This is a genomic window from Pedobacter sp. W3I1, from assembly GCF_030816015.1.
In the GTDB taxonomy this organism is placed as follows: Bacteria; Bacteroidota; Bacteroidia; order Sphingobacteriales; family Sphingobacteriaceae; genus Pedobacter.
Genome location: NZ_JAUSXN010000001.1, coordinates 230,687 through 346,029, shown reverse-complemented (window position 1 = coordinate 346,029; position 115,343 = coordinate 230,687). Strand labels below are relative to the sequence as shown.

General features: G+C 38.1%; 103 protein-coding genes (2 of these 103 running past the window's edge). 52 read left to right on the top strand and 51 right to left on the bottom strand.

All coding sequences use genetic code 11. From position 1 onward, the window contains the following. Positions 1 to 741 carry the end of an L-aspartate oxidase gene (gene nadB, locus QF042_RS01475; protein ID WP_307524624.1) on the top strand. 846 nt of this gene lie to the left of the window's left edge, so 741 of the gene's 1,587 nt are visible here — the last part of the coding sequence; its start codon lies beyond the left edge, outside the window; its stop codon occupies positions 739 to 741. 109 nt (positions 742 to 850) lie between these two features. Then, complete coding sequence (locus QF042_RS01470; protein WP_307524622.1) at positions 851 to 1,363, top strand: gamma carbonic anhydrase family protein; 513 nt, start codon at positions 851 to 853, stop codon at positions 1,361 to 1,363. A gap of 106 nt (positions 1,364 to 1,469) precedes the next feature. Here QF042_RS01470 and QF042_RS01465 read toward each other — a convergent pair whose 3' ends face one another. The 7 genes from QF042_RS01465 to QF042_RS01435 all read right to left on the bottom strand — a co-directional run bounded on the left by QF042_RS01465 (position 1,470) and on the right by QF042_RS01435 (position 12,233). Next, on the bottom strand, positions 1,470 to 3,116 hold the full coding sequence (locus QF042_RS01465) for an Ig-like domain-containing protein (RefSeq protein WP_307524621.1): 1,647 nt from the start codon (positions 3,114 to 3,116) through the stop codon (positions 1,470 to 1,472). Between the two features lie 121 nt (positions 3,117 to 3,237). Further along, a complete protein-coding gene (mnmG, locus tag QF042_RS01460) occupies positions 3,238 to 5,100 on the bottom strand; it encodes a tRNA uridine-5-carboxymethylaminomethyl(34) synthesis enzyme MnmG (RefSeq protein WP_307524618.1) in 1,863 nt (620 codons plus the stop codon). A 144-nt stretch (positions 5,101 to 5,244) separates the two neighbouring features. Next, the gene (locus tag QF042_RS01455) at positions 5,245 to 7,107 is read right to left on the bottom strand and encodes an ABC-F family ATP-binding cassette domain-containing protein (RefSeq protein ID WP_307524616.1); all 1,863 of its coding nucleotides are present in this window, start codon (positions 7,105 to 7,107) and stop codon (positions 5,245 to 5,247) included. Between the two features lie 711 nt (positions 7,108 to 7,818). Continuing rightward, positions 7,819 to 8,256, bottom strand: a complete 438-nt coding sequence (gene ybeY, locus QF042_RS01450; protein WP_307524614.1) for an rRNA maturation RNase YbeY — start codon at positions 8,254 to 8,256, stop codon at positions 7,819 to 7,821. A gap of 79 nt (positions 8,257 to 8,335) precedes the next feature. Further along, the gene (locus QF042_RS01445; RefSeq protein ID WP_307524612.1) at positions 8,336 to 8,629 is read right to left on the bottom strand and encodes a type II toxin-antitoxin system RelE/ParE family toxin; all 294 of its coding nucleotides are present in this window, start codon (positions 8,627 to 8,629) and stop codon (positions 8,336 to 8,338) included. Further along, the gene (locus QF042_RS01440; protein ID WP_307524610.1) at positions 8,629 to 8,868 is read right to left on the bottom strand and encodes a hypothetical protein; all 240 of its coding nucleotides are present in this window, start codon (positions 8,866 to 8,868) and stop codon (positions 8,629 to 8,631) included. The genes QF042_RS01445 and QF042_RS01440 overlap by 1 nt, the downstream gene beginning before the upstream one ends. A gap of 47 nt (positions 8,869 to 8,915) precedes the next feature. Next, the gene (locus QF042_RS01435; protein ID WP_307524608.1) at positions 8,916 to 12,233 is read right to left on the bottom strand and encodes a DUF4175 family protein; all 3,318 of its coding nucleotides are present in this window, start codon (positions 12,231 to 12,233) and stop codon (positions 8,916 to 8,918) included. A 309-nt stretch (positions 12,234 to 12,542) separates the two neighbouring features. On the opposite strand from QF042_RS01435, the gene QF042_RS01430 reads away from it, so the two are divergent. The 20 genes from QF042_RS01430 (at position 12,543) to QF042_RS01335 (ending at position 41,256) form a co-directional block, all read left to right on the top strand. Continuing rightward, the gene (locus QF042_RS01430) at positions 12,543 to 13,091 is read left to right on the top strand and encodes a sigma-70 family RNA polymerase sigma factor (RefSeq protein ID WP_307524606.1); all 549 of its coding nucleotides are present in this window, start codon (positions 12,543 to 12,545) and stop codon (positions 13,089 to 13,091) included. A 100-nt stretch (positions 13,092 to 13,191) separates the two neighbouring features. Then, the gene (locus QF042_RS01425; RefSeq protein ID WP_307524604.1) at positions 13,192 to 14,247 is read left to right on the top strand and encodes a FecR family protein; all 1,056 of its coding nucleotides are present in this window, start codon (positions 13,192 to 13,194) and stop codon (positions 14,245 to 14,247) included. Positions 14,248 to 14,288: 41 nt separating this feature from the next. Continuing rightward, the gene (locus QF042_RS01420) at positions 14,289 to 17,369 is read left to right on the top strand and encodes a SusC/RagA family TonB-linked outer membrane protein (RefSeq protein WP_307524601.1); all 3,081 of its coding nucleotides are present in this window, start codon (positions 14,289 to 14,291) and stop codon (positions 17,367 to 17,369) included. A 9-nt stretch (positions 17,370 to 17,378) separates the two neighbouring features. Then, positions 17,379 to 18,809, top strand: coding sequence for a RagB/SusD family nutrient uptake outer membrane protein (locus QF042_RS01415; protein WP_307524599.1), 1,431 nt, complete (start codon positions 17,379 to 17,381; stop codon positions 18,807 to 18,809). Positions 18,810 to 18,825: 16 nt separating this feature from the next. Beyond that, positions 18,826 to 19,587, top strand: a complete 762-nt coding sequence (locus QF042_RS01410; protein ID WP_307524597.1) for a DUF4843 domain-containing protein — start codon at positions 18,826 to 18,828, stop codon at positions 19,585 to 19,587. A gap of 22 nt (positions 19,588 to 19,609) precedes the next feature. Next, the gene (locus QF042_RS01405; protein ID WP_307524595.1) at positions 19,610 to 21,130 is read left to right on the top strand and encodes a PKD-like family lipoprotein; all 1,521 of its coding nucleotides are present in this window, start codon (positions 19,610 to 19,612) and stop codon (positions 21,128 to 21,130) included. A gap of 37 nt (positions 21,131 to 21,167) precedes the next feature. Beyond that, positions 21,168 to 22,550, top strand: coding sequence for a TlpA disulfide reductase family protein (locus tag QF042_RS01400; RefSeq protein WP_307524593.1), 1,383 nt, complete (start codon positions 21,168 to 21,170; stop codon positions 22,548 to 22,550). A 54-nt stretch (positions 22,551 to 22,604) separates the two neighbouring features. After that, the gene (locus QF042_RS01395) at positions 22,605 to 23,786 is read left to right on the top strand and encodes a TlpA disulfide reductase family protein (protein ID WP_307524591.1); all 1,182 of its coding nucleotides are present in this window, start codon (positions 22,605 to 22,607) and stop codon (positions 23,784 to 23,786) included. A 19-nt stretch (positions 23,787 to 23,805) separates the two neighbouring features. Further along, a complete protein-coding gene (locus tag QF042_RS01390) occupies positions 23,806 to 25,302 on the top strand; it encodes a retropepsin-like aspartic protease (RefSeq protein WP_307524589.1) in 1,497 nt (498 codons plus the stop codon). Positions 25,303 to 25,310: 8 nt separating this feature from the next. Next, positions 25,311 to 25,550: a thioredoxin family protein gene (locus QF042_RS01385; protein WP_307524587.1), complete on the top strand. Its 240-nt coding sequence runs from the start codon at positions 25,311 to 25,313 to the stop codon at positions 25,548 to 25,550. Positions 25,551 to 25,557: 7 nt separating this feature from the next. Continuing rightward, the gene (locus tag QF042_RS01380) at positions 25,558 to 26,445 is read left to right on the top strand and encodes a hypothetical protein (protein ID WP_307524585.1); all 888 of its coding nucleotides are present in this window, start codon (positions 25,558 to 25,560) and stop codon (positions 26,443 to 26,445) included. Between the two features lie 214 nt (positions 26,446 to 26,659). Then, entirely contained in the window at positions 26,660 to 28,165 is a 1,506-nt protein-coding gene (locus QF042_RS01375) for a glycerophosphodiester phosphodiesterase family protein (protein ID WP_307524583.1), read from the top strand. A 138-nt stretch (positions 28,166 to 28,303) separates the two neighbouring features. Further along, a complete protein-coding gene (locus tag QF042_RS01370; RefSeq protein WP_307524581.1) occupies positions 28,304 to 30,676 on the top strand; it encodes a phosphocholine-specific phospholipase C in 2,373 nt (790 codons plus the stop codon). Positions 30,677 to 30,732: 56 nt separating this feature from the next. After that, positions 30,733 to 33,648: a two-component regulator propeller domain-containing protein gene (locus tag QF042_RS01365; protein WP_307524580.1), complete on the top strand. Its 2,916-nt coding sequence runs from the start codon at positions 30,733 to 30,735 to the stop codon at positions 33,646 to 33,648. A 35-nt stretch (positions 33,649 to 33,683) separates the two neighbouring features. Continuing rightward, positions 33,684 to 34,310, top strand: coding sequence for a response regulator transcription factor (locus QF042_RS01360; RefSeq protein WP_307524579.1), 627 nt, complete (start codon positions 33,684 to 33,686; stop codon positions 34,308 to 34,310). A 231-nt stretch (positions 34,311 to 34,541) separates the two neighbouring features. Next, positions 34,542 to 34,781 (top strand): hypothetical protein, encoded by a 240-nt coding sequence (locus QF042_RS01355; RefSeq protein WP_307524577.1) that lies wholly within the window; start codon positions 34,542 to 34,544, stop codon positions 34,779 to 34,781. Positions 34,782 to 34,785: 4 nt separating this feature from the next. Further along, entirely contained in the window at positions 34,786 to 35,652 is an 867-nt protein-coding gene (locus QF042_RS01350; RefSeq protein WP_307524575.1) for a helix-turn-helix transcriptional regulator, read from the top strand. A 292-nt stretch (positions 35,653 to 35,944) separates the two neighbouring features. Next, positions 35,945 to 39,121 (top strand): TonB-dependent receptor, encoded by a 3,177-nt coding sequence (locus QF042_RS01345; RefSeq protein ID WP_307524573.1) that lies wholly within the window; start codon positions 35,945 to 35,947, stop codon positions 39,119 to 39,121. 11 nt (positions 39,122 to 39,132) lie between these two features. Next, a complete protein-coding gene (locus tag QF042_RS01340; RefSeq protein WP_307524571.1) occupies positions 39,133 to 40,641 on the top strand; it encodes a RagB/SusD family nutrient uptake outer membrane protein in 1,509 nt (502 codons plus the stop codon). A gap of 150 nt (positions 40,642 to 40,791) precedes the next feature. Next, positions 40,792 to 41,256, top strand: a complete 465-nt coding sequence (locus QF042_RS01335; RefSeq protein ID WP_307524569.1) for a hypothetical protein — start codon at positions 40,792 to 40,794, stop codon at positions 41,254 to 41,256. Positions 41,257 to 42,186: 930 nt separating this feature from the next. Here the strand turns inward: QF042_RS01335 and QF042_RS01330 are convergent. The 4 genes from QF042_RS01330 to QF042_RS01315 form a co-directional block, all read right to left on the bottom strand. Further along, on the bottom strand, positions 42,187 to 42,756 hold the full coding sequence (locus tag QF042_RS01330; RefSeq protein WP_307524567.1) for a DUF2911 domain-containing protein: 570 nt from the start codon (positions 42,754 to 42,756) through the stop codon (positions 42,187 to 42,189). 133 nt (positions 42,757 to 42,889) lie between these two features. Further along, positions 42,890 to 43,075 (bottom strand): hypothetical protein, encoded by a 186-nt coding sequence (locus QF042_RS01325; protein ID WP_010599342.1) that lies wholly within the window; start codon positions 43,073 to 43,075, stop codon positions 42,890 to 42,892. A 70-nt stretch (positions 43,076 to 43,145) separates the two neighbouring features. Next, a complete protein-coding gene (locus QF042_RS01320; RefSeq protein ID WP_307524565.1) occupies positions 43,146 to 45,005 on the bottom strand; it encodes a glycoside hydrolase family 9 protein in 1,860 nt (619 codons plus the stop codon). Between the two features lie 16 nt (positions 45,006 to 45,021). Next, positions 45,022 to 45,651, bottom strand: coding sequence for a cellulase N-terminal Ig-like domain-containing protein (locus QF042_RS01315; RefSeq protein WP_307524563.1), 630 nt, complete (start codon positions 45,649 to 45,651; stop codon positions 45,022 to 45,024). 116 nt (positions 45,652 to 45,767) lie between these two features. Between QF042_RS01315 and QF042_RS01310 the strand changes: the two genes are divergently transcribed. The 5 genes from QF042_RS01310 to QF042_RS01290 all read left to right on the top strand — a co-directional run bounded on the left by QF042_RS01310 (position 45,768) and on the right by QF042_RS01290 (position 53,201). Further along, positions 45,768 to 46,394: a TetR/AcrR family transcriptional regulator gene (locus QF042_RS01310; protein WP_307524561.1), complete on the top strand. Its 627-nt coding sequence runs from the start codon at positions 45,768 to 45,770 to the stop codon at positions 46,392 to 46,394. After that, positions 46,391 to 47,710: a TolC family protein gene (locus QF042_RS01305; protein ID WP_307524558.1), complete on the top strand. Its 1,320-nt coding sequence runs from the start codon at positions 46,391 to 46,393 to the stop codon at positions 47,708 to 47,710. The genes QF042_RS01310 and QF042_RS01305 overlap by 4 nt, the downstream gene beginning before the upstream one ends. 8 nt (positions 47,711 to 47,718) lie before the next feature. Then, positions 47,719 to 48,798, top strand: coding sequence for an HlyD family secretion protein (locus QF042_RS01300; protein WP_307524556.1), 1,080 nt, complete (start codon positions 47,719 to 47,721; stop codon positions 48,796 to 48,798). A 7-nt stretch (positions 48,799 to 48,805) separates the two neighbouring features. Then, positions 48,806 to 50,353, top strand: a complete 1,548-nt coding sequence (locus QF042_RS01295) for a DHA2 family efflux MFS transporter permease subunit (RefSeq protein WP_307524554.1) — start codon at positions 48,806 to 48,808, stop codon at positions 50,351 to 50,353. Between the two features lie 262 nt (positions 50,354 to 50,615). Next, a complete protein-coding gene (locus tag QF042_RS01290) occupies positions 50,616 to 53,201 on the top strand; it encodes a phosphoenolpyruvate carboxylase (protein WP_307524552.1) in 2,586 nt (861 codons plus the stop codon). Positions 53,202 to 53,471: 270 nt separating this feature from the next. Here the strand turns inward: QF042_RS01290 and QF042_RS01285 are convergent, their stop codons facing one another. From QF042_RS01285 to QF042_RS01260, 6 genes are all read right to left on the bottom strand, one after another. Next, entirely contained in the window at positions 53,472 to 53,771 is a 300-nt protein-coding gene (locus tag QF042_RS01285) for a hypothetical protein (RefSeq protein ID WP_307524551.1), read from the bottom strand. Positions 53,772 to 54,141: 370 nt separating this feature from the next. Next, positions 54,142 to 54,390, bottom strand: a complete 249-nt coding sequence (locus tag QF042_RS01280) for a hypothetical protein (RefSeq protein ID WP_307524550.1) — start codon at positions 54,388 to 54,390, stop codon at positions 54,142 to 54,144. Continuing rightward, entirely contained in the window at positions 54,390 to 54,698 is a 309-nt protein-coding gene (locus QF042_RS01275; protein WP_025141703.1) for a co-chaperone YbbN, read from the bottom strand. Before QF042_RS01275 ends, QF042_RS01280 begins: the two co-directional genes overlap by 1 nt. 14 nt (positions 54,699 to 54,712) lie before the next feature. Next, entirely contained in the window at positions 54,713 to 55,345 is a 633-nt protein-coding gene (locus QF042_RS01270) for a peroxiredoxin (RefSeq protein ID WP_167295933.1), read from the bottom strand. Between the two features lie 281 nt (positions 55,346 to 55,626). Then, on the bottom strand, positions 55,627 to 58,011 hold the full coding sequence (locus tag QF042_RS01265) for a prolyl oligopeptidase family serine peptidase (protein ID WP_307524545.1): 2,385 nt from the start codon (positions 58,009 to 58,011) through the stop codon (positions 55,627 to 55,629). 180 nt (positions 58,012 to 58,191) lie between these two features. Then, entirely contained in the window at positions 58,192 to 59,379 is a 1,188-nt protein-coding gene (locus QF042_RS01260; RefSeq protein WP_307524543.1) for an FAD-dependent oxidoreductase, read from the bottom strand. A gap of 188 nt (positions 59,380 to 59,567) precedes the next feature. Here QF042_RS01260 and QF042_RS01255 point away from each other — a divergent pair, with 188 nt between their 5' ends. The 5 genes from QF042_RS01255 to QF042_RS01235 all read left to right on the top strand — a co-directional run bounded on the left by QF042_RS01255 (position 59,568) and on the right by QF042_RS01235 (position 62,840). Further along, positions 59,568 to 60,965 carry an aldehyde dehydrogenase family protein gene (locus QF042_RS01255; RefSeq protein WP_307524541.1) on the top strand — a complete coding sequence of 466 codons (1,398 nt, stop codon included), beginning with the start codon at positions 59,568 to 59,570 and terminating at the stop codon, positions 60,963 to 60,965. Positions 60,966 to 61,101: 136 nt separating this feature from the next. Then, the gene (locus QF042_RS01250; RefSeq protein ID WP_307524539.1) at positions 61,102 to 61,626 is read left to right on the top strand and encodes a YfiT family bacillithiol transferase; all 525 of its coding nucleotides are present in this window, start codon (positions 61,102 to 61,104) and stop codon (positions 61,624 to 61,626) included. Then, entirely contained in the window at positions 61,623 to 62,099 is a 477-nt protein-coding gene (locus QF042_RS01245) for a DUF6265 family protein (RefSeq protein ID WP_307524538.1), read from the top strand. The genes QF042_RS01250 and QF042_RS01245 overlap by 4 nt, the downstream gene beginning before the upstream one ends. 91 nt (positions 62,100 to 62,190) lie before the next feature. Next, on the top strand, positions 62,191 to 62,430 hold the full coding sequence (locus QF042_RS01240; RefSeq protein WP_307524536.1) for a DUF6364 family protein: 240 nt from the start codon (positions 62,191 to 62,193) through the stop codon (positions 62,428 to 62,430). Beyond that, positions 62,427 to 62,840, top strand: a complete 414-nt coding sequence (locus tag QF042_RS01235; RefSeq protein ID WP_307524535.1) for a PIN domain-containing protein — start codon at positions 62,427 to 62,429, stop codon at positions 62,838 to 62,840. The genes QF042_RS01240 and QF042_RS01235 overlap by 4 nt, the downstream gene beginning before the upstream one ends. Position 62,841: 1 nt before the next feature. On the opposite strand, the gene QF042_RS01230 is transcribed toward QF042_RS01235, so the two are convergent. From QF042_RS01230 to QF042_RS01195, 8 genes are all read right to left on the bottom strand, one after another. Then, positions 62,842 to 63,561 carry a heavy-metal-associated domain-containing protein gene (locus QF042_RS01230; RefSeq protein ID WP_307524533.1) on the bottom strand — a complete coding sequence of 240 codons (720 nt, stop codon included), beginning with the start codon at positions 63,559 to 63,561 and terminating at the stop codon, positions 62,842 to 62,844. Between the two features lie 159 nt (positions 63,562 to 63,720). Continuing rightward, positions 63,721 to 64,545, bottom strand: a complete 825-nt coding sequence (ygiD, locus tag QF042_RS01225; protein ID WP_307524531.1) for a 4,5-DOPA dioxygenase extradiol — start codon at positions 64,543 to 64,545, stop codon at positions 63,721 to 63,723. Positions 64,546 to 64,665: 120 nt separating this feature from the next. After that, on the bottom strand, positions 64,666 to 65,238 hold the full coding sequence (locus QF042_RS01220; protein WP_307524529.1) for a YceI family protein: 573 nt from the start codon (positions 65,236 to 65,238) through the stop codon (positions 64,666 to 64,668). Positions 65,239 to 65,437: 199 nt separating this feature from the next. Beyond that, the gene (locus QF042_RS01215) at positions 65,438 to 66,001 is read right to left on the bottom strand and encodes an AraC family transcriptional regulator (protein ID WP_307524526.1); all 564 of its coding nucleotides are present in this window, start codon (positions 65,999 to 66,001) and stop codon (positions 65,438 to 65,440) included. Next, positions 66,001 to 66,504 carry a DUF3347 domain-containing protein gene (locus QF042_RS01210; RefSeq protein WP_307524524.1) on the bottom strand — a complete coding sequence of 168 codons (504 nt, stop codon included), beginning with the start codon at positions 66,502 to 66,504 and terminating at the stop codon, positions 66,001 to 66,003. Before QF042_RS01210 ends, QF042_RS01215 begins: the two co-directional genes overlap by 1 nt. An 86-nt stretch (positions 66,505 to 66,590) precedes the next feature. After that, positions 66,591 to 67,403 carry a hypothetical protein gene (locus QF042_RS01205; RefSeq protein WP_307524522.1) on the bottom strand — a complete coding sequence of 271 codons (813 nt, stop codon included), beginning with the start codon at positions 67,401 to 67,403 and terminating at the stop codon, positions 66,591 to 66,593. Position 67,404: 1 nt separating this feature from the next. Continuing rightward, positions 67,405 to 67,941 carry a heavy-metal-associated domain-containing protein gene (locus tag QF042_RS01200; protein ID WP_307524520.1) on the bottom strand — a complete coding sequence of 179 codons (537 nt, stop codon included), beginning with the start codon at positions 67,939 to 67,941 and terminating at the stop codon, positions 67,405 to 67,407. A gap of 160 nt (positions 67,942 to 68,101) precedes the next feature. Beyond that, a complete protein-coding gene (locus QF042_RS01195) occupies positions 68,102 to 68,503 on the bottom strand; it encodes a hypothetical protein (RefSeq protein WP_307524518.1) in 402 nt (133 codons plus the stop codon). Positions 68,504 to 68,597: 94 nt separating this feature from the next. On the opposite strand from QF042_RS01195, the gene QF042_RS01190 reads away from it, so the two are divergent. From QF042_RS01190 to QF042_RS01175, 4 genes are all read left to right on the top strand, one after another. Then, a complete protein-coding gene (locus QF042_RS01190) occupies positions 68,598 to 69,326 on the top strand; it encodes a peptidylprolyl isomerase (protein WP_307524516.1) in 729 nt (242 codons plus the stop codon). Between the two features lie 309 nt (positions 69,327 to 69,635). Next, positions 69,636 to 70,403, top strand: a complete 768-nt coding sequence (locus QF042_RS01185; protein ID WP_307524513.1) for an exodeoxyribonuclease III — start codon at positions 69,636 to 69,638, stop codon at positions 70,401 to 70,403. 76 nt (positions 70,404 to 70,479) lie between these two features. Beyond that, a complete protein-coding gene (hutI, locus tag QF042_RS01180) occupies positions 70,480 to 71,721 on the top strand; it encodes an imidazolonepropionase (RefSeq protein ID WP_307524511.1) in 1,242 nt (413 codons plus the stop codon). Next, positions 71,714 to 72,673, top strand: coding sequence for a formimidoylglutamase (locus QF042_RS01175; RefSeq protein ID WP_307524509.1), 960 nt, complete (start codon positions 71,714 to 71,716; stop codon positions 72,671 to 72,673). Before hutI ends, QF042_RS01175 begins: the two co-directional genes overlap by 8 nt. A 128-nt stretch (positions 72,674 to 72,801) precedes the next feature. Here QF042_RS01175 and QF042_RS01170 read toward each other — a convergent pair whose 3' ends face one another. The 10 genes from QF042_RS01170 to QF042_RS01125 form a co-directional block, all read right to left on the bottom strand. Continuing rightward, positions 72,802 to 72,960: a hypothetical protein gene (locus QF042_RS01170; RefSeq protein ID WP_307524507.1), complete on the bottom strand. Its 159-nt coding sequence runs from the start codon at positions 72,958 to 72,960 to the stop codon at positions 72,802 to 72,804. Between the two features lie 10 nt (positions 72,961 to 72,970). Then, positions 72,971 to 73,531 (bottom strand): 5-formyltetrahydrofolate cyclo-ligase, encoded by a 561-nt coding sequence (locus QF042_RS01165; RefSeq protein ID WP_307524506.1) that lies wholly within the window; start codon positions 73,529 to 73,531, stop codon positions 72,971 to 72,973. A gap of 116 nt (positions 73,532 to 73,647) precedes the next feature. Beyond that, on the bottom strand, positions 73,648 to 74,208 hold the full coding sequence (gene efp / locus QF042_RS01160; RefSeq protein WP_307524504.1) for an elongation factor P: 561 nt from the start codon (positions 74,206 to 74,208) through the stop codon (positions 73,648 to 73,650). Positions 74,209 to 74,340: 132 nt separating this feature from the next. Continuing rightward, on the bottom strand, positions 74,341 to 74,901 hold the full coding sequence (efp, locus tag QF042_RS01155; protein ID WP_307524502.1) for an elongation factor P: 561 nt from the start codon (positions 74,899 to 74,901) through the stop codon (positions 74,341 to 74,343). A 515-nt stretch (positions 74,902 to 75,416) separates the two neighbouring features. Beyond that, positions 75,417 to 76,046, bottom strand: a complete 630-nt coding sequence (locus QF042_RS01150) for an ABC transporter ATP-binding protein (RefSeq protein WP_307524499.1) — start codon at positions 76,044 to 76,046, stop codon at positions 75,417 to 75,419. 14 nt (positions 76,047 to 76,060) lie between these two features. After that, complete coding sequence (locus tag QF042_RS01145) at positions 76,061 to 76,528, bottom strand: GNAT family N-acetyltransferase (RefSeq protein ID WP_307524497.1); 468 nt, start codon at positions 76,526 to 76,528, stop codon at positions 76,061 to 76,063. Between the two features lie 41 nt (positions 76,529 to 76,569). Then, complete coding sequence (gene lpxA, locus QF042_RS01140; RefSeq protein WP_029274294.1) at positions 76,570 to 77,355, bottom strand: acyl-ACP--UDP-N-acetylglucosamine O-acyltransferase; 786 nt, start codon at positions 77,353 to 77,355, stop codon at positions 76,570 to 76,572. Next, complete coding sequence (locus QF042_RS01135) at positions 77,355 to 78,767, bottom strand: bifunctional UDP-3-O-[3-hydroxymyristoyl] N-acetylglucosamine deacetylase/3-hydroxyacyl-ACP dehydratase (RefSeq protein WP_307524492.1); 1,413 nt, start codon at positions 78,765 to 78,767, stop codon at positions 77,355 to 77,357. Before QF042_RS01135 ends, lpxA begins: the two co-directional genes overlap by 1 nt. Further along, positions 78,757 to 79,833, bottom strand: a complete 1,077-nt coding sequence (lpxD, locus tag QF042_RS01130) for a UDP-3-O-(3-hydroxymyristoyl)glucosamine N-acyltransferase (protein ID WP_307524491.1) — start codon at positions 79,831 to 79,833, stop codon at positions 78,757 to 78,759. The genes QF042_RS01135 and lpxD overlap by 11 nt, the downstream gene beginning before the upstream one ends. A gap of 121 nt (positions 79,834 to 79,954) precedes the next feature. Then, a complete protein-coding gene (locus QF042_RS01125) occupies positions 79,955 to 81,178 on the bottom strand; it encodes an HD domain-containing protein (RefSeq protein ID WP_307524487.1) in 1,224 nt (407 codons plus the stop codon). A gap of 111 nt (positions 81,179 to 81,289) precedes the next feature. On the opposite strand from QF042_RS01125, the gene QF042_RS01120 reads away from it, so the two are divergent. The 4 genes from QF042_RS01120 to QF042_RS01105 all read left to right on the top strand — a co-directional run bounded on the left by QF042_RS01120 (position 81,290) and on the right by QF042_RS01105 (position 85,508). After that, a complete protein-coding gene (locus tag QF042_RS01120) occupies positions 81,290 to 82,843 on the top strand; it encodes a PglZ domain-containing protein (RefSeq protein ID WP_307524485.1) in 1,554 nt (517 codons plus the stop codon). Between the two features lie 207 nt (positions 82,844 to 83,050). After that, entirely contained in the window at positions 83,051 to 83,467 is a 417-nt protein-coding gene (gene tsaE / locus QF042_RS01115) for a tRNA (adenosine(37)-N6)-threonylcarbamoyltransferase complex ATPase subunit type 1 TsaE (RefSeq protein ID WP_307524483.1), read from the top strand. A 73-nt stretch (positions 83,468 to 83,540) separates the two neighbouring features. After that, positions 83,541 to 84,767 (top strand): alanine dehydrogenase, encoded by a 1,227-nt coding sequence (locus QF042_RS01110; RefSeq protein WP_307524481.1) that lies wholly within the window; start codon positions 83,541 to 83,543, stop codon positions 84,765 to 84,767. Positions 84,768 to 84,824: 57 nt separating this feature from the next. Beyond that, the gene (locus tag QF042_RS01105; RefSeq protein ID WP_307524478.1) at positions 84,825 to 85,508 is read left to right on the top strand and encodes a M15 family metallopeptidase; all 684 of its coding nucleotides are present in this window, start codon (positions 84,825 to 84,827) and stop codon (positions 85,506 to 85,508) included. Between the two features lie 204 nt (positions 85,509 to 85,712). On the opposite strand, the gene QF042_RS01100 is transcribed toward QF042_RS01105, so the two are convergent. The 9 genes from QF042_RS01100 to QF042_RS01060 all read right to left on the bottom strand — a co-directional run bounded on the left by QF042_RS01100 (position 85,713) and on the right by QF042_RS01060 (position 96,371). Next, positions 85,713 to 86,210: a phosphoglycerate mutase family protein gene (locus QF042_RS01100; protein ID WP_307524476.1), complete on the bottom strand. Its 498-nt coding sequence runs from the start codon at positions 86,208 to 86,210 to the stop codon at positions 85,713 to 85,715. A 230-nt stretch (positions 86,211 to 86,440) separates the two neighbouring features. Then, the gene (locus QF042_RS01095) at positions 86,441 to 87,811 is read right to left on the bottom strand and encodes a RagB/SusD family nutrient uptake outer membrane protein (protein WP_307524474.1); all 1,371 of its coding nucleotides are present in this window, start codon (positions 87,809 to 87,811) and stop codon (positions 86,441 to 86,443) included. A 10-nt stretch (positions 87,812 to 87,821) separates the two neighbouring features. Next, positions 87,822 to 89,540, bottom strand: coding sequence for a SusC/RagA family TonB-linked outer membrane protein (locus tag QF042_RS01090; protein WP_307524472.1), 1,719 nt, complete (start codon positions 89,538 to 89,540; stop codon positions 87,822 to 87,824). Then, positions 89,533 to 91,134 (bottom strand): SusC/RagA family TonB-linked outer membrane protein, encoded by a 1,602-nt coding sequence (locus tag QF042_RS01085; protein ID WP_307524470.1) that lies wholly within the window; start codon positions 91,132 to 91,134, stop codon positions 89,533 to 89,535. Before QF042_RS01085 ends, QF042_RS01090 begins: the two co-directional genes overlap by 8 nt. 88 nt (positions 91,135 to 91,222) lie before the next feature. Beyond that, positions 91,223 to 92,245, bottom strand: a complete 1,023-nt coding sequence (locus QF042_RS01080; protein WP_307524469.1) for a FecR family protein — start codon at positions 92,243 to 92,245, stop codon at positions 91,223 to 91,225. A gap of 52 nt (positions 92,246 to 92,297) precedes the next feature. Next, complete coding sequence (locus QF042_RS01075; protein ID WP_307524467.1) at positions 92,298 to 92,849, bottom strand: RNA polymerase sigma factor; 552 nt, start codon at positions 92,847 to 92,849, stop codon at positions 92,298 to 92,300. 92 nt (positions 92,850 to 92,941) lie between these two features. Continuing rightward, positions 92,942 to 93,985: an aminotransferase class I/II-fold pyridoxal phosphate-dependent enzyme gene (locus tag QF042_RS01070; protein ID WP_307524465.1), complete on the bottom strand. Its 1,044-nt coding sequence runs from the start codon at positions 93,983 to 93,985 to the stop codon at positions 92,942 to 92,944. A 1-nt stretch (position 93,986) separates the two neighbouring features. Next, positions 93,987 to 95,012 carry a glycosyl hydrolase family 18 protein gene (locus QF042_RS01065; RefSeq protein ID WP_307524464.1) on the bottom strand — a complete coding sequence of 342 codons (1,026 nt, stop codon included), beginning with the start codon at positions 95,010 to 95,012 and terminating at the stop codon, positions 93,987 to 93,989. Between the two features lie 30 nt (positions 95,013 to 95,042). Continuing rightward, complete coding sequence (locus QF042_RS01060) at positions 95,043 to 96,371, bottom strand: D-alanyl-D-alanine carboxypeptidase/D-alanyl-D-alanine-endopeptidase (RefSeq protein ID WP_307524463.1); 1,329 nt, start codon at positions 96,369 to 96,371, stop codon at positions 95,043 to 95,045. A gap of 210 nt (positions 96,372 to 96,581) precedes the next feature. Here QF042_RS01060 and QF042_RS01055 point away from each other — a divergent pair, with 210 nt between their 5' ends. The 6 genes from QF042_RS01055 (at position 96,582) to QF042_RS01030 (ending at position 103,416) form a co-directional block, all read left to right on the top strand. Continuing rightward, entirely contained in the window at positions 96,582 to 97,670 is a 1,089-nt protein-coding gene (locus QF042_RS01055) for an aspartyl protease family protein (RefSeq protein ID WP_307524460.1), read from the top strand. A gap of 92 nt (positions 97,671 to 97,762) precedes the next feature. After that, positions 97,763 to 100,273: a zinc-dependent metalloprotease gene (locus QF042_RS01050; protein WP_307524459.1), complete on the top strand. Its 2,511-nt coding sequence runs from the start codon at positions 97,763 to 97,765 to the stop codon at positions 100,271 to 100,273. A 338-nt stretch (positions 100,274 to 100,611) separates the two neighbouring features. Then, positions 100,612 to 101,487 (top strand): phosphodiester glycosidase family protein, encoded by an 876-nt coding sequence (locus QF042_RS01045; RefSeq protein ID WP_307524457.1) that lies wholly within the window; start codon positions 100,612 to 100,614, stop codon positions 101,485 to 101,487. Positions 101,488 to 101,558: 71 nt separating this feature from the next. Further along, positions 101,559 to 102,485: a hypothetical protein gene (locus QF042_RS01040; RefSeq protein ID WP_307524455.1), complete on the top strand. Its 927-nt coding sequence runs from the start codon at positions 101,559 to 101,561 to the stop codon at positions 102,483 to 102,485. Between the two features lie 104 nt (positions 102,486 to 102,589). Then, on the top strand, positions 102,590 to 102,781 hold the full coding sequence (locus tag QF042_RS01035) for a cold-shock protein (RefSeq protein WP_025141747.1): 192 nt from the start codon (positions 102,590 to 102,592) through the stop codon (positions 102,779 to 102,781). 107 nt (positions 102,782 to 102,888) lie between these two features. Beyond that, the gene (locus QF042_RS01030) at positions 102,889 to 103,416 is read left to right on the top strand and encodes an alpha/beta hydrolase (protein WP_307524449.1); all 528 of its coding nucleotides are present in this window, start codon (positions 102,889 to 102,891) and stop codon (positions 103,414 to 103,416) included. Positions 103,417 to 103,515: 99 nt separating this feature from the next. Here the strand turns inward: QF042_RS01030 and QF042_RS01025 are convergent, their stop codons facing one another. From QF042_RS01025 to QF042_RS01010, 4 genes are all read right to left on the bottom strand, one after another. Beyond that, positions 103,516 to 103,998 (bottom strand): anti-sigma factor, encoded by a 483-nt coding sequence (locus QF042_RS01025; protein WP_307524447.1) that lies wholly within the window; start codon positions 103,996 to 103,998, stop codon positions 103,516 to 103,518. Next, positions 103,995 to 104,576, bottom strand: coding sequence for an RNA polymerase sigma factor (locus tag QF042_RS01020; protein WP_307524445.1), 582 nt, complete (start codon positions 104,574 to 104,576; stop codon positions 103,995 to 103,997). Before QF042_RS01020 ends, QF042_RS01025 begins: the two co-directional genes overlap by 4 nt. Before the next feature lie 1,026 nt (positions 104,577 to 105,602). Then, complete coding sequence (locus tag QF042_RS01015) at positions 105,603 to 105,923, bottom strand: multidrug efflux SMR transporter (RefSeq protein WP_307524442.1); 321 nt, start codon at positions 105,921 to 105,923, stop codon at positions 105,603 to 105,605. Between the two features lie 68 nt (positions 105,924 to 105,991). After that, a complete protein-coding gene (locus tag QF042_RS01010; RefSeq protein WP_307524440.1) occupies positions 105,992 to 106,558 on the bottom strand; it encodes a Crp/Fnr family transcriptional regulator in 567 nt (188 codons plus the stop codon). Between the two features lie 236 nt (positions 106,559 to 106,794). Here QF042_RS01010 and QF042_RS01005 point away from each other — a divergent pair, with 236 nt between their 5' ends. Continuing rightward, on the top strand, positions 106,795 to 107,157 hold the full coding sequence (locus QF042_RS01005) for a DUF6249 domain-containing protein (protein ID WP_307524438.1): 363 nt from the start codon (positions 106,795 to 106,797) through the stop codon (positions 107,155 to 107,157). Positions 107,158 to 107,367: 210 nt separating this feature from the next. On the opposite strand, the gene QF042_RS01000 is transcribed toward QF042_RS01005, so the two are convergent. From QF042_RS01000 to QF042_RS00990, 3 genes are read right to left on the bottom strand one after another with little or no spacing between them, the layout of a single operon-like run. Next, positions 107,368 to 107,790 (bottom strand): hotdog fold thioesterase, encoded by a 423-nt coding sequence (locus QF042_RS01000; RefSeq protein WP_307524437.1) that lies wholly within the window; start codon positions 107,788 to 107,790, stop codon positions 107,368 to 107,370. Beyond that, positions 107,780 to 108,289 carry a DinB family protein gene (locus tag QF042_RS00995; RefSeq protein WP_307524435.1) on the bottom strand — a complete coding sequence of 170 codons (510 nt, stop codon included), beginning with the start codon at positions 108,287 to 108,289 and terminating at the stop codon, positions 107,780 to 107,782. Before QF042_RS00995 ends, QF042_RS01000 begins: the two co-directional genes overlap by 11 nt. Then, complete coding sequence (locus QF042_RS00990; protein WP_307524433.1) at positions 108,270 to 109,478, bottom strand: HAMP domain-containing sensor histidine kinase; 1,209 nt, start codon at positions 109,476 to 109,478, stop codon at positions 108,270 to 108,272. Before QF042_RS00990 ends, QF042_RS00995 begins: the two co-directional genes overlap by 20 nt. Positions 109,479 to 109,704: 226 nt before the next feature. Here QF042_RS00990 and gltX point away from each other — a divergent pair, with 226 nt between their 5' ends. From gltX to QF042_RS00965, 5 genes are all read left to right on the top strand, one after another. After that, entirely contained in the window at positions 109,705 to 111,213 is a 1,509-nt protein-coding gene (gltX, locus tag QF042_RS00985; RefSeq protein ID WP_307524431.1) for a glutamate--tRNA ligase, read from the top strand. Positions 111,214 to 111,377: 164 nt separating this feature from the next. Then, a complete protein-coding gene (locus tag QF042_RS00980) occupies positions 111,378 to 112,220 on the top strand; it encodes a neutral zinc metallopeptidase (RefSeq protein ID WP_307524429.1) in 843 nt (280 codons plus the stop codon). Positions 112,221 to 112,324: 104 nt separating this feature from the next. After that, the gene (locus QF042_RS00975) at positions 112,325 to 112,642 is read left to right on the top strand and encodes a PleD family two-component system response regulator (RefSeq protein WP_307524428.1); all 318 of its coding nucleotides are present in this window, start codon (positions 112,325 to 112,327) and stop codon (positions 112,640 to 112,642) included. After that, entirely contained in the window at positions 112,617 to 113,459 is an 843-nt protein-coding gene (locus QF042_RS00970; RefSeq protein WP_307524426.1) for a sensor histidine kinase KdpD, read from the top strand. Before QF042_RS00975 ends, QF042_RS00970 begins: the two co-directional genes overlap by 26 nt. Positions 113,460 to 113,477: 18 nt before the next feature. Beyond that, positions 113,478 to 115,343, top strand: the 5' portion of a protein-coding gene (locus tag QF042_RS00965) for a response regulator (protein ID WP_307524424.1). Its footprint extends 1,719 nt past the window's final position; 1,866 of the gene's 3,585 nt are visible here — the first part of the coding sequence; it begins with the start codon at positions 113,478 to 113,480; its stop codon lies off the right edge, out of view.

The following is a 115,343-nucleotide window of genomic DNA, read 5'->3' as shown; positions in this document are numbered from 1 at the left end:
TCGTTAGCACCGCGTGATATTGTAGCCCGTGCGGTTGATAATGAAATGAAGAAATCGGGTGATGACTTTGTTTATCTGGACATTACGATGCGTAACAAAGCGGACATTCTGAAACATTTTCCTAATATATATGCCAAGTGTTTATCAATAGGGATAGATATGACGAAAGATTATATCCCGGTTACACCTGCATCTCATTATATGTGTGGTGGCATTCTGGTTGATGAATATGGTCGTTCTTCCATAAAAAATTTATATGCCTGTGGCGAATGTTCTTCAACAGGTTTGCACGGGGCTAATCGTTTGGCATCCAATTCTTTATTAGAAGCTACAGTTTTTGCACACCGTATTTATCAGGATGCTATAGAAAACTTTAAAAATAATATCATCCCCGAGAACATTCCTGAATGGGATTCGAAAGGGGTTACCCAAAGTAATGAAGAGGTGTTGGTAACGCATAACCTTAGGGAACTACAAAAAGTTATGGGTGATTATGTAGGTATTGTACGTTCAGATTTTCGTTTAGAGCGGGCATACCGTCGCTTGTTTTTAATTTATCAGGAAACAGAAGAATTTTATAAAAAAAATAAAGTCTCCGTTAAACTTTGCGAATTGCGTAATGTAATTCAAACCGCTTACCTGGTGATCAAATCTGCCATGCAACGTAAGGAGAGCAGGGGATTACATTACACTACCGATTACCCTGAACATGCAAAAGAGTTAGTAGATACTGTTTTTTAGCCATTGTCAGTCTGAGCCTGTCGAAGACCAGTAATATAGTGCTTCGACAAGTTCAGCATGACATCATAAAACTTACATTTAACATTACCCATCACATATTAGATTTAAAATGCCTTTAATACTACCCGTAAAAGATAAATACCCCCAAATTGGACAAGACAATTTTATTGCTGAAAATGCCACCATTGTTGGTGATGTAATAATAGGTGATAAATGTTCAGTATGGTTTAACGCTGTGATTAGAGGCGATGTAAATGCGATTACAATCGGAAATGAATCGAACATACAAGATGGTGCTGTAATTCATGCTACATACTTAAAAGCTTCTACACACATCGGTAATAGGGTATCTGTAGGGCATAATGCCATAGTACATGGCTGCACGGTTAAGGATAATGTTTTAATTGGTATGGGTGCAATTGTAATGGATCATGCGGTTATAGAAGAGTATTGTATTATTGCAGCAGGATCTGTGGTATTGGAGAATACCATTTGTGAAACTGGTTATTTATATGCAGGTACGCCTGCTAAAAAAATAAAGCCCATTACGGAAGAGCAAAGGGCTTTATTGAATAAATTGCCTGATAATTATATTATGTATTCGGGGTGGTTTATTAGTTAGGCTCGTCATTTCGACTGAAGCGTAGCGAAATTGAGAAATCTATAAGATATAATGAATAGATTTCTCCACTACGGTCGAAATGACGATCTCTATTAAGTAAATCTGTTTAATCACTTTTAGGTGGCGCAGGTATCACCAGTGGGTCTTCACGTTCCCAATTTGGTTTTAAATCCATCACGGCTTTTAAGTACCAGACTTTTTCGGGTTGATATCCTTCTTTAACATTTCCGGTATCCCATATTCCGTTTTTATTCTCGTCGTAAATTACCCTGAGCATATATTTGCCGGCCGGATATTTAGAAAAAGTAACTTTCGAGTTTTTGCTGACCGGAAAAGATTTGATGATATCCTTTTTTTCATTTAGAAACTGCACAACATATCTTTTAGTGCTATCTGGAACGGTTACATTTAGTACCAGGGTAGTATAAGCATCCTGGCTTTCGAGTGAGAAACGTTTGGTTATATCTTTATTTTTAGCATTAAATATAGCTGTAAATGCACCAGCTGCTAATTTTAAATCATAAGTTCTTTTATTTTTCCAGGGATATTTAATGTAATATTTAAGAAAATCTACACTGTCTTTCACTACCTCAAAAGTTGTCCGTTTTACAGAATCTTCTAAGAGGATAATTTTAGCGGGATCTGCAGCAGTCATCGGAAAAGGAAAGGTAAGGGTTAACTGCTGGAAAGGGTTTAACTTGCCACCCGATAAATTATCAGTAATGGTAACATCGCGTGTGTAAGTGTCTTTTTTACCTCTGGTAAAATTTAAGGTTTGTAAAACCTTACCCTGATCTTGTATAGCAATCTTAACCGAATCAAAACTTAAATCCTTTAACCATATTTTGGCCGTATCATTATTTTTAGAAAAATGGACAAATTTACCTACGTCTACAGCTGGAGGATCTGTAATGGTTATTTTAGGGCTTTTAAGCTGTTGGTTAAAGATGAGTGATATACTGCCGTCATTGTTTAGTTTTCGGTCTAATACGCGGAATTCGGGTGCCAATTCTTTAAATACCTGCAGATTTATATTTTCTATATTTTTATCTATTACAATAGGTTCTTTTATAAATCCAACTTCATCCGAAATCTGCTGGTATATTTTATCGCCTCCTCCGCCACTTTCTTTAACTGCATATACTTTATATGTACCTTTTCTTAGATTATTCAATTTGTAGGTTCCTGCACTGTCAGTAGTGCTATATATTGATGGACGTTTTTTTCCAAAAATGCTATCTCTTGCTAAAGGCAATATAAAAACAGTAACTTCTTTTTCAGGTTCGTCCGTTAGCGAATTAATTACTTTTCCACTTAATGATAGCGAATCTATTTCCGGGCCAGTAGAAAAAACGTAAGATAAATTTTTAACTACATTTCCTTCATTAACATCGGCAACAGATTTTCCGAAGTTTAAAGTATAAGTCGTATTTTTTTCTAAAGAATCCTTGAGATTTATTTCTAATCTCTTTTGTCTCTTTTTTAACTCAGGAAGTTTTTCCTGATCTGGTGAAATAGAAAATTCTTTAAACTCATCTTTAAGATTAAAGTATTCATCAAACTCGATCACAATTTTTTTAGCATTAAAATTCCTCGTTTGATTTTTTGGAGTCATGCTTAAAACTTTTGGCGGCTTCGTATCTTTTGGCCCACCTTGTGGTGTTTGGATACTTGCACAACCAAAAAATAGGAGCAAGGTTGTAACAACCGCTAAATTATTAAGGTTAAAATACTGAGCTTTTAAATTTGGCATATTTTAAACGTTCTTACGAATTTTTATACTTTTTGGAACCGCAACATTAAAAAATATTTTTTTTAGTTTATATCGCTTTATTTTAAGTCTGTTTTAAAACAGTTAAAGTATTGATAATCAATTACTTATTAATATAGACCATTAAAACTGATATGTCTGAAGGTGAAACGCCCGAAATCCGTGATGCCTGACCTAAAGTACGCGGTTTGATCTTAAATAATTTTTCTCTGGCTTCTTTTGAAATGGAAACAATTTTATTGTAATCGAAATCTGGTTTAATTTCTTTGTCTTCCATCTTCAACATCTTGGCTACAATTTCATTTTCCTTTTCAAAATAACTTTCATATTTAATTTTGATTTCGGCTTGTTCAATAGTTTCGTTATCTAAATCTTTGGTGGCTTCTGCAAGCGCTTTACTTACTTTAATCAGATCAGGTAATCCAACATGAGGCCTGCCTACCAAACTGTGTATTTTTACATTTTGATTTAAAGCGCTTGATCCTAAAATTTCGAGCATTGGATTTGCATCGCTCATTTCGATACCCTGGGTTTTGGTGAATTTAACCAAAGCATCGGCATTAGCAATTTTCTGATTTACCTTTTCTAATCGCTCATCAGAAATTAAACCCAGCTCATGCCCGATAGGAGATAAGCGGATATCGGCATTATCTTGTCTCAATAACAAACGGTGTTCGGCCCTCGATGTAAACATACGATAAGGTTCTTCCGTTCCTTTTGTTACCAGGTCATCAATTAAAACGCCAATATAACTGTCAGATCTTTTCATGATCAGTTCATGTTTATCTGTGATTTTTTGATGTGCATTTATACCAGCCATGAAACCCTGACAAGCGGCTTCTTCATATCCTGTAGTTCCATTAATTTGTCCGGCTAGAAATAAATTGCTGATCAGTTTAGTTTCCAGGGTTAAAGACAATTGAGTCGGTGGGAAGAAATCATATTCAATGGCGTAACCTGGCCTGAACATTTTTGCCTGTTCGAAACCTGGTATTAACCTTAAAGCTTTAAATTGTACATCTTCCGGAAGTGAAGTTGAAAATCCGTTTACATAAATTTCGCAAGTATTCCATCCTTCAGGTTCAACAAAAATCTGATGTCTGTCGCGTTCGGCAAAACGGTTAATTTTATCTTCAATTGATGGACAGTATCTCGGTCCTAAACCTTTAATTCTTCCGGTAAACATTGGCGATTTTTCGAAACCTTCTTTTAAAGTTTCATGAACATCTCCATTTGTATAGGTAATCCAGCAACAACGTTGATCGGTCGAAACTTCAGTATCAGTGTAGGAAAATTTACCAGGGTTTTCATCTCCCCATTGCTCTTCCATTTTGGTATAATCCAAACTTCTTCCATCTACGCGTGGGGGAGTGCCCGTTTTCATACGGCCTGCTTCCATACCCAATTCTACCAATTGCTCGGTAATTCCAGTTGATGCTCTTTCAGCTGTTCTGCCTCCTCCAAATTTCTTTTCTCCAATGTGCATTACGCCATTCAAAAAAGTTCCATTGGTAAGCACTACTGCTGTACTTTCTATTTCTATCCCTAAAGATGTTTTAACGCCATATACTGTATTGTCTTTTACCAGTAAGCCTACAACGCTATCTTGCCACATATCCAGGTTGGGTGTTCTCTCTAGTGCCAATCTCCATTCTTCAGCAAAGCGCATTCTGTCTATCTGTGCTCTAGGGCTCCACATCGCAGGGCCTTTTGATTTGTTGAGCATTCTAAATTGAATGGTCGATTTATCAGATATGATACCAGAATAACCACCCATGGCATCCACCTCACGAACAATCTGTCCTTTAGCTACTCCACCCATTGCTGGGTTACAACTCATTTGGGCAATGGTACCCATATTCATTGTAATTAATAAAACAGATGATCCTAAATTGGCAGCTGCAGCAGCAGCTTCACAGCCTGCATGGCCAGCGCCAACGACAATCAAATCGTATTTTGAAAACATTTTATTTGTTATTTCTTTAATTGTTCCACGTGGAACAATTGGTTTTTATCTATTCTTTTATTGAGATGCTGAAATAAATTCAGCATGACGATACTTAATGTTCCACGTGAAACATAACGCGGAAAACATCTTTGAATCGCGCTTTTATTCTGAGAGTTCGAGCCAACGCATGGTTAATTCATCTAGCTTTACCTGAAGCGACTCTATCTCATTTGAAACTTCCTGGATTTTTATATAGTCAGCCGCATCAATTTTAACCAGAATTTCGTTAAGCGAAACTATTTTGGTTTCCAATTCTGCTATACCTTTTTCGCTATCTTCTAATTCTTTTTGCTCTTTGAAACTTAATTTTTTTACGGCTTTAACTGGTGCTTGTTCTACAACAGGAGTGGGAGTTTTTTTGGTTTCTGTTTTAACTTTTGGTTGATCTAAACTCAAACGATACTCAGAATAATTGCCGTTATAAATTTTAACTACACCTTCACCCTCCATGATAAATAGCTGATCACTCATTTTATCAAGCAGATACCTATCGTGGGAAACCAACATTAATATGCCTGGAAAGTTCTCTAAAAATTCTTCAAGAACGTTCAATGTGTCTATGTCGAGATCATTAGTTGGCTCATCCAAAATCAAAAAATTTGGATTTTGCATCAGCACCTTCATTAGGTTCAAGCGCTTCTTTTCACCACCACTTAATTTCTCAACCATACCATGTTGTTTCTTTGGCGGGAAGAGAAATAAGGTTAATAGGGCAGAAGCAGTAATTACGGAACCGTCAGCCATTTTAATATATTCAGCGTCTGATTTTACAATATCGATTACTCTTTCTTTCGGATCGAATGTTAAACCACCCTGTTTGTAATAACCAAAAACAGTAGTGTCTCCCGTGTCAACCTTGCCAGCATCTGGTGTTAATTGACTGGTAATGATATTTAGCAAGGTAGATTTTCCGGTTCCATTTTTTCCAGCTAAGCCAATGCGGTCGCCTTTTTTAAAAGTATAACTGAAATCATTAATGATCGGACGTCCATCAAATGCTTTTGCAATGTGTTCGATTTCAATAATCTTCCCTCCTTGGCGAGACATCTTCATTTGGAGGTTAATATTCTGATTATCAGACTTTTTCTTTGATTTTTCTTCTAAATCGTAAAAAGCATTGATTCTGGCATTAGATTTCGTTCCACGAGCCTGTGGCATGCGCCTCATCCACTCTAATTCTTTCTTTAATAGCTGTTGGTTCTTATGTAAAACCGTTGCGTCCAAAGCTTCTCTTTCTGATTTTTTCTCTAAGTAATAAGCATAATTTCCATTATAGTTGAAAATCTTACCTCTATCTAATTCTACTATGGTATTACAAACGTTGTCTAGGAAATACCTATCGTGTGTTACCAATAGAATTGTTTTTTGTCCGGTAGTTAATAATTTCTCGAGCCATTCAATGGTATCAATATCCAAATGGTTGGTTGGCTCATCAAGCACCAAAATTTCCGGATCTTCAATTAAAAGCTTAGCTAGGGCCAAACGTTTCTTTTGTCCACCAGATAGGGTGGATATTTTCTGTTGAAGATGAGTAATGCCCATTCTATTTAAAATGGTTTTAATCTCATGTTCATATTCCCAGGCGTTGTGTTCGCTTAATTCTTCATATAAACGGTTAAGCGTTTTTTCGTCTGGATTAGGGTCTTCAATTAATTCTTCATATTCCTTAATTAACTGTTGTTGTTTATTCTCTAAAGAAAATATATGGTCACTAATAGAAAAACCTTCCGTAAATTGCGGTTCCTGGTCGAGAAAACCGATTTTAACAGCTTTATTTTTTACAATTTTACCTTCGAGCGGAGGGAACCTTTCTGCCAATAATTTCAAAAGTGTACTCTTACCCGCACCATTAATTCCAACCAACGCTACGCGCTGACCAGAGTTAATACCCAAGGTTAAATTTTTAAATAGCCATTCGTCATGATAACCATGTCCTAAGCCTTCTGCCGCAATTAGTGTGCTCAATTTTTTTGTGTTTCGGATTTATAAAGGAAAATTAGTGCAAAAGTAAGTATAAAATATTTGGGACCGCATAATCAAATTGTAAAGCAATCTATATCAGGCAAAAAATGGCGTATTATTGATTATTTTATCAGCTGAGAGAAGTACAATCTTAAAAGATAGATGTGTATGCTTTTTTTGCCGAAATGGATAAAAAGAAAACAGCGGTCGGACTCGCTCCACCGCTGCTTCAATCATTAACTAAAACTAAACTTTATCTTTATGATGAAAGGAAATAGGTTTCAAAACCTCAGCTCTTCATCTATTTATTGTTGCTTTTTATATAAGACTGCAATAGGCCATAAAAGTTGCACAGCTTATCGTTGTATTATACCAGTATAGATTAATAGTCGACGAACGCCCGTAACTTTTAGACGAACGCCATTAAAAAATAATTGGGAAGGGAGGAGGTTAACTTAGATTCAGGAAATTATAACAATACGATTGTGTCGGGGGCATCGTCATTTCGACCGTAGTGGAGAAATCTTTGAACTATGTTAAAAGTTTCTCTCCCGAAAGTTCGGGGACTGCGCTTCATCCGATAGCTATAGAATCGAAATGACGACCAGACGATGGAACAGAACTCAAACAAAAAATGAAATAAATAATTTGATAACAAATAAAAGATTCTTCGCTGCGCTCAGAATGACACCAAGGGAAGAAGAAAATAGTAAATTAAACTAAGCCAGCTTCAACTCTGTAACTCAAGTATTCATCTTCTTTCTGAGTCATAAGGGTTTTGGCAGCTTTTCCTTTGTCTTTGTAACCCAATAAATGGAGGGTTCCATGGATCATAATGCGACAAACCTCATCAAATTCCAGTGTTTTGAAGGTTTTGGCGTTTTCTTTAACGCGCTCAATGCTGATAAAAATATCACTCACAATCTGTTTTTCTTCTTCTGAGTTATCGAAAGTAATGATATCGGTATAAGTATCGTGGTTTAAGTATTGTTGGTTGATGCCCAACAGGTATTCGTCGCTACAGAAAATGAAATTAAGTTCCTGCAATTTGAAACCTTCTTTTTCAATGGTTGCTTTAATCCATTTCTTTACCTTAAGTTTCTGAGGAAGATTATAGCTAACTGATTCTGTGAAAAATGATATTGCAGGCATGTTATTGTGTTTATGGCCGCAAATTTAAGAAATATTCCAATAGTTGCGCTGAACCTGATTCAGCGTCTAATTTAGATGTTTACTTTTTTTTGAATTTAAATTTCGGACTTCTTGCTGTGTGAAAAACAGCAAAGATTATGATTTCCTCTCCAATAATCTCGAATATTAAAACGTATGGAAATTTATTAAGGACTAAATGACGATAATTCTTTTTTAGTTTTTGATAGAAGAGCGGATTCTTCTCTAACTTGGTATAACACCTGCTTAGTTCTGACAGAAAAAAATCTCCTAACCCTTCTTTTTGTTCTTCATACCAATCATAAGCATCTTTTGCCATTTGAACAGCAATGGGCTTTATCTGAATGGTGTACATTACAGTGTTTTAAGGCCTTTAATGATATCCAAAGAATCTTGTTTACTGTAAGATTTTGTTTCACCCTTTATGTGAAGTTCTCTCTCTCTATCAATAATCTCCAAATGCTCTTCAGACAGGCTAAAAGATTGCTCGTCCTCTATTTCCCTCTCTAGGAGAGTATAAATCGCTTTTATCTTATTATCTTCTGCATCAGATAGATAGGTCATTAATCTTTGTCTTATTGCTGTGCTTGTCATGATATCAAATATAATAAAAAACTCTGTAGCCTTCGCTCTTCCGAGGCTTATCGCACCATATTCAGCGATTTTAAATATTCAGCGATCTTGTTTTTATAGTAATAGTTTAAACTTGGTGGCAACTTCTGTAGCATATCATTGCCATTTTGTTGTTGTTTTTTAAACTGATCGACCATTTTTTGGTAGGATGGTGGAAACTCCTTAGCTGCTTTACTTTCACGTTTAGTATCTTCTTCCTGATCGCGTTCGGCTTTTTCTGCTTCTAATAACTTGGTTAATAAGTCTTTCTGCCTGTTTAAGGTTTCTTGTTGCAAACGTTTGTTAACCAGATCGCTCTCCGTTTGTTTCATTTCTTTAATGGCTTCATTTAGGTTGCCCATTTTACCTGTACCATCTTTATTTTCTTCACGGTTGATTTTTTCTAAAGCCTGACGGATCATTTGCTGTTGCTGCGCCATTTTACCAAACTCCTGGCTCATTTGTCCTTTACCAACCGTACCTTGATTGCCTCCCTGTTTTTGCATTTGCTCACGGGCCTTCTGCATGCTTTTGTTCAGCTGTTCCTGCATCTGTGAAAGCTGCTTCATTCCCTGTTTTTTTTGCTTTCCGCTACCACCTTTACCGTTTTTCTGCATATTTTGCAACTGACTTAAGGCCTCACTCAACATCAGGGTTAGATTATTAATAGAAGTCATGGTAAACTGCTGAAAACGGTTAGCCTCAGGCGTTCTTCTATCACCCAAACTTTCTAAACTCTTATCCAGGTTGAAATTAATCTTGTTCATTTCCTCATTCACCGTCGATTCTATCTGCGGAACACGTTTGCTTAAACTGTACAAGCTATCGGCAATGGTTTTAAGGTTATCTTTAATGCTCCGCTGTTTTTGAACATTGCTGGTATAAGATGGATCGGCCGCGGTCATTTTCTTTAAGGCGAGCATTACTTTTTCCTGATCAAAAGAGGTAGTCAAAAGGTTTTCTAATAGGCGACGCAACTCTTTGGCATTCAGGTTGTTTTCCATTTCTTCACCCTGTTGCTGCATATCGCTCATTTTTTTCGATAACTTTTCCATCTGTTCCCCAGCCTTTTGCTGTTTCTGGCTTGCATTTTTCGAATCCTTTTTATCTAAAGCATCTTTACTCTCCTGTTGTTCTTTTTGTATATCCTGAACGTCTTTTTCAGGGTTTTCGAAAGGATTTGGCCTTTCAAGCGATTGATTTTTTTCTTCCAGCTTTTTCAGATCGTCTTTCAGGTCTTTCATCTCCTTGTTCAGTGCATCCTGTTTTTGCTTCAACGACTCGTTATCCTGCTTTTTATCTTTGGTTTGCTCAGCAAGTTCCTTCTGCTCTTTAGCCAATTCGTTAAGCCGGTCTATATCAGTTTGAAGGTTTTGTTCAAACTCTAACTGTTTGTAAAGTTCTAAAATCCTGTCGAGTTCATTTTTAAGGGTTTTATTGTCCAGTTGCATTTTTGATAGTTCATTCTGCGTTTGGTCCTTATTTTTCTCATTCATCAGGTTTTGCAGCTTTTGCAAAAGCTCTTTTGTTTTCTCATCCAGCACATTATCAAACAGGTCTTTAATCTGCTTTTGTTTTTCCAGCAGCTCTTCAGTTTGCTTTTGGTCTTCCTGTTGCTGAATATTTTTATCGTTCTGCTCTTTAATTTCTTTTACGGCTTCATCCAGCTGTTTTTGTTTGTCTAAAAGGGCTTCAATCTGTTTTTTATCTTCGAAAGAAATCTGTTTTTTATCGATGAGGCTTTCGGCTACTTTTTTACTTTCTTTTTCGATGGTATTGGCCAAACGGATGGCCGATTGCATTTTCTGTTTTAAAGCCTGGTTGCTTGCATTTACCTGTTCGGCGGTTTCTTTTTTTGTAGGTTGTTTAAAGGTTTTCATTTCCGATCGGGTAACCTTTGCGCCATTTACGCCATCGTTATCAGCTACTTCAAAATAATATTCAATTTCCTGACCAGGTTTGGCAGCAGCAGTTTTTAAATCCCAGAAATAGAAAAAGCTATTTTCAGTCGCATTGCTTTTAATGGCAATATTCTTGGCAACCGTACCCACAATGCGGTTGTTTTCTTTGATGTTATACTTAAAACTTAAACGGCTAAATCCGTAATCATCAGTTACATGTCCACTAAAATATAAGGCTTTATTACTCACAGAGTCGGGCTTTTCTTCAACGCTTATACCCGGCGCTTGATCTTTAACAACGGTAATTTGGTGTGAAAGCGAATCCCTGATTGTTACGTATTGGTTTTTAGGCGTGATACTATATTTTGAATTATTCCTGATGGTTGCATTAAAGGCCGATTCATTATCCTCAACTTTTAAAACATTTTCGGTTCCATTTAAAATAAACAGCAGTGAACTGCTCTGGCCGGTTTTAAAGTTCCAGGTAACTTTTGTGCCTTCAGGTAGGAACATATCGCCAACATTAGCAATCAATTCCTGTTTTTTGCCCAGATAAGCGGGGTAATTTAAAGTTGCGGTTGCATTTAGTAGTTCAGGACGTGGCTTAACGGAAACCGTAAACACAGCTGAACTAAAACCACCACCTTTAAAAACCAGTTTTTTATCGTTCTGTATATTTTTGATGCTGTAATTAAACTTACTGATATTCTCTTTTTCGAGTTTATAGGTGTTTTTTCCGTCTTCAACATAAATTTCGGCAGGTAATTCATCACCGGCTAGTTTAACGTTTAAGGTTAAATCATCACCTTGTGTAACCGTTAAACTTTTATTTAAAACAGTAAAGCTGAACGGGGCTTTTGGAGAAATATACTCATCATACTTAAAAAAACTATTTGTGCCCTCGCGTAAAATCGTAGGGGCAATAATGGCTATAAGTAAAATGATAGAAAGTGGAACAAAAAGATATTTTAAATATTTCCGGTTATCGTTAATGCTAACAGCGGTGTAAAACGGAACGGGTTTAAGCTCCAATATTTTTTGATCGATACTGGCAAGAATAAGGTGGTTGTTTTCAGGATGATTTTCAGATAAATGATGAAGTTGTAAGGTATTCAATAATTTATCCTTAATATCGGAAAAGTGATTTCCAATGATAACCGATGCTTCGTCGAAAGTAAGGTGTTTGCCCAATTTGAGCATCGAAAGCAATGGTTTGATGATCAGAAAGCCAACAAGTAAGGTCCCGACAAGTAAATAGGCAAAAAATACTAAGGTTTTAAAACCAGCAGTTGGATTGAGGTAATAAAGACTCAAAAAAACAACAAGATATAGGCCCAAAAGTATGGCAGCGGCATAAATACTTCCACGCAAAATTTTATTCAGGTAAAATTTGCGGATAAACTCATCTATCTTCCGTAATAAATCACTGTAGTTATTGCTCACCATATCACTGTAAATGTAAAAATAGTTCTAATCAATTGAAAGAAATCTGATATTAGGATAACGTGTTTATTACAAATTGGTTATCAATTTTCATTATTTGCAGCTTTTTCTTCCAAATTGATTGGAAATGGAGATTTTTGTGAAAATAAGACAAACGTTTGATTTAATTTAAGAAGCTTGTTTTCGCATGAAAAACCGTTAAAAAATCAATATGGTATTGATTCTTATTTTTTGAAAAAATATCTTTGGCCTATCATCCGCTCCGAATAACAAACAAAATCACTCTTTTTTATTCTCTTAGGAATCCAATTAATGGACTATGTTGCTGATTTAGTGTCGGGTTGTTTACAAACTTTTCAAACCGTTTACCGTTTGTTCAACCAAAAACTTTACGCCTATGTACTGAAAAAAACAGGTTCAGTGTACATGGCAGAAGAGGTGGTGCAGCTTACTTTTATCAGGCTTTGGGAAAAGAGGGCAAATCTTTCTTCGGAATATAGTTTATCAGCTCAGATTTTCCGCATTGCGGGTACTATCCTTATCGATCAGTTAAGGAAAGAAGCTGTTGGCAAAAAGCATTTAACGGTAGTAGAAAATGATTATGCCTTTCAGAATGAAGCTGATCAACCAGAAATGCACTATGCACTTGAGCAGGCTATCGAAAAAATGGCTCCCGTTAGGAAAAAAGTATTCAAATTGAGTAAAGTAGAGGGTTATTCTTATAAAGAAATTGCAAAAATGCTTTCTATTTCTCCAAAAACTGTCGAAAATCACATATCGCAAGCATTAAAACAGTTAAGGGCTGCATTTTCTTCGATTATTTCTTTAGCCATCATCATGTCAGCCATTATTAATAAATAATTATTGCCTTTTTTGATCATAATGGGCACTATAATTAAGAATTATTCAAAATAATTTCGACCCCATAGGGGTAAAGCGCTTTCAAAAACGTATTGTAGTTATGCAAATCAACCAAAAGCTTGTTGAGAAGTTTTTTGCCGGACAATGTACTGCCGAAGAAGCGCGCATGGTAAGTAAATTTTTAGCTGATGGAGACAACCGCGAAATTTATTTAAACAGCGAGGAATGGGCGCATTTTGAACCAAAGGAAAAAGTTGATGGCGAAGTATCAGAACGGATTTATGTAAATGTATTGGATCATATCCATGATAGAATAGAAATTAAAAGACGCCGCTTGCGTTATTTGGCTTATGCCGCCTCGATAGCATTGATTGCTACCATAGGATTGGTGGTTTATAAATTTAACAGTAATCAGGTTTCTAAATCTACTGTTGCTTTAGCTAAACATGGTGTGCCTGCAAGGGTGGCTAAGTTCGTAACTAATACCTCAAATGCAAAACAAATTCATACCCTTCCTGATGGAACCATTGTTGAACTTGATCCAAACAGTGAGGTAAGTTATTTTCCGTTTGACCAAGGAAAGAGAGATGTGGTTTTGATAGGACAGGCATTATTCAGGGTACATAAAGACAAGACAAAACCTTTTACGGTTTTTGCCAATAACCTCGCTACTACTGCTTTAGGTACCATTTTTAAAATAACTGCTTTTAAAAAGGGCCTTTATACGAAGGTGAGGTTAATCGAGGGAAAGGTGGTGGTTAAACCCCAGCAAAAACTCTTATCAGCAGGTGTTAAAACCGTTTATTTATTGCCAGGGAAAGTATTTACGGTAAATATGCAAACCTATGTTGCAAATGTGAAAGAGGTTAATATTCTACCGGCTAAGAAACTAGAAATTTTAGATCAGAACAAGGCTATTGTTACCGAAAATGCCATTATTTTCGATAACGAATCATTAGCTGGTGTTTTTGATGCACTTGAAACTAAATTGAACATTAAAATAAAATATTCTGCAGGTCAGTTAAACAAAAAAGTATTTACAGGACAATATGAATTCGGACGCGACGACATTGATTCCTTCTTAAATATGCTTTGTTCGCTCAATAACCTGACCCCAGAAAAAACAGAGGTGGGATATAACATAAAGAAGAAGTAAACAAAAACCCTAAACACAACTAGACCAAACTAACTAACTTCATGATTAAAATTTTTACTAAAAGGAACGTTCCAAAACGTGTCTTCCTGCTACTGCTTTGCCTTTACCATGGATTTAGCGCTTACGCGCAAACGCCAGCAGTTAAAGGGGTGGTTAAAGATGCAAAAGAAACCATTGTAGGCGCAACAATTATTGCCCGGCATGTGCAAACGGGAGTTAAAACAAGCACTTCTTCTGATAGGAATGGTGTGTTTAGTTTTCCGCGACTAGCTGCAGGAAGTTATCAATTCACCATCAATTTTATAGGTTACGAATCTAAAACCATTAGAGGAATAGTTAAAGATGGCGGCACTTTTTCGCTTTCGGTACTCTTGAAAGAAAGTAGTACCAGCTTGGATAAAGAAGTAATTGTAACGGGTACAGGTATCACCAGAAATAAAAACACCTTTACTGGAAGTACAGCCACATTTTCTGGTGATGCGTTAAAAATGGTTGGAAATAATAACATCATTCAGAGCTTAAGAACTTTAGATCCTTCATTTTTATTAATGGAAAATAACCTGGCAGGCTCTAATCCCAATGTTTTACCGGTTATAGAGGTTAGGGGGAAAAGTAGCGTGCCAAGTGCTAGTTTAAAAGATCAGTTTGGTGGTGATCCAAATCAGCCACTATTTATTTTAGATGGTTTTGAATCCAGTTTGCAGACCATTGTAGATTTGGATATGAACAGGGTGGGGTCTGTTACCATTTTGAAGGATGCTGCTTCAACGGCATTATATGGTGCAAGAGCATCAAATGGCGTTGTGGTTATCGAAACCATCAGGCCAAAGCCAGGAGAACTTCAGTTTACATATTCAAACGATTTTAGGGTAGAAAGCCCTGATTTATCCGGGTATAATATGATGAATGCAACTGAAAAACTGGAATTTGAAAGATTATCAGGCAGATATACTTCATCAGATACCCCAACGCAACAAGTTTTTTTAGATGAGCTCTACAACACTCACCTTGCTGCCGTAAAAAAAGGCGTTGATAGCTACTGGTTAAGCGAACCGATACAAACAGGTTATACCAACAACTCATCTGTTTTTGCTCAGGGTGGTGATAATACCTTCACTTACGGTCTCGGAATGAATTATAAGTCTCAAACCGGCGCCATGAAAGGTTCGGGAAGAGATAGCTACAGCGGAAGTATTAATCTTACTTACCGAAAAAATAAACTGAATATTAATAATGTTACCTACATCAGGGGCTATTCTGCAGACAACTCACCTTACGGTTCTTTTGCTGATTATGTTAATGCTAATCCTTACTTCGAAAAAAACTATACCAATCGATATCTGGAAGTTACTAGGCAATCGAACGGAACGGTGATTAAGGTTCGGAATCCATTATACAATGGTACGCTACCGCAATATGACAATACAAAAAATTTAGAAATTCAGAACAATCTTAATCTGAATTATGATTTGACAAAAGATTTGAGATTAAACGGAGCTGTTCAGATTACAAAGGGAAATACAAACTCCAAAAAATTCAGGGCCCCAGAAAGCAGTGAATTTGAAGATGTTACCTTATTGAGAAAAGGAACCTATGGCGATGGTCATTTAAGTAATTTATCTTACCAGGCAAATGTATTGCTTACGTATTATAAAACATTTGCCGAAAAACATATTTTGAATGCAAACTTCAGGGCATCGGTTAATGAAAATTCGAATAGTAGTTACTCCACATTATTAGAAGGTTTTCCTGCCGGAAGCAACGGTAATCCGCGGTTTGCCTATGGCTATTCAGAAAATACTTATCCCGAAGCCACTTCCAGTGTTTACAGAACATTAAATGGAACGTTTTCTGCGAATTATGCCTTTGATAATAGATTCTTGGCTGATGCATCCTATCGTCTGGATGGTTCTACCGCCTTTGGAACGAATAAGCAATTTTCACCATATTATTCCTTTGGATTGGGTTGGAATGTCCATAATGAAGCATTCTTTAAAGGAAAAAGCTTGATAAACAGATTAAAGCTTTTTGGGAATATTGGCGTTACAGGCAATCAGAATTATGGGAGCGTAACATCTGTATCGGTTTATAACTATAACAGTAATAGTAATTACAATCAATTCGGGCAGGGTATAGGCTTAACTACACTTGGAAATCCTGACCTGGCGCCACAAAAAACAACACATATTAGTGCCGGTGTAGATTTTGTGCTTTTTGGCAATAGACTTACAGGTTATATTAATGCTTATCATAAAAAAACAGATCCATTGGTGGTGGCTGTCGATCTGCCATCTTCTACGGGTGTATTTAACTATCCTTTAAATGCAGGTACGTTAACTTATAATGGTTTAGAAGCCAAATTAAACTACTCACCAATTTATAATCCTGCAAGAAGAGTAGTATTAATGCTTGGTTTAACCGGATCAATGTACAAGAGTAAGTATGCTGGCTTTGGAAACACCTTAAACTCCTTAAATAAACAACAGGAACTGGACAAATCGACATTAAGATTTACCGATGGCTATAGTGCCGAAACCATTTGGGCGGCAAAATCTCTAGGTATCGATCCTGCAACCGGAAGAGAGGTTTTTTTAACCCCGAGCGGACAGTACTCGTTTGATTACAGTGCAGCAAATATATCGCCTGTTGGAAATACAACGCCAACAGTTGAAGGCGTATTTACCACAAACCTCATGTTTAAGGGGTTTAACTTTGGTATTAACATCAGGTATAAACTCGGGGGCGACATATTCAATTCTGCGTTATTTGAAAAAGTTGAAAACATCAGCTTTACCAGCATCACCCTCAATCAGGATAAAAGGGCACTTTACGACAGGTGGCAAAAACCAGGTGACGTGGCGCAGTTTAAGTCTATTTCACAAACCTCTACTACACCAATTTCTTCAAGATTTGTCCAAAAAGAAAATACAATATCAGGTGAGGCGATCAATATCGGCTATACCTTCGATAATAAGCTTTGGGTAAAAAAACTGGGCATGCGGTCTTTCAATATCAATGCAATGGCGAACGATATTTTTACTGCATCGACAGTTAGGCGTGAGCGGGGCATTGACTATCCTTTTGCCAGAACAGTTGCATTGAGTTTCAGGGCTTCATTTTAATTAATACAGATGAAAAAGAATTATATAAAATTATTTATTACAGCAGTTGTACTGTCTCTGTTGTTTGGGGGCTGTAAAAAGTTTCTTAATGTTCAGCCCGAAGATAAGGTTTTGGAAACACAGGTATTTTCTAACAAAAACGGAATTAATACAGCTTTAAACGGTTTATACATTAATCTGGCAAAAGCAGATTTATATGGAGAAAATCTTACACTCTCTACTGTGGAGGTTTTGGCCCAGCGATATAACGTTTCATCAACACATAACCTGTATAAAATTGCCACTTACGCGTATGCAGATAAACCTGCATCCACCAAGTTTGATGCTATTTGGACACAGGCTTATTCAAATATTTTAAACATCAATAGTTTTTTAGAAAATCTGGAGAAATATAAAGGTGTATTGGATGAGAAAACAGAGTCTCTTTACAAAGGTGAGGCCCTGGCTATGAGAGCGTTTTTACATTTTGATCTTTTGCGCCTTTATGGACCAAAATACAATTCGGTCGATTCAACCAAACAATCAATCCCATATTATGAAAACAGTCAATCGAAAATTAACCCGCTCTTGCCTGCAAATCAGGTGATGCAAAAGGTTTTGAGTGATCTTTTAAGTGCAGATGCGTTGCTTAAAAATGATGTCATAATTACGCTTGGGGTTAATCCGCCGCCATTAAACGGAGATGTAGATTTTGTAAATAATGGGAGAAACTACCGTTTAAATTATTATGCCGTAAAGGGTTTGTTGGCAAGAGTTTACTTATATCGTGGTGATAAAGTGTCGGCTCTTGCTGCCGCAAAATTAGTGATTCAACAGGCTGATAAATTTAAGTGGACTACTACCACAAATGCCTTAAGTGAGAAAGTAAATCCTGATCGTGTATTTACTTCGGAAATGATTTTTGGTGTAATGAACACGCAATTGTATAATAGCTACCTTACTATATTTGATCCATCAGTCACCGATGCGAACATTTTAGCACCTGCAGCCACTAGATTAACAACTGTTTTCGAATCAAACGAAAGTGATTACCGATACAATTTAAATTGGCAGATACCTTCTACAGGTATAAAAAGCTACAGAACCTTTTATAAATATGCTGATGTTGTGGATAAGGCCAAAACATTTAGGTTTACCGTGTCGCTTTTGAAAATAAGCGAGATGTATTATATCGCAGCAGAGTGCGAACCAGTAGCTGCTGATGGAATCAATCAATTAAACATCGTGCGGTTTAATAGAGGATTAACTAACCTCGCCACTACTGCTAACGTTAACACTGAACTACAAAAAGAATATCAGAAAGAATTTTTTGGAGAGGGACAACTCTTTTATTACTACAAGCGCAGAAACGTAACCTCGGTAGGAAATGGAACAGGAAGTGGAAATATTACCATTGTTCCTGTAGTACCATTACCATTATCGGAAAGTCAATATCGCTAACCTAAAAAATAACCCAATGAAGAAAATTAAACTCTATACAGCAGGTTTACTCGTAATGATATTGGCAAATGCCTGTAAAAAAAATCTTGATACCTATACCGGTCAGAACAATATCTATTTTAATGAGGCTGGCCGATTACCCGCCTTTAATGGTGAGGTAATAAGAGATTCCACTGTAATGTCTTTTTCCTTGGCAAAAAATACAGATTCAGTTGTGAATATGATCATCAAAATTACGGGTGCAGTAAGTGATCAGGATCGTTCTTATAAACTGGTAATTGATCCGGTTTCAACAGCAATACCCGGAAAACATTTTGATGCGTTGCCTCAAACATTCAGTATCAAAAAGAATAAACTTCAGGATACCGTTAAAATAAAATTCCATCGTACAGCTGACCTGCAAGCACAGAATTACACACTGTTTTTTAAGCTCGTGGCAAATGAAAACTTTAGTACAGAGATGGTGGATAAATTAATTAACGCGACCACAGGGCAACGATTAAGTTTTATCAGGTACAGGTGGTTCTTAAATGATATTGTGAAGAAACCTGGAAGATGGACAGACGGCTACTTAGGTGTTTTTACACGGAAAAAACTGAGTTTGCTGGCTCAGGTATTAAATGTAGAGCCATCATACCTGGATACAAGTGTTTCAATTGCCGAAATTACTGCCTATGGTAAGTTTATGCAACGGTATTTAAACGAGCAAAAGGCAGCAGGAAATACTATTTACGAAGAAGACGGATCAGAAATGATTATGGGTTCACTCGTTCAATAATGATCACTTAAATGAATTAATCATGACTTTCAAGAAATATATATACGTAATTCTGTTCTGTATGGGAGGCTTAAGCGCCTGTAAAAAAGATCTGGGTAATTACGATTACAATGCAATTAACGAATTATCGACCGTGGGCGGCATTGCATTAGATTTAACAGCTGTATATGGCAAACAATTTGTTTTAAAACCTGATTTGAAATTTACACTTGATGCAGGAACAGACGAATCCAAATACAATTACGAATGGTCTTATATCGGGCCAAACGGTTTGGGAGGTACTAAGCTTTTTATCCTGGCTACAACAAGAAATCTCGATCTTAAAATGACGATTATTGCCGGCAGTTATCAATTCTATTACGCTGTTACCGATAAAAGTTCGGGAGTAAAATATAGATATCCTTTTACCGTAAAGGTTGTAAATGAAATTAACGAAGGATGGATGTTGATGTGCGATGTTTCGGGAAAAGCGCGCGTAGATATGCTTTCGTTAAATACCAGTGGGGAGTTTGATGTAATTTCAGATTTATTGGCTATCACAGGTTCAGACCTTAAATTGGACGGAAAGCCCGTAATGGCTTACACTTACGCTACTGGTCTTTTAATCGGTCCCGATCAAATTAGTTATGGTGTTTATTTTGGCACTGATAAAAGCACTCAAAAGGTAGATCCAAATACCTTTAAATGGACAAAAACAATGAGTTTAACTTATGAAATGTTTGGGAATATTCCTGAAGGATTTTATGCTGATGCCATTAAACAAAGATCAGGTGGTGCTTCTTACATGATTGGAAACCAGGATGCTTATTATTACGATAGGGCACAAAATATTTACTATTCGGCACCAATAAATTATATAACAGCAGAGCAAAAGGGGTTTAAGGTTGCTCCCTTTATTGCTGGTAACCCACAAATCGTATCTAATGCCCACGCTATATTTTATGATATTACTAACCGTAGGTTTGTAAAACATGTAGGGACATCGGCAACCTGTACCACATTACCTGATCCCCAGGAAGCACAGAAGCTTTTCAGTTTTAGTACAGGTATGGATCTAATTTACATGCAATGGGTAGCGTTTAACGGGGGTGAAGTATTTGGTTTACTTAAAGATCCCAACTCAACAAAAAGATTTTTAGCCAGGTTTAATAGTGGCAATAATGCACAATCTTATTATGCCGAGATTTTAGCCACAGATTTTTCAAACGCAGAATTATATGCTGTTAGCCCTGATTTAGGTTACATATTCTACAGTATGGGAGGAAAGGTTTATGAGTACGACATGTCGTTAAAAACGAGCAAACTGATGTTGGATATGGGTACTCAGAAAATCTCTTTTTTACAGTTTTACGAGTTTAAAAATACCACAAAATATAAAGATTCGAATAAACTGATAATTGGTGCTTACGATCCGGCATTGCCCGAAGGCCAGAATGGAAACCTTGGTATTTATACCGTGCCGCCCGTAAATGGCGATTTGGTAGCTTATAAAAGGTACAGTGGTTTCGGAAAAATTAAGAGTCTAACCTATAGAGAGCGTTAATTAAAATTCTTCAAAGCAAAACATACAAATTAAACCAATGAAAATTAAAGCATTATTAAGCACACTTTTGTGCATTACAACCATTTCTGCCATGGCGCAACTGCCGGTAGAAGTTAAGGGGCTGTTCAAGAAAAAAAGAATCTCGGCCGTAAAATTGTTTAAGGTAAAATACGGCAAAAGTGTCGAAATTGCCAATGTTACCCCTAACGAAAATAACCAGTTTGGCTTTTTATTCTATCCAGAATATGAAGGTATATATGTAATCGGTACAGGTAACGAAAACAGCCCGAACGATAACTATAAATTCTATTTCAAGGGTGGTGAACAGTTATCCGTAAGCCTATTAGATTCGAGTTATGTGTTAACGGGTAAATTGAACTCTAAGGAAAACGTTGTACTAACACAATGGCACGACCTTACTTTTCCGCTTGAGCAGAAAGCCATCAACTTTATGAAAGTGCAAAGTACTTTTGTTGATTATTTTCCAGAACAGGAAGAAATTGTAGCGAAAAGCAAAACTTTCTTAAACGGTAAAACCACAGGTAATGCAAAATTTGATAAACAGGTTAGAGATATTATGGCTTTAGATCTGGCCAGTTATGCAACCAATTTTTTAAATACACCGCGTTCTGCACATCCTTCGGTTGAAGAGTACAGCAATTTTTACAGCAGTTTAAAAGCAGTAGATTTTGCAAAAACAACCGATAAGGTGTACAATTACCCATGGGGCTACCGTACTCTTTCGGGCATCATTATCGTAAATATGCGTCAGGATGGTAAAGCCTATAAAAGAGGAGTAGAGGGGGTCGATATTTTTGCTTCTTATCTTCCAAACGACACTTTGAAGGGTGATTTGGCTTTAGAAAATGCCGCCGGTTATAAAACGATAGCCGATTATCAAACCTTAATGGCAAAATACAACAAATACGTAATTACCAAGGTACAAAAGGAGCGCAGTGACAATATCATGAACCCGTTGTTAACCTATAAACCAGGTACCGATGCTTACGAATTTTCGTATGCAGATAACACCGGTAAAGTGTATAGCATGAAAGATTTTAAAGGAAAAGTAGTATTGGTTGATACCTGGGCAACCTGGTGCAGCCCTTGTAAAGCCGAAATCCCGTTTCTTAAAAAATTAGAAGAGGAAATGAAAGGTACAGATGTGCAGATTATCAGTTTATCTACCGATGCTGAAAAGGATAAAGAAAAGTGGCTTAAAATGATCAAAGATGAAAATTTGGGCGGCTTACAGCTTTTTGCCGGCGGACCAGCTAATGAGTTTTCTAAATATTATAAAATTAATACCATTCCCCGTTTTTTAGTTTTCGATAAACAGGGCAAAATTGTAACCGTTGATTCACCCCGTCCTTCTCAGCCAGAGTTAAAAGCATTATTGCAAAAAACGCTAGCCAATTAGGTCATTGCTTTGCCGCTATATCGGCGGCAAAGCTTTTTTACATTTCTTATCCTTATGATAACCATAAAAAAACTATTGCTAGCCACGCTTTTGCTCTTTTTTTTACCCAAGGCGTATTGCCAAAATGATAGCATACAGATTAGCGGACGATTAAAAGGCCTGGGAAATAAATCGGTTTGGATTTCTTTTGCTGATGATGCTGGTGTATCGAGAAGTTACAGAGCAAATGCCATTAACGATATTTTTTCTTTAAAGGTACCCCGCTTGCAAAGGCCCGCTATCGCACGGTTTGATGTTTCGATATTAAGGGGAGTAAATGCTACAAGTAAGGACAAAACTGTTTCAAATCCATCTCCCGTTCTCGATTTGTTCGTTTTTGATAAAGGGATTAAAATAACCGGCGATGCCTTATTGGTTCAGTTTGCAAAGGTAAGCGGCGATGAGGAAAACAATGTGTTTGACAGCTATAAACAGCTGGTAAAAAAAGATGAAATGCGTAATTACGAAATCATGCAGTTGCTTTTTAATGGAGAGAAAAACACAAATGCGGCGCAATCAAAGTCGCTTAGTGCTGAGGCTACTGCAATAAACAGAAAGTTGGTTAATGTAAAGCGCGACTTTGTTAAAAACCATCCGGACGCCTTTGCTTCTGTGTTTTTATTAACCCGAATGCAAAACCTGTATACCGCTGGCGATTTTATTTCCACGTGGAACAGTTTATCATCCAAATATAAAAACCATCCTATTGCAGAGAGAATCAAGGCATACATCAAAAAAATAAGTGCTACACCTGAAGGATCGGATGCCATTGGTTTTCAGAAAACCGACAATCACGGCAAAACCATCAATTTGGCTGACTTTAAGGGAAAGACTGTACTGCTCGATTTTTGGGGCAGCTGGTGCGGACCTTGCAGGGCTAGTAACCCACATCTTAAGGTATTATACGCAAAATACCAATCCAAAGGTTTTGAAATTATAGCCATAGCACAAGAGCAGAAAAAATTACTCAGCGAAGCACGCACAGCCTGGCTTAAGGCCATTGAAGAGGATGGACTTACCTATATCAATGTGCTCAATAATGATGGCATTGAAAAACAGAATCTGGTAAGAGATTACAACATCATGGCCTTTCCTACCAAGATACTGATCAGTAGTGAAGGCAAAATATTGATGCGGATTACCTCGAGCGCTACAGACGATATTGACCATGCACTAGAAAAAATTTATGGATTTTAAATCCTCCGAACTTTACAAAATGAAATTTAAAGTAATAATATTTTTTGCTGCCTTAGTTTTATCACTAAATGCACAGGCTCAGAACGCCAAAACGATAATCGAAAGCATGAACAAAATGTTTGCTCAAAAATCTATCGACCCAATAATGGAGAATTTAAGCACCAAATTTTCTGTTGCTGCTTATTCCAGACCCTCAACCGATAGGATGCTCAAAACTATTTTGGAGCGTTATGCCTGCGATTCGCTGCAATTGAAAAGTGAGGCAAAACAGAACGAAAATATTCAACTTACCATACTTCCGTTTAACAAAGGAAAGGCAGGTAAAGAAAGCTTTATTTTTACTGATGCGCAGTATAAAATTCTTTACACCGATATTTTCGATCAACTCTATGGCATGAACCGGTATAAAAAATCGGTGTTGATTGCTAAAATCCCCTTTGAAGTACAGGATGGTTCAATCATTTTAACCGTTAAGGTAAACAATAGCCAGCGACCGCTAAAACTGCTTTTTGATACCGGAGCAGATGGAATGGCCATTACCAAAGCCCTTGCCGATTCTGTAGGTATAAAAGCTACCCGTCAGCAGAGTACCTCTGTAGTAGGCGGGAATATGCAGATATCGGTTTCAGCAGGAAATACCATTCTGCTGGATACTTTTAAGCTAAAAAACCAAAGTTTTGCCATTTTTCCCGAAATGCGCAAAGGAAGTGATGGCATTATTGGAAACAGCATTGCTAAAAACTACATCACCAAAGTAGATTTCGATAAAAAAGAACTCTCGCTCTATAATTTTGGAGATTACGCGTATCAAGACCAGGGGACATCTGTTCCGGTTACTGTGCCCGCTGGTTTGTTTATTATCCCAGGTGAAGTAAGCATAATGCCTGGCCAGGAACATGCAGGTGAATTTGTTTTCGACACAGGCGCCTCATATAATCTCATTTGTTTCAGGCCATTTGTAAAAAAGAACAAACTATTGGTAAGCGGTTTCAAACCCGAATATAATGGCACTACAACCAGTATGGGTATCAGTACACCAACTTACAGTGGCAGGGCTGTAGCATTCTCTTTTTCCAACATGCCTAAGCTTACAAATTTTCCAGTTACCCTAATGGCCGGAGGCGGTCAGAGCGAAAGCTGGAATCCGGGCTTCGATGGATCAATCGGTATCAGAACCATTGGGCGGTATAATTTCACCATTAACCTACAAAAAAAGGAAATCCATTTTGTACCGAACCACACGCTAAATTTCCCTAACGATTTTGTTTTAGGTGCCTATTTATTCGGTTTCGATCAGGATGGGAAATTAAAGTTGCTAAGCATAGTTGCTCCGGTTGAAAGTGAAACAATTAAGGCAGGACAGACAATTGAAAGTATTGATGGCGTCGCCACATCAGTTCTACTTAAAGACAGCAAGAAAATGCTTGCGGTTTTAGCGGCACCCTCAGGTAAAAACTTCAAAATTGCCTACACCGTAAACGGAGAAAAACAAAATATCTCAATAACCAAAAAGTAATTAAGCAGATGAAAAAATTAATCAATACCCTTTACTTCATACTACTGGCCTTGGGCTGTTTCGCACAAAGCCCATCACTAACCAGCGTATTGCAGCAGGCTAAAAAAGAAAACAAGCTTATTTTTGTCGATTGTTATTTCACGGGCTGCATACCATGTGCTCAAATGGATGAAAATGTTTTTCCAAACGAGCTTATTAAAGCCGAAATGGATAAAAATTTTTTGATGCTCAAAAGTAGATATTTTTAAGGATAAGTTGGGTGATACGTTAAAAGTACAGCATATTTTAAATGGTTTCCCGACTTTTTTGGTTTTAAACAGCGATGGGAAATTAATCAGCTCATCGTCTGGCTATAAAGATCCTGGGAATTTGCTTGCATTGTTTACCGATGCACGCCAAAAAGCGGCTCAGCATAAGTTTTTATCGGGTTTTTCTGCACAATATGATGAAAAAAAATACCCGTCATTTTATGTAGAATTCTGTAAAACCCGGAAGGGAATAACCCCGGGTATCTTGGCTACTTATAGCGATACTTTAAAAAACTTTAAGGCAGAAAATGCACTGTTGCCTTATTTGGTTTCAAGATCGGCAGACGAAAAAGCGATTGAAACCATTTTTTCTGATTATAGCAGTTTCTTATCGCTTTATGGAGCCGAAGTATTACAACCTGTAATAGATTATGGGTTAAACCAAAGGCTGGCTAAAGCACTGAAAACTAATTTGAATGATACTGCTTTTGAAGACTTTTTGGCAGGTCGGAAAAAATATTTCTCAGATAAAACCTGGAAAATATGCCTTCAAACTTTAGGCAACAAATACTTTTTAAGCATGAAAAAAGATACCGTTGGCTTTCTGAAATTCTCAATCAAGAATCCAGTTTTATATCAATATCATTTCAATGCGCTTTACAGTACATTGTTGGTTAAAAATGGTTTTACACCAGAGGTTGTCAAGCTCTTTTGTAAATGGGCCGATGCCATTGTTACAGATGATAGTGGTCTTGAATTTATGAAAACGGCTGCGGCGGTAAATAAAATAGCTCAAGATGAAACTGGTTACAACAGGTTTGTAACAATGGCTGCAGCATATGCCAGCAAGTATAAAATGAAAATAGAACCCATTAATGAAACTGGTTCAAAATAAATAAGAATTACACCTTGTAGAAGGGGTGCATGTTAAATAGTTAATGATCGAAAAGCTTATCTGGATGGATAAGCTTTTTGTTCATATAATGGTTACATTAACTTTATTTTGTTTTCGGGCTAAAAATCTACTTTTGATCTTTCATTTTATAAAATTGTTTTCAATTGAGATGAAATGATCATGATTTTCAGATCAATCATAATAAAACCAAAATATGAAACGAATATTTATTTCTGCACTAATGTTGTTCATTTTTACCACCTCTTTTGCTCAAAAATTTAACTGGAACAAAAACCAGGTTATTGCCCACCGCGGCGCGTGGAAGAAAAATAATTTCCCTCAAAATTCTATCGCTTCTTTAAACGAAGCCGTAAAGCTGGGTTGTTATGGATCAGAATTCGATGTGTGGATGACAGCAGACAATGTTTTGGTCATTAATCATGATCCAGAATTTCAGGGTTTAGTGATCGAAAAAGTAAACTATGCTGATTTATTGACCAAAACGATGAGCAATGGCGAAAAGATTCCAACACTTGAAGCATATTTATTGGAAGGGAGAAAACAGCGAACCACCAAACTGATTTTAGAGATCAAACCTTCGTTAATTAGTAAAGAGCGTGGAATTGAGGTGACCAATAAATGTATTGAAATGGTTCAGAAACTCAAGGTGGTGGAGTGGACGGAGTACATCAGTTTTGATTACGATTACTGTAAAAGGATTTTGGCGCTCTTACCAAAAGCAAAAGTGGCCTACTTAAAAGGCGAAATCAGCGCCGAACAAATGAAAGCAGATAAATTAACAGGGGTTGATTATCATTATAGCGTTTACCAAAAAGATGGATGGATCGAAAATGCCCACAAATTAGGATTAACGGTAAACGCCTGGACCGTAAATACTGTTCCTGAAATTCAATGGCTTTTAGCGCATCAGGTTGATTACATCACCACTAATGAGCCAGAATTAACTTTCGAAGAGCTCAAAAAAACACCAGTTGCAACGGGCTGGAAGCTGAAATGGGCTGATGAATTTAATGATGCCGGATTACCTTTAGCAAAAAATTGGAGTTACGATGTAGGTGGAAAGGGCTGGGGCAATAACGAACTTCAATATTATACCGAAGCGGATAGCACGAATGCAATTGTAAAAAAAGGAAGTCTGAATATTACCGCGGTAAAAGCAGACAAAGAAAACAACCACTATACTTCTGCCAGATTAGTAACGAAAAACAAATTCGATTTTAAATACGGCAGAGTAGAAGTTCGTGCAATGTTGCCAAAAGGCAGGGGTTTATGGCCTGCAATATGGGCCTTACCAACCGATTCGAAATATGGAAGCTGGCCAAAAAACGGTGAAATTGATATTATGGAACATGTAGGTTATGATCCGGACAGTGTTCATGGAACAGTGCACACCGGAAAATTTAACCATGTAATTAAAACACAGGTTGGCAAGGCTTTAAAGGTTAATAATCCTTATACCGAGTACCATGTTTATGCTATAGAGTGGTTTGCAGATCGGATCGATTTCTTTATTGACGATCAAAAATACCTCACTTTTAACAATACCAAGAAAGGATCTGGCGACTGGCCATTCGATCAAAACTTCCATTTAATCTTAAATGTAGCTGTTGGTGGTGGCTGGGGCGGAAAAAAAGGAGTAGATGATACTATTTTCCCGGCAACAATGAAGGTTGATTATGTAAGGGTGTTTCAGAAGTAATGGTTTGTTAGTTCGATAGTTCATTGGCCATTAGTTATTCGTTAATCGACTTTGGACTCCAGACTAAGGACTTCAAACTAATTTAATTACCAACTGGAAATTTTAACTTGCGGTATCTAAGCTATATTGTATAATTTTATGGACTCACGTAGAGAATTTCTAAAAAAAGCGGCCTTGTTTGCCGGAGCCACTGGCATGGCCAATACCTTGCCCAGTTCGGTATTAAAAGCCATGTCGATTAACCCGGAACCGGGTAGTACATTTTACGATGCGGAACATATTGTTTTCCTGATGCAGGAAAACAGGTCTTTCGATCATATGTTCGGTAAAATGAAAGGTGTTCGCGGGTTTAATGATCCACATCCACACATTCAACCTGATGGGAACAAAGTTTGGTTGCAAAAAGATGGTCAGGGTTATACCTATGCCCCTTTTCATGTAGACATTAACAAAACAAAAATTACCTGGCAGGGTGGTTTACCACATTCGTGGAATGACCAGGTCGCCGCACGAAATGGTGGCCGTTACGATAAATGGCTGCCCGTTAAAACACCAATGACACTGGCTTATTATGATCGGAATGATATTCCTTTCTATTATGCAATGGCCGATGCTTTTACCATTTGTGATCAGCACTTCTGCTCATCGTTAACCGGAACAACACCCAATAGACTGTTCTTTTTTACAGGAACCGTTCGCGGAGAAAAAAGTGCAAACCGGGTTGCGGTAGTCAATAACGATCAGGCCGAATCGCAAAATAATGTATTTGTAGATTGGCCAACCTTTCAGGAAACATTAGAAGATAATGGTATCGATTGGCGCATTTATCAGAACGAATTGTGGACCTCCAAACTCCCGGAAGGCGAAATAGATGATTGGTTGGGAAATTACGGCGATAATCCTGTAGAATACATCAGTAGGCATAACGTTAAATTATCGGCTTACTTTAGAAAAAACGGCGATAATACCGTTAAACCAGCTTTAACCGCAAAAGAGGTTCAGGGGAAATACGATAAATTATCCCAAAAGGAAAAAAACTTAGTAGATAAAGCATTTACCACTAACATTTCTCAAAAAGATTATCTCGATCTTGAACCATTTACTTTTAAGAATGACCAAGGGAAGTCTGAAACGATTAACGTGCCTAAAGGGGATATTTTCCATCAATTTAGAAAAGACGTAGATAGCGGCAAATTACCAACAGTTTCGTGGTTGGTTGCACCTCAACGTTTTTCTGATCATACCAGCTCGCCATTGTATGGAACCTGGTATGTAAGCGAAGCCCTGGATATTTTAACCAAAAACCCAGAGGTTTGGAAAAAAACAATTTTTGTTTTAACCTACGATGAAAATGATGGGTATTTTGATCATCAGCCACCTTTTGTGGTGCCAAACCCTGATGATTCGACCAGTGGAAAAGTATCAGAAGGAATAAACTATGCCACTGATTTTGAAGCAAGAAAGGGAAGTCCTATTGGCTTGGGCTATCGTGTTCCATTGGTTATTGCCTCACCCTGGAGCAAGGGCGGTTTTGTAAACTCGCAGGTTTTCGATCATACTTCATCATTAATGTTTATGGAAAAATGGCTGGCTAAAAAAACAGGCAAAACCATTAAAAGTAACAACATCAGCGATTGGCGAAGGAATATCTGTGGCGATTTAACCTCAGTGTTTAGACCATATAACGGAGAAGAAATCAAATCTCCTGAACCATTAAAACGTGATGTTGTGGTAACTAACATCGGTAATGCAAAAAACAAACCCGCCCAGGTTGGACCTACTGCACTAAATAAAACCGAAATTGCAAAAATAAATAAATTCGAAGCCTTTTCTGCTGAAACATCTAATCATGCCCCTAAGCAGGAGAATGGAACAAAGCATGCTTGTGCCTTGCCTTATCATTTAACGGTTGATGCAAATTTGATCAACAATGAGATCGCACTTACTTTTCAATCGGTAAAAACCTTGTTCGGTAGCGAAACAGAAACTGTTGGTGCACCTTTCAACATGAATACCATTGCCAAATTTAAAGGTGTTGCGGGCAAAACATGGGCATATGCTGTAAAAGCTGGTGATGTGCTAAAAGACAACATTAAACTGGATGATTTTGATAACGAAGTTTATGACCTGACAGTAAGTGGTCCAAATGGCTTTTACAGGAATTTCGTAGGCAGCAAAAAAAATCCTTCCATTGTGGTAAAAGCATATCCAGAGCAGGGTGGTTTGGTAAGCAAAAAACTTACAGGTACCCTTGTTTTTGCTATTGAGAACAAAAATGCTGGTTTAGTCACACTTCAAATTGTAGATAACAAATACAAATCGGGAAGCAAAACGGTAACTATCAAGCCAAAATCGAGTACAAACATCTCGTTTAATCTGACTAAAAATGCGAATTGGTACGATTTCAGCATTGTGCAGGCTGGCAATACCACATTTAAACACCGTTATGCGGGTAAAATAGAAACCGGAGAAATTACCCAAACCGACCCATACATGGGTAACGCATCATAAATATCCCCCAAAAAGGGGGATGCCTTTTGAAAGAAATTATGCTTATTTTGTATTACATGTGCAGTAAACTGTCTATAATCAAAATAAATTTCATAGTTTCTTTCATTTTGCTTTTTAGCCTTAAGCTAGCGGCCCAAAGCTATAATTTTACCAATTACAGCCTAAAGGATGGCTTGCCTCAATCGCAGGTAATGGTAATTTTTCAAGCAAAAGACAGGACGCTTTGGCTTGGCACTTTGGGTGGGGTTAGTAATTTCGATGGAAGGCAATTTACGTCATATAGCAAAGCTGATGGACTAGGGTCCAACTCCGTAAACTGCATTACAGAGGATAACCAGAGCCAAATGCTTTTTGGTACCGAAACAGGTATCAACATCCTTAAACGCGGAAAAATAAGCACCTTATTTTCGGGTAAAGGGGTAAGCCATTTGCTTAAAGATAAGCAGGGAATGGTTTGGGGAATAACCGATTATAAACTTTTCAAAATTGAAAAGGATAAAATTATTTTTTATTCCATTGGCGGTAAAAATATCAATACCATAAACAGTGATAGCGCTGGAAACTTATATGCCGTTGTATCGGGAAAGGGAATTTATCAACTAAAAAATAACAATTGGGTAATCTACCAGGAGTTGCCGCCAGCCATCAATACTTTATCTATCCGGAAGATCTTATTTGATAAAACCGTCAAGAATAAGGCCTATCTCTTAAGCTACCGTAGCGGAATTTATGTGCTGGAGAATGGAATAGTTAAACCTTTTTTTAAAAAAGCCGGCATTGATACCTATTATTCCATCGCGCAGGATCATCGTGGAAATATGTGGGTAGGTTCGGAAAAAGGCGCTTACTTGATCAATAAAAACAGTTCGATCATTAATTTTAACGGAGAAAATGGATTGAGTGATAACCAGGTTAATGAAATATTTAGCGATGCTGAAAATAATATATGGGTATCTTGTTTTAGTGATGGTATTTACAAATACGAAGGCGATGCTTTCATTAGGTACAATAGGTTTAAGGGCAAAAACCTGGCTTATCCAATAAGCGGAATAGCGGTCGATAAAAATGATAACCTCTGGTTTGGAACTTTTAACAAAGGTGTTTTTAAGTATGATGGTAAAAATGTACAAAACGTTGATGTCCCCGCTTTTAAGGATAAGAAAATCTACTTCGTTTATGCTGATAAAGCAAAAAATATTTGGTTTTCGACCTATGGCAACGGTATTTGGAAATACGACGGACAGAAATTTAGCCAGGTATTAAAGCCGGATAAGTTTGATAACAGTTCGATAGCTGAAGATGAGGAAGGAGGGATCTGGATAAACGGCCTGATGTCATCTACTTATTTAAAGGATGGAAAAACCCAACGGATAAGCGGGTTCGATGGCTATTTATCGTGTATTTACCCTTTGCGGAAAGATAGTGTGTTTCTTGGCACTTCAAATGGCGTCACACTCATCAAAAATAAAAAGATAGATAAAACATTTCGGATTAAATCGCTCACCAATGTTTATGTACTAAGCATTATAAAACAGGATGATAATTTAATTTTCGCCACGCTAGGAGATGGGATCATTACCTGGAATTTAAAAACGAAAGCCATTAAACGTTATGTTGTTGCCGATGGACTAAACTCAAATGATATTTATAGCCTTGCCACCGATAAGAAAAACAATTTATGGGCCGGAACAGGACGCGGGATTAACAAATTAACTTTTAATAAACAGCAACAAACTTATGAAGTTTTTAGGGATCATCCGCTAATTGTAGAGTGTAACCAAAATGCCATTATCAATTACAAAAACAGCATATTGGTGGGCACTATAAACGGACTCATTCAATGTAAAACCAATGTGCTTACAGAGCGCATAAAAAATCCTTTTATCCATATCCAGCAGGTAAGTGTTTTTCATAAAAATGATCGGTCGAAAGATCTTTCAATAGATCTGAACGGAAAAGGAGATAAATTTTATAAACTTGATTACAGTCAAAACCACATTTCGATAAGTTTTAAGGGGGTTTACCTCACCAATCCCGAAAGCGTACTTTACCGCTACAAACTGGTTGGGGTAGATAACGATTTCAGCAAACCTATACCCAACACGGAGATCGAATATTCGGCCATAAGGCCAGGTAGTTATACTTTCCAGGTTTATGCTATCGCCAATGGCCAGCAATCAAATATAGAGCAATTTAGCTTTACCATTATACCGCCATACTACGATAGCATTATATTTAAGATTGTCGCATTTTTGGTGCTTATATTTCTGATCTGGCTTATCTTTTACCTGATTTTTAAAACCAGAGAACGCAAAAAATATCAGTTCGAAAAGTTAAAGTTAAAAGAACAGGAAAAAATAAGAAAGCAAACTGCAGAAGATTTCCATGATGATATTGGTAATAAACTAACGCGGATTAATGTTTTGTCTGAAATTTTGGATAAAAAGGTAGCCGGAACAGAAAAAGAGCAAAAAGAACTGATCAGGCTAATCAGAGAAAATGCCAGCCTGTTGTATACCGGAACTAAAGATATCCTCTGGGCGCTAGACCCGCATAGCGATAATCTTTTTGAAATATTGATGCACATTAAAAATTTTGGAATAGATCTGTTCCAAAATACAGGTGTAACATTTAAAATGGAAGGCGTATTAAGCAAATACCAAAAACTACATCTATCGATGGAGTTTAACCGAAACCTAACCTTAATTTTTAAGGAAATGTTAAATAATGTATTAAAGCATGCCAAAGCAACTCAAGTGCTGATTATGGTTATTGAAACGGATCATGATACCGTAAACATCTTGACAACAGACGACGGCGAAGGTTTTGATCTTGAAACGGTACAGAAAGGAAGAGGATTAAACAACATTCAAACGCGCTGTAAACGCATAAAATCGACCTTTCAGATTTCTTCTATTAAGGGGAAAGGCACCACTACAACAATTTCTACGAGAATTCCTGTTACAAAATAGCACTAAAGCCGTCTTAATTAAAAACCAACCACAAAATGAGCCAGAATTTACGAATTGTTCTAATCGAAGACGACGATATTTTAAGAATGGGTTATGAATCGTTGTTAAGCGATGTAGAAGATTTTGTAGTTGTAAATGCTTATGCATCCTACGATTTGGCCAAAAAACATTTAGAGGCCGATCACCCCGATGTGATTTTGCTTGATATCCAGATGCCAGGCACCAATGGGCTGCAGGCCTTGCCTTTTATCAAAAAAGCCTTACCCAACACGAATATTATTATTCTTACCGTTTTTGATTCGCCCGAATTGGTTTTCGAAGCCCTAACCATGGGTGCTGGTGGTTATCTGACCAAAAACTCAAGCGCTTCCAAAATTATAGATGCCGTGAGAGAAGTAAGTACAGGAGGAGGGGCCATGAGTACAAATGTAGCGCGCATTGTAATGCATTCTTTTCAAAAAAACCTGAACTCTCCTTTAACTAAACGCGAAACCGAAATATTAGATCGGATTGCAAACGGACAAACGAAATCTCAAATCGCAAACGATCTGTTTATTGATCAGGAAACCGTAAGGAGCCATGTAAAAAATATTTACATCAAACTCGATGTAAACTCCAAATCAGAAGCGATTAAAACAGCTAAGGAAAAGCGCTTTATTTAATCTATACCCATATTTTACTAGAAAATAATGCGAAAATCACCCTTTTTGGGTGATACTTTGGGACCAATTTCAGTTTAATTTTACATCATACAATTAAACAGGCAATGAACCAATCTGCGAAATCCTTTTATGTGCAAGTAAAGCAACTAAATGATGCAGATGCATTCTATACTAACTGTTTGGGCATGCCTACAGAATCGACAATGATTTCTGAAAAGGAAAAAGGGGATAATGGTTAAGGCAGATCATGAGACCAATATTTTCCTGTCAGAACAGAAGCATCAAAACCAGACCAATAAAATTATATTAACCAGCGATGATTGTTTAGAAGATTATTGCAGGCTAAAATCGAGAGGGGTTATTTTTAAAAATAGACCAGCTTATTTAAGTGAGGGTTTAAGTATCGAATTTTCTGATCCTTATGGTAATCATTTTATCATATTGGAGCAGCGTAACTATAATGAGGATTAAGGTTATGAGGTACATAAAAGAATTAAGCAATAGGAATAGAATTATAAGCGAAAGCACCTGTGAAGCCCTTTATGAGCAACAGAGCGATGCTTATACCATTAAATTTGTTTTTAACGGAACTGAGGATTGTGAAATTAACAAGCGTAAATTCAGCATTTACCCCGATACTTTTGCTGTTGTAAATGCGGGGACAAATTTTAGCAGCAAAATAGATTCGATAAGTCCTGTAAATACATTTTCAGTTTCTTTTGGTGAAAATTTTATTAAAGATTTTCATCATACTTTTTCGAGTAGTAACGAAAGTTTACTTGCCGGGAAAGAAGCTCAGGAAACACCTCCGTTTATCGAATCACTATATCCCTTTTCTGGCGATATGCGCTTTAATGTACTGCATTTAAAAAGCCAGCTCGATAAAGGCTTGAAAGACGAAATGCTGATTAATGAATATCTGTACCACTGCCTTTTAAACTATTATAAAATTTATGATAAAGAGGTGGCTCAGAAATTAGATAAACTCAGCTTTATCAAAACAAAAACCCGCGAAGAGGTTTTAAAAAGATTAACACTTGCTAAAGAATATATTAGCAGCAATTACAATCAAAACATAACATTAGAAAATATTGCCGAACAGGCATGTTTATCGGTTAACCATTTGCTACGAACATTTAAAGAAGCATATGAAATTAGCCCATACCAGTTTTTAATGCAATTGAGGTTAAACCGGGCTAAAAAGCTATTGCAAACCACCACCTATCCTTTAAATGAAATAGTGGGTTTAGTTGGCTTTGAATGCCCAAGTTCGTTCATCAGGTTATTTAAACATACATTCAACATTACGCCTTTAAAGTATAAGAAGAGTAGGCTGAATTAAAATATAAATAGTGATTTCTGCATATTTTGAATGTTAGGATGAAACTATTTTTGAAGCTCTTGCAGGACAATTTGTAGAAGTTTTTTCCTGTTTAGGTTAATAATGATTAAAAAAGCAAACTGCCAGGATTGGGGTTTGCTTTTTTGCGTTTAAAGCCTATTTCTGCCCAGAATGGTGATTTTCGCACATTTTTGGATTTTCACAGCGCCTAAATTGCTTATTGATTTGGTTTTCGTGCTCATCTGCTAAGAACCTGTTGAACTAATTAATTACTAACTATTTATTCCCAAACATGAAACAAAAATTACTATTGATTTTAATGGTGACGGTTTTGTCTTATTTAAATGCCTTAGCGCAAAATAGAACAATTACCGGAAAAGTGGTTGATGCGGATGATGGCTTACCATTGCCAGGCGTATCTATAAAAATAAAAGGGACCGCACAATTAACCCAAACCACCGGGCAAGGAACCTTTTCTATTTCGGTACCCGAAAATGCACAGAGTTTAGTGCTCAGTTACGTTGGTTACACCGAGCAGGAAGTAAAAATAACAGGCGAAACGTTAAATATCCGTTTGGTTTCATCTTCTAAAAACCTGCAGGATGTAATTGTTGTAGCCTATGGAACGAGCAAAAAAGAAGCCATTACGGGCTCTGTTGCTACTTTGAGTGCCAAGCAGTTAGATAATCGGATTATCACCAACGTTACCAATGTCCTGTCAGGTGTTGCACCTGGCGTGGTAACAACTTCAGGAAACGGCCAGCCGGGTAGTAGTTCGGCCATCCGTATCCGTGGATTTGGATCTATATCGGCATCGAATAGCCCTCTTTTTGTATTAGATGGTTCAGTGTATGATGGCGAGCTTGGCGATATTAATGCCAATGATATAGAAAGTATTTCTCTGCTAAAAGATGCATCGTCATCGGCACTTTACGGTTCAAGAGCTGCAAATGGAGTGGTGATCATTACTACTAAAAAGGGTAAATCCGGTACACCAACATTAAATGCGACCTATAGTCAGGGCTTTTCTAAAAGAGGCATACCTGAATATGATAGAATAGGTGCTTTGGATTATTATCCTTTAATGTGGCAGGCTTTAAAAAACAGCCTGGTATATCCGGCAACAGGAACGGGTATAAGCGAGGCGGCAGCAGCTACACAAGCTTCTAATACCATTCAAGGGCAATTGATCTATAATCCGTTTAACGTACCCAATAACCAGATCGTAGGTGTAGATGGCAAATTGAACCCTAATGCACAATTGCGTTATGATGACTTCGATTGGTTTAAGCAGGCCTCACGTGTAGGAAAACGGACCGAGTTTAATGTTAATTCGAGCGCAAAAAATGAAAAAACGGACTATTATTTCTCTATGAACTACCTAAAGGATAATGGTTATTTAATTAAAACCGATTTCGAGAGATTTAACCTCCGTGTTAATGCTAACACACAATTACGGCCTTGGTTAAAAACAGGGGTAAACTTATCAGGAAGCTTATCCAACGGAAATTTAGCTCAGGATGCCTCAACAGGTGGCGCGTCTGCTTTTGTGAATGTATTCAATTTTGCCAGAACTATGGGTCCTATTTATCCAATACATGCTTTTGATGCCAATGGCAATCCGGTTTTAACCACCACCGGCGAGCAATGGTATGATTACGGTGGACATCCTGGTTCTGTTAACAGGCCACAAGGTGCTTTAGCTGGTCGGAATGTGATTTATGAGACTTTGCTAAACGACATATTGAGCCGTAGGCTTGCCCTAAATGGTAGAGCATATGCTGAGATCAAGTTTTTAAAAGATTTTACTTTTAAACCAACCGTTAGTATCGATTTTATTAATGCGTATAGCAGCGAATATCGAAACCCGGTTGTAGGAGATGGAAGTACCGTTGGTGGTTCATCAACAAAACGGAGCACACCAACACAGAGTTATACATTTAACCAGGTATTATCGTACAGCAAAACATTTGGTAATCATAGTGTAAATGCTTTGGCTGGGCATGAAAACTATGATTATGATTGGCGCAGGTTAAGTGCAACTAAGCAAAGCCAGATTTTAGACGGAAATACAGAATTCCCGAATTTTGTAACCCCTAGTGATGCTGGTGGATATAAAGATACTTATCGCGTAGAATCTTATTTCGGTAAAGTAGGTTATAATTATTTAGAGAAATACTTTGTAGATGCCTCTATCCGTCGTGATGGTACTTCGCGTTTATCGTCAAAATCGAGATGGGGGACATTTTTCTCTGCAGGCGCATCATGGGCGATTAACAAGGAGGATTTCATGAAAAACATGGATTGGATCAGTGATTTACGCTTGAAGGCTTCGTATGGTGAGGTAGGAAATGATAATTTAATTGATGCAACCCTTTTTGAACACAACAGCCTTTACTACAATTACCAGGCTTTTTATGAGTTAGGCTGGAACAATGGTAGCGAGCCGGGCTTATTATTGGCCACCGCCGCAACGCCCGATTTAAAATGGGAATCGGTAAATACTTTTAATACCGGAATAGCCTTTGGTTTATTTAAAAACCGCCTGAGAGGTGAGATCGAGTATTTTAAACGTGGTTCATCAAACTTATTGTTTGCGGTACCACAGCCATTGTCTGATCCAATTACTTCTATCCGTCGCAATATTGGTTCTATGTACAATACAGGAATCGATTTGCAATTAAGCGGCGATATTTTAAAATCTGAAAACTTTAACTGGAACTTATTAAGCAATTGGTCTTGGTTAAAAAATAAAATCACCAAAATGCCGGCAGAAACGCCAACAGTAACCAGTGGAACTAAAAGACTTGAAGTTGGACGAGATATCTATGCCTATTATCTGCGCCAATGGGCGGGAGTAGATCCAACAGATGGTTCGGCTTTATTTGAACCGAATGCTGGTGTAACAACCAACCTTCGCACCGTAAATGGTCGTGTTTTAACCACTGATATTAATAATGCACGTTCTGATTATTCTGGCTCTGCCATTCCAGATTTATATGGTTCGATTACCAATACTTTTAATTATAAAAACTTTGGGTTATCGTTCTTAATAACTTACCAGATAGGCGGTAAATTCTACGATCAGAATTACCAGGGGCTAATGGCTACCACCTACGGTTCGGCGCTGCACGTTGATGCACTAAACTCGTGGATGACACCTGGTCAGGTTACTGATATTCCACGATTGGATATTGGCCGTTCAGGTCAGTTTAACGGAATATCCAGTCGTTGGCTGGTTGATGCCTCTTATATTGCTTTCCGTAACATAAATCTATCTTATACTTTACCACAAAGATGGATTAAAGGAGCAACATTAAGCAATGTTAGGGTATTTGCGGCGGGCGAAAACCTGGGCTTAATATCCAAACGCAAAGGAATGGATCCGACCGAATCGTTCACGGGTTTAAATACAACTAATTACGTGCCTTCGCGGATGATTAGTTTCGGAATCAATGTTTCACTTTAAAAGATACGATCATGAAATATAAAAAATATTTACTTTTTGCAGGTTTAAGCCTATTAAGCATCACGGCCTGTAAAAAAGATTATCTCGATACAAAACCGACAGATCAGGTTGATAATTCAGCACTGTTTACCTCTGCTGCAAATGCAAAGAATGCCTTAAATGGTGTTTACCGATACATGTACGAACGGACTACAACCGTAGTCTCAACAGCGGCCCAGAATAAGCCAGGGGTAGGCGGCATAATGCTTTACATGGACTTTATGGGAGAAGACATTGGAATATCCTCATCAAACTGGTATACCTCTGATGGTGGATCCTGGATTAGCCATCGTACCGATAATAGTACCATGCTGGAATATATGTACCGCACCTATTACCGTATTATCGGAAATGTGAATTACATCATCGATAATATTGATCAGGCATCGGGCGCAGCTGCAGATAAAAACACAGTTAAGGCTGAAGCCCTAACTTTAAGAGGTTATGCTTATTTTGGCCTGGTACAACTTTTTGGTAAACGTTATGATGCGGGAGCGAAACCGAATAATCAGCTTGGTGTACCACTTTTATTGGCCTCAACTGATACCAATAAACCACGCGCAACTGTAGAAAGTGTTTATGCTGCAATTGTTAGCGACTTAGAAACTGCTATTTCGCTTAATGCAACCGCTTCGAATAAGAGCCATGCAGGTGTTGCGGTAGCAAAAGGTATTAGAGCAAGGGTTGCCCTGGTGATGCAGGATTATCCTAATGCCATTAAATATGCAAAAGATATTGTAGATGCCAACCAATACCCGCTATTGTCTGTTACTGATTATCAGGCAGGCTTTAACAACGCAACATTAGGCGAGTTTATATGGTCTTCTATGCCAACATTAGATCAAGGAGATACATTCGGGTCGTATTTTGCGCAGATCGCTTATAACGCAAATACAAGCTTTATGCGCGGAAATCCAAAAAGGATTAATTCTGCATTATATAATCAGATATCAGCTACAGATGTTCGGAAAAAGATGTGGGAACCAGCACCAACTACAGCAAATTTCCCATTACCTGCTACAAATTTTGCTCGTCAGCCTTATATGAGCCGTAAATTTTCAGTTAAAGAAGTAGGCGGCCCATCTTTAGGTGATGTTCCTTTAATGCGGACCTCAGAAATGTATCTGATTTTGGCGGAGGCTTACGCCAAAACGCCTGGAAGTGAAGCAGCAGCCAGAACGGTTTTATTTAACCTGGTTAAGCAGAGAGACCCAAGCGCGGTGATTTCGGTAAATACAGGGCAGGCCTTAATTGATGAGATTCTTTTTAACAGAAGAATTGAACTTTGGGGAGAAGGCCACAGGTGGTTAGATTTAAAACGTTTAAACCTGCCGCTTGATAGGACAGTTGTTCCTAACTATGTTTCTGCTTCTGTTGCGGGAACCTTAACAATACCTGCTGGAGATGTTAAATGGCAGTTCTTAATACCGAGGGCAGAAATGGAAGCTAATTCTGGCCTGGCTGGACAGCAAAATCCTTAATAGTTTAAAGACAGGGAAAGGTTATGTTATCGTTTAGTATAACATAACCTTTTCTATTTATCACATTTTAGTTACCTCATCATTATGGTGTTATCGGCATATTATTTTGCTTTATTCCAGCCGACCTTTAATAAAAAAACACAGATAGTTATGAGACTAAAAGCTTTGGTGATTTTGTTACTAGGTATTACAATCACAAATAATGTTTTGGCTGCAGAAAAACCAACTGCCAGCCATAAATCGGTTATCAATTATTATATGGACAGCTACATGAATTCTGATTATAAAAAGTTAAAAGCGGTTTTAAGTGAGGATGCTGTTTTTACCTCGAATAGAGATGTGAGGGTAATTAAACATAAAGCGAGTGATGTGTTAAACCAAATGAAGAAAAATGAAGGCGTAATTCAGCACGATTGCAATATCAGTTCTAGCATTGTTTCCGAAACCGATGCCCTCGTAATTGCACGAATAGATATTAACTACGAATTATTTGATGGTGCACAACAAAACTTTGTCATTATAGAAAAAGATAGAGAAGGCGAATGGAAAATTACTCAGGTATATAAAGTGTTTATCAGCAGCGAAAGTGAAGCTAAAAAGCTGGTTTCAAATTAGCGTTAATTCCTTTTTGGCTAGGCTGGTTTCGATTAAGAGCAAAAAGGTTTATCGAACAACGTCTTTAATCGCAGAGATCATTTTTTTGCAAAAACAAAGGATTCGTGATGATAAATCGTCATTTCGACCGTAGTGGAGAAATCTTTGAACTATGCTTATTAAGATAGTTCAAAGATTTCTCTCACGAAAGTTCATATCGTTTGGACACATCTTTTATAAGAATGGTTTGGGCATCATGCTAGCTGGCTTTTAATAAACCACAGTCTTTACCGAAGGACGCCGTCAATCCTAAGTGGCCGGAGAATCAAAAAAACAGGTGCAGAATAGAACAAATTGCACTAACAAACCTTAAACGCAGTGGTTTTGTGTTCAGTAGCACTGAATTCAAGTTTAATATAAATTGAACACAAACCCCGAAGGGCTCAATCAGGCCGAAGAAAAACACAAACAACTCCTGATTAAACGAAGTGCCACTGTTTTTTTGATGAGCGTGGGCGGTGAGAAGCCACATTGCCGGATTGACAAAGCGCTTTGGGTACTTTGGCGCTCCAAAATGCGCCAGCATTCTTGAGCACAGCTAAAAACAACGTTGACTGCGAAAAACTACCATGCCCCCGCGGCAAAGAGCGGAAAAATAAATATTTGTGCCGGCACTTGATCGTTTTTTTTAAAAATCAGGGGTCTCTTAATAGCAGAAAGATGCTGATCCCGAAGCTTCGGGACAGCATGACGATCGACCTAGGCAACGACGCTAAAAACAAATGTAAATTGACAGTGATGTGTCCATACGATAGGAAGGTTCGGACTGTGCTTCGGTCGTGACGACTGATTTTTATAATCTGTTTGATAGGTGCAAGAAGATAAAAAAATGATTTAAACAAAAAAGTCCCGGCCATTGAGCGGGACTTTATATTTTTCTTTCTTTTCGACTTAAAAATTAATTGGTAATTCTACCTGCGTTCTGTCCCAGCCAATAACCAGATTAGCACCTCCAGTAATCTCTGTAAAGGTTAAGGAGAAATATTCGATCGGTTTAGCCAGGGTTTTAACGGGAACATTTACACGAACAATATCTTTCGCCTGATTGTAGGTAAAAGCACCCCATTTATCTGTTTCGCTATTTACAATAATCGTCCAGGTATCTTTGTTAGGAATGGCGAACAGGCTATAGGTACCCGCTTTAATTTTCTTGCCACCAATCCTTACTTTTTTGAAGAAACGAACTTCTGTACTTTCGTTGGCACCAAAACGCCAAACACTCCCATACTGTTCTAAAACACCAAAAATATTACGTCCTTTTTTCTGTGGACGCGAATAAACAATCTTTATAACCGGTTTTGCCTGATCTCCAGCCTTTGCCTTTGGGGCATTAAGCGGAAAATAAACAATATCCGCAGGACTTGGGTCTGCAACAGGAAATTTTACTTCAGCGGGAGGGGCCTGTTGAGCCTTTGCGCTAAAACAAAGAAGAGCGAAAACAATAATGAAGATATTTTTCATTTGTAGGTTTTTGTTTTCAGTAGCGATGAGCAATCATGATTTTACAGCAATTCGTAAAACCATAACGGTTCATTTGCCGTGGAATTAAATTTTAATCCTTAAAAGGATCTAATGGTATAAAAGGACTAAAAAACTAGTATTTCCTTCCTTTTACGATGGCATTTAAAAATAAGCCTGCTGTTAACAAACCTAACACACCACCTAACAAAGCGAAAATATAATTTTGCGTAATGATTGCTCCGGTTAAAACTCCGAAGAATAAACCTAAAGCATAATATAACCAGTTGAAATTATTGTTGCTGTTCTCTTGTACACTCATGTTTTTGTTATTTGGAGGCAAAGTTAATATTTATTTTAAATTTTAATTTGTCATTACGCCCAAATTCTAATTAATTATCAATTCTAGCCAATTTATAACCAGCCTTTTTCATATAAGTAATCAATTCTGCCAACCTGTTATAAAATTTATCAGTTCTTCTGGCATCGGTACCGATGTGCAACAACAAGATAAAACCATTTAAACCGTTGCGTTTTGTTTCGTTTAAAGTGATAACCGATCGATATATCTCATCGCTCGACCGATAACTGTTTCCCATTTCAGGGTAAGTATAATCAGCGTTAGATCGTGTGCCTGGCGTGAAATTAATCAGTTGTAAACCTTGCGCTTTGGTCCAGTCAGCTATGGTTTGGTTGTACCATTCGTATGGGGGTAAAAAATAGCGTGCGGTTTCTTTGTTAATGCCAAAATTTGCCATCGCCTGATAATTGTTGTTTAAATCGGTTTCGAAACCTGTTTTTGTAACCAAGAGGCTGTCGCGCTTATTCCAATCGCAGTACAATAAATGCTTGTCAGAATGTGGGCCGAGGTAATGACCATCATTTTTTAGCTTTTTGATCAATGAAAGAAAGTTTGGGTTCCGATAAAAAGTTCCGGTAAGAAAAAAGGACGCTTTAACTTTCTCCTGTGCCAGCACTTTGCTTATTTTTTCACCACCATCGGCATATTCATCGCCAGTAAAAACCAGGTAGATTTTCTTTTGGGTAGAATCGCCCCTGATGTTGGCACCAAGGCTATAGGTTTTATGGTTGGGTAGGGGATTAGCCTGCGCTTCTTTAGCTGCTAATAAATAAATCAGAGATGCTGTTCCGTCCATTGTCGGTTCATTGGTGCTATAATCACCATAATCATCATGGTAAACGGCAAGGTCGCTCTGAAAATCGGCATATTCATCAGTATCATTTAATTTGATCCCGATTAAACCTTTATAAATATTAGTGTAAACCGGACCATCAACCAATCCACCGTTTATTGGGTAATTCTTTAAATGGGTAAAGGCCGAGTGCGGATCTGTTGGTGTATCTCCCCACTGCGGCAAACCATAAACCATACTCGTTCCCCAGGGGTTACAGCCAAAAAGCCAGTCGGAACTGGCCTGTTCAAGCTCGGCATAAGTTTTATCGCCACTTAAAGTCGAATACCAATTGCATTGCATGGCAAAGGAAACCGTTAAATTGTTGCTGCACCAGATAAAAGGAACACCCCGATAAAAGGCATTGTTTTTTGCACGGTTCCAAACCTGTGTTATTCCTTCTTTATAATAATTTAGCGCTGTTTTATTTGCTGGTTCTTGCTTAGCGATTTCGTAATGACCCAGATTAATAAACGGATAGTATTGATAATGTGCTGCGGTATCTTTTTGTAGCCATGGCGTAGTGGTTTCCTGGCGGGCATAGTTTAACGCCAGCGTTATTTTCTTTTGATCGATCTTTTCTCTTCCAAAATTGAATGATGTTTCGGCCAGTTCCATATCGTCAACCCAATTGTCTTCAGCATAAATGTATGGCGATTTTACAGAGACGGTTTGCGTCACCCCAGGTTTTTGTAACGCAAATTTATAGGCCGTTTTTGCTTTTTTAGCAAGCGTTTTCGCATAGGGTAAATCATGCTCTTTAAATACAACTGAGCCCAAATTAAAAGCACTCGTAAATTTAGCCGCGGTAGAGCTGGTCCCGGTAGTATTGTTCGTAAATTTGCCACGCTGCTGTGCGTCGCCCGTAATAAAATAGAGCGGGCGCTCGAAGCCTTTTCCGTATTGACTGTCTTCTTTTGGAATCCGCATGCTGATATGGTCGCGGTCATCAGCCAGTTGGTTAAACATGATGTTTTTTTGCGGATGCATTTTCAGCAACCAATCCAGGCCCCATTTAGCCTCGTCCAGCACATCAGCTAATCCATTTTTTCCATCCAAACCATTTCCCAGCTGTCTATCGCCAAAAACCTTTCGGGAAATCGCGATAAGCCATTAGTAAATGATAAGCAGCATTTGCCGAAGTAGTTGAATATTGAAGGTAATCACTTGCATCGTGCCAACCACCTGAAGCATTAAAATGTGTACTGTCTTTAATTCCTGCTTTGGCGCCATATAAAACGAAGCCATCGTGGGTATGGCAGCTATCCTTTAAATATGGATTAAAACCACTTCGTTGCTGGCGCATATATTGCAGGCAGAAGTCTGCGGCACCCTCATAAACGTTATTATTAATGCGCAATAGGGGAGAGAGAATACCATTTGCCCGGAGGTAGAAATTCCCTGCACTTTTAAAATCGCTGAAATTTAATCGGGCAGTTTGGCTGAAAGGACCATAACTGCCAAAACTTTTAATATTGGTTGAGGCATACACCACCTGATTGGTCTCTTTTGCTATAATTTCAAATTTGGAAGGAATTTCGCCTGTTTTGCTTGCCCATACAGCAACTTTAATACTTTCGGTGGGATAACCGAGCAAATTAATTCTGATCCAACTTTGCTGAATTTTTCTTTGGATACCAATAAACGAACATAAGATCCATAGGGTAAACAAGAATGTTAAGGCTAAGAATAACTTATTTTTCATTGGAATGGGTGATTATTTTAGTTAAAAATAGGGTTTTATCAAGATAATGTAAAAGAAGTGCATAAACATTTGGAAGTTAATCAATCGTTTGATTAATTTTGTGTCGTCAAAAAGAAATGAAAACAGAAAAAGTAGATAAAAGACAGGCCATTCTTGAGGCAGCTGAAAAGCTGTTTTGCGAGACGGGGTATGAGGGTACCTCCACTCGCCAGATTGCGAAGGAATCTGGAGCGAACATGGCGATGATAAATTATTATTTCGGTTCTAAAGAAGGGGTTTTTGTAGAGATCATGAATGAGCGTATTGCAGGCTTTGCTTCTCAATTAAAAATCATCAATGAAGATAAGATTTCAGCATTAGAAAAATTGCACAGGGTTATAGAGGGCTATGTAAATAGGATACTGAATAATACTGCGTTTCATAAAATGATGCATAGAGAGCTGTCTTTAACCCAAAGGCCGGAAATGTATGATAAGATTAAAGGGGCCATGAGCCACAACATGCAGCTTATCGATCGCATTATTACAGATGGGATTGAAGACGGTACCTTTAATAAGGTAGATGTTCGGATGGTAATCGCCACCATAATGGGAACCATAACCAACATTGTTATTTCTCCCCACAAGGTTATATCGTGCTCCAACTTCGACCTGAATAACCCAAAAGATAAAAAAATGATTAAGGAGCGAACAATCGCTCACTTACAAGATCTAACAACAGTTTATTTAACAACAAAAAAATGATACCCAGATCAATTAGATTAATGCTTGCGGCATCATTAATTCCGGCTGCTTTATTTGCACAAAGTACGAAGGAATTAAATATCAATCAGGCAATAGAACTCGGCATAGCCAATAGTAAAAACTTAAAACTTTCACAAAACAAGATCGATCAGGCAATGGCTCAGCTTGAAGTTGTAAAAGACAATGCTTTGCCTACGGCAAACGCAAGTTTTATGTACAACCATGCTGAAATACCAACCACTACTTTTGCTTTACCGGGCAGCGAATCATCTTTCCATCTGCCTAAAAGAGCCGATGCTTTTGTAGGAACAGCAGCAGTGCAAGAATTGGTGTACGGTGGTGGTAAATTAAGATACGCAAAAGAATCGACCAAATTATTAGCCGATGTAGCTCGTTTAGATGCCGATAAAAGCAAAGAAGAAATTACTTATGCCGTAATTAATACCTATTACGCTTTATACAAAGTATTGCAGAGCAGAAAAGTAGTTGATCAGAATTTAGAATCAATTGCCGCACAGATTAAACAGGCACAACGTTTCTTCGAACAAGGCATTGTAACCAAAAACGATGTGTTGCGTTTTCAATTGCAACAGGCAAATGTTACGCTCACACAAATGGATATCGAGAGCAACCGTAAAGTGATTAACTACAATTTAGATATTCTTTTGGGTTTACCGGAAGATACCGAAGTTAAAATTGTTGATCCAACGGCTGGCTTAAAAACACCAGGCTCGTTAAATGAATACATTGGTCAGGCAATGGCTAACCGCCAGGAATTAAAACAACTTGATGTACAGCACAAAGTTGCCGATTTTAACATTAAAACCATCAAAGCAAATACGTTGCCTACCGTTGGTGTTGGTGCCAACTTATATTATATTAATCCAAGTGGTAATTTTATCCCGCCAACAAACCAATACTTAATGCCCGTTACATTAGGCGCAACGGTTTCCTGGAATTTCGGCAACCTTTGGACAAACAAGAATAAGGTAAGCGAAGCTAAGATTCAGCAAAGTGCAATTACCATTCAGAAAGACATTTTGTCTGACCAGGTAAAAACCGATATCAACAAAAACTTTCAAGGTTACCAGGTGGCGATGAACAAAATCCAGGTATTGGAAACTTCAATTGCACAAGCCACCGAAAACGATAAGTTATTGGCATCTAAATATAAGAATAATGTGGCTTCGGTTACCGACCGTATCGATGCTGAAACTTTATTGTATCAGGCAAAAATAAACTTAGAGATCGCTAAGGCAGACGCAGGTTTGGCTTACTATACCCTATTAAAATCAACAGGAAAAATAACGCAATAAATACAGCAATGACAACTGAAAAGAAAAAAAAGAACAAAGTAGTACCCATCATTTTAGGTGTTTTACTAGTAATAGGTGTAATCTTCGGGGTTACAGAATGGAATTATTATAGCAAGCACGTAGATACGGATGATGCTCAGATTGATGGCGATATCAGTCCTGTTGTTGCCCGTGTTGGCGGTTATGTTGCAGCGATTAATTTTGAAGAAAATACACATGTTACCGAAGGACAGGTTTTGGTGAAGCTTGACGATAAAGACTATAAAGTTAAATTAGAGCAGGCAGAATCCGGTCAGAAAGGCGCAAGTGCAGGTGTTGGTGTTGCTGAATCTCAAATTGTGGCTACCCAGGCAAATACTGGTACTGCAAAAGCAAACGTTGATGCCGCAAAATCAAATGTTGAGGCTGCAAATGTTAAAGTAAATTTAGCGCAGAAAGATTATAATCGTTATGAAAACCTGGTGAAGGACGGTTCGATAACGCAACAAGCTTTCGATCAAGCCAAGGCTAATAAGGAGTCTGCAGAAGCAGCAAGACAATCTGCTCTGGCAGCATATCGGGCGGCGCAAGATCAATATAATGCTGCGGTTAAACAAGTTGGTACTACGCAATCGCAATTAGCGGTGAGCAGCAATGTAATCAGCCAGCGTCAAAGTGATATCGATTTTGCTAAGCTTCAGTTATCTTATACTGATATTAAAGCCCCTGCAACTGGTATCGTTTCTAAAAAGAATGTTCAAAAAGGGCAATTGGTTCAGGCTGGCCAATCTTTATTCTCTATTGTGAATGACGGAAGCATTTATGTAACGGCAAACTTTAAAGAAACCCAATTGGAGAAAATTAGGGAAGGCTCTAAAGTAGAAATTGAGGTTGATGCTTATCCTGACGAAAAAATTCAGGGTGAAGTGTATAATTTCTCTCCTATTACTGGTGCAAAAGGATCTTTATTACCTCCTGATAACGCTACTGGTAACTTTGTTAAAGTGGTGCAACGTGTTCCTGTAAAAATCAAAATCCATCCATCAAAAGAGCTGTTGGCTAAGTTACGCCCAGGAATGAGCGTTAAAGCATCAGTATCTACTAAATAATATTAAAATGGCCGAAGTAGGTTTAAAAAAGTGGATCATTACGTTTACAGTAATCACAGCTTCTTTATTGGAGTTGATTGATACGACTATCGTAAACGTAGCGATCCCTCAAATACAGGGAAACCTGGGCGCAACCCTGGAGGATGTGGCCTGGTTATCCACTGGATACGCCGTCGCGAATGTAATCATCCTACCCATGTCGGGTTGGTTAGGCAGTCGTTTTGGGCGAAAAAATTATTTCTTAACCTCCATCATCGTTTTTACGTTAGTTTCTTTTTTATGCGGAAATGCCACTTCATTGAATGAGCTTATTTTATTCAGGATTATTCAGGGTTTGGCCGGGGGTGGTTTAATATCAACAGCACAGGCTATTTTAATTGAAACCTGGCCGCGTGAAGATGTGGGGATTGCAACGGCACTATTCGGTTTAGGCGCGGTTGTAGGGCCAACAGTTGGACCAACCATTGGAGGTTATATTTTAGAAGTAGCAGATTGGCCATGGATTTTCTATGTAAATATTCCCGTCGGGATACTCGCCGCATACTGTACCATCACCTTTATTCGAGAGACGCCCAAGGATGGGCAAGGGAAACCCGTCGATTGGTGGGGAATTGGTTTACTGGCTGTGGCGGTTGGAAGTTTACAAACCTTATTAGAAAAAGGAGAAAGCGAAGATTGGTTCTCTACACCTTATATAATTGCATTGGCCGTAACATCTGTTTTTGGGTTATTGTTATTTCTTTGGCGCGAAATGAGCACAGAATATCCGATTGTTAATCTTAGGATCATGAAAAAGCGAAGTTTCTCAATTGGGATGTTCACCTCTTTTATTCTAGGCTTTGGATTGTATGGCTCTGTATTCGTTTTCCCTGTTTTTGCGCAAAACCTTTTAGGCTTTACGCCTTTGCAAACCGGAAAGCTGTTTATCGCCGGAGGTATTTGTACCATTTCCATGATGCCATTTATTGGTATCATGCTTAAAAAGGGTGTTCCAGCTCAGTTTATGGCCACAGGAGGAATGTTTTTATTCTTTGTTTTCTGTTGGATGTTGAGTAAATCAACACTTGCATCGGGAACTGGCGATTTCTTCTGGCCTTTAGTAATTAGAGGATTTGGAATGGCGTTGCTATTTGTGCCACTAACTACTTTAGCGATGCAAGACTTATCAGGACCAGAAATTGGACAGGGCTCGGGATTGAATAATATGAGCAGACAGTTAGGCGGTTCTTTTGGTATCGCGGCTTTAACAACACTGATTCACATTCGTTCAGGTTTTCACAGAAATAACCTACTCACTAATATAAACGAGTACAATTCTATATTCACTGCTAAATTGAATGGCTTAATCCATAGTTTTATGGCTAAAGGCTCATCATTGATGGATGCGAAATTAATGGCGATGAAAGCGATAGAAGGTTCGGTGATTAAACAAACCATGCTGCTCACTTATAACGATGCTTATTGGGTTGCCGGATTGATTATGCTGTTCTCAATTCCACTGTTGTACCTTCAGAAATTTAAGAAGAATGCAAATATTGTTACCGATGCGCACTAAAATTCGCAAAGAAATAGCCTAAATATTGGCAAAAAACAAAAACAGCCGGTGTATTTTATTACATCGGCTGTTTTAACCCAAAAAATTAACAATCAATGCAATGCCCTTAAACATTGCAAATGTTCTTACTTAACCACATAGTAGCCAAATAAGATTCTAAAATTAAAATTTATTCTACAATTTTCCAAATTGTAAGCCTTAGAATTTTAATACCTTATGCATTTTTTGTAGTATTACGGTATACAAAACTATTGCATAAGCTATGCCTAAACTTCGTTTAACTACGCAACGAGAATCTATTTTTAATAATGAGGTAATCTCAAAATTCGAACTGTTTAACAGTTTATTTCTCACCTTGCCTTTTTACAAAATTAAAGACACGGGAACACTGCTTCCTCTGTTTTTTAAGAGCTGTGAAGAAGGTATTGCAAACGGAGAAAAACCTGCACAGATTATTGAAGAATTTTTCGCCAAGTATACCAGTTATACAGAGCGCAAGGATATTGTTGACCTGCTCTTTCGTTTCATTCAGTATATCGAGCGACAGGTGGTACTTTTTGATGCTGTTGAAGATGCCTCCTTTACCAAATTAAATACCACTGACGAGCAGAGTACATTAGCATTCATCTTAAAAAAGAATGCGGATAACAAACCCATGTTATCAAAAATTGAGAAGTTGATTGATGAACTTTCACTTCGTTTGGTTTTAACCGCACACCCAACGCAGTTTTATCCTGGAAGTGTGTTGGCCATTATTACCGATTTAACCAAGGCCATTCGTGATAATGATCTTACTTCGATGAACTCGCTTTTACAGCAATTGGGTAAAACGCCATTTTTTAACAAAAAATCGCCAACACCAGTCGATGAGGCTTTAAACCTTGCCTGGTTCTTAGAAAATACATTTTACTTTGCTGCGGCGAATATACAGGAAGAGATAGATCAGAACCTGGATGAATATAACCTTGAAACTAAAAAAATATTAGAGTTGGGTTTCTGGCCTGGTGGCGATAGAGACGGAAATCCGAACATTCACGCTGATACTACTTTAGCCGTTTCTAAAATGTTGCGTCAAATCCTGTTCCGTTGTTACTACCGCGATTTCAGGGTAATTAAACGCCGTATCACTTTTAGAGGTGTTGAAGAGAATATAGCGAAACTCCATGATGTACTGTATTTAAATGCTTTCGATCAAACTTGCGAGCTTCAGGATATTTCTAGTGAACTTAAAGAAAACCTGAACAAAATTAAAGATACGCTACTGGAGGAGCACGGAGGACTGTTTGTTGATCTGGTTAACGATCTGATCCGCAAGGTAGATTTATATGGTAACTACTTTGCATCATTAGATATCCGCCAGGATAGTCGTGTGCTGAGGAATGTACATGCTTACTGCCGCGCCAATAAGCCTATTTCTTCGTTGTATCCTGCTGATTACGATAAACTATCCGAAGCAGAGAAATTAGCTTTAATTTCTTTTAAAGAAGCAACCGTCGTTTACGCTAGCGAGCCTGATGCCTTGACAAAAGATACAATCGAAGTAATTAAAGAAATTAAAGGCATTCAAAGACGTAATGGCGAAAAAGCCTGTCATCGTTTTATCATCAGCAATTGCCAGCAAGCAAGCGATATTTTGCAATTGATTGAACTTTTCCTTTGGAATGGCTGGAGTAAAGAATCGTTGACTATTGATTTTGTGCCGCTTTTCGAAACCGTTAACGATTTAAAAGGTGCCGCTGCTATTATGGATACGCTTTACAGTAACCCGTTTTACAAGGCACATTTGGCAAGCCGTGGAAATAAACAGGATATTATGCTTGGTTATTCTGACAGTACCAAAGATGGTGGTTATTTAATGGCCAACTGGTCTATCTTTAACGGAAAAACATCATTATCTGCTGTTTCTGCAAAACATAACATTCAGTTGGCGTTTTTCGATGGCCGTGGCGGTCCCCCTGCGCGTGGTGGAGGTAAAACACACCGTTTTTACGCTTCCATGGGTAAGGAAATTGCAAATAAAAATATGCAATTAACTGTGCAGGGGCAAACGATTAGTTCTCAATACGGATCAGTAGAAAGTGCAGAATTTAACATTGAACAATTAATTAACGCCGGATTGACCTCTGGATTGAAAGAGAAACACAATATTCTTTTAGATCCTGAAAATAAAACCCTGCTTGATGAAATGGCTGAAGAAAGTTATAAGGCTTTTGTCGATTTGCGAGAACATCCATTATTTGTGAGTTATTTAGAGAAACTATCTCCTTTAAAACTATTGTCTCAGGCAAATATTAGTAGTCGCCCGGTAAAAAGAAATGGTGGCGGCGAAATGAAGCTTGAAGATTTAAGAGCCATTAGTTTTGTTACCGCCTGGAGTATGCTGAAACAGAATGTTCCGGGTTTCTATGGAATGGGAACGGCATTAAAAAGTCAGGAAAAAGCTGGAAATTGGGATAAAGTACTTAAAGTTTATCAGGACTCAGATTATCTTAGAACTATTGTAGATAACTGTATGATGAGTATGAGCAAATCAGACTTCACTATTACGGCGCATTTGGCCGCAGACAAGGAGTTTGGAGCTTTTTGGACTCAGCTACATAACGAATTCGAATTAGCTAAGGAGATGCTTTTAAAACTCTCCGGACAGCCAACATTAATGGCTAACTATCCTGTAGATAAAAAATCGATCGCCACCCGCGAAAAAATCATTTTACCATTGGTATTGATTCAGCATTTTGCTTTGGAGAAACTGCAACACGATCAGAGCGAGAAAGACCAGCATGCTTTAGAAAAGCTAGCGGTAAGAACGGTGTTTGGTATTGTAAATGCAGGGAGGAATTTAGCGTAAATTAGTTCTAGTTTATTTGCCATATAACATTGAAGAAAATATAAGATTTATAATATCCAAGGTCTGTGTCCTCACAGACCTTTTTTTTGTGAGAACGAATTCGGGCCGTCACCCTGAATTCAGTTCAGGGTCTTAATAACAAAATAGATGCTGAAATAAATTCAGCGAGACGCAGGAAGGGCTGTCGATTTTCCCTGCGTTCAGAATGACAGACCCTGCCACCTAAACCCGATTGGACGAATGCCGATTTAAGCATCTGTTTTTATTTACTTATAGTATGCTTGCTTGTTTCACAGGTTTTCTATCGGCAGCAGGGAAAGCGGGGCTGATGCAGCCGATGAAAAACCGAACCTTGCTTTCCAAAAAAATCAACACTTTATAACAACAGGAAAGATTGCTTCGTCGGCTGAAAAAGCCTTCTCGCAATGACGAAAAATAAGAAACAAAAACCCCCTTTTTAATTTTAATGCTGTCATTCTGAACGCAGTGAAGAATCTTTTGCATGGTAGCCGATACGGAAATTGGCTGCTTGTCTTTGATCCTGTGGGTCTTAGGTTGCAGATTATTCATCTAGTGCTAAGGTTTTTAAAGGTGTTCATTCTTGCTTCGCAGGTCTTCACTGCGGTTCAGAATGACAGACCCTGTCACCTAAACCCGATTGGACGAATGCCGATTTAAGCATCTGTTTTTATTTACTTATAGTATGCTTGCTTGTTTCACAGGTTTTCTATCGGCAGCAGGGAAAGCGGGGCTGATGTAGCCGATGAAAAACCGAACCTTGCTTTCCAAAAAAATCAACACTTATAACAACAGGAAAGATTGCTTCGTGGGCTGAAAAAGCCTTCTCGCAATGACGAAAAATAAGAAACAAAAACCCCTCGCAGATTTCCATCTACGAGGGGTTTTGTATTTTGAAAAGCCAGATTAAGCTTTAAGATGATTATCGATCAATCGAACCCATTACCTTTTGGCCGAAAGCATTTAGTGCATCCTTTTCTGCAGCACCTTCACTTACCATTTGATGTACTTCTAGTGCACCACAAATATTGGTAATCATTTCGCCAACAACATCAACTTCGTGCTCGCTCACACCTCTAAATTCGCAAAATGCTTCTAAAACCTCCAAAGTTGTCTCCAGTTGTGCCGGAGTGGTGTTTTGAAATAATTGTCTTATTACCGGAATCTTCATTACTTTATCTTGTTAAATAGTTCAATTAAACCTTCTGCTTTGTTGGTTTGCACCTGATCTACCAAGCTGCCGCCTTCAAAAGCTGCAAAAGTTGGTAAATTATCAACGTTTGCAAATTTGCGTGAGTTTGGAAGTTTTTCGGCATCAACAATCAAGAAAGCTACATCTTCATTTTCTGAAGCCAGTTTTTTAAACTTAGGTTTCATGATCCGGCAGTTTCCACACCAGGATGCAGCATACTGAACCATAACCTTTGAGTTATCGGCCAAATATTGTTGAAGATTGTCTTCTGTTAATTCTAAAAACATAACGTTTTGTTTAATTAGTTAGCGGCTAAATATTCAGCTACGCCAGTTCTGTTTGCGTTCATTGCTTCTTTTCCTTCTTCCCAGTTTGCAGGACAAACTTCGCCATGTTTTTGAACGTGAGTGTAAGCATCAATTAAACGTAAATATTCTTTAACGTTTCTGCCTAATGGCATATCATTAACACTTTCGTGGAAAACTTTACCAGTTTCGTCGATTAAATAAGTAGCTCTGAAAGTTACATTAGAACCCGAGAAAGATTCGTTTCCTTCTTCGTCATAGTTCACTTCCTGATCTAAAATATCTAAGATACCAGATAACTGTCTGTGTGTATCGGCTAAGATCGGGTAAGTAACACCCTCAATACCGCCGTTATCTTTTGGCGTATTTAACCATGCGAAGTGAACTTCGTTGGTATCGCAAGATGCACCGATTACAATTGTATTTCTTTTTTCAAACTCAGGTAAAGCAGCCTGGAAAGCGTGTAATTCTGTAGGGCAAACAAAAGTAAAATCTTTTGGATACCAGAATAATAATACTTTGCTATTTTTGTTTACAGCTTCTTCAAATACATTGATTTTCAAGTCATCACCCATGTCTGACATTGCATCAATACTAACACTTGGGAATTTTTTGCCTACTATTGCCATAATTTTTTGTCTTTAATTTTATACTGCAAAGGTAAGGCTAAAACAGGTGTCAAGCAACCCCGTTTCACTAATTGTTAATTGTATTTATTGATAACGATATAGATGAAAACTATATTATTGACTTAAATTATAGTCGTGTGCTATTTGTGCCTTTTGTCGTCATTTCGAGCGGAGTGCAACGCAGTCGAGAACCACGAAGTGCTCAGCGAAGCTAAATCTAACTAGATAGATCTCTCCGTTCCGCTACGCTTCAGTCGAGATGACGACCAGCTTAAGGGAGGCTACTTCTTCAACGTATTCTCATACAACTTAAATATCCTTTTATATTCATCTGTCCAGCTGCTGGGCTCAATAAAACCGTGGTCTTCAACGGGGTAAACGGCAAGTTCCCAATTATTTTTACCCAGCTCTATAAAGCGTTGACTAATGCGCACAATGTCCTGAAAGTGAACATTTACATCAACCATACCATGCGCCATTAAAAGGTTGCCTTTTAGCTTGTCAGCGAAGTAGATAGGTGAACTTCTTTTGTAGGCAATCGGATCGTTATAAGGTTCGTTTAAGATATTTGAAGTATAACCGTGGTTATAATGTGCCCAATCAGTAACCGAACGTAAAGCTGCACCGCTGGCAAAAACATCTGATTCGTTAAACATCGCCATCAACGTAATAAAACCACCATATGAGCCGCCATATAAACCAACATGCTGAGGATTAACACCATATTTCTCTACCAAAAACTTAACCCCATCCACCTGGTCGGTTAAATCTTTTCCACCCATGTGGCGGTAAATACCAGTGCGATGATCGCGACCATAACCAGAACTTCCGGTATAATCAATATCAATCACCGTGTAACCGTTGTCGGCCAGTAAATTATTGAACATAAACTCGCGGAAGTAAGTACTCCAGCCAAAGTGAACGTTTTGAAGATAACCGGCGCCATGTACAAAAACTACAGCTGGATGGTTAGGATGTGGATTATCCGATTTATAAACCCTTGCATACACATCTGCGCCATAACGGTTTTTAAAGCTTACCATGTCTGGCTGACGCCATTTGTAGGAGTTAAATTCTGCTGAAGTAGACTGGGTAATTTTTTCAGCTTTGGCACCAGCCTTATTCGGCTGGAGATACAATTCACCAGGCTTATCCATAAAGGAATAATTAATGGCGATGTATTTTTCGTCAGGAGAAAGGGTGATATCATTCAGGCCTTTCATGCTGGTAATCTGCACAGGTTCGCCACCATTAACAGCGATTTTAAAAAAATTGGTAATACCAGGATGCTCTTTATTTGCTTTAAAATAAAAAGTGTTTTTGTCTTTCGATAATTGTACAGACTGTACTTCCCATTTACCAGAAGTAAGTTGTTTCTTGTCGCCAGAAGCAATATTGGCGATATAAAGGTGCGAATATCCTGTAGCTTCGCTCTGATAATAAAAACGGTTGTTATCGATCCATCCACTATTGCCCTGGTAAAAACCACTAATGCCCGGACCACCAATCCAGGCTTCATCATGCTGGCGGTCTATGGTAGAGAATTTTCCAGTTAAGGCGTCTAATTTTAAAATCCAGCGGTCCTTATTGTCGGTAGATGTTGCTACAACAATCGCAATACTTCCGTTATCGTTCCAAAACGGGCCGAAGAGATTTACCGGTCTATCTGCATTTTTCTTTTTTAAGGTGTCGAGTTCTTTTGGATAATCTTTTAAGTAATCAGGGATGTCTTTTATGCCTGCAATGGTTGATGTTTGAATATTATAGACGGTATCTCTTTGGGTATCGTATATAAAACCCTGCGAGATATTTTCATTTTCTCCAACCTTGGTTCTTCCCGGAATATCTTCTGTATAACCCGAAGAAGTGATATAGTTTGGAACGATTGTACTGTGGTTATTCTGTGCCGGAGGGGTGAGTTTATAAGTGATAAAGTGTCCATCGGGACTAATGGTTATGCCGTTTAAAAATTTATCTTCGGTATAAAGTTCTTTTAATGGTTTTGTATCTCCTGCAGCTACACCAGACCGGCCCCTTCCTGCCCGCGAACTGTTTCTGGTTTCAGCATTTCTCTTTTTAATGATATCGAAAAGTTCGGTCTGCTGTGCTTTCAGCCATTTGTCCTGCTCGGTAACGGGTTTGGTTTCTGGTCGGCCTGCTTTTTTACCTTTAACAAAGTTGGTTAGCTGTTTGGTTTCGGCAGATTTTAGATCAACTTCGAATAAATTATCGCCCAATTGATAAACGACATTTCCATTGGTTAAAAAAACCGGGTTGTTCTCTCTCTCTTGTGTACTGGTTAACCGGGTTTCTTTATTGCTTTTGAAATTCTGTAAGTAGATATCGCCGCTTTTTTCTATTAAACCAAGCGAGCGGTCAGTATTATAGGTATAGTTTAAACTTAAAAGCTTTTCATCTTCTTTTTCCACTGCTTTCACAGGTTTGGTAGATGTAACTGAAACTTTGAATAATTCTTCTTTAGCTTTATTTTCGGGATTCCAGTTGAAGTAAAGGGTTTTGCTGTCTGCAGTCCAACGGAAATTAGTTGGTGCAACACCCATCCACTTTGGATCGCGCATTATCTTTTCGACGGTTAAGGGTGCTAGTTGTTGTGCAAAAGTATATTCGCCCGTGCAAAGCAAAAGGAAAAGTAAATATTTCTTCATGAATTTTAGGTTTGGCTGCAATTTAGGTAAAGAGCAAACTAATTGTTGAAGGAAATGGAAATGTTACAACACCTCACCCTATTTAAGTCGGTGAGTACCCAGCAAAGGCTGTTGTATCCCTCTCCTTAAGGAGAGGGGCACGAAAGCGGAAGTAGCTGCACCAACTTACATAGGGAGAGGTTAACGGATTACCCTTCCTGTTTTATCTACATTCACATCGTCAAAAGGTTTTAGATACTCGTTGATGATTACTGCAAATTCCCTTCTGGTCAGCACTTTTTTAAGCTCGTATTTAGAGGTGAACCTGTAATTTTTGTTCCACTTTTTTTGCAGTTCGGCTTTGGTTGCTTCAACCGATTTATTGCCCACATAACAAAGCAAAGCAATGGTGTTTTCTAAAGTAATGGGGATATTCTGATGGTCATCAAACCAGATCTGAGCCTTGTAATAATAATCTTTAATTGGCTGCTTAATTTCATCGTGTGTAACCTCTTTTTCGGGATTGAAATAGGCTTTATCTTGCTTTATTTCGGCCTTAAGAATGCCTGTTACACCAACTTTTTGAATAGCCAGCCAATTAGAATCAGTCACTTTTACATCTTCAAAAGGCATTAATGCATGTTTGTAGCTAAGTAGCTCGCCCTGAATCCTTTTTAGGTTCGATAAGCTGGTTTTTGTGTCGAAAAAAGCGGCATAAGCAGCGGTTGCTCCGGCAGCGGGCCCGATTTCAAACTGATCGGCAGGAATATACAAGAGGTTTTCCTGATTTGGGATAAGTAAGTTATATAATGATAGAAAACCCGCACTGTTCAAAGAAATGTTCGCTATTGAGGTTCTGTATAGGTTTTCACTATAGTTTAATGGAACTGAAGATGCAGGATTCAAGCTGGTAATTTTTAATGCAGCCATTAATTTTTCTGGATTATCGGCCATAATCAGGACTTTTGCCTTAATGCTTTTATCTTTGGTGAGTTTTACTTCCCAGCCACTACCTGAACGTTTAATTTCGGTGTATGGGATATTGTTGATTACATTTAAAAGCTGTATGCTATCAACCGTCACTTTTACAGTTTTCTTTTTATCAGGTTTGGGTTTCGGTGTGTCTAAGTTTTTGGCATTTTCAATCTCCCTCTTTAAAAAAAGCTGATAAAAAGCAATTGCTTCTTTAGATTTGCTCTCCGAAATTTTCTTAAGATCAAGCTGTTCTTTTTGTGTGAGGAGAATGGTTTTTACACCTGATTTGAACGATTGAAAAGCTGCTGAATAGGCGGCATCGCCACTGCCAATAACCAGTACATCTGTTTTTAAGGTTTGAGCATGTATAACCAAGGGAATTATGAATGCGAAAACGAAAAACAATCTTTTCATCTGTGAATATTAAAATTTGCTGCAATATGCTTTAAATGAATGAATTTTTAATGAAATGGATGCATTTTAACTAAATTTAACGCACAACTTTAGCTAGTTTGATTAATCGTTTGATTTTCATATAACTTCACTAACCTTATATTTTCTTAAATTGCTTGTATGGTAAAAATTGTTAGCCGTTGTTAATTATGGAAGAACAGATAAAATCAGTTTTCGATTTACAACAGCAATATAAATTTGAACTGCGAAAAACGGATGCTAAAACCCGTATCGGAAAGTTAAAGTTGTTGAAACGCACTTTAGAAAAAGCTGAAGCGGAAATATATGCCGCATTAGAATCCGATTTGCGCAAAAATCGTTTCGAAAGCGCGGTAACCGAGTTGTTTTTCTCCTATGCAGAAATAGATCACGCTATAAAAAAACTGCGCGGCTGGATGAAACCAAAATCGGCAAGCAGAACCATGAGTAATCTTTTCGCCCGGAACAAAATCTATTACGAACCAAAGGGTGTTTGTTTGATTATAGCACCCTGGAATTATCCACTGCAGTTAATCATGAGTCCATTAATTTCTGCAATAGCTGCGGGGAATTGTGTAATGCTGAAACCGTCTGAACTGAGTGGAGCAACGGCGGGCGTGATCAATAAATTAATTTCAAATACTTTTGAGGCAAAAGAAATTGCTTGTTTTGAAGGCGATGCTGACGTTTCCACCGAATTGTTGAAGCTCCCATTCGATCATATCTTTTTTACAGGAAGTACCGCAATCGGTAAAGTGGTGATGGAAGCTGCGGCAAAAAACCTGAGCTCAGTTACCTTAGAGCTTGGTGGTAAATCTCCAGCGATTGTAGATGAAACCTGTGACCTGCAAAAAGCCGCAGAAAAAATTGCCTGGGGCAAATTGGTTAATGCCGGACAAACCTGTATTGCCCCAGATTATGTATTAATTAAAGAAAACAGGCTCGACGATTTTGTAACGCATTATGAGGCAGCTGTTCGAAAAATGTTCTTTAACGAAGCGGAAATTAACGAAGGTGATTATGCCAAAATCATTAACCTAAAGCAATTTAACCGCTTAAATAAATTAATTGAAGAGGTTGTTGCTGATGGAGCGGTATTGGCTTTTGGCGGAGAATCGAATGAAAAGGATTTAACCATTACACCAACGCTTTTAACTGCAGTAACTGAAAGTAGTAGGATTATGAAGGAAGAAATTTTTGGTCCGGTTTTACCCGTTATTGCTTACAATAATCTACAGGAAGCAATTGATTTTGTGAACAGGAAAGAAAAGCCTTTGGCGCTTTATATTTTCTCAGGCAATAAACAGAATCAAAATAAAATTATCACCGAAACAAGTGCAGGCGGAACCTGTGTAAATGATGTTTTGGTCCATATCGGTAATCCTAATTTGCCTTTTGGTGGGGCTAATAATAGTGGTATAGGTAGTTGTCATGGTATTTTTGGTTTCAAAACTTTTTCGCATGAGCGGGCAGTGGTTTTTCAGCCGAAGTTAGGATTGACCAAAATGATTTATCCACCTTACACATCAAAAATGGGGTTGCTGAAGTGGCTAAAGAAATTAATGTAGATTTAGTATCCCGCAGATCTAGGGAGATATACACAGATTTTGTGTTTACAGTATGCGCCCAACTCTGCGTACTCTGCGACTTCCTCTCTGTGATCTTTGCGGTTAAAAATCCGATAATTCTCCTTATTTTGGTTTCATGGATTTAGAACAGCTTAAATATCCCATCGGTCAGTTTTCGATGCCGGAAATTTTTGATCAGAAACAGATTGATACCTGGATTTCGGAAATTGAGGCTTTACCGGATCAACTTAAAGATGCGACAGAAAACTTAACCGATGAAGAATTAAATCAAACTTACCGCCCTGGGGGATGGACCTTACGGCAAGTGGTGCACCATATTCCTGATAGTCATATCAATGCCTACATCCGTTTTAAGCAAGCCATTACTGAAGATGTTCCTATAATCAGGCCATATTACGAAGAGCGCTGGGCCGAAACAGAGGAAGCCAAAAACGGAAATATCAAACTATCTGTTGATTTGTTAACTGGTTTGCATCAACGTTGGGTTGCTTTTTTGAGAACATTAAAACCAGAAGATTACCAAAGGAAATATATTCATCCGGCTCAGGGAAAAGAACTTACCTTAGCAAATATGTTGGGTATGTACGCCTGGCATGGAAAGCACCATTTGGCACACATTACCAATACGATAGCGAAATGAAAAGACCTATATTAAATTTCATAATCTTATTCCTGGTTGGCTTTTCAATTAATGCCCACGCACAAAAAGAGCCGTCAAAAACCTTTGCTTTTGTTCTAGGCTCATGGGAAATGCAAACCGCTAAGGGTAAAATTATAGAACAGTGGAAGCATAATCCGGATGAAACACTCAGCGGCAAAAGCTATCGAATAAATGCCAAAGGTGATAGTTTGCTTACCGAAACCCTTAAGATTAAAAAGATCGGAAAAGATACTTTTTATTGCTCAACTGTAACGGGGCAGAATGAAGGAAAAGAGACTTGTTTCAAATTGATCTCTACAAAGAATAAAATCTATGTTTTCGAAGACAAAACTCATGATTTTCCACAGCGAATAATTTACCAAAATCAGGGCAAAAATGATTTGCTCGCCTGGATTGAAGGCGAGCTTAATGGCAAAAGCCGAAAATCAGAGTTTAGGTACAAACGGCAATAGTTTATATTATATGGATTAATAAAATTGCAATAAAGTAGCCTTCTTGATCTTTTAGGTTATAATACGTATATTTGAATAAATCACACGTGTAATGACAACGAAATTAACCTTAACTGTTCAAAAATCGACCATCGAAAAGGCTAAATCCTATGCAAGGCATACAGGGAGAAGTTTGTCCGAGCTGGTTGAAAAGTATTTAGAAACTATAACACTTGATGAGGAGACTATTGTTTCATCAAAGTTAAGAGGTATTGTAGGAGCGGTGAAACTACCTGATGATTTTGACGAAGAGACCGAACTTCGTGATTATTTTGAAGGCAAACATCTATGAAAAAGATTTTTGTTGATACCAATATCATCGTTGACTTAATCGCCGATAGAAAGCCTTTCAGTAAATTTGCTATTGAAATTTTTGAAAGGGCTGAGCGAAATGAGGTGCAATTATTTACCTCCTCTCATTCAATCGCAACAACCCATTATCTACTTAAGAAACATCTAGAAGAAAAGAAATTAAGGGATGTAATCTATAACGTTTTATACTATATTCAGATTATTGCAATTGATCAAGATATTATTAAGAAAGGTTTGAAGTCAAAACATAAGGATTTTGAAGATGCGCTTCAAATGCTTTGCGCTTATAATATTGAAAAACTGGATTACATTGTTACCCGAAACATTAAAGATTTCAAAGATTCTGAAATTCCAGTTTTTCCACCAGATGAGCTGCTTACAAAAATATAACTTACATCAAAATCAGCATTGCTGCGCTCATGGCAATCATAATGGCATCTTCAACAATGGTTACGGTGCTCATGGGTAAGTTAAAAACAGCGCCCAAACAAGCACACTGAATCTTTTTCTTGTTTAAAACACTTTCCAAAACACCAAGGATGCTTATGGTCATTACAATTAGCGTAGCCCAGTTTATAACAACAGGAGATAAGTTTAAAGCGAAAGACAGCCCTAATCCAAGTTCAATAAAAGCATAGATATATCCCCATGCACTAAGTTTTTTGGCTACAATGTCATACATGGCATAACTTTCGGCAAAGGCTTTCAGGTTAAGCATTTTAAAGAAAGAGAAGGTGAGGAAGAAACCAGCCATAAAAATGCGCATAAACACCATGAAGTTAATGCCGCTGCCTTGCCACGAAACGATTAACGAAATTGCGGTAACATAACCAAAAATTAACAAAATAGGTTTATAGGTTTCGGCCCATGACTTTGCTTCCTCCAATGTTTCGTTGTGATGGGCTGCAGAAATCTGATATTTACTATCTGATCCGCCCAGGGCTTGTTGAAGCGTATCTAAGCTGATATGTTTATCCATACTGATGGTAGCCGAATTGGTGTCTTTCGAAACCTCAACAGCGGTAACTTCTGGTAAAACAAGCAGGTTACTTTTTACTTTATTTTCGCAACCGCCACAAGTCATGCCTGTTAGTTGATAGGTGTGTGTCATGATTAAATTCTTTATACAAATTTACAGCTTCATGCTGCGACAAGCGTTACAGAATAATCATAAAGTTTTATAGAATTTTCGGCCGCTGTCATTCTGAACGCAGTGAAGAATCTTTTTCATCGGCTGCAGATGCTTCGTGCCTCAGCATGACAGTGATTTTTATCCTACCAAAACCGATGTCATAGTTAATGAACCACCAATTGCTTTATCATTAAAAAAAGAAATTTCTTCTTTATCGTTTTTCATCCCAAGGGTATAAATTAGTGGCAAATAATGCTCCGGGGTAGGGATGGCTAACATTGCGTCGGAGCCGAGGTTACGGTAATTAATTAAAGGTTGGTGATCGCCGTTGGCAATTAAATTTTTAAACTTATCGTTCATTTCAATCGCCCAATCATAACCACCACCATTAATCATGTCCCAGCTTAACATGCGCAGGTTATGCACCATATTTCCGCTACCTAAAACCAGGATCCCTTTTTTACGAAGCGCATAAATTTCTTTTGCAATTTCATAATGTTGCTCAGGCGATTTGGTATAATCGATACTGAGTTGCAAAACAGGAATATCTGCATTTGGGTACATGTGTTTTACCACTGTCCAGGTGCCATGATCTAAACCCCAATCGTGGTCTAAACCCACAGGAGTGGAGTGAATTAAATTCGGAATTTCGGCGGCTAGTTCAGGATCGCCCGGGGCAGGATATTGAACATCAAAAAGTGCTTGCGGAAAACCACCAAAATCGTGAATAGTGCCTGGAAAATCCATCGCAGTGACAAAAGTGCCATGAGTATACCAATGCGCTGATACTACCAGCACGGCTTTTGGAACAGGAATATTCCTGGCTAATTCTGCCCAACTCTGGCTAAACTCATTATTTTCGATACCGTTCATTGGCGAGCCATGACCAATAAAAAGTGTTGGCATCAACTCGGTTTGAGGTAAGCGCTGAGTGAAGTTCCTGAATTGGGATAGTGTAGACATGATTTTCTATTAAGTGATCGTCATTTCGACCGAAGTGGAGAAATCTTTAAAGCTTATAAACCGTGGCAGGCTAGATTTCTCGATTTCGCTGCGCTTCACTCGAAATGACGCTCTTATCAATTATTTTCCCTGAACAAACTCCAGGTTTAATTTAATGGAAACATCTTTTGCCACACCAGCGCCTGTTGGATCATATTTAATGTTATAATCTAAACGGTTAATGGTTGTTGTAGCACCAAATCCAGCTTTAGTGTTTCCTTGTTGATCTTTAGCCGTGCCACCATAAACCACAGCAAATTTTACATCTTTGGTTACATCTCTGATGGTTAATTTTCCACTTAGCTCGTAATTGTTACCGTTTAATTTTTTGAAAGACGTGCTTTCGAATTTCATGGTAGGGTAAGTCGCCACGTTAAAAAAATCATCAGTTTTTAAGTGACCATCTCTCATGTCAACACCGGTAGTAATGCTATTTACATCAACAGTAAAACTGATTTTAGCATCCGTTAAATCTGGTTTGGAAGCCGTAACCGATCCGTCGAATTTTTTAAAAGAACCATCTACAAAAGAAATGCCCATGTGTTTAACCGAAAAGTTAACGAACGAGTGCATAGGATCTATTTTCCAGCTTGTTTGTGCAAATGATGCTACACTAATTGAGGTAGCGATCAGAAATAAGAATAATTTTTTCATCAGTACATAATTTAGTTTTAATTGTGATGAAGCTATCAGATTATTCATCCACTATGTGGTTTGAAAAATCATGATGGTTTCATATCTAGTGAATTTATTTAGATACAAATGTAGTTGATTATCAGCCGATCAGTCTTGACGTATGATAAGAAATTTGAGGTAGTATACGGCTTATAGACTATCGACCATGAGCCATCAACTATTTCACCTCATCCAGCGTTTTCCTGCTGTCTGTTGATGTGGCCTTATAAGCGGAAGGCGTAATTCCGGTCACTTTTTTAAATTGTGCTGATAGGTGAGCAACACTGCTGTAATTTAGCTGATAAGCAATTTCGCTAAGCGTAAGTTCGCCGTAAGTAAGCATTTCTTTGGCTTTTTCTATTTTTTGTGCAATGAAATATTTCTCAATGGTTTGATTTTCTATTTCTGAAAAAATACTGCTTAAGTTAGTGTATTCTAGCTTTAATTGCTCACTTAAATAAGCTGAAAGGTTAATTTTTAATGGCTCTTTGGTATAATGTACCAGATTAATAATAGCCGTTTTAACCTGCTCTGCAACCTGCGTTTTCTTGTCCGCTAGCAGCTCGAAGCCAAAATGAGTCAGGCGCTCTGCTATTTTGATTTTATCTTCCGCAGAAATATTTTCGGCTAGGGTAACTTCGCCAAGTTCAACCAATAATGGTTTAAAGCCGAGCTTTTCCAGCTCAGCTTTAACCACCATTTTACAGCGGTTGCATACCATGTTTTTGATATGCAGTTTCATTATTTTGATTTTATAGTTTCAGCAACATCCCCGCAATCGAACATCATACTTCCATAATATGGATTTTCGATGTTTTCCTTTTCGTTTAACCAGCTTGCCTTAGCCATTGGGCAATGTTGAACATAAACCGTTTGGCTATTAAATTTTAAACTCTTTAAAGTTTTGATCATGGCATAAGAAATACCTTCGAAAGCTTTTCGCTGTGTTTTAATATCATTCGAACCCACAAGTTGAGCGGCTTTACTTTTAATGATGCCCGCTTGTTCCATAAATACCTTATGCTGATCAGCAGGTAGATCTTTATGGTTAACCGCATTTACTTTTGCCGATAAAACCTTTACTTTTTCGATAGCTAAGTCTTTTTTATCAGTGGCTAAGGCATTTTTTACATCGTAATAAGCGGTTAATACCTGATTTAAGGCTACATCTGTTTTGCTTTGTGCATAAGTGAAAGCTGTTGTTGCGATAGTTATGATGGCAATTGTTCCCAATATTTTTTTCATCTTTTATATTATTTTAATGATGGTGAAGTGGTCATGGTTTTAATTCGATTAAATTAATCTGAAAAACCATGATGGTTTCATGTTATTTATTTTAAAACGTTAAAGAAATTAAATTCTGCCCTAAGCAGATACATGTTTTTGGTGTACCGGTTATCCATATTACCAGTCGCCTGAAAGCGGTAGCCTAAATCGATCCGCGTAGTACTGTTCAAAATCATCTGTATAGCAGGGGCAATATCTAAGTACGATTGGCCACTACCTGGATCGGTTTTGCCCAGTAGCTCTAAATATACATTAAAGTTAGGCTGCTTATAATCTTTGTAAACCACGGGCAAAACCAAATAACCCGACGATAAACTGTACGATAACATGTTTTTAGGTTGCGGCATTCCGGCAATTTGCCTGTCGCTGTTTTCGAAAGCATGCGCATAACCCAAAGTTGATGATAGTGCCAGTTTATGCAAAAGTTGCGTAAAAATTAATCCGCCTTGTACACCGCTATTGTCGCCTTCAAGGTTAATATCCCTTGTGTACGTTGGCCTTTTGCTTGTGCTGATCCGGCCAAATGCTGCCGCTCTAAAATGGCTATGTGCTTCATCTAAGGATAAAAACCGGTACTTTGCATAAAAACTCCCCCCTTCTAAACGGTACTTTCCATCCATATCGGAAAGAAACGCCTGCGCATGGGTCATTAAGTTTTTATTAAAGCCAATCATTACTTCCGGAATGGTTCTGCTTACAAAACCAGGATTGTTGAACATGCCTTCATTCGTAATCCTTACACCAATCGATTTGGTCGGCATATTACTGGCAGGCTCGGTAAATACATATAGTTCCTGTGCAAAACCATTTGTATAGGCGCAGATAATCATCAGCGCCAATACGAATATCCTTTTCATTTTAAGAAAGAACTAAGTGGTAAATACGCGTTTTTTTTCCGTTAACGACACCAGTGCCACTCGCATAAGCATCAGAATTAGCAGTTGTGGCCTGCTTTTTAAATGCTGAACCTGAGATGAAATTTTTGTCCACTATACTGGCTTTTACAGTTCCATTAAGTGTTTTGCTTTTAGCATTTACAAAACGGTACACATTGCCATCAACAACTGCCTGACCTTTATCGTCTATTTTTACCTGGTTAAAATTGAAGTTTGCGGTTAAGCCACCAACTGAAAAACCAGCATCCTGGACTTTTTTTCGAACCAGATCAAGATTGATATTGGCATCTTTTTTAAAAGTTAAAACAAAGATGTTTTTGTTTAAATCGGGTTTTACACTACTGATAAAACTTAGGGTTTCTAACGACTTTTGTGTTGCATTGGAACACATAGAGCAGGTTAAACCTGTTACCTGTAAATCTGCTGAAGATATTTGTTGTGCCGAAACATTAACGACGAAGAACAGCATAATAATGCTGAATATTTTTATTGCTTTCATGATTTTTTTGGATTAGAATAATTTTTTAAGCTATCGTCTCCATTGGATTCATTCCAGGAGCATAGCAAAATGGATCCTGACCACGGAGTAGCTACAAGGCAATTAAAAATGCTACTTCTGCTTGTAAAACAAGTTCAGGATGACGAAGAGATTAAAAATCCTAATTCCTAAAAATACAATTGAAAATATGCAGGGCAATCCGCGAGGAGAGCGGCGGAGCTTTATTCGAAATTTTACTGAAAAACTTTGGCGTAATGTTACTTAGAAATTCTAAAACCGGAGGATGAAGAAAAAGTTGGATAGAAAATAACTTCGGCATTTGTACCTGCGCCTCTGCCTGATGACTATCTTTAACTTTAACCGTTACCTGGGTGTTTTTGCAACAACCATCATCTTTTTTTTCGGCTGGAATTTCCTTGCAGAATTTGCAGGAAACTTCATTGCTGAAAAGTTTAACATTTTCTAGTTTGCCTCCACAGAAATGGAGACTTAAAGCCAAACCCATAACACTAACTGCATAAAATACAGCCAAAGAAAGTGCTATTTTTTGTTTTAACTTCATTGATACAAAGGTAAAGTAAAAAATATTGAATAATGCTAGCATTTATTTATTGAATTTCATTTTTTAGCTTACTTTAGCCTTAAACACCAATCTAATGAAGAAAATATTATTATTTCTCTGTACTTTTTCGATACTTTCAGCCTTTGCGGCAAAGCCTAAAAACCAATATGTACGCATTAAAACCGAATTTGGAGAATGTATTGTTAAGCTATATAATCAAACGCCTTTACATCGCGATAACTTTTTGAAATTGACTAAAAAAGGCTATTATAATGGTGTTTTATTTCATCGGGTGATCAAAGATTTTATGATCCAGGGTGGTGATCCGGATTCTAAAAATGCCAGGCCAGACTCCCTGTTAGGCGAGGGTGGACCAAAATACACCATCCCTGCTGAATTTAATGATAGCCTGTTTCATAAAAAAGGCGTTTTGGCTGCGGCCAGGGAAGGTGATGAGGTTAATCCGGCCAAAGTCTCAAGTGGGAGCCAGTTTTACCTGGTTCAGGGAAAAGTTTTTACCGACCAGCAACTGGATAATGTAGAGGAAAAACGCCTGAAATTCAAAATCCCTGAGTGGCAGCGTGAAGTATATAAAACGATAGGCGGTACGCCTCATTTAGATAGAAATTACACTGTTTATGGTGAAATTGTGGTTGGCTTGGACATGGTGGATAAAATAGCCGTTCTGGTAACTGATAAAAATAACCGCCCAAAGCAAGATGTGAAAATGGAAGTTACGATTTTGAAAAGAAGAGCGGCGAAAAAGTTAGAGAAACAATTGCTGCAGGCTTCTTTGAAAGATAAAATGGTTATGGGTTTCTAAGCGAATTTCATTTATAAGCCTTAAGGGATCGTCATTTCGAGCGAAGTGCAACGCAGTCGAGAAATCTATATAGATCTCTCCATTTCGCTATGCTACAGTCGAGATGACGATTTTTCTATAGCAGTCTGTCATTGATAGTGTGTTATAGTGTTTATCTGTAAAGACCCTGAAATAAATTCCGGGTGACGACCGCTTGGCCTTATCTCTAAAACCAGTTTCCGACTACGTCTCATTAATTGAATCTCAATTACTAAGCATTTATTCAATTAATTTCTAAATTTACCGCCCACAACACTTGAAATTTACTGAATGAAAATCATTTCCTATAACGTTAATGGGATTAGGGCGGCAAGTACCAAAAACTTTTTTGGCTGGCTACAGGCAACAGATGCTGATATGGTCTGCCTGCAAGAAGTAAAGGCTTTGCCATTGCAGATTCCAGAAATTATTGCCTTGATTGAGCAACTCGGCTACCACCATTTTTGGTTCCCTGCCGAAAAAAAAGGTTATAGTGGTGTAGCTATTTTATCGAAAATTAAACCCAACCATGTAGAATTTGGCTGTGGTGAGGAGTGGATAGATAAAGAAGGCAGGATTTTAAGGGCCGATTTTGATGATTTTTCTTTAATGAGTCTCTATATGCCGTCTGGCTCAAGCGGAGATGAGCGGCAGGTTAAAAAGTATGAATTTATGCGGTTTTTTGATGTCTACATCGGAGCGTTGCGAAAAGAGATCCCAAACTTAATTGTAAGCGGCGATTACAATATCTGCCATACCGCCATAGATATCCATAATCCAAAATCGAATGCCAATTCATCGGGCTTTTTACCCGAGGAACGGGAGTGGATGCAGTTATTTTTGGATAATGGCTTTATTGATACCTTCCGTCATTTTAATAAAGATCCGCACCATTATACCTGGTGGAGTTATCGCGCGGGCTCGAGAGGGAAGAACCTGGGTTGGCGGATCGATTACCATTTGGCCACCAAGCCTATGGAAAACCGCCTGAAAAATGTTAGAATTTTACCCGATGCGATACATTCAGATCACTGTCCGGTTCTTTTAGAGCTCGATTAATTTTTATGATTTAACGGTCTTGTTATTCGCGATTAACCGATTTAAACAGTTAACCAATTAACCATAACCTAACCAAATGTTAATCACAAACATAAAGGGCCTCGTAGGCCTACATCCCAAAGATAAATTAGTGCTCCGTGGCAGCGAATTAGATTCGTTACCTATTCTCGAAAACGCCTGGCTTTTAATTGAAGATGATCTGATTAAAGATTTTGGTAAGATGGATTCAATCCCGTCTCATATCTCAAATCTCTCCTCTCAAATCTCAGCAGATGGCAGATATATTTTTCCTTCCTGGTGTGATAGCCATACACACATTGTTTTTGCTGCTTCGCGCGAGGAAGAATTTGCAATGAAAATCCAGGGCAAAAGCTATGAAGAAATTGCCGCTGCAGGAGGTGGGATTTTAAATTCTGCCGACAAACTCCAAAAGGTTTCAGAAGATGAATTGTTTGAACACGCATCTGTTAGGTTAAAGCAGATGATCCTCCAGGGTACAGGAGCTGTTGAAATAAAAAGTGGATATGGATTAACTACAGAAAGTGAAATCAAAATGCTTAAAGTCATCGGCAGGTTGAAAGATCAGTTTCCGATTCCCATAAAGGCAACATTCTTAGCCGCTCATGCTTATCCGGCCGGGTTTAAAAACAACCATCAGGGTTACATCGATTTAATTATTAATGAAATGCTGCCCCAAATAGCAGAAGAAAAACTTGCCGACTATATTGATGTGTTTTGCGAAAAAGGGTTTTTCTCTGTTGAAGAAACCGATCAGGTATTAAAAGCTGGCGCAAAATATGGGTTGAAACCAAAAGTGCATGCCAATCAGCTTTCTGTTTCAGGGGCAGTAGAGGTTTCTGTGCAAAACAAGGCGATTTCTGTTGATCATCTTGAAGAAAGCAATGAAGAAACCATCCATACATTAAGAAATGCCGATACTATTGTAACATTGTTGCCCTCTTGTTCGTTTTATCTGGGTATTCCATTTGCTGATGCTAAAAGCTTTATTAAAGCTGATTTACCTGTTGCTTTGGCTACCGATTACAATCCTGGCTCAACACCTTCTGGAAATATGAATTTTGTGGTTTCGCTTGGCTGTATTAAAATGAAAATGTTCCCAGAGCAGGCGATCAATGCTGCAACATTAAACGGTGCAGCTGCCATGGAGATCAGTGAAAATTATGGAAGCATTACTGTGGGTAAAAAAGCGAACCTGTTTATTACTAAACCGATGCCTTCGATTGCCTATTTGCCATATAGCTTTGGCGAAACGCAAATAGAAACTGTTATTTTAAACGGTGAAATTTATAATGGATAACCTTAAAATATATTCGCAAAGCGACATCGATCATCTGATTATCCTTCGTGAAGGCGAAACCAAACTGGGTGAAAGGGTTGCTGTTTTATCCTCATGGGATGAACTGGAAGGCGCAAATGCGAAATTTGTATTGTTAGGCATTCCGGAAGATATTGGCGTACGTGCAAACTTAGGTATTGCAGGTGCAGCCTCTATGTGGAAACCAGCTTTGGTAGCTTTTTTAAATATCCAAAGCAACCGCTTTTTAAATGGCGAAGAAATTTTGGTTTTAGGCCATTTCGAAATCGATGAGCCCGAAGATTCTTCTGTAAAAGGCTTGAGAAACAAAGTAGCGCAGATTGATGACCTGGTTTATCCGGTAATAGAGAAAATTGTAGCTGCAGGTAAAATACCTATTGTAATTGGTGGTGGGCACAATAATGCTTATCCGATAATTAAAGGTATTTCCTTAGCGCATAAATTCCCAATAGCTGTTTTGAATGTTGATGCGCATGCTGATTTAAGAGAATTGGAGGGTAGACATAGTGGAAACGGATTCTCTTACGCACTAAAAGAAAATTATCTCAATAATTATTGTATGTATGGCTTGCATCAAAACTATAATAATGAAGCTATTTTAAATCAAATAGACTCTAATCCAAAGCTTAAGGCTGTGTTTTTTGACGATGTTTTAACTGGAGCTGATTTTACTAACATGGTGAATGAAATAGGATCGGTTGCAGGTTTGGAAATAGATTTAGATTGTATTCAAAATGTGATCTCGAGCGCCGAAACACCATCTGGTTTTGCCGTTAATGATATTAGAAAATTGATTTTAACCAGCGCAAAGAAATTTTCCTATTTGCACCTAAGCGAAGGCGCAACCCGAATGTTGGATGGAAGGGTGAGTAAGTTAACGTCTAAATTGGCAGCTTATCTGGTGAGTGATTTTATTAAGGCATATATTTCTTAGGCTCAGCCACGGAGGCACAGAAAACACGGTATATTCCCTTTGGCGTCATGCTGAATTTATTTCAGCATCTTTTGTGTTAGGTGAATTTCTTGTGAATAGATCCTGAAACAAGTTCAGGATGACGATTGTTATAAATATTCAGCTTCATATTTCTCACCAGCCTTCAGCATCAGCTCGATCTGTTTCAGGTCTTCAGCGGTTAATTCTTCCTTTTCCTGTAATTCGAATACCGCAATCATGTTGTCTTCGTACTGTTTTTCGGTCTTGATAACGATCTCTTGTAGCATGATGGTAAGCTTAAAACTTTATAATTTCTTTAGGTGTAATGCAAAAATCTAACCTGATGTCGTGTTCGTTCACATCATCGATTTTTTCAATAGCAGGATACAAAGATAAGCCTATTTTTTGAGCATTTATATCCTGTAAAAAACGATCGTAAAAGCCCTTTCCATAACCTACGCGGTAACCCTGTTTATCAAAAGCTAAAAGTGGAATCACAACCAGATCCACTTCGCCTTCATGGAGGTTTCCCTTTTGCGGTTCGAGAATATTGTATAGGTTTTTCTTCAGGTCGCCTACACCAAGGTATTCGTGGTTCGTCATCAAAGCTGTTTCAAAATCAGCTTTTGGTACAATAATCTTAATCTCAGGCTTGGTTTGGTTGAGCCACTCAATCAGCAGGAAAGTATCGGGCTCTTTTTTTTCTTTAATTGGCAAAAAGATGTGTAGCGTTTTAATTCCGCTAAAATCGAGTGTTTTAAACTGTTTTAAAAGCGCTTCGTTTAGTTCCTGGTATTCTGTGTCGCTTAGCAACAACCTGTCTTGTAGGGCTTGCTTTCTGATTTCTGCTTTTAACATACTACAAAGGTAAATATTTTACAGACCTATAAGGTTTCAGAAACCTTATAGGTCTTGAGAAAACAAAAAAAGCCTCTAAAAATTAATTTTAGAGGCTTTAAAAAAATGAGTTAAAATTACTTTACACGCTCAACGTATTCGCCGGTACGGGTGTCAATTTTAATTTTATCGCCTTGATTTACAAACATTGGCACTTTAACTTCAACACCATTTTCTAGTGTTGCTGCTTTTAAAGCGTTTGTAGAAGTATCGCCTTTAACAGCTGGCTCCGAATAGGTAATTTCGAATTCAGCAAAGTTTGGTAATTGAGCCATAATTGCTTCATCGCTTTCCATAGAAACAATAATGTTCATCCCTTCTTTTAGGAATTTAATAGCCGAACCAAATAGTGATTTCTCAACGTTAAACTGTTCGTAGTTGTTGTTATCCATTACCACCAAGTAGTCACCTTCTTCATATAAGTATTGGTAATCGTTGGTTTCAACGCGGCAAATTTCTACAGCCTCGTCGGTATTCATACGTGCCTCAACAATTCTGCCCGATTTAATGTTACGGAATTTACCAGTGTAAAATGCTCCGCCTTTTCCTGGTGTACGGTGATTCCATTCGTCAACAGTAACCAGTTCATTGTTTATACGAAGGATGTTACCTGTTTTAATTTCTGATGCTTTTGCCATATTGTATTATCCTAAATTGGATTTGTATTTCAGTTTTTCGTGACGGCAAAGGTAAAATTATTTTGATAAAAACCTATAAAGGTTTAAGGTATAAGGCTTAGGGTTTAAGGAAATTTAAACCTTCATATTATGCTATTTTACTCTTTCCATGTATTCACCGGTCTTGGTATCAACTTTCACCTTATCGCCCTGATTAATAAACAGCGGAACTCTGATTTCGGCACCAGTTTCTACGGTGGCATATTTTTGTGCACTGGTAGAGGTATCGCCTTTTACAGCAGGTTCTGAGTAGGTGATTTCCAGTTCAACGCTATTAGGCAACTGGGCAACAATAGGTTCGTCACTTTCAAAAGCGATGGTAACATTCATGCCCTCCTTTAAAAACTTAATAGCGTTTCCAAAAAGCAATTTAGGGATATTGTACTGTTCAAAAGTGTTGTTATCCATCACCACCAAATAGTCGCCGTCTTCATAAAGATATTGATAGTCGTTGGTTTCTACGCGGCAAATTATTACCTCTTCATCGGTACGGAAACGGTATTCTACAATTTTTCCAGTTTTTACGTTGCGCATTCGGGCCTGATAAAAAGCCCTTAAATTTCCTGGAGTACGGTGAATGTACTCTTCTACACTTACCAACTCTCCGTTAAAACGAAGCACATTTCCGCTTTTTACTTCTGATGCCTTTGCCATTTTATAATTGTGAATATTGTTTTTGTTGTGGATTAAAAATCAAAGTTAAAAAATGCATACAGATTTGAAAAGCAAAACCAGCATTAATCGGGTACGATAGTCCCGCTTTTTCTCAAATCTTTTTGTGTTTGTAGGTGCAGAACTGATAAAAGGCTGTGCATCAAAAAGTATTTTCGTGCAATCGGGTTTATGGAGGAGCGGCTGTGCAATGCATAAAATATGGGACAAACAATAAAAAAACCTCTGTATAAAAGAAATGCCTTTGGGAACCACTCCAAAGGCATAATCAACCTAAACCTCAAACTAAACTATGAAAAACTCTTTGCCTTTTACGGGCTATATATTTTGATTCCGAAACACGGAAAATATGATCTTTTACTTAGAGAGATAAATTAAATAATTGTTTCTCTTTTTGGTGGTGCAAAGGTAAGTATAATTTGTGAATCTCAAAATATTTTCAAAAAAATTTATTTATAATACAAATGTATGACAAAACAGACTGACTACAGGTAGCTTTAGTTATTGTTAACTTGCTTGTAATCTGATATTTGTATCTGATTTGTGCAGAAATCGTATTCCTGTATTTGATTGGAGCCAATTATCGTTAGGCGATCCTTTCCGAAATTTTCGATCAGTTCGCGGTACCAATTTATTCCCTGAACGTCTAAATTGCTCGTTGGCTCATCTAAAAATAAAATTGGTGTATCGGTACAGCAGGCCAAAGCTAGTTTTGTTCTTTGCTTCATTCCCGATGAAAAGTACTTAATTTGTTTGTTTGCTGCTTTTTCTAACCCCAGTACAGTAATCAGCTTTTTTGCGTCAAGGCCTGTGGCAAAATTTTTGAACTTAAAGTGGAAATCAATGCTCTCTTTTAAGGTAAATGTTTCTACCAGTTCGAGATATGGCGCCGCCAGGCTGATGTATTTGTAGATATTTTCTACAGGAATCTCTTTGGTGTCTGAGAATGAGATTTCTCCCTCAGAAGGGGATAAACTACCTGTTAGCACACTCAATAATGTTGATTTGCCAGAACCATTAGGCCCCAATACTGCATAACTATTGCCAGAAGATAATTCAGTGCTTAAATTCCTGAAAATCCACTCCTTATTAAATCTTCTGCCAACATTATTTAAAGAGATATTCATTTACTGCGGGGCGTTTAGGGTTTAGCGATAAGCGGTTTAGTCATACAAACGCTGTTATCAACGCCGATATATTGCCCGTAGTTAGGTGTAATGTGGTACCCCACTTTTTGGTAAAGTGCAATGGCCTCTGGTTGTTTCTTGCCTGTTTCTAAAACACAAGCAGCAAAACCCAGTTCAGCGGTCCAGCTTTCCAGGGCATTTAAAACTTTAGCAGCAATCCCCTGCTTTCTATAATCTGGATGAACAAACATCCTTTTAACCTCAGCCTGGGTTGTTGAGAAAGGTTTTATCGCACCACAACCAACAGGATTTCCATCTTGATAGACAACAATCACTTCTTTGATGGCATCAACCTTGTTAAACTGCGCATAAAAAGCATGGTCTTCACCATCTCTAACGGCTAAATCTTTATCCAATAAAGCAACCAACTGTCTAAAATCGGCATTGTCTGAATCGGTCCTGATTAGCGTTAAATTACTCATGAATATTTATTTTGCTTTAAGCTTTGGTCTTTCCGCCTGGGTTAGCTTCCCATTCCGAAGCCCTTCATTACCCCACGGTTAGAATTACGGATAAAATCTACAATTTCATCACGGATTTCAGTAGGTTTAAATTCGGCTTCAATCATGTCTAAAGCTTTGGTTACATTATTGTGCTTCACAAAAAGTACACGGTAAATCTCTTGGATCTCGTCAATCTGTTCGTTGGTAAAACCTCTTCTGCGCAAACCCACAGAGTTAATGCCTGCATAAGATAGTGGCTCGCGGGCCGCTTTAACATAAGGAGGGACATCCTTACGGACCAATGAACCACCAGTTACAAAAGCATAAGAGCCTACTTTAACGAATTGATGTATGGCAACCAGGCCTGCCAAAACTACATTGTTTCCAATGGTAATGTGGCCAGCCAAGGTGGTGCTGTTAGAGAAAATACAGTTATTTCCAACCTCACAATCGTGCGCAATGTGCGAGTAAGCCTGAATTAAACAATTGCTGCCGATAGTGGTTTTCCACTTATCTTTAGTACCACGGTTAATGGTAACGCACTCACGTATGGTGGTATTATCACCAATTTCTGCCGTGGTAACTTCACCAGCGAATTTTAAATCCTGTGGTTCTCCAGATATTACTGCACCAGGAAATATGCGGCAATTTTTACCGATACGTGCCCCATCCATAATGGTCACATTCGATCCGATCCAGGTTCCCTCACCAATCACAACGTCTTTATGTATCACTACAAAGGGTTCGATTACCACGTTTTCGGCAATCTTTGCCTGGGGATGTATATATGCTAAAGGTTGTATCATTATTGAGCGGGTTCTGCTTGTTTAACTTTTGAAATTTGAGCCATCATTTCGGCTTCGACAACGATTTTTTCGCCAACCATACCTACACCTTTCATCTGGGCAATGCCCCTTCTGATCGGTTCAAGTAAATCGCAGCGGAAAACAATAGTATCGCCAGGAAGAACCTGGGCCCTAAAACGTACGTTATCTATTTTTAAGAAATAAGTTAAATAATTTCTAGGATCTGGAACGGTACTTAACACTAAAATACCACCAACCTGAGCCATAGCCTCAATTTGAATTACACCAGGAAAAACCGGTGCACCAGGAAAGTGACCTTTAAAAAACTCTTCGTTCATGGTTACGTTTTTAACGCCTACCACGTGGTTTTTCGAAAGTTCTAATATTTTATCAACGAATAAGAATGGCTGACGGTGAGGCAAAATATCCATAATCTGAACAACGTCATATAATGGTTTTGCACTTGGATCGTAAACCTTCTGTATTTTTTTATTTTTCTCTTTTTTAATTGCTGCTTTAATCTTTTTTGCAAAGGCAACGTTTGCTGCATGGCCTGGGCGGGCAGCCATAATATGGCCTTTTAAATGCATGCCAACCAAAGCTAAATCGCCAATCATATCTAATAATTTATGACGGGCAGGCTCGTTTTGATAACGCAGTTCCATGTTGTTCAAAATTCCTTGCGGGGCAACATCGATATCTTTACGGTTAAATAATTTAGCCAGGTGGCTTAATTCATCCTTCGTAACTTCTTTATCTACAATTACAATGGCATTATTTAAATCACCACCTTTAATTAAATTGTGAGATAACTGGTATTCTAATTCGTGTAAAAAACAGAAGGTACGGCAAGAAGCAATTTCTTTCTTAAACTCTGCAATGGTATTAATGCCGGCGTGCTGGCTGCCCAAAACAGGAGAATTGTAATCGATCATACACGTAAAACGATAATCGTCTAACGGCATGGCTACAATTTCTACTTTTCTATCTTCTTCGGTATAGGTAATGTTATGTGGAATGGTGAAATACTCACGATCTGCATTTTGCTCAACTGTACCTACTTCTTCCAGTAAATCAACAAACTGGATAGAGCTCCCGTCCATAATTGGTGTTTCCGGGCCGTCTAATTTAATGAGTATGTTATCAAGGTCCATACCAATCAAAGATGCCATTACGTGTTCTACAGTACTTACGCTAGCGCCATTTTGAGTAAGCGTAGTGCCTCGTGAGGTATCGGTAACGTTATCTGCATCGGCTTCAATAATCGGGTGGCCATCTAAATCAATACGCTGAAATTTAAAGCCATGATTTTCGGGGGCCGGGCAAAATGTTAAAGTAACATTAGCGCCTGTGTGTAAACCAACACCAGATGCTGATATTTCTTGTTTAATCGTTTTTTGTCTAACGTTCATTGTGTATTGTATTCTTTTCCAGTTCTGCTGTGAGCCTTTTCAATTCCTCTTCGAGCGCATTTATTCTTTTTTCTACATCTGGAAGATGTTTGAAAATTACTGAAGCACGCATCCAGTTGCGCAATGGTTGCGCCGGACTACCATGCCATTGTTTATTTTCTTCTGTAATGTTAAAATTTATACCGGCCTGTGCGCCTATCTGAGTACCCTTAGCTAATGTTAAGTGCCCGGCTATACCAACTTGCCCGCCAACAACACTGTTAGGGCCAATTTTTGTACTTCCTGATATGCCTGACTGTGCCGCTAAAACGGTGTTTTCGCCAATTTCGACATTATGTGCAATTTGGATCAGGTTATCGATTTTTGCACCTTTTTTTACAATGGTTGATCCCATTGTTGCACGATCTACAGTGGTATTTGCGCCAATTTCTACATCATCTTCGATAATTACATTTCCGATTTGAGGTATTTTATTGTAGGTACCATCTTTTTGTGGCGCAAAACCGAAACCATCGCTTCCGATAACGGTATTAGCATGGATGACCACTCTGCTACCGATTATTGAATTGTGATAAATTTTTACACCAGGAAAAAAAGTGCTGTTATTGCCGATTTTAGAATTAGCGCCAATAAAAGTTTGCGCATTTATTTTGCATCCCTCAGCAATTTCTACGTTTTCGGCAACATAGGCAAAAGCATCAATAAATACATTTTTGCCAATTTTTGCTGTTGGGTGTACAAAAGCCAGCTTATCAATTCCAGATTGTGCAGCCTGTGCGTTTACCGCCTCGTTATATTTATCCAACAAAATGGTAAAGGCACTATAAGGATTTTCAACCCTTATTAAGGTGCTGGTATAGGGTTGGGTAGGCGCAAAATCCTTTGAAACGATAACAACAGAAGCCTGAGTTGAATACAAGAAATTTTCGTACTTAGGGTTCGAAAGGAAAGACAAAGAGCCTTCCTTACCATCTTCTATTTTAGAAAGTTCGGTAACGGCTACATCAGGGTTACCATCAATGGAACCGTTTAGAAACTGACTTATCTGCGTGGCAGTAAATTGCATCGTACAAAGGTATATGTTAAATTGATATGAACAAAAAAACCTGCTCGGGTTAAAGGGTGTATATTTACACAATAATAAGACTTAAAACGGCACTAAAAGTTAAATATTTTGTTAAATAACCTTAAATCCCTCTGGGGTAACAGAGGATATATTTTTCTACAGTTTTTTGTAGCGACTCCAGGTTGGACAAATCTGAAGCCTTCGCAATATCAACAATATCGTTATTTTTCATCAGAATCTTGATATTTCCAACCCCTGCGTTATATGCACGGTTTTGAATTGAATCGGTAAAAACAAAATACCTTGCTTCTTCAGACTTGATTTCTAATAAATTAACGGCTGCATCCTGCAAAAAGTTTACACGGTCGTGATTAGCCATTTCGTTACCCATTTCTACTTTATAGAGATTTCTGGAGGTAAGCATTTTACACAGCGTAGACAAAATTTTATCTGGGTATTTGGTCCAAACCTTAACTGCGGCATAAATATCCTGATCATCAAGGTTGGTAAAATGTTCGAGATTTTCGTGCTGCGCAAAGAAATTAGCCTCGTTAATATCGTTTTTTAAGAAATAATTTAATGATGGTGAAGCGAATAAATCGGCTCCAGCGGCTGATAATTCTTTTGCACGCTCTAATAACTTTACCAACATCATCTCGCCCGATATAACCGTTTTGTGCAGATAAACCTGCCAGTACATCAGCCTGCGGGCAATTAAAAATTTCTCGATCGAATAAATGCCTTTCTCTTCGATCACCAGGTTATCCTCGTACACGTTAAACATCTTAATAATCCGGTCGAAACTGATTACGCCTTCGCTAACGCCCGTAAAAAAACTATCACGGTTTAAATAATCCATTCGATCTAAATCCAACTGACCGGAAATCAATTGATGAAGGAACTTTTTAGGATAGGTGCCATTAAAAATCTCAATGGCATGAGTTAAGCGCCCATTAAAATGTGCATTCAGGTCCTGCATCAGCTTTGCTGAAATATCTTCATGTTTAATTCCGGTAACCAAAGAATGCTCTAAGGCGTGTGAAAAAGGCCCATGGCCGATATCGTGCAGTAAAATGGCCAAAATGGCGGCTTCTTCTTCGCCATCGGTAATTGCATGTCCTTTGCTTTTTAAAAGGTTGATGGCCAAACTCATTAAATGCATGGCACCTAAGGCATGGTGAAAACGGGTGTGTAAAGCGCCCGGATAAACCAAATGTGTCATTCCGAGCTGTTTGATGTAACGCAACCGTTGGAAATACGGATGTGAAATTACATCGTAAACTAATTCGGACGGAATACTGATGAAACCGTAAACCGGATCATTTATTATTTTCTTCTTGTTCAATCGTTAAAAATAGTTAAATAGATAGATACGGTACAAAAATTGCTATTTTTATTTATAGTTTGATTTACCTGCCAAATTAAAAAGGCAATACTTACCTATTTTTACAAAAACATGCAAGAAACTAAAATATTATGGGCCGATGATGAAATCGACTTATTAAAACCACATATATTATTGTTAAATGATAAAGGTTATCATGTAACCACATTTACCAATGGAAACGACGCGTTAGAGGCATTTGGGAAAGCTCACTTTGATCTGGTTTTTTTGGATGAAAATATGCCGGGAATGAGTGGTATCGAAACCTTAGGGGCCATTAAAAATTTAAATCCCGATGTTCCTGTTGTGCTGATTACGAAAAGTGAAGAAGAGAACTTAATGGAAGATGCGATAGGTAGCAAAATTGATGATTATCTGATCAAACCCGTAAACCCGAAACAGGTTTTACTAACCATTAAAAAGCTAATCGATAATAAACGCCTGGTAAGCGAAAAAACTTCTATGGCTTACCAACAGGATTTCCGCCGTTTGGGCATGACTTTAGGCGATAGGCTGAATTACGAAGAGTGGGTTGATGTATATAAAAAAATCGTTTTCTGGGAGCTTGAATTAGAGAAACTGGATGACCCACAGATGCATGAGATTTTAACCATGCAAAAACAGGAGGCCAATACACAATTTACAAAATTCATTGAAGAGAATTATCTCGACTGGATTAAGAATAAAGATAAAGCTCCTTTGCTTTCGAATGAGCTGTTAAAGAAAAAAGCTTTTCCTCATATTAATGATACTACACCTGTATTTTTTATCCTGATTGATAATTTGCGTTACGATCAGTGGAAAATTATCAATCCTTTAATATCAGAATATTTCAGAATTGATGAAGAGGATATGTATACCAGTATTTTGCCAACGGCAACACAGTATGCCCGTAATGCAATTTTCTCCGGAATGATGCCTTTGGATATGGAGAAACGTTTTCCTCAGCTTTGGCAAAATGATGATGATGAAGGTGGAAAAAACATGCACGAAGAGGCTTTTTTGGCCGATAACATTAAACGCAGTTTAAGAAAAGATTGTAAATTCAGTTATAATAAAATCCTCACTTTTGAGCAGGGAAAAGATTTGGTTGATCAAACGAACAATTTGTTGCAGAATGATTTTAACGCCATTGTATTTAACTTTGTTGATATGTTGAGCCATGCCCGTACCGATATGCAGATGATTCGTGAGTTGGCTAATGATGATGCGGCTTACCGTTCGTTAACCCTATCCTGGTTTGAACATTCGCCGCTTTGGGATTTATTGAAAAAAATCTCTCAGAAAAAGGTAAAGGTGATTATCACCACCGACCATGGGACTATCCGCGTTAAAAAACCGGTTAAAGTAATCGGCGATAGAAGCACAAATACCAATTTAAGATACAAACAGGGTAGAAACCTTAATTTTAATGCGAAAGAAGTGTTTTTAATTAAAAACCCTCATGATGCCTTATTACCCAAGATCAATATCAGCAGCAGTTATATTTTTGCACGAGAGGATAGTTATTTTGTTTATCCGAATAATTACAATCAGTTTGTGAATTACTATAATGAAACCTTCCAGCATGGGGGTATTTCACTGGAGGAAATGATTATTCCCGTAGTGACGTATTCGCCGAGGTAATGAAATAGAATTGAGATACTAGATTTGAGGCCTGTCTTTTTTCAAGAGGGCCGTCCTCCTGAACTTGTTTCAGGATCTGTCACTACACTGATTAATTAAAGATTTCTCCTCCAAAGGAGCTCCTTTGGAGCAGTACGGTCGAAATGACGATATATAAAAGGCAAAAGCAATGCAATTATGTATTACTTTTGCCTTTATTTTTTAAAAATGGATATCGAAGTAAATAGTTTAGCAGATTTACCCGCTGTTGCACAACAGCTTTCAGATTTTGCCGGGAACCAAAAAGTCTTCATTTTTGAGGGCGATATGGGGGCTGGAAAAACAACCTTCATCAAAAATTTCTGTAAACATTTAGGTGTTGATGATGTGGTTTCGAGCCCAACTTATTCTATCGTTAATGAATATGAAAGTCCTAAGGGTCCGGTGTTCCATTTCGATTTTTATAGAATAAAAGATATTAACGAAGCCTATGATTTGGGCTATGAAGAATATTTTTATGGTGGTGGCGTTTGTTTAATCGAATGGCCGGAGCGAGTGGAAGAATTATTACCCGAAAAATTTATTAAAGTGGAGATAAATGTGCTGGATGAAAACCGCCGATTATTCAGGTTTTCGAAGGTATAACAATTAGTTATCAATAAATTAACAGATTTTCCTTATCTTGAACAACCTAAAACTACCAAAATTTTAATTCAACATGGCTACAGGATTACGCGAAGGAATGGCCGATATAGCTCGTCAGGGTTTACTACAAACGCAAGAGGCAAAGTTAGAAACCAGAAATAAAAAGAACAGTCTATACATAGGAATACCCAAGGAAATTTCTTTCCAGGAAAATAGAATTGCGCTAACCCCTTTATCTGTTGCCTTGTTGGTAAACAACGGGCACCGGGTTGTTTTAGAAAGTGGGGCAGGCATCGCCGCTAATTTTTCTGATACCGAATATGCAGAGCAGGGTGCTAAGATTACCTATAACAAAAAAGAAGTTTTTGATGCTGATATCCTGGTGAAAATTGCGCCCCCCATGCTGGAAGAGATTGAGATGATGCACAAGGGGCAAACGCTTATTTCTTCTTTACAAACCGGAACGCTAAAGCAGGATTATCTAAAAGCATTGATGCATAAAAAAATTAATGCATTATGTTTTGAGAATCTTCGCGACGAAGGTAATGTCCTCAGCGTAGTACGCGCCATGAGCGAAATAGTAGGATCGACCTCTATTTTAATTGCTGCAGAATATTTGAGTAATGTAACAGGAGGTAAGGGATTAATGTTAGGGGGCTTTACTGGCGTTCCTCCAACAGAAATTGTTATTTTGGGCGCCGGAACGGTTGGCGAATATGCCGCCAGAACAGCTTTGGCATTAGGGGCGGAGGTAAAAGTTTTCGATAGTTCCATTTACCGTTTACGCCGTCTGCAGAATAATTTGGGCAGCAGGGTATTTACTTCGGTAATGCAACCTATTGTTTTGAATAAGGCTATTGTAACCTGCGATGTAGTAATAGGTGCCATCAGGGCTACCCACGGACGTAGTCCGTGCATCGTAATGGAAGAAACGGTTGCCCGAATGAAACCACACTCGGTGGTAATTGATGTAAGCATTGATCAGGGGGGCTGTTTTGAAACTTCTGAGGTGACAAATCACACCAATCCGGTGTTTAGAAAATACGATGTAATTCACTATTGTGTGCCAAATATTGCTTCTCGCGTGCCAAGAACGGCCTCTTACGCTTTGACGAACATTTTTGCCCCAATTTTATTGGATATTGGTGAATTTGGGGGCTTAATGAATATGGTGTGGAATACGCCTGGTATCCGCGAAGCGCTTTATATTTATCAAGGTAATTGTACCAATAAAGATCTGGCCGATATGTTTAACCTGCCGTTTAAAGACCTTGAATTGTTGGTGGTTTCGAATCAATAGAACCATACTCCGTCATTGCGAGGAGGAACGGACGAAGCAATCTAAATATAGACGTTTATGAAATTCAATTTATTGATATTTTTTCTCATCATCTCTGTTTCGGGTTTTGCTCAAAACAAACCTTTGGCGGCAAAAAAACTGGTGATTGTAAGTTCCTATAATCAATACCTCGCTTCTATAAAAACGAATCCAAACAACGAGTTGGTCGAAATCAAAAAAGCTATTCCCAATATCAAATTAGATATCCGCTACGCCACTAAGAATAACTTTATGCAGCAGGTAATGTATAAGCAGGCGAGGGCATTCGCCAGAAAACCAGTGGTAGAATCATTAAAAAAAATCCAAAAGGAATTAAATAAAAAAGGCTACGGCTTAAAAATATTCGATGGGTATCGGCCTTATGTTGTTACTGTTGAGTTTTATAAAAAGGCCAGCGATAAAAATTTTGTAGCTAACCCGGCAAAGGGGTCTAAACATAATAGAGGTTGTGCCGTAGATTTAACCTTGATTAATCTGAAAACAGGTAAAGAAATACCTATGCCAACCCCTTACGATAGTTTTTTGGCTGCCGCTGCGGCAAAATACGAAAAGGTATCGCCAGAGGTTAAGAAGAACCGCGATTTTCTGATCGCTATAATGGGTAAGTACCAGATGAATGTGCTGGATAACGAATGGTGGCACTACGACTTTTCTGGCTGGAAAAAATACGATTTGATGGATATTCCTTTCGAGAAGCTTTAGAGGTTTATTAACCACTAGTTCATTTGTTCAATAGTCATTGGTTCATTGGGCTGGGAGCATACCAATTAGTTTCGTCATTTCGACTGGAACGCAGTGGAATGGAGAAATCTATCCTTTTCCGTGGTGTAAGATGTTACCATCTTACACTAAATTTATTAAATTTTAGCTCTCCAATTGTCAGGTGGTAACACCTGACATCACAAACTACAAATGATGTGGCTTTCCGTATTGTTCCATTTTTACCCTGGCCTTATCTTCCTTTACAGCCAGTTCAAAAATATAATCATAATCATCATCCGTTAATTCCTCTTTAGGTTTTTTGCCACCAAGGGCTTCAATAATCTCGAGTACGGTGTTAGAATGGCCCGCTACAATAACGGTTTTGCCAACATAATTGGTTTTAATGCTGTCTACCAGCGATTTAATGTCTTTATAATCAATCACCTTCGGAATCACCAATGAATCTAATGTTTGGTGTGCTCTTTTTGTCGGTGTGGCAAAAGCAGCATCAAATTTTACCTTTTTAAGGTAGGTTGCTAAATCTCCTGCACGAACCCTTCCTTCATCCGAAAGATCAGGATTGGTATCCTGTGGGTTCGATTTGTCTTTCTCTGCGTGCCTAACAATCCAGACATTAGTGGTTTGTGCTTTTACAGATTGAAATAAAAATAATACGGCTATAAGTAACAGGACTTTTTTCATTGGTTTTTGATTTGAGTTATAAATATTCAAAAAAATATTGGTTCAGGGAAATTGGGTGTTTTCCACAAGCAAAAGGGACTGTATCATAAGTTGTGATTCCATTCGAACTTGTCACGTTGAGCTTGTCGAAACGCTTTTTGGAGCATTTAAACAGGTCCTTCGACAGGCTCAGGATGACAATTCGATATTATGATACAGCCTCTTTGGTTGATATTTATATTTTAGTTAGTCTAATAGCCATTATTTTGCCATCCCGTTTTATTGTTCACATTATCAATTTCCATTTGAGGAACCGGATAGATACTTCTAAAAGCAGGAATACCCGGGAATACTGTTGCCATTTGAGTTGTTCTAACAATATCAAACCAGCGGTCGGCCTCTAAGGCTAATTCCAAACGTCTTTCCAGGTAAACAGCGCTTCTAAAATCTGCCTGAGTTAATAATGTTGCCGCTGTTTTAGTTGTTGCATTTGCATTTGTTCGCACCGTATTTAAGGCTTTAAATGCTTCTGTATTACCGTAAGCAACTTCGTTTAAAGCCTCTGCATACATTAATAAAACATCAGCACAACGAAGCACAGGAAAATCTCCACTGATTTCTGTAGAGTTAGAAACTGCACTGTTAAATTTACCTGGACGAATCCCTGTACCCGTTGGAGCAACCAAAGCCCTACGATTATCACCAGTTTCAAACAAAGTCTGAGGAATTGTTATTGTATTTGTGTTATTGTTATTCCGATAACGATTATCTTGGTTAACAGCTTCTTTTACCCCGCCATTTAGATACAAAACTGCAAAAATAATATCCTTGCTGGTTTTTAAGCCACTCGGAAAAGTTGTTGTTTGTGGCACAACAGAAAGATTAGTCCCGGCATAAATCGCAGCTACAATAGGCTGCAAAGTTGATACAACCAGATCGTATTTCTTTTGATACAAGTAAACCTTAGCTAATAAAGCTGATGCGGCATAGCTTGTTGCTTTACCTCGTTGAGCATCTGGCCATGTTGTTGGTAATTTTGTTGCAGCATCAGTTAGATCATTAATAATTTGTTGATAAACGGCAGCAGAAGTTGCCCTTGTGTTTTCCCTGGCCTCAGCTGTTTTTTGAACTTTTAATACCAAAGGAACATTTCCCCAAAGGCGGGTTAAGTTGAAATAGCTTAATGCCCTGATAAATTTAGCCTGACCGATAATCTGATTTTTAGTTGCTTCAGCCATGCTAATTCCCGGCGCTCTATCTAAAATAATGTTAGAACGATAAATTGCTTTGTAATGCCCTTGCCACGATGCTGCTAAAATAGTATTTGCTGAAGTTTCAGAGAAAACCTCGATAGCGTTACGCACACCCGCTCCAGATCCCGGGTCGTTATCGGTAACATTATCGCCACGAATTTCGCCTAAGGTAAGCATGTTGTTTCCGTACAAGCTATCGGTTTGCAAAGCGTCGTAACAACTTACTAAACCCCCTTGTAAACCTTTTTCATCAACATAAAAGGTATTTTCTGTGTAAGAATCCAGCGGTTTTAAATCTAGAAATTTTTTGCAGGATGTAGCTGAAATGATTAAGCCACAGGCAAAGATTGGTATGATATATTTTTTCATGGTCTTAATTTTATAAAGTGATGTTTAAACCGATTGAAGTTGTTTTCGCTGTTGGATAAACACCATAATCTTCTCCATTTGTGGTGGCCGCAGAGCGATTAGTAACCTCTGGGTTATAACCTGTGTATTTTGTGAATGTGAATGGATTTTGCATCGAAACATATAGCCTTACTTTGGTTAATGAAAGTTTCTTAATCAAATCCGTTGGGAAAGTATAACCCAATGCTATATTTCGGATACGCAAATAAGAACCGTCTTCAACATGCCATGTAGAGGTTGTTCCATTACTGCCTTTAGCCACACGGTTTGCCCTTACATCTTGTCCGCTGCCTGGATTACTTTCAGAAACCCATCTATCTAAAGAGCTAATCATGTTATTCATGTTACCTTCTTTATTAGCAAAGTACCTGCGAGAAAGGTTAAGGATTTTATTTCCATAAACACCTTGCATTGAAATATTTAAGTCAATGCCCTTATATTCTGCTGATGTGGCAAAACCATAAGTGAATTTGGGTAAATAGTTGCCTACAATTTCACGATCTTTGGTTAAATCAATTACGCCATCGCCATCAACATCTTTAAATTTAAAATCTCCGGGTTTTGACGTATTTAAATCAAAATTTCCCTGAGTATCCAGGTAGTGAGGATAAGCGTTTACTTCTGCCTGGTTTTTGAAAACACCCAAAACAACAGGTAAATAATACGACCCGATTGGTTCGCCAACCCTGGTTAAGAAATAAGCATTTGCAACTGATCCGGTACTGATGATATCTGCATTTCCCGGGCCTAATTCTACCACCTTATTTTTGTTCTTGGAGAAGTTACCACTAGCGGTCCATTTTACGGCACCAAACTGCTGCGTAGTACCTAAGTTAATATCAATACCTCTATTGTTTACCTTACCAATGTTTTTCAATTCAGAAGCAAAACCTGTAGATAATGGCACAGGAACATTTAGTAATAAATCAGTTGTATTGCTGTTATAGGCATCAACTGATAATGTTAACTGATTGTTCCAGAAAGCAACATCTAAACCAACATTTAACTGCGTTGTTTTTTCCCAGCTTAAATCATCGTTAGGTTGTGCAAAAGGAGCGGCACCATTAACAACTCCAGGAGTTCCTCCACCAAAAACATAACCATAATTAGTCATGGCGCCTTGAGCCAAATAATTTGGTATATTGAAGTTACCCGTTTGACCATAACTTGCCCTAAGTTTTAGATCGGAAATGGCTTTAGCGTTTTTCAGGAACTCTTCTTCTGATAATCTCCAACCCACAGAGGCGGATGGGAAATAACCCCATTTATTATTTGTTCCAAACCTCGAAGAACCATCGGCCCTTACCGATCCGGTGAATAAATACTTGCCTCTATAGCTGTATTGCAATCGGGCAATACCAGAAGCTAACGACCATTGTTGCCTTGTTGATGTTCCGTTAGTTACTAAACCTGCACTTAAATATTCGATTTGGTCACTAATAAAACCTTTGGTGGCAGCGGCATAATTACCACTTAAATCATCTTTTTGGTTAGACCAGCCCAATAATGCACTCAGGTTATGATTGCCAAATGTTTTAGTGTAATTTAAAGTATGTTCTAATAACCAGTTGGTTTCTTTTATTGTTCTGGAACTGGCCTGGGCATCAGATAATGGATTTCCTGCCGTATTTGACAGTGGAATTATGGAAGGGCGGAAAGTATCTTCGGCGCTGTTAAAAATATCAAACACCTAATTGAAGTTTATATTTTAAATCCTTGATGATTTCTGCTTCAATAAATGTGCTTCCTGTTAATCTGTTTGAGCCTACATCATCTTTTTGCAACATCGCTAAAGCTACCGGGTTCCAGGCTTGGGTTTCCCCATTCCCCGTTATCGTAGAACCATTTGGCAAAGTTGTTACCTGGCCAGGACTCCACGAGTTTTGTGCAAAACTGTAGCTTCCGTCTGAATTATAAACCGGCCAGAGTGGTGAGTAGTGAAGTGCTGAAGCTACAATACCTCCTGTGTTTAAGCCATTTGCATTACCTGCATTATAAGCACCGTTAGCATTTAGTCTTTTTTCTTTAATTACAGATGGCGTAATATTTACACCGTATCTGAAAATCCCCTTGTTGCCATCCAAATTTAATCGACCGCTATAGCGTTTAAATCCGCTATTTAAAATGATACCATCCTGATCAAAGTATTCTAATGAAGCATAATATTTCATGGTTTCACTTCCGCCAGAGGCAGAAATTGAGTGATTCTGAATTTTAGCTGTTCTAAAGATTTCGTCCTGCCAGTCTGTATTTGTTAAGCCTTGTTGACCACTTAAATAAGGTAAAATTTCGGTAGGAATAACAGCACTCGTATTGTTTCCGGAGTTAACCAAACGCTGTGCATTGCTATCATTAATGTTGTAAATTATTGCAGGTAAGCCAGTTGCAGCATTTCTACGGTTAATTGCATCCATTGCATCAGCATAGGTATTGTTTCTCGACTCAAGTGTCATTTGAGCATATTGATACGCGTCCATCATATCAATTTTGTGCGCCAAACTTTGCCAGCCTGTATAACTGTTTACGTTGATTATCGCTGCGCCAGTTTTGCCTTGCTTTGTTGTAATTAAAACCACACCATTTGATCCACGAGAACCATAAATTGCTGCTGATGATGCATCTTTTAATACTTCTATTGAAGCAATATCATTGGTATTAATCGTGTTGATGTTGTCGTTAGAAATCGGAACACCATCAATTACGTACAAAGGATTTGAACCGGCTGTAATTGTACCAACGCCACGTACTTTAATAGATAACGCACCGCCAGGGGTACCAGATCCTTGCGAAATCTGAACACCAGACATTTTACCAACCATTGCCTCTGCGGCGTTACTAATGGGTTGATTCTCTAAATCAGAAGCTTTAATACTGGCAATTGCAGTGGTTACATCTTTCTTTTTCTGACTACCGTAACCTACAATTACGACATCCGTTAGTTTAGCAGATTCGGGAGTCAGTTGAATTAAAAGTGTTGCCTGCTCTCCTGCTTTTAACATGTAGTTCTCAATCGTTTTCGTTGTATAACCAATAAATGAAGCGCTAATGTTGTAAGGAACATTTGCTGTTAAGCCCGAAATTGAAAATTTTCCATCTGCATTAACCATAACGCCCTTTTTTTCGTTGGTTTTAGTATTTAGTAAAAGAATAGAAGAACCAATTAATGGCTGGCCCGTTTCATCTTTTACAATCCCCGTTATCTCCGATGTTTGAGCCCGGGCAGTTGCAACAGCTGTTATTAACAGCAGGCAAAAGAACAAGTGTTTTGTAAATTTTCTAAGCATAGTTATAATTATTAGTTTGTTTTTTTTGCAAAAAGATTCCCTGTCTGCTATTTTTTAGCAGCTCGTTAATTCAAAATATATTATTGGTTTATTTAGTAATTAGGTAGCCCCCGGTTGTTTTAGTTTGGTTAAGTTTGTTTAATTCCGTTATCTCTCGAAGAATTTTTTCTGCCTTACGATTTAAATCGATTGTACCTGTAAATGAAATTTCATCTAAATCATCAGCATTATAAATAATTTTAATTTTATAGTGTTCCTGTAGTTGATCAAAAACCTCTTTTAACGATGCTTGTGTAAAATTCAGTTCGTTAAGCTTTGGTAATTCCTTAACAAGCATGGCTTTATCAGATACTTTAACCTGATGTTTAATACTGTTATAAACTAATTCACTTCCAGGCAGCAAAATTTTGTCGAAAGTTAAAACCGATTGATCAGCGCTAATATTTTTAACCCAAACTTTACCTGTATGCAGCTCCACCTTAATAAGTTTATCCTGTTCCGTTGCGGTAATGGTAAACGATGTTCCTAAAGCAGTTGTTGATATTCCTTTAGCGTAAACAATAAACGGATGTTTTTTATCCTTAGTAACCTGAAAAAAGCTCTTACCTTTTAAATAAATCTCCCGGTTTGCTTTAACAAATGGAACAGCGTATCTTAATTCCCCCCCTGGGTATATTTTAACTGTAGAACCATCTGGCAAAACCAGCGATTGATTGTTACTCGTATAATTCACAATCGATTTCCAGTTAATTGCTTCCGTTATTTCCTTTTTAACCACATTGTTTTTAGCAAGATTCGGAGTTATTTCAGGTTTATTTAACAGCAAAAAAACAACACTAAGCAACACAAAGACAACTGCTGCTGCAGATGTAATTTTGAACCATTTCATTCTCAATGATTTGGCCAGGGTTTGGTTTTTAATCGCCGCAAATATTTCGTCACTTTTTTCATTTGAAATCTGCGCATCATCGGCATCATCCCAATCATCTTTACTTAAAAAATGTTGGGATAAATCATCTGTTTCTTTTAAATAGTTTACCACCAAAAGTTTTTCTTCGGGAGTACATATACCTTTAAAATACCTGTCTAAGAGCTCATCAGATATGTTCATATTACTAATACGATTGGATTTGGGAATAACCCGTAACGAGGTAGAAATATTTTTATTTAGCCAATAAATCCATCAGAAAGATAAATGCAGGTAAATAGGCATAACCATTAAGTTGCTTAATCGCTAAAGAAATATGCTTTTCAACTGTTCTTGGGGAGATGGAAAGTTGTTCGGCAATTTCTTTGTAAGAATATCCGTGAACACGATTTAAAACAAAAACTTGTTTTCGGGTAGGTGGCAAGCAGTTTAAAACAACTTCTAATTGTTTGTTGATATCGAATTGAAGACTTTGTTCATTAACTTTATCGGTCAAATCGGCACCATAATTTTTTAAATTTCGTTCATCATTTGCTAGTTTTTTAAAATAATCCAGCAATGTCGTTTTAGCAATTTTAAACAATTGCACATCTAAAGGGAAATCTTCGGTTAAAGTGTGCTTAAATCGCCAGAGTTTAATAAAGGCAAGTTGTGTAAGTTCTTCAGCTAAATCATCGGATGCTGTTTTCTTTAAAAAGTAAGCATATACTTTCTTATGCCATAGTTTAAAAACTATTTCGAAAGATCTATGGTTTCCCTGCCTAATATCTTGGATATAATTTGACAATGGCTCAAAACTACTTGGTTAATGTTAGCTGGAAATAAATATAGTGTTAATTTTATTTATTTGATTAACATTAATTTTTTTGAGTAATTAACTTATTCCAACGCCAAAATCAGCATAGCAACATCCGCATCGGTATGCCAGCTTGAAAGCACAATACGATTTAAAGGTTTATCAGTTGGAGCTGGATAAGGGAAAGATGAGATTAGAATTTGTTGCTTCAAAAGACGCTCGGCCAAATTTGAATCGCCGGGCAAATATACCGGAAAACCATCCTCATGTTTCCAGGTAAGATTTAATGCAGTTTCAAACAGCAGCATATTGTTTTTCAGCTTATTTAAAGCCTTTCGATATATTTCTTCTGCATGGATAAACGCATGGAGAGCGGCAGGGCTGGGCGGAGAAGCACCAATAAAGGTGTTTGTGGCTTTAAGTTTACTGATGATTTTATTTGAGGCCAACACAATACCAGCATCTACACCCAAAGCTTTTGCCATTGAGGCTACGATTACATTTTCAATGTTTTCTTGTTTCGGGAGATTTACAATGGCACCCATGCCATTGTTGTTTACGCCTATTCCATGCGAATCGTCTACAACCAGAATTATATTTTTATCCCTATTGATGTCTTTTACAAAATCGAAATCATAAATTTCGGGCACAAGATTGTTCATCGAATTACTAATCAAAACCCAATTTTTTTCTTCGGATGAATTTATTCTTTCAATAGTCTCTTGTTCCCAATCTCTGAATAGCATTAAATTTTTAGTTTGATTTTCTACCAACCAAAGTGCTGGGTGCGCTGCAGGGGCATAAATTACCTGCCCTAGTGTCGACAAAGCTTTAACGGTAAGTTGCGCAGCTAAATAACCACTCGACGTAATCAGTGCCGCTTCTGCCCCATAACGTGCAGCGGCTATTTTTTCGGCATCATCATAAATGCCTAACTGAATATTGTTGGTACGACTTGTTCCGTTGTTTAAGCCAAATTTTTTAATGCCTTCGATATATAAATCAATGAAATCCTGGTTTTGGGGAATGCCCAAATAAGCTGTTCCACCAAAATATAAATAAGTGTTTCCCTCAATATTTATTTTGTTAGAAAAAGGCTGATCAATCGATTTAAAGTTAGGCTTCATATTAATTGTAGTTTCTGCCAAGTTCATCATTTGCAGCACGGATAATAGATTTATCGCCATTATCATCATGGTAGAATTCCCAGAACATGATTCCATTTGCAATATCTTTGGCGAGTTTAGCTTTTTTCCTGGTGGTTATCGTTCCGTTATAGTAAAATTGAACGCCATCAATTAATGCATTATCTAAACTTACATCAGCACCTGCTGTTACAAAATCGCGATAGGCCTTAGCCGAGTTACTGGCATTTTTACCATAAGCCGGGATGCCCAAAACGGCTTTTTCTTTTGGCATACCGCGGGTGCTTAACCAATAATTTAAACTGGCAACGGCCATGTTGTACGATGCATGTTGAACAGGCTCATTTTTATCCCAACCAATGCCATCATACACCATAATATTAAAGAAATCTACAGCAGGGAAAACTTCCGATTTTAATCCATCCCGAATGCAGCCCGCGTATACACCAGGGGTTATGGCCGCACTTAAAAATTTATGGTATTTGTGTAGAGAATCTGAAAGCTCCTTCATCAGGAGCACGTAATTGTCTGCCGATCCATCGCTGGTACTTGGATATTCCCAGTCCATATCAACGCCATCCAGATTGTTGGTTTTGGCAAAAGTTAGTACATTTTTTACAAACAGGTTTCTGGCCATTACAGATGCCGCCATGGTTACAAAAACACTTTTCGTACCCGATATTGAAATGCCTGTTTTTACGCCGTTTGCCTTTGCTTTTTGCATTACGGTTGTAAATCGGCCGGGTTGTGCTAATGCCACTAAGCTTCCATCGGTGTTGGGATTTAGAAAAGCATAAAAGAGATGTGTAATCATTTTGAATTTCGAATCGGCAACGCCGGCCGGATCCCGGTAGCTTGGGAAATAACTTACAATTTTAAAGCTATTGTCGGGTACATAGGGTGTAGTTGGGATGGGAGGTGCTGTGGGATCCGTTATGGGATCATTTTTCTTACAGGATGATATGATAAGCAGGGTAGAAATGCCGATCAATAGATAGAATTTTTTCATAGGTTAGGTGTTATTGTATGCTACATATGCTTAAAAAGTATCGTGTATATAAGTTATTATCCTCACCATTTCTGCACGTACCTCTGCAGTTGGTTTTATAAAGCTGTTGTTCATGAAAGAATAGATGTACGTTTTACCCTTTTTTGTGAGTACGTATCCGCTTTGATTATGAACACCTCCGAGCGAACCTGTTTTTCCGAAAATAAAAGGTTTGTCTGTTTTGGGATAAGCATTTTTTAATGTGCCGCTTTTACCACCTGCAGGTAACAGGTTAAAAAGCTTCTCCGGATTGTTTACCAACCTGTAAATGGAATCGAGGAGGTATACATTATCACGCGGCGTAAATAAATTCTGGCGAGACAAACCAGATCCATCAGCCCACTTTACCTTATCAGGCAAAAAAGAAAGGTAGTTTTTGGTAATGTAATCAATGGCTTTTGTTGTGCTTAATGTATCGCCAATCTGATTGGAGCAAACCAACAACAAATGTTCGGCAATAAAATTATCGCTGGGTAACATCATGTGTTTTAAAACCGAATCGCGCTTAGCGCCCGGTAAAGTTTTAGCATCTGAAGGTATTTTAAAGTCGACAATACCTACCGCTTTGTGCAGGGTATCCGCTAATATTTCGACGGTAACCTGCGCACTGGTTTTATATGGGTTTTGCTGATTATACCCTGGTTGTGCTGAAACGGCAGGATAATGAAAGCGATTGCTTAAAAAATCTCTGCTTACCTGAAAACTGCCTGTTTTTTTTGTAGAATCTATTTCGAAACAGGGGACAAAAACCTTTGGTTCAATATTGATCTTATTTGGGCCGGCATAAGTAGAAGTCACCATATTATCCATAATTGGCATTTCGGTAATTTCTGGCTGATAATAATAATCGTAATCATCCCAGGCCCAGCCATCGCCAAAGAAACTGCCCGAATACCGTCCTGGAGAAAAGAACAGCTTTTTATTTGATGCCAAAAGGAAGTTGTAAGCTGATTTATCTTTTACTGCGAACTGTAAAAAAGCCGGATCTCCGGTTCCCCAAAAAATCAATGAATCATTCCGCTCAATATATTTTAAAGCAGGCATTAAATCTGGCAACATTTTTAAGCTCGCAAAAAAAGTATAAAGTTTGGTGTTCGATGCTGGCGTAAAATATTTATCAGCATCTTTCTGAAAAATCATTTTTTTATCTGCAGGACTGAAAAGCGCAAAGCCTACCTGATATTGTTTAATTACCTGCGAATTTTTGAATGTTTTGGCTACTTTTTTTGAAATGATTTTATTGGTTGAGCAACTGGTTAACAAACAAACAGATAGCGCAAATGCAAGAAAAATAAAATTATGATTTTTTAAGGGGAACATGTTCTAAATTTAGGTGACATAATTATCAACTAATTTATTAAATTTAGTTTAATGTTAACCAAATATAACCCCGATGTAATAATCTGTTTACGCAAACTAACAATTTGCATGGGGTTTATTTTTCTCGGTTTTTCTGGATTCGGACAGGAATTCCTTTTTAAAAGAAACCGGCAAAAACAATCCATTTCTTTTAAGTGTATCAAAAACCTAATGGTTATTCCGTTATATGTAAATGGAAAAGGACCATATGATTTTGTTCTAGATACAGGAGTTGGACCTATGATAATTACAGATCCATCCATTATTGATTCGTTGAATTTTAGTAAGCTCCGTAAAATCAAAGTCTCTGGCCTGGGCATCGAAACCGTTGAGGCCTATGTTTCTCAAAGCCTTGATGTTAAAGTAGGCAGTACAAGTATTGAGCATATACCAACGGCTATCTTAAAAGAAGATCTCTTTAACCTGTCGGGACATTTAGGGCTAAAAATTTATGGCTTGCTGGGTTTCAGTTTTTTTAACAGCTTTATTGTTGATATCAGATATAGTGAAAATAGGCTGATTATTTACGATCATGATGCCAGGATTAAATATCGGGGGAAAAAAATACCCATTGAAATAGAGAACCAGAAGCCGTATATTTTAGCCACCGTTGATGTTCCCGGGAGCAAAACCGTTGAAGCCAGGTTTTTAATGGATACAGGCGCCAGCCACGCTTTATCACTCGAAATGCTCAATGGAACTGAATTCCCGCTACCTGAAAAAAAAATCAAAGCTAATTTAGGGATGAGCCTTAGCGGCCAGATTAAGGGATATGTTGGTCGTGTGAGTAAATTTAATGTTGGAGGTTATGTTTTTAAAGACGTTGTTGCCGGATTTCCTGATTTTAAGAGCATTGCGGATAAGATCGATTTAAGAAAACGGAATGGGAATTTAGGCGCTGATTTACTTCGGAAATTTAATATTCAGTTTAATTATCAGGATGGCTTTATTTATGTTAAACCCAATGGATTAAGTAAAACCCCTTTCGAACACGATATGGTGGGTATGGTGATTTATCTCGATCAGAAAGAGTATAAAAGAGTATTGATTGGAGAAATAGACGAAAACAGCCCGGCAGAAAAAGCAGGTTTGTGCCCTGATGATGAAATTATTGCGGTAAACTTTAAAAATATAGATGTCTATTCTTTAAACGATCTTACCGAAATGTTTAAATCGAAAGCAGACAGAAATATAATTTTCGAAATTTTTAGAGATAATCAAGTCTATTTTAAAGTGGTTCGTCTCGAGAAGAGGATCTGATAAGCGTAATTTTCCAGTTACAAGTGCATTGTCGTGTAACAAGGCTTTAACTTTAACCTCTTATTGCCAAGCAAACTAACTTTTATATACACATGAAGAGAAACTTTAAGGTACTTGCCCTTGCAGGTATCGTAGCACTTGGTGTAGCCGGATCAGGATCCGTATATGCCCAGAAAAAATCTAAAACCACAAAAGGGGCTACTCCTGCAACTCCAGCCCCGGCAGCGGCTCCAAAAAAAGAAGGAATTAAACCATTTTCTGAAGTAATTACGGCAAAAGCCAGAACAACAAACGGTTTATTCAAAACACACAAAGTAGATGATAAATGGTATTTTGAGATACCAGATTCGATGATTAACCGCGAAATGCTTGTCGTTACCCGTTTGGCAAAAGTACCGGCAGGAGTAAAAGTGGGCAACCAGCAATATGGTGGTGAGCAATTAAATGAGCAGGTATGGAAATGGGAGCGTAGAGGTAAACAAGTTTACATCCGTGTACCAAGCTATGCAACAAAGGCCGATCCAAACAGCGATATGTACGAATCGGTGCAAAACTCTAATCTTGCACAGATTTTAGCCAGTTTTGAAATTAAGGCCTATAATAAAGATACCACGGGCGTTGTGATTGATGTTACCGATTTTTATAATGGTGATGTAATGGCTATTGGTGCTACTGATCAGATCCGTAAGGCATATAAAGTTACCATGTACGATGCAACACGCTCTTATATCGATACGGTAAAAACTTTCCCTATTAATGTTGAAGTAAAAACGGCTAAAACTTACCGTGCAGCAGAATCTCCAACTGATAATAGTAATGGAGCGGTTACTTTCGAATTCAATACATCGATGTTATTATTGCCAAAAATCCCAGTAAAAGCCAGAATAATGGATAGCAGGGTTGGTTTTTTTGGTCAATCTCAAATCGATTACGGAAGCAATGCACAAAAGGCAGAGCGCACAGCCTACATTCACCGCTGGAATTTAGTTCCGAAAGATACAAACGCTTACAAACGTGGTGAATCGGTAGAACCAGTAAAACCTATTGTCATTTATATCGACCCTGCAACACCAAAAAAATGGGTGCCGTTTTTGATTCAGGGAATTAACGATTGGCAGGTAGCATTCGAAGCTGCTGGTTTCAAAAATGCCATTATTGGTAAAGAGGCACCAACACCACAACAAGATCCTCAGTTTAGCGTAGAAGATTCCAGGTATTCGGTTGTTCGTTATTTTGCATCAGATATTGCAAATGCTTACGGCCCGCACATTAGCGATCCGCGTACCGGACAAATTTTAGAAACGCATATTGGCTGGTACCATAATGTAATGAACCTATTGCATAACTGGTATTTTGTACAAACTGCAGCTATTAATCCTGAAGTGCGTAAAGCTAAATTTACCGATGCGCAAATGGGCGAATTAATCCGTTTTGTTTCTTCACACGAGATTGGCCATACTTTAGGTTTACCGCATAATTTTGGCTCTAGCTATGCTTACCCGGTTGATTCGTTACGTTCAAAAGCATTTACAGATAAACATGGTACTGCGCCATCAATTATGGATTATGCGCGTTTTAACTACATCGCTCAACCTGGCGATGGTGTAACCAAACTTCACCCTCAAATTGGAGAATACGATAAATGGGTAGTGAAATGGGGATATTCCTGGATTCCTGGAGACAAAACTGCCGAGCAGGAAAAAGAAATTTTAGATCAGTGGACACTAAAAAATGCAGGTAATCCTTTATATTTCTACGGGCGTCAGGGAACTTCATTAGACCCTCGTTTGCAGAGCGAAGATTTGGGCGACAATGCAATGAAAGCAAGTACTTATGGTATTGCCAACTTAAAACGCATTTTGCCTAACGTAGAGAAATGGACTTATCAAAAAGGAAAAGATTATAGCGATTTAAAAGAAATTTACACCGAAATTGTTGGCCAGTTTAACCGTTATATGGGGCATGTGGCAACAAACGTTGGTGGATTAAGCGAAAACTTTAAAACCTACGAGCAAAAAGGGCCAGTTTATGCCTATTTGCCAAAAGCAAAACAAAAAGAAGCTATTGCTTTTTTTAATCAACAATTATTCACTACGCCACTTTGGTTAATCAGCAATGATCAACTGAGTAAATTTGATAATGGTGTATTGTTAAACCGTATTAAAAGTGTTCAGGCAAATACTTTAGGCAATTTATTATCTGCTTCCCGTATTGCGCGTTTGTTAGATAACGAAACTAAAAACGGCGCTGCCAAAGCATATACCTTGCCTGAATTATTTACCGACTTAAGATCATCGGTTTTTGTTGCAGGAAGAGCAGATGCATTTAAACGTAATTTACAACGTGCTTATGTAGACCGTTTGCAGGATTTAATGACTAAAGAAGCAGAACTTCCGGTTGGGTTCCCTGTAGATTATGCCGCAAGTTATGGTTTAACTCCAATCAATGTTGGCTTATCTGATATCAGACCATTGGTTAGATCAGAGTTAAAAACCTTATTGGCTACTACAAAAGCGAGGGCTGCAGCAGGCGATGCCATTACCAAAGCACATTACGAAGATTTGAATATCAGAATTAAAGATATTTTAGATCCAAAGAAATAAATGATTGAATAAAAAGAGATAGGCCATTCAATCATTCAAAATTCCTTCATTCAATCATTCTCTCATTCAAACTCAATCATTAAAAAAGCGGGGCAGATCAACAAATGATCGCTCCGCTTTTTTTTGACCAAACCTATCAGGTTTCAGTCAAAGGTTCGTCATCTCGACTGCAGTGCAACGGAATGGAGAGATCTATTGTCGCAGATTTTGCTTCGCAGAGCCTTCGGGTTCTCGGCTTCGTTACACTTCACTCGAAATGACGAATCTATTGTATAATTCTTGATGCTTTAAGCTAAACCACACAACAGTTTTTTAATTTTATGATCAAAACAGCTATTATGCTTAAAAAATTATTATTTGCCATTACCTTATTTACATACAGTTTATCTGCTTTTAGCCAAAATGCAGATTCGTTAACGATCGTAAAAACCAAATGGCATAAAAACAGAATTGCCAGGCAGGTGGTTTTATTCCAACATCACTTTGATCAGAAAAATCTTTTTGCTGCGAACGAAAACATTTCGTTTTTAGAAATAAAAAATACTGGCCGAAAGGCGGTTTTTGCTATTGGAGCTGAAGAAAAAGACCTGATTACTACCCGTGATTTTGGATTACGCGATACAGCAATTGCTGCGATAAATGGCAATTTTTTCGATGTGAAAAACGGAGGTTCGGTAGATTTTGTTCGCGTTAATGGAAAAACACTGAGTACTAACCGACTGGATAAGAATGGAAGTCGGGCAAGGCACCAGGAAGCAGCAGTTGTAATTGAAAACGGTAAAATTTCGATCCAAAAGTGGGATGGAACAACAGACTGGGAAACAAAAATGACTGCTCAAAATGTTTTGTTAAATGGCCCTTTATTAACCCTAAACCATGTTGATGAAAAGCTAGATACGACCGGATTTAGCCGTTTGCGCCATCCGCGTACCTGTCTGGGTATAAAACCCAACGGAAGGGTGATTTTGTTAACCGTTGATGGAAGAAATGAAAACTCAGCAGGCATGAGTTTGTTCGAACTGACCAAATTAATGCGTTGGTTAGGCTGCACCAGTGCCCTAAATTTTGATGGTGGTGGTTCTACAACTTTGTGGGTAAACGGAATGCCTGATCATGGCGTTATCAACTACCCAACTGATAATAAAAAATGGGACCATGAAGGACAGCGTAAAGTTGCTAACGTCATTTTGGTGAAAAAACCAGCCAGGAGATAAACCTGCATCTATAAACAACCATGTTTAGCTCTGGTTAAAAAAACTTATTTTAGCCAAAGATTTTTGTTGAAATGATTAAAAATACGATATACTTTTTCTTTTTTGTGCTGATGCTTTCTGCCTGTAAGTTTGGCTCTAAAACCAGCGATCCGACGTTAAGAGATTTTACTTTCGAGCCTGTAAAAGGCATTCGTTATCAAGAGGTAAAACGACGCTTTAAAAATGGACTTTCTTTTAATGCCGAAGGTTTTATGCAAAAGCCATCCTGGATCATCGAAGTAGCCAAAGAAGATACCATGATGGCCTGGAGCCCCCAGAAAAAGAAGATGCAAAAGTTTTACATGCAATACGATCATGGAAACGTATATAATTTCGCTGCAGAATTTTTTAAGGTAAAGCATATCAGTAAAGATAGCCTGGTTTTTCAGCGTGTGCAGGTAAACGGAAAGGTAATTGCCGCAGATGTACGCTCGGATGTGAACATGACCTTTTACGCACAGGATTACATTAAAAATAAACTGAAAGCAAAGGCTTCCGATCTGCAAAAACCAACCAAAGCCGATACTGCTTTTATCGAGAAACGTTCTGCTGAGGTTAATGCCAATAGCGATAGTGCTTTTGCCGCTACAGATCCGGTTCAATTTATCCCTAAAAGCAAAATTGTAAGGGTCGAAAAAATCAGTACGGTAGACCGGACGAATAACAGAACTGAGGCTTACGATTATATGTTTCCGCAATATATTATCAGGATAGACCGGGCTTATAAAGATTTTGCTTATCAGGTTGCTGCGGTGGTCGATTTTCAGGGAGGGATACATGTAAAAACGATTTATAATGTGCTTCCCGAGAATGTTGAGGCTAAAAAAAAGGTGGCTCAGGGAATAGCCGATATTTATGTTCGAAACCTTTTTAATGTTGCTCCCGGAACTACGCTGGGAATTCCGCATAATAGTGAAATTACTTTAACTATAATTGGGAAGACAATTAAAAAGCCTTAATAATCTGCTATTTACAAAATTTTAACGTTAAAAAAATGTTAAAATTTATTTTGATTTTAAAAATTAAAACTTACCTTGCATACTTAATTTTAATATTTAATACAATGCAAGAAGGCACAGTAAAATTCTTCAATGTAACTAAAGGTTTTGGCTTTATCGTACCTGCGAATGGCGATAGCGAAATCTTTGTTCATTCAACAGGTCTTATCGACGAAATCCGTGAAAACGACAAAGTACAGTACGAAGTTGCTAACGGTAAAAAAGGCTTAAATGCCGTTAATGTGAAAGTAATTTAATTTATTTATCATATTTACAGAGAAGGCTGCTTTCTTGCGATGGCGGCCTTTTTTTGTTTTCATTTTTGCTCTCTTTCAAATAGATTTAGATCTTATTCTAGTACATCATGACCCATTACTTTATCATTCCTGGTTTGGGTAATTCAGGCCCTGATCACTGGCAAACGCATTTCGAAAAATCTGGGGATCAATTTATCCGCATTAATCAACAAGACTGGGATACACCTGCCAGCAAAGATTGGATTGAAACCATTAATCAGGCCCTTGTTGGGTATGATTTGGCCAATGTGATTTTAATTGGCCACAGTTTGGGCTGTACTGCAATTGCCAATTGGGCAAAACAATATCAAAAGGAAATTAAAGGAGCTTTACTGGTTGCACCAAGTGATTTAGAAGCACCCCGATATAACTTCCCAACAGTGGGTTTCGATCATGTACCTCTAGATAAAATAAACTTTAAATCCATTGTTGTAGCCAGTTCGAATGATGAATGGGTAACAATAGAAAGAGCTGAGTTCTTTGCCCAAAATTGGGGAAGTGAATTTATTAATATCGGCAATGCTGGCCATATTAATGCCGACGCTGGTTTTGGTGTGTGGCCAGAGGGATTGGAGATTTTAAAAAAATTGGGGTAAAATTTGCCCTTCTGAGTTCCCGCAGATTCCGAGAAAGGCGCAGATGAACATAAATCTGCGTAAATCAATTTGATCTGCGGGAGCTATTTAAGCTATATCTTACTTCTGAGCCACTTTCTTCCTTAAAAACTGATCAAGAAAAATCAATCCAATCACCAGATCTGCAAAAAGAAAGGCATAAATAGTCGTAGGCGTAATGTATTTATCGAAATTAAAATCGAAATTCACCTTCAAATCGAATTGAGGCATTTCGAGGTTAACATTATAAAATACATAACCTAATAAGGCCAGTAGAGAGATCACGAAAAAACCGCCAATACTGTAAATAATCTTTTTATCGACCTTTGTTTTCATGGCTACCGGGGCTGGAGCCAAAGCAATACTTTCCATTACATTCCTGTTGAAAGACATAGAAGGTTCATCAAGATCGAGCTCATTAAAAACTAAATTAAGTTTTAGTAAATCCTCGTATTGTGCTTTAATCTCTGCATTCGAATCAATTTTTTCTTCAATGGCTTTTTTTGATGAATCATCCAGATTTCCATCAATATAGTCCCAAAGCTGTTGTTCTATTGTATTCATAGTAACTCCTTTACTTCATCTTTTAACAAATATTGTAATTTTTCTTTAAGTCTTTGCCTGGCCCTGTGCAACTTCACTTTTATTGTGTTGGGTTCCATGTGCAGTGCTTCGCCAATTTCTTCTAAACTCTGTTCGCCTTTGTAAAATAGGGTAATAATAGCGGCATCATCTGGTAAAAGCTGGGTAATGGCAATATTTAAAAAAGCATGGCTATCCTGCTTTTCATAACCGTTTGCGTTAAAACTGGAGGTCTGATTTTCGAGCTGCAGAACGGTACTTTCATCATGAATAGATGTCGTATCTAAACGGTTTTTCCTTAAAAAAGTCATGGCAGTAGTATAGGTAATGGTATACAGCCAGGTACTAAATTTAGCCGTTTGTTTAAATGTACCTAAGGCTTTATATGCTTTTACAAAGCAATCCTGCGCAATTTCTTCAGCATCTTCCCTGTTTTTCGAAAACCTTAAAGCAAGCGTAAATACAAACCGTTGATGGCGTTTTACCAACAAAGCATACTGAGCGGTTTCACCGTTCAATACATTTTGTATCAGCGCTAAGTCTGTAAGTTTTTGCTCCATGTTTAGCTGTAAGACTACATTAAAGATAAGCAGGTTACAGGTGAAATATTAAAATTATAATCCTTGGTTAGTTTTTTGGAAATGAAAGGTCAGCTTTTCATTGGAGATTGCAGTCCTGCTGTTCGCTATAGCCCTCATTCTTCGGGGCTGTCGCTGCCATCAGGTTTATGAACAGCGTAGGTGCACCATGCAAGCCCGCAATATGAAATGCTGTTTTAGCCATTTAGCCCAGTTCCAAAGGTTGGTGGCTCACCAACCTTTATTAATCGCCGAAGCGTATAAGCGTAACACCGGAACCAGCTTGGTTTCTTGTGCAGGCTTTGCGCTCCAAAAGAAGAGAATTAAACAGATAAATAAACGATATAGCTTTTTATTTTGGAAATGAAAGGTCAGCTTTTCATTGGAGATTGCAGTCCTGCTGTTCGCTATAGCCCTCATTCTTCGGGGCTGCCGCTGCCATCAGGTTTATGAACAGCGTGGGTGCACCATGCAACCCTAAAATGAAATGCTGTATTAGCCACCTGGCTCAGGGTGAAGCGGTACCCTGCAGGGCAGAGGAACGAATGCCCGAAGCGTACAAGCGTAACAGGGGAACCAGCTTGGTTTCTTGTGCAGGCTTTGCGCTCCGAAAGAAGAAAATAAACGATATAGCTTTTTTATTCTTTGGAAATGAAAGGGCAGTTTTTCATTGGAGATTGCAGTCCTGCTGTTCGCTATAGCCCTCATTCTTCGGGGCTGTCGCTGCCATCAGGTTTATGGACAGCGTGGGTGCACCATGCAACCCTAAAAATGAAATGCGGTATTAGCTACCTAGCCCAGGGTGAAGCGGTACCCTGCAGGGCAGAGGAACGAATGCCCGAAGCGTACAAGCGTAACACGGGAACCAGCTTGGTTTCTTGTGCAGGCTTTGCGCTCCAAAAAAGCAATAAAATAGCCTTTATGGAAAAAACGAGTTTACCAATGTCAAACTTGCGAAGTTTTGCCTGCGCCCTAAAGCCTTTTAAACTTCGCAAGATGGCCTGCGCGCTAGTTTGAAGCAAAAAACTTTAACCCGGCAATAGAACCGATAAGTGTGCAGATAAAAAATATCCGCCAAAAGGTTGCTGGTTCATTGAAATAAACAATCCCGATAATTACTGTGCCTACTGCGCCGATACCTGTCCAAACAGCATAAGCAGTTCCCATGGGTAAAGTTTGGGTTGCTTTATTCAGCAATAAGAAACTTAAAATAATACAGACAAAAAAAGCTGCACTCCATTTTATATTCGAAAAATTGTTCGATAATTTAAGACAGGTGGTAAAGCCAACCTCAAAAAGGCCGGCAATGATTAAGATAATCCAGTTCATGATAAATGTGTTTCTACAAATTTAAGGCACATTTATCGGGGAGCATTTTACAAATGTTAAAAAATGATTTATTTATAAGCTGCTCTTATTCTGCTCAAGGTAACCTGTGTTACGCCCAGGTAAGAGGCAATATGTTTTAAGGCAACTCTTTTAATCAGTTCAGGAGATTGATTTACAAAATCCTGATAACGCTCTGCCGCCCCTTTAAAAGCCCGGTCTATTAATCTTCTTTCAGTAGCAATTAATTCCTGTTCGGCAATTTTTCTGCCCCAGTTGGCAATTTCTAAATGTTGGTTGTAAAGTAAAAAAAGATCGGTTAGCCTGATTTGAATTAAACGGCAGTTTTCCAATAGCTCAATGTTCTCATAGCCGGGACCATTATTAATGTAGCTGTTAAAAGAGAAAAGAACTGCGCCACTTTGTCCAAACCAAAAGGTTATCTGCTGGTTTTCGCCATTAGAATAGGCTCTGGCAATACCGCTTTCGAGGATATAGAAATAAGGTTCGATTTTATCTGCATGGATAATGATCGTTCCCTTTTTGTGTTTAACATATTGAATATGCTTAGAAATCTCATACAGTGAATCAACACTTAATGAGGTAAAAACGGCTATATTTCTAAGTTGTTCAATCAAAATCGATGGCTTTGAAACAAAAATAAGAATGTTTTGGCAAGGTAGCGCCTGATGATTGAATATTGATGTTTAGCTATTTATAATCCGTTGTTTTCCGCCGGTGCACTGGTGATTGATCATTGGTTATTGAATATTTTTTATATAGGGTGTAACCTGATTAAAAAGCATGTAGTCATAATACACAGAACACGGTTCAATTAAACAATAGAATATTTACAATTTAAAAAAATATAATCATGATAGGTATATTAGTTCCCATCTCACTTTTTTTAGGCGCATTCGTAATGATATTTGGAATACGCTATCTCTCAAACAAGGAGAAAATGGCAATGATCGAAAGGGGAATCGATCCGGGTGTACATAAGGCCACACCCAAACCCTTTTTAAGTTTAAAGTTCGGTTTGCTGTTGGTTGGTTTAGGAATTGGTTTGCTGGTAGCACTCTTTACTGTTAGGGGAGTATTCGGCAGTGATATGACAAACAGTGAGCAAGGACAATCGGTAGCCATTTATTTTGGTTGCATCGGGATTTTCGGCGGGCTGGGTTTAATTGTTTCTTATCTGGTAGAAAAGAAATGGCTTGACAATAACAAGTTTTAATTATTAATAAGTCGTGCCGTCAAATGTTTTCATTTGATGAGGAGGAGAGAAGTCAAGTTTCATAGCCAGTTTGCTATAAAATTTGACATCTCGCATTATCAGATATGCTTATGCTGTCAGATGTTACCATCTGACAATTAGTTTTTTAGCATTAAATAACTTGTTTCTTAGATTTGAGTAACAGTGAGATGGTAAGATCTGATAGCACGTTTACTGCGGTTTGTTAATAATCGCGACGGTTAAACGACTGATGCAATTCATTTTTCCGCGTTCGTCATAAATTTTAATTTCCCAAACCTGGGTTTTAGCCCCAATATGTAAGGGCTTGCAAATGCCTTTAACCAAACCGCTTTTTACCGGGCGTAAATGGTTAGCGTTTACTTCTAAACCTACGGCAACATATTTCTCTGGGTCAATACACATATATGAAGCAATACTACCCAATGTTTCGGCTAAAACTACCGAGGCGCCCCCGTGCAAAATCCCCGCGGGTTGGTGCGTGCGCTCATCAACAGGCATGGTTCCGGTAATAAAATCTTCGCCAATTTCGGTAAAGCGGATATCAAGCAACGCCCCGAGGTGATTTTTAGGGCGATTGTTCAGCTCATCAACCGTAAAATTTTTAAACCACATGGTAACGTTCTTTTAAAATGGAAACATGGTGGATAATATGGCCACCTACAATAAATAAAATAGATTTTACATTAATTTCTCTGCCCGAAGCAATTCCTTTTCTGTTTAGTTCGTCGTCGTTTAAAGATTTAAAAAGGTATAAGTTGGCCTTACGTAGCGCAATAAACTCTTCAATCAGATCTTGCAGATCGCGTTGGGCAAAGCGGGCATTGGTTACATAATCGTCTTCTTCGAAACCTGGTAAAGGCTGCTGCTCTTTCCGGGCAAAACAGGTAATGCGATAGGCAAAAACACGTTCAGCATCAATAATATGACCTAACATTTCTTTCAGTGTCCATTTACCTTCGGCATAGGCATAATCAGCCTTATCGGCGTTTGCCCTAAACAAGGCCGGAAGACTTAGCACCTGATCGTTTAAAATTTCGAAAATATCTCGATCTACTTTACTGATATAGGTTTCGCCCCAAGTTGGATATTCGTTAGGCTGTGGTCGGTTCATATCTTAAACTGCTTTTTAATATTATTCTAAAAGTTGTGCCTTTACCCAGTTCAGAGTCTTTTACAAAAATTTCTCCGCTGTGGTAATTTTCTACAATCCGTTTGGTAAGCGATAAACCCAAGCCCCAGCCACGTTTACGCGTGGTATATCCAGGTTGAAAAACCGCATCGAACTTAGACCTTGGAATACCCTTTCCGGTATCGCTCACATCAATAAATACCTGCTCTTTAGCTAAATTTTCTATAATATTGATGGAAATTGAGCCTTCGTTTTCGATGGCATTTGCTGCATTTTTTAAAAGGTTTTCAATCACCCAATCAAACAATGGAACGTTTAACATCGCTCTTACCTGCTCATCGCCAGTAATGCTGAATTTAACCTTATCTGAAGTACGCACTTTAAAATACCGGATAAAATCGCTCACTACGATATAAACCGTATGGTCTTCAAGTATAGGTTTAGAACCGATTTTCGAGAAACGGTCGGTAATAATTTCCAATCGTTTAATATCGTTCTCCATTTCGGCAATCAACGGATCATCTTCTGCATCAAATTTCGATTTCATCAACTCTGTCCAGGCCATAAGCGATGATATTGGTGTACCCAACTGGTGGGCAGTTTCTTTGGCTAAACCTACCCAAACATGGTCTTGTTCATCTTTCCGCGCAGAACTAAACGCAGCATATGCAGTTAAAAGGAAAAGAAAGATAACCCCCATTTGGATGTATGGGAAATACCTCAGCTGTGTTAGAATAAATGAATCGCGATAGTAAGCCTTAAACTTCTTGCCCAAAAAATTCATTTCATCAGGTGGATGCTGCGCCTTCATCTGTCTTAACTGCCGTACAAAATATAAGCTATCGTAAGTGAGTTTAGTATCTGCAACGGGGTAATTGGTTTTGGTGCTGTCTAAACCAAAAAAAGAGGTAATCGTTCCTGCAGAATCGACCATGATTACAGGAGTTTTCGTGTTTTTTCTTACTGTTTCTACAATTACGAAGTAATCATCATTATCGTATAAAAACATAGCCCGTTCCTGAATTTTAACCCAAAGATGAAACTGGGCGGCCTCTTCACGTTCCATTTTTTTTACAAAAGAATCGGTGTAAAATACTGAGGCAATGCCAATTAAGATGGCAAAAATGAGAAGGAAAAACTTCCAGCGGCGTTTCTTTTGATAGGGGTTCATGCTTTAGCTAGCCAAATTACAATAACAAAACGAAAAAAACATAAAACCATTATGCTTTTTCAAAAACCTTATAGCAATCATTTTGAATACATAAGAGCTTCATCACAGATGAAAACACTATAAAATGGATGAAAAACATATCTTTGTGCCGAGCATAGTGCATGGCGCATTGAGCATGGATTGCACCATGGCTCTAAGCCGATAACTCCCTGCTCTTTGCTTAATCATGGATAAGAAAGTTAGAGTAAGATTTGCCCCAAGCCCAACCGGAGGTTTGCATTTAGGTGGTGTGCGCACTGCCCTGTTCAATTATTTATTTGCGAAAAAAAATAATGGAACTTTTGTACTTCGTGTAGAAGATACCGATCAAAACCGCTTTGTAGAAGGCGCAGAACAATATATTGTGAACTGTTTAGATTGGTGCGGCATTACACCAGATGAAAGTCCTGATAAGCCAGGTGCTTATGGCCCGTATCGCCAAAGCGAACGCAAACCAGGTTACCGTAAATTTGCCGAACAGTTAATTAGCGATGGTTATGCTTATTACGCTTTCGATACCCCGGAAGATTTAGATGCTAAACGTAAAGAAATCCCAAATTTCCAATATGGGCAGGCCACACGTATGCAAATGCGCAATTCTTTAACCCTTACCATTAGCGAGGTAGAAGAGTTATTGGCTGCCAAAACACCACATGTTATCCGTATTAAAGTACCAGCCGATGAAATTGTACATTTTAACGACTTAATCCGTGGTGACGTAAGTTTCGAAACCTCGTTGGTTGATGATAAAGTATTGTTAAAAGCAGATGGAATGCCAACCTACCATTTAGCCGTTGTGGTTGATGATAGGGCGATGGAAATTAGTCATGCTTTTAGGGGAGAAGAATGGTTACCTTCGGCACCTGTTCATATTTTACTTTGGAAATATTTAGGTTGGGAAGCGGAGATGCCTGCATGGGCGCATTTACCTTTAATCTTAAAGCCAGATGGACATGGGAAATTAAGTAAACGTGATGGCGACCGATTAGGTTTCCCGGTTTATGCCATGAACTGGATCGACCCTAAAACAGGCGATATAACCAAGGGATTTAAAGAGATGGGCTTTATGCCCGAAGCTTTTATCAATATGCTGGCACTTTTAGGCTGGAATGATGGTACCGACCAGGAGTTATTCTCGTTAAAAGAACTGGAAGAAAAATTCTCGATAGAAAGAATTAGTAAGGCAGGGGCGAAATTCGATTTTGAAAAGGCCAAGTGGTATAACCACGAGTGGATTAAACAGTCTTCAGTTGGCAGTTTACATTTGGCAGTTAAAGCCGAGTTGGAAAAAGCAGGAATTGAAGTAAAAGACGAAGCTTTTTTAAACACCATAATCGAATTAATTAAAGATCGCTGTACACTATTGCCCGATTTTGTGGCACAGAGCAGTTACTTTTTTGTTTCACCAACAGCATATGACGTAAACTCGGTAAAGCCAAAATGGACAGCTGAAAAAGCTGATTTTTTTAAAACTTTTGCCGATGGTTTAATATTAAGCGATGCCGTTTCTGCTGAAGCAGCATTTAAAGCTCTGGCCGAAGAAAAAGGCTTTAAACCAGGCGAATTGATGTTGCCTTTCCGCATTATGCTAGTTGGCGGTAAATTTGGACCAGGTGTTTTTGATATTGCTGTATTATTGGGCATAGCAGAAACTAAAGCAAGGATTGCAAAGGCAATTGCTGTTTTTAATAGCTAGTATGTGCCTAAGGGGGTACAAAGCAATAATAGGAGAAGTCAGGTTTAAACCCGACTTCTTTTTTTTGCCACAACGCGAAAGAATAAAATCAATAAAAATAATTTATACTTTAGTATAACAATTGTTCCGTAATTAAGGTTATACATTAAACTAAAAAAAATATTATGCAATGGTTTGGTAAAGGCAGTAATAATGTAGAAGACGGTAGAAGTGGTGGTGGCGGAAAAACCATTCTGGGTGGTGGCGTTGGTATAATAATCGTTGTGCTCGGCTTAATTTTTGGTAAAGATTTAACAGGTTTGGTGAGTCAGATTCCAGCTACTGCAGGGACGGAGGAAGTAAAGCAGGGCGTACCAGCTAATGATCCACAGGCACAGTTTGTATCGGGTGTTCTCGAATCGACCGAGCAGGTTTGGGATAAGGAATTTCAGGCCATGGGCAAACAGTATGAGTATCCTAAACTCAGACTATTTAGGGAAGCTGTGCAAACCGCTTGTGGGAATGCAGGTGCGAACGTGGGGCCGTTTTACTGCCCTGGCGACCATAAAGTATACATCGATTTATCATTTTACGACGACTTAAAAAACCGTTTCGGTGCTGCGGGTGATTTTGCCCAGGCTTATGTAATTGCACATGAGGTTGGCCATCACGTTCAAAATTTATTGGGAATTTCGGAAAAGCTAGATCAGGCGCGTGGCCAGGTTAGCGAAAAAGAATATAACCGTTTGTCAGTAAAATTAGAGCTCCAAGCCGATTTTTTTGCCGGACTTTGGGCGCACAATGCACAAAATCTTAAAGATTTTAAATTGGAAGAAGGTGATATAGAAGAAGCATTAACTGCTGCCAATGCCATAGGCGATGATAAATTGCAAAAACAGGCTACAGGCGATGTTCAACCCGACTCTTTTACCCACGGCACCTCTGCGCAGCGCATGTACTGGTTTAAAAAAGGCTTCGAAACCGGAGATATTAAACAAGGCGATACCTTTAATTCAAACAATTTATAAAAAATAAAAACTTTTTTAAAATCGCATTGTTTGTTTACAGTTAATGAGATTTTTATCTCAAAACCAAACATAATTATCCCGGCTTCTTATTTGTTTTAATAAAGATGATCCTTATAGTTGATGACAGGCCCGAAAACCTGATCTCGTTACAGAAAGTACTCCAGGCACATAATTTTGAGGTTGATACCGCATCATCTGGCGAAGAAGCGCTGAAAAAAGTTTTAAAAAATAACTACGTCCTGATTATTCTAGATGTACAAATGCCAGATATGGATGGCTTTGAGGTAGCTGAAGCTATTTCGGGTTTTAGTAAGGGCAAAAGATACGGCTATTATATTTCTTTCTGCTGTAAATACAGAGTTAAAATTTATTACCAAAGGATACCTGAGCGGCGGATTGGATTACATTACCAAGCCCGTTGATATTAATGTGCTGCTCCTTAAAATAAAAACATTTTATCGCATTTACGAGCAGAATAGAAAGCTTAATGAGGTGCAGGAAAAATTGCTTGAAGAAATCGAATTCCGAAAGCAGGCCGAGCATAAAAAAGATGAATTTATCAGCATTGCCAGCCATGAGCTTAAAACGCCTTTAACAAGTGTAAAAGGGTATATTCAGCTGTTGCAGCGCAGCCTTAACAGAGATGATAAAACCATGGCCCTGAACCATCTCGAAAAAGCCAGCATCCAGCTCGAAAAACTGAACGAATTAATTGTCGATCTGCTCGATATTTCTAAAATTGAAAGCGGTAAGATGAAGTTTAACATGAAACGCTTTTGCGCTGATGATATGGTGAATAATGCGATTGAGATGTTGCAACATTCAAATCCTGATTTTAAAATCACCAGGCTTGGCAAAACAGATGAAATGATTTTTGGTGATGAAATGCGGTTGGAGCAGGTTGTAATCAATTTCATTACCAATGCCATTAAATATGCTCCAGGCACCAATCAGGTTAATGTAACCACACATATTAAAGATGAAAAGCTTTATCTGGCCGTTAAAGATTTTGGTATTGGTATTTCAAAAGAACAGCAGCATAAAATTTTTGATAAATTTTATCGGGTAGAAGAAAACAGTAACCGGTTTAATGGCCTGGGAATTGGCTTATATATCTGTTCAGAAATCATCAACCGCCACGGGGGTACGATTGGTGTAAACAGTGTCCCAGACGAGGGTTCTGAATTTTATTTCATTATCCCCACCACAGAAGAAGAAATCCTTAAAAATCAAATCTAATTATCCTGAATCCATATAATGAAAACAACTCTTAAAAATAATTTACGTTTAGGCCTTGGCTTATCGCTAATTATTCTATTTATTAGTTCACTGGCCTCTTATGTAAGTATTAACAACCTTATTAAAAGTACCGAACTGGTAAAAAAAAGTGATGAGGTGATATTAAATGCGGAGAGTATTATATCCTATTTAAAAGACGCCGAAACTGGTCAGCGGGGTTTTTTATTAACGGGAAACAAGGTGTTTTTAACGCCTTACTACGGCGCCAGTGATTCGGCAGCTTTGATATTAAAGAAAGTTGAACTCGATACCAGGGATAATAGCGTACAGCAAAAAAATGTAGCCGCACTTAAAAGTATTCTTTTTAAAAGACTGGATATTATTAAATCGACCATAGAGATTAAAACTTTGGGCGGTGTTATTGATCCTACGGTTTTGTTTCAAGGCAAGGTTTATATGGATGAGGCCAGGGCTATTGTGAGTAAAATGGTAGCTGAAGAGAAAAGACTGCTTGAAGAAAGAACCAACGAATTAAATAAACTTACTTCTTATACCCCGGTACTGATTTTAATTGCAGCGCTTATTGCCATTCTCATCACTTTGTTTTTTTACCGGAGAGTATCAATTGATTTTGATGAACGTGTTAAACTTCAACAGGAAATTGAAGATAAAAAATACGAGATGGAGAAACGTATTGCTGCCATTAAAGAAATTGCCTATCAAATTTCTAATGGTAATTATGGCGTAAAACTCGATAGCCAAACCCAGGATGATATTGGCGAGCTTTCCGAATCGCTAAATACAATGTCATTATCCTTGAAAAAATCTTTCGATACTTTAGAAGAGAATGAATGGTTGCAAACTGGCGTAGCTAACCTAAACGTAAAAATGGTTGGCGAAAAAGACGTTTTCCATTTAGCAGAAGATATTATAGAGTTTTTGGCTATTTATACTAAGAGCCAGATCGGTGCCATTTATTTATTTAAAGATGATGGATACCTGCATTTGAAGGGGCAATATGCTTTACAGCGACAAAATCTAATCCAAACCATGGAACTTGGCCAGGGCTTAATTGGCCAGGCGGTTAAATCAGGTAAGCCTATATTGTTGGATGATGTTCCGCAGAACGAACTAACCATTACACATGCCACGGGTAATATTAAACCCGCGCAGGTAATTGTGCTACCAATTATTAGAAATGAAATTTCAATAGGCGGTTTAGAATTAGGCACTATTGGTAAATACAGCGATCTGCAATTGCACTTTTTAAACCTGGTTTTATCTGATGTGGGTACCGCCTTATTGGGTGCACAGAACAGGCAAAAGCTGCAGCAGTTGTTGGAAGAAACGCAGGCACAATCAGAAGAGTTGCAGGTTCAGCACAATGAGTTAGAAGGCTTAAATGCAGAGCTCGAAGCACAGGCACAGAAACTTCAGGCCAGCGAAGAAGAATTACGTGTACAGCAAGAAGAACTGTTGCAAAGTAACCAGGAGCTGGAAGAAAGAAGCAGCTTATTGGAAGAAAAAAATGAGCTCATAGAAGAACGCAATATAGAGATTCAGCAAAAGGCTGAAGCTTTAGAACTGAGTACAAGGTATAAGTCAGAATTTTTGGCCAATATGTCGCACGAGTTAAGAACACCACTCAACTCGATATTGTTATTGTCGAGATTAATGGCCGAAAATGAAGCTATGGATCCTGAGCATCAGGAATATGCAGCGGTTATTCAAAGCTCAGGCCAGGGCCTTTTAAGTTTAATCGACGAAATTTTAGACCTTTCTAAAATCGAAGCTGGCAAAATGGAGCTCGATAGAACAAATATTAAGGTTGACGAGATCATTCTTAACATGCGTTCGCTGTTTAACCCCTTAGCTAAAGAGAAG

Coding starts and splice junctions, on each gene's coding strand:
- QF042_RS01470 (WP_307524622.1), top strand. CDS start 851: ATGCCTTTAATACTACCCGTAAAAGATAAATACCCCCAAATTGGACAA.
- QF042_RS01465 (WP_307524621.1), bottom strand. CDS start 3,116: ATGCCAAATTTAAAAGCTCAGTATTTTAACCTTAATAATTTAGCGGTT.
- mnmG (WP_307524618.1), bottom strand. CDS start 5,100: ATGTTTTCAAAATACGATTTGATTGTCGTTGGCGCTGGCCATGCAGGC.
- ybeY (WP_307524614.1), bottom strand. CDS start 8,256: ATGCCTGCAATATCATTTTTCACAGAATCAGTTAGCTATAATCTTCCT.
- QF042_RS01445 (WP_307524612.1), bottom strand. CDS start 8,629: ATGTACACCATTCAGATAAAGCCCATTGCTGTTCAAATGGCAAAAGAT.
- QF042_RS01440 (WP_307524610.1), bottom strand. CDS start 8,868: ATGACAAGCACAGCAATAAGACAAAGATTAATGACCTATCTATCTGAT.
- QF042_RS01435 (WP_307524608.1), bottom strand. CDS start 12,233: ATGGTGAGCAATAACTACAGTGATTTATTACGGAAGATAGATGAGTTT.
- QF042_RS01430 (WP_307524606.1), top strand. CDS start 12,543: ATGGACTATGTTGCTGATTTAGTGTCGGGTTGTTTACAAACTTTTCAA.
- QF042_RS01425 (WP_307524604.1), top strand. CDS start 13,192: ATGCAAATCAACCAAAAGCTTGTTGAGAAGTTTTTTGCCGGACAATGT.
- QF042_RS01420 (WP_307524601.1), top strand. CDS start 14,289: ATGATTAAAATTTTTACTAAAAGGAACGTTCCAAAACGTGTCTTCCTG.
- QF042_RS01415 (WP_307524599.1), top strand. CDS start 17,379: ATGAAAAAGAATTATATAAAATTATTTATTACAGCAGTTGTACTGTCT.
- QF042_RS01410 (WP_307524597.1), top strand. CDS start 18,826: ATGAAGAAAATTAAACTCTATACAGCAGGTTTACTCGTAATGATATTG.
- QF042_RS01405 (WP_307524595.1), top strand. CDS start 19,610: ATGACTTTCAAGAAATATATATACGTAATTCTGTTCTGTATGGGAGGC.
- QF042_RS01400 (WP_307524593.1), top strand. CDS start 21,168: ATGAAAATTAAAGCATTATTAAGCACACTTTTGTGCATTACAACCATT.
- QF042_RS01395 (WP_307524591.1), top strand. CDS start 22,605: ATGATAACCATAAAAAAACTATTGCTAGCCACGCTTTTGCTCTTTTTT.
- QF042_RS01390 (WP_307524589.1), top strand. CDS start 23,806: ATGAAATTTAAAGTAATAATATTTTTTGCTGCCTTAGTTTTATCACTA.
- QF042_RS01385 (WP_307524587.1), top strand. CDS start 25,311: ATGAAAAAATTAATCAATACCCTTTACTTCATACTACTGGCCTTGGGC.
- QF042_RS01375 (WP_307524583.1), top strand. CDS start 26,660: ATGAAACGAATATTTATTTCTGCACTAATGTTGTTCATTTTTACCACC.
- QF042_RS01370 (WP_307524581.1), top strand. CDS start 28,304: ATGGACTCACGTAGAGAATTTCTAAAAAAAGCGGCCTTGTTTGCCGGA.
- QF042_RS01365 (WP_307524580.1), top strand. CDS start 30,733: ATGTGCAGTAAACTGTCTATAATCAAAATAAATTTCATAGTTTCTTTC.
- QF042_RS01360 (WP_307524579.1), top strand. CDS start 33,684: ATGAGCCAGAATTTACGAATTGTTCTAATCGAAGACGACGATATTTTA.
- QF042_RS01355 (WP_307524577.1), top strand. CDS start 34,542: ATGGTTAAGGCAGATCATGAGACCAATATTTTCCTGTCAGAACAGAAG.
- QF042_RS01350 (WP_307524575.1), top strand. CDS start 34,786: ATGAGGTACATAAAAGAATTAAGCAATAGGAATAGAATTATAAGCGAA.
- QF042_RS01345 (WP_307524573.1), top strand. CDS start 35,945: ATGAAACAAAAATTACTATTGATTTTAATGGTGACGGTTTTGTCTTAT.
- QF042_RS01340 (WP_307524571.1), top strand. CDS start 39,133: ATGAAATATAAAAAATATTTACTTTTTGCAGGTTTAAGCCTATTAAGC.
- QF042_RS01335 (WP_307524569.1), top strand. CDS start 40,792: ATGAGACTAAAAGCTTTGGTGATTTTGTTACTAGGTATTACAATCACA.
- QF042_RS01330 (WP_307524567.1), bottom strand. CDS start 42,756: ATGAAAAATATCTTCATTATTGTTTTCGCTCTTCTTTGTTTTAGCGCA.
- QF042_RS01325 (WP_010599342.1), bottom strand. CDS start 43,075: ATGAGTGTACAAGAGAACAGCAACAATAATTTCAACTGGTTATATTAT.
- QF042_RS01315 (WP_307524563.1), bottom strand. CDS start 45,651: ATGAAAAATAAGTTATTCTTAGCCTTAACATTCTTGTTTACCCTATGG.
- QF042_RS01310 (WP_307524561.1), top strand. CDS start 45,768: ATGAAAACAGAAAAAGTAGATAAAAGACAGGCCATTCTTGAGGCAGCT.
- QF042_RS01305 (WP_307524558.1), top strand. CDS start 46,391: ATGATACCCAGATCAATTAGATTAATGCTTGCGGCATCATTAATTCCG.
- QF042_RS01300 (WP_307524556.1), top strand. CDS start 47,719: ATGACAACTGAAAAGAAAAAAAAGAACAAAGTAGTACCCATCATTTTA.
- QF042_RS01295 (WP_307524554.1), top strand. CDS start 48,806: ATGGCCGAAGTAGGTTTAAAAAAGTGGATCATTACGTTTACAGTAATC.
- QF042_RS01290 (WP_307524552.1), top strand. CDS start 50,616: ATGCCTAAACTTCGTTTAACTACGCAACGAGAATCTATTTTTAATAAT.
- QF042_RS01285 (WP_307524551.1), bottom strand. CDS start 53,771: ATGAATAATCTGCAACCTAAGACCCACAGGATCAAAGACAAGCAGCCA.
- QF042_RS01280 (WP_307524550.1), bottom strand. CDS start 54,390: ATGAAGATTCCGGTAATAAGACAATTATTTCAAAACACCACTCCGGCA.
- QF042_RS01275 (WP_025141703.1), bottom strand. CDS start 54,698: ATGTTTTTAGAATTAACAGAAGACAATCTTCAACAATATTTGGCCGAT.
- QF042_RS01270 (WP_167295933.1), bottom strand. CDS start 55,345: ATGGCAATAGTAGGCAAAAAATTCCCAAGTGTTAGTATTGATGCAATG.
- QF042_RS01265 (WP_307524545.1), bottom strand. CDS start 58,011: ATGAAGAAATATTTACTTTTCCTTTTGCTTTGCACGGGCGAATATACT.
- QF042_RS01260 (WP_307524543.1), bottom strand. CDS start 59,379: ATGAAAAGATTGTTTTTCGTTTTCGCATTCATAATTCCCTTGGTTATA.
- QF042_RS01255 (WP_307524541.1), top strand. CDS start 59,568: ATGGAAGAACAGATAAAATCAGTTTTCGATTTACAACAGCAATATAAA.
- QF042_RS01250 (WP_307524539.1), top strand. CDS start 61,102: ATGGATTTAGAACAGCTTAAATATCCCATCGGTCAGTTTTCGATGCCG.
- QF042_RS01245 (WP_307524538.1), top strand. CDS start 61,623: ATGAAAAGACCTATATTAAATTTCATAATCTTATTCCTGGTTGGCTTT.
- QF042_RS01240 (WP_307524536.1), top strand. CDS start 62,191: ATGACAACGAAATTAACCTTAACTGTTCAAAAATCGACCATCGAAAAG.
- QF042_RS01235 (WP_307524535.1), top strand. CDS start 62,427: ATGAAAAAGATTTTTGTTGATACCAATATCATCGTTGACTTAATCGCC.
- QF042_RS01230 (WP_307524533.1), bottom strand. CDS start 63,561: ATGACACACACCTATCAACTAACAGGCATGACTTGTGGCGGTTGCGAA.
- ygiD (WP_307524531.1), bottom strand. CDS start 64,545: ATGTCTACACTATCCCAATTCAGGAACTTCACTCAGCGCTTACCTCAA.
- QF042_RS01220 (WP_307524529.1), bottom strand. CDS start 65,238: ATGAAAAAATTATTCTTATTTCTGATCGCTACCTCAATTAGTGTAGCA.
- QF042_RS01215 (WP_307524526.1), bottom strand. CDS start 66,001: ATGAAACTGCATATCAAAAACATGGTATGCAACCGCTGTAAAATGGTG.
- QF042_RS01210 (WP_307524524.1), bottom strand. CDS start 66,504: ATGAAAAAAATATTGGGAACAATTGCCATCATAACTATCGCAACAACA.
- QF042_RS01205 (WP_307524522.1), bottom strand. CDS start 67,403: ATGAAAAGGATATTCGTATTGGCGCTGATGATTATCTGCGCCTATACA.
- QF042_RS01200 (WP_307524520.1), bottom strand. CDS start 67,941: ATGAAAGCAATAAAAATATTCAGCATTATTATGCTGTTCTTCGTCGTT.
- QF042_RS01195 (WP_307524518.1), bottom strand. CDS start 68,503: ATGAAGTTAAAACAAAAAATAGCACTTTCTTTGGCTGTATTTTATGCA.
- QF042_RS01190 (WP_307524516.1), top strand. CDS start 68,598: ATGAAGAAAATATTATTATTTCTCTGTACTTTTTCGATACTTTCAGCC.
- QF042_RS01185 (WP_307524513.1), top strand. CDS start 69,636: ATGAAAATCATTTCCTATAACGTTAATGGGATTAGGGCGGCAAGTACC.
- hutI (WP_307524511.1), top strand. CDS start 70,480: ATGTTAATCACAAACATAAAGGGCCTCGTAGGCCTACATCCCAAAGAT.
- QF042_RS01175 (WP_307524509.1), top strand. CDS start 71,714: ATGGATAACCTTAAAATATATTCGCAAAGCGACATCGATCATCTGATT.
- QF042_RS01170 (WP_307524507.1), bottom strand. CDS start 72,960: ATGCTACAAGAGATCGTTATCAAGACCGAAAAACAGTACGAAGACAAC.
- QF042_RS01165 (WP_307524506.1), bottom strand. CDS start 73,531: ATGTTAAAAGCAGAAATCAGAAAGCAAGCCCTACAAGACAGGTTGTTG.
- efp (WP_307524504.1), bottom strand. CDS start 74,208: ATGGCAAAAGCATCAGAAATTAAAACAGGTAACATCCTTCGTATAAAC.
- efp (WP_307524502.1), bottom strand. CDS start 74,901: ATGGCAAAGGCATCAGAAGTAAAAAGCGGAAATGTGCTTCGTTTTAAC.
- QF042_RS01150 (WP_307524499.1), bottom strand. CDS start 76,046: ATGAATATCTCTTTAAATAATGTTGGCAGAAGATTTAATAAGGAGTGG.
- QF042_RS01145 (WP_307524497.1), bottom strand. CDS start 76,528: ATGAGTAATTTAACGCTAATCAGGACCGATTCAGACAATGCCGATTTT.
- lpxA (WP_029274294.1), bottom strand. CDS start 77,355: ATGATACAACCTTTAGCATATATACATCCCCAGGCAAAGATTGCCGAA.
- QF042_RS01135 (WP_307524492.1), bottom strand. CDS start 78,767: ATGAACGTTAGACAAAAAACGATTAAACAAGAAATATCAGCATCTGGT.
- lpxD (WP_307524491.1), bottom strand. CDS start 79,833: ATGCAATTTACTGCCACGCAGATAAGTCAGTTTCTAAACGGTTCCATT.
- QF042_RS01120 (WP_307524485.1), top strand. CDS start 81,290: ATGCAAGAAACTAAAATATTATGGGCCGATGATGAAATCGACTTATTA.
- tsaE (WP_307524483.1), top strand. CDS start 83,051: ATGGATATCGAAGTAAATAGTTTAGCAGATTTACCCGCTGTTGCACAA.
- QF042_RS01110 (WP_307524481.1), top strand. CDS start 83,541: ATGGCTACAGGATTACGCGAAGGAATGGCCGATATAGCTCGTCAGGGT.
- QF042_RS01105 (WP_307524478.1), top strand. CDS start 84,825: ATGAAATTCAATTTATTGATATTTTTTCTCATCATCTCTGTTTCGGGT.
- QF042_RS01100 (WP_307524476.1), bottom strand. CDS start 86,210: ATGAAAAAAGTCCTGTTACTTATAGCCGTATTATTTTTATTTCAATCT.
- QF042_RS01095 (WP_307524474.1), bottom strand. CDS start 87,811: ATGAAAAAATATATCATACCAATCTTTGCCTGTGGCTTAATCATTTCA.
- QF042_RS01085 (WP_307524470.1), bottom strand. CDS start 91,134: ATGCTTAGAAAATTTACAAAACACTTGTTCTTTTGCCTGCTGTTAATA.
- QF042_RS01080 (WP_307524469.1), bottom strand. CDS start 92,245: ATGAACATATCTGATGAGCTCTTAGACAGGTATTTTAAAGGTATATGT.
- QF042_RS01070 (WP_307524465.1), bottom strand. CDS start 93,985: ATGAAGCCTAACTTTAAATCGATTGATCAGCCTTTTTCTAACAAAATA.
- QF042_RS01065 (WP_307524464.1), bottom strand. CDS start 95,012: ATGAAAAAATTCTATCTATTGATCGGCATTTCTACCCTGCTTATCATA.
- QF042_RS01060 (WP_307524463.1), bottom strand. CDS start 96,371: ATGTTCCCCTTAAAAAATCATAATTTTATTTTTCTTGCATTTGCGCTA.
- QF042_RS01055 (WP_307524460.1), top strand. CDS start 96,582: ATGGTTATTCCGTTATATGTAAATGGAAAAGGACCATATGATTTTGTT.
- QF042_RS01050 (WP_307524459.1), top strand. CDS start 97,763: ATGAAGAGAAACTTTAAGGTACTTGCCCTTGCAGGTATCGTAGCACTT.
- QF042_RS01045 (WP_307524457.1), top strand. CDS start 100,612: ATGCTTAAAAAATTATTATTTGCCATTACCTTATTTACATACAGTTTA.
- QF042_RS01040 (WP_307524455.1), top strand. CDS start 101,559: ATGATTAAAAATACGATATACTTTTTCTTTTTTGTGCTGATGCTTTCT.
- QF042_RS01035 (WP_025141747.1), top strand. CDS start 102,590: ATGCAAGAAGGCACAGTAAAATTCTTCAATGTAACTAAAGGTTTTGGC.
- QF042_RS01030 (WP_307524449.1), top strand. CDS start 102,889: ATGACCCATTACTTTATCATTCCTGGTTTGGGTAATTCAGGCCCTGAT.
- QF042_RS01025 (WP_307524447.1), bottom strand. CDS start 103,998: ATGAATACAATAGAACAACAGCTTTGGGACTATATTGATGGAAATCTG.
- QF042_RS01020 (WP_307524445.1), bottom strand. CDS start 104,576: ATGGAGCAAAAACTTACAGACTTAGCGCTGATACAAAATGTATTGAAC.
- QF042_RS01015 (WP_307524442.1), bottom strand. CDS start 105,923: ATGAACTGGATTATCTTAATCATTGCCGGCCTTTTTGAGGTTGGCTTT.
- QF042_RS01005 (WP_307524438.1), top strand. CDS start 106,795: ATGATAGGTATATTAGTTCCCATCTCACTTTTTTTAGGCGCATTCGTA.
- QF042_RS01000 (WP_307524437.1), bottom strand. CDS start 107,790: ATGTGGTTTAAAAATTTTACGGTTGATGAGCTGAACAATCGCCCTAAA.
- QF042_RS00995 (WP_307524435.1), bottom strand. CDS start 108,289: ATGAACCGACCACAGCCTAACGAATATCCAACTTGGGGCGAAACCTAT.
- QF042_RS00990 (WP_307524433.1), bottom strand. CDS start 109,478: ATGAACCCCTATCAAAAGAAACGCCGCTGGAAGTTTTTCCTTCTCATT.
- gltX (WP_307524431.1), top strand. CDS start 109,705: ATGGATAAGAAAGTTAGAGTAAGATTTGCCCCAAGCCCAACCGGAGGT.
- QF042_RS00980 (WP_307524429.1), top strand. CDS start 111,378: ATGCAATGGTTTGGTAAAGGCAGTAATAATGTAGAAGACGGTAGAAGT.
- QF042_RS00975 (WP_307524428.1), top strand. CDS start 112,325: ATGATCCTTATAGTTGATGACAGGCCCGAAAACCTGATCTCGTTACAG.